At 67.4% G+C, this 114,094-nt stretch carries 118 protein-coding genes and 2 pseudogenes (2 of these 120 cut by a window edge); 73 read left to right on the top strand and 47 right to left on the bottom strand.

The annotated features are described in order from the left end of the window. The 4 genes in view from QN239_RS25130 to QN239_RS25115 are tightly spaced (each overlapping or abutting the next) and all read left to right on the top strand, a layout consistent with a single transcriptional unit that may run on beyond the window. Positions 1-130, top strand: the end of a protein-coding gene (locus QN239_RS25130; protein WP_090355889.1) for an acyltransferase. Its footprint begins 551 nt before the window's first position; only the last 130 of its 681 coding nucleotides appear in the window; its start codon lies beyond the left edge, outside the window; the stop codon is at positions 128-130. After that, positions 130-1,254, top strand: a complete 1,125-nt coding sequence (locus QN239_RS25125; protein WP_499014532.1) for a glycosyltransferase family 4 protein — start codon at positions 130-132, stop codon at positions 1,252-1,254. The genes QN239_RS25130 and QN239_RS25125 overlap by 1 nt, the downstream gene beginning before the upstream one ends. Next, the gene (locus QN239_RS25120) at positions 1,247-2,416 is read left to right on the top strand and encodes a polysaccharide biosynthesis protein (protein WP_499014531.1); all 1,170 of its coding nucleotides are present in this window, start codon (positions 1,247-1,249) and stop codon (positions 2,414-2,416) included. The genes QN239_RS25125 and QN239_RS25120 overlap by 8 nt, the downstream gene beginning before the upstream one ends. Beyond that, complete coding sequence (locus QN239_RS25115) at positions 2,413-3,579, top strand: glycosyltransferase (protein ID WP_499014530.1); 1,167 nt, start codon at positions 2,413-2,415, stop codon at positions 3,577-3,579. Before QN239_RS25120 ends, QN239_RS25115 begins: the two co-directional genes overlap by 4 nt. Here the strand turns inward: QN239_RS25115 and QN239_RS25110 are convergent. Beyond that, positions 3,556-4,980 (bottom strand): O-antigen ligase family protein, encoded by a 1,425-nt coding sequence (locus tag QN239_RS25110; RefSeq protein WP_499014528.1) that lies wholly within the window; start codon positions 4,978-4,980, stop codon positions 3,556-3,558. The genes QN239_RS25115 and QN239_RS25110 overlap by 24 nt on opposite strands. 231 nt (positions 4,981-5,211) lie before the next feature. Here QN239_RS25110 and QN239_RS25105 point away from each other — a divergent pair, with 231 nt between their 5' ends. The 10 genes from QN239_RS25105 (at position 5,212) to QN239_RS25060 (ending at position 17,163) form a co-directional block, all read left to right on the top strand. Continuing rightward, complete coding sequence (locus QN239_RS25105) at positions 5,212-6,690, top strand: tyrosine-protein kinase domain-containing protein (RefSeq protein WP_499014526.1); 1,479 nt, start codon at positions 5,212-5,214, stop codon at positions 6,688-6,690. Positions 6,691-6,693: 3 nt separating this feature from the next. After that, entirely contained in the window at positions 6,694-7,989 is a 1,296-nt protein-coding gene (locus QN239_RS25100) for a lipase family protein (protein ID WP_499014524.1), read from the top strand. Beyond that, entirely contained in the window at positions 7,986-8,714 is a 729-nt protein-coding gene (locus QN239_RS25095) for a YveK family protein (protein ID WP_499014522.1), read from the top strand. Before QN239_RS25100 ends, QN239_RS25095 begins: the two co-directional genes overlap by 4 nt. Before the next feature lie 7 nt (positions 8,715-8,721). After that, positions 8,722-10,002, top strand: a complete 1,281-nt coding sequence (locus QN239_RS25090; RefSeq protein ID WP_499014521.1) for a lipase family protein — start codon at positions 8,722-8,724, stop codon at positions 10,000-10,002. Positions 10,003-10,028: 26 nt separating this feature from the next. Next, a complete protein-coding gene (locus QN239_RS25085; RefSeq protein WP_499014519.1) occupies positions 10,029-11,330 on the top strand; it encodes an acyltransferase family protein in 1,302 nt (433 codons plus the stop codon). After that, positions 11,327-12,559: a lipase family protein gene (locus QN239_RS25080; protein WP_499014517.1), complete on the top strand. Its 1,233-nt coding sequence runs from the start codon at positions 11,327-11,329 to the stop codon at positions 12,557-12,559. Before QN239_RS25085 ends, QN239_RS25080 begins: the two co-directional genes overlap by 4 nt. A gap of 476 nt (positions 12,560-13,035) precedes the next feature. Next, on the top strand, positions 13,036-14,484 hold the full coding sequence (locus QN239_RS25075; protein ID WP_499014515.1) for a sugar transferase: 1,449 nt from the start codon (positions 13,036-13,038) through the stop codon (positions 14,482-14,484). 66 nt (positions 14,485-14,550) lie between these two features. Next, the gene (locus QN239_RS25070) at positions 14,551-15,822 is read left to right on the top strand and encodes a lipase family protein (RefSeq protein WP_499014514.1); all 1,272 of its coding nucleotides are present in this window, start codon (positions 14,551-14,553) and stop codon (positions 15,820-15,822) included. Continuing rightward, positions 15,819-16,634, top strand: coding sequence for a biotin--[acetyl-CoA-carboxylase] ligase (locus QN239_RS25065; protein ID WP_499014512.1), 816 nt, complete (start codon positions 15,819-15,821; stop codon positions 16,632-16,634). The genes QN239_RS25070 and QN239_RS25065 overlap by 4 nt, the downstream gene beginning before the upstream one ends. 10 nt (positions 16,635-16,644) lie before the next feature. Next, a complete protein-coding gene (locus tag QN239_RS25060) occupies positions 16,645-17,163 on the top strand; it encodes a PH domain-containing protein (protein WP_499014511.1) in 519 nt (172 codons plus the stop codon). Here the strand turns inward: QN239_RS25060 and QN239_RS25055 are convergent. Next, positions 17,118-17,804 carry a GtrA family protein gene (locus QN239_RS25055; protein WP_267290284.1) on the bottom strand — a complete coding sequence of 229 codons (687 nt, stop codon included), beginning with the start codon at positions 17,802-17,804 and terminating at the stop codon, positions 17,118-17,120. The genes QN239_RS25060 and QN239_RS25055 overlap by 46 nt on opposite strands. Before the next feature lie 86 nt (positions 17,805-17,890). On the opposite strand from QN239_RS25055, the gene QN239_RS25050 reads away from it, so the two are divergent. From QN239_RS25050 to QN239_RS25040, 3 genes are read left to right on the top strand one after another with little or no spacing between them, the layout of a single operon-like run. Next, complete coding sequence (locus QN239_RS25050) at positions 17,891-19,150, top strand: 5-(carboxyamino)imidazole ribonucleotide synthase (RefSeq protein WP_267290638.1); 1,260 nt, start codon at positions 17,891-17,893, stop codon at positions 19,148-19,150. Then, a complete protein-coding gene (purE, locus tag QN239_RS25045; RefSeq protein ID WP_090355860.1) occupies positions 19,143-19,670 on the top strand; it encodes a 5-(carboxyamino)imidazole ribonucleotide mutase in 528 nt (175 codons plus the stop codon). The genes QN239_RS25050 and purE overlap by 8 nt, the downstream gene beginning before the upstream one ends. 47 nt (positions 19,671-19,717) lie before the next feature. Continuing rightward, positions 19,718-20,875: an acyl-CoA dehydrogenase gene (locus QN239_RS25040; RefSeq protein WP_090355857.1), complete on the top strand. Its 1,158-nt coding sequence runs from the start codon at positions 19,718-19,720 to the stop codon at positions 20,873-20,875. A 16-nt stretch (positions 20,876-20,891) separates the two neighbouring features. Here QN239_RS25040 and QN239_RS25035 read toward each other — a convergent pair whose 3' ends face one another. Beyond that, positions 20,892-21,602 (bottom strand): TIGR03089 family protein, encoded by a 711-nt coding sequence (locus tag QN239_RS25035; RefSeq protein WP_499014508.1) that lies wholly within the window; start codon positions 21,600-21,602, stop codon positions 20,892-20,894. Position 21,603: 1 nt separating this feature from the next. Continuing rightward, on the bottom strand, positions 21,604-23,076 hold the full coding sequence (locus QN239_RS25030) for an LCP family protein (protein ID WP_499016959.1): 1,473 nt from the start codon (positions 23,074-23,076) through the stop codon (positions 21,604-21,606). A 207-nt stretch (positions 23,077-23,283) separates the two neighbouring features. Between QN239_RS25030 and QN239_RS25025 the strand changes: the two genes are divergently transcribed. The 3 genes from QN239_RS25025 to manB all read left to right on the top strand — a co-directional run bounded on the left by QN239_RS25025 (position 23,284) and on the right by manB (position 26,427). After that, positions 23,284-24,336 carry an endo-1,4-beta-xylanase gene (locus tag QN239_RS25025; protein WP_187098597.1) on the top strand — a complete coding sequence of 351 codons (1,053 nt, stop codon included), beginning with the start codon at positions 23,284-23,286 and terminating at the stop codon, positions 24,334-24,336. Between the two features lie 79 nt (positions 24,337-24,415). Next, entirely contained in the window at positions 24,416-25,336 is a 921-nt protein-coding gene (locus QN239_RS25020; RefSeq protein WP_499014507.1) for a glycosyltransferase family 2 protein, read from the top strand. Positions 25,337-25,350: 14 nt separating this feature from the next. Continuing rightward, the gene (manB, locus tag QN239_RS25015) at positions 25,351-26,427 is read left to right on the top strand and encodes a mannose-1-phosphate guanylyltransferase ManB (RefSeq protein WP_499014505.1); all 1,077 of its coding nucleotides are present in this window, start codon (positions 25,351-25,353) and stop codon (positions 26,425-26,427) included. Between the two features lie 4 nt (positions 26,428-26,431). Here the strand turns inward: manB and QN239_RS25010 are convergent, their stop codons facing one another. From QN239_RS25010 to cofD, 3 genes are read right to left on the bottom strand one after another with little or no spacing between them, the layout of a single operon-like run. Further along, positions 26,432-26,971, bottom strand: coding sequence for an NUDIX hydrolase (locus QN239_RS25010; protein ID WP_499014504.1), 540 nt, complete (start codon positions 26,969-26,971; stop codon positions 26,432-26,434). Next, positions 26,968-28,314 carry a coenzyme F420-0:L-glutamate ligase gene (locus QN239_RS25005; RefSeq protein WP_499014502.1) on the bottom strand — a complete coding sequence of 449 codons (1,347 nt, stop codon included), beginning with the start codon at positions 28,312-28,314 and terminating at the stop codon, positions 26,968-26,970. The genes QN239_RS25010 and QN239_RS25005 overlap by 4 nt, the downstream gene beginning before the upstream one ends. A 5-nt stretch (positions 28,315-28,319) precedes the next feature. Next, on the bottom strand, positions 28,320-29,330 hold the full coding sequence (gene cofD / locus QN239_RS25000; RefSeq protein ID WP_499014500.1) for a 2-phospho-L-lactate transferase: 1,011 nt from the start codon (positions 29,328-29,330) through the stop codon (positions 28,320-28,322). A gap of 482 nt (positions 29,331-29,812) precedes the next feature. On the opposite strand from cofD, the gene QN239_RS24995 reads away from it, so the two are divergent. Continuing rightward, entirely contained in the window at positions 29,813-30,064 is a 252-nt protein-coding gene (locus QN239_RS24995) for a WhiB family transcriptional regulator (RefSeq protein WP_170847195.1), read from the top strand. Positions 30,065-30,180: 116 nt separating this feature from the next. Here the strand turns inward: QN239_RS24995 and QN239_RS24990 are convergent, their stop codons facing one another. Beyond that, positions 30,181-30,603: a metallopeptidase family protein gene (locus tag QN239_RS24990; RefSeq protein ID WP_499016957.1), complete on the bottom strand. Its 423-nt coding sequence runs from the start codon at positions 30,601-30,603 to the stop codon at positions 30,181-30,183. Between the two features lie 131 nt (positions 30,604-30,734). On the opposite strand from QN239_RS24990, the gene QN239_RS24985 reads away from it, so the two are divergent. From QN239_RS24985 to QN239_RS24930, 12 genes are all read left to right on the top strand, one after another. Beyond that, positions 30,735-31,169, top strand: a complete 435-nt coding sequence (locus QN239_RS24985; RefSeq protein WP_090356282.1) for a DUF3499 domain-containing protein — start codon at positions 30,735-30,737, stop codon at positions 31,167-31,169. A 109-nt stretch (positions 31,170-31,278) separates the two neighbouring features. After that, positions 31,279-32,718, top strand: a complete 1,440-nt coding sequence (locus QN239_RS24980) for a phosphomannomutase/phosphoglucomutase (RefSeq protein WP_499014498.1) — start codon at positions 31,279-31,281, stop codon at positions 32,716-32,718. After that, complete coding sequence (locus QN239_RS24975) at positions 32,715-33,794, top strand: TobH protein (RefSeq protein WP_499014496.1); 1,080 nt, start codon at positions 32,715-32,717, stop codon at positions 33,792-33,794. Before QN239_RS24980 ends, QN239_RS24975 begins: the two co-directional genes overlap by 4 nt. Positions 33,795-33,833: 39 nt before the next feature. Next, positions 33,834-35,066, top strand: coding sequence for a mannose-6-phosphate isomerase, class I (manA, locus tag QN239_RS24970; RefSeq protein ID WP_499014495.1), 1,233 nt, complete (start codon positions 33,834-33,836; stop codon positions 35,064-35,066). A 76-nt stretch (positions 35,067-35,142) separates the two neighbouring features. Next, the gene (locus tag QN239_RS24965; RefSeq protein WP_499014494.1) at positions 35,143-35,745 is read left to right on the top strand and encodes an acyltransferase; all 603 of its coding nucleotides are present in this window, start codon (positions 35,143-35,145) and stop codon (positions 35,743-35,745) included. Between the two features lie 218 nt (positions 35,746-35,963). Beyond that, positions 35,964-37,235 carry an NDMA-dependent methanol dehydrogenase gene (gene mdo / locus QN239_RS24960; protein ID WP_167157462.1) on the top strand — a complete coding sequence of 424 codons (1,272 nt, stop codon included), beginning with the start codon at positions 35,964-35,966 and terminating at the stop codon, positions 37,233-37,235. 73 nt (positions 37,236-37,308) lie between these two features. Beyond that, on the top strand, positions 37,309-38,367 hold the full coding sequence (locus QN239_RS24955; RefSeq protein ID WP_499014492.1) for a MadB family AAA-type ATPase: 1,059 nt from the start codon (positions 37,309-37,311) through the stop codon (positions 38,365-38,367). Further along, a complete protein-coding gene (gene madC / locus QN239_RS24950; protein WP_499014490.1) occupies positions 38,364-39,857 on the top strand; it encodes a MadC family VWA domain-containing protein in 1,494 nt (497 codons plus the stop codon). The genes QN239_RS24955 and madC overlap by 4 nt, the downstream gene beginning before the upstream one ends. 179 nt (positions 39,858-40,036) lie before the next feature. Further along, positions 40,037-41,221, top strand: coding sequence for an iron-containing alcohol dehydrogenase (locus QN239_RS24945; protein WP_499016956.1), 1,185 nt, complete (start codon positions 40,037-40,039; stop codon positions 41,219-41,221). A gap of 65 nt (positions 41,222-41,286) precedes the next feature. Further along, a complete protein-coding gene (locus QN239_RS24940) occupies positions 41,287-42,624 on the top strand; it encodes a MadS family sensor histidine kinase (RefSeq protein WP_499016955.1) in 1,338 nt (445 codons plus the stop codon). Continuing rightward, complete coding sequence (locus QN239_RS24935; protein WP_499014488.1) at positions 42,621-43,283, top strand: MadR family response regulator transcription factor; 663 nt, start codon at positions 42,621-42,623, stop codon at positions 43,281-43,283. The genes QN239_RS24940 and QN239_RS24935 overlap by 4 nt, the downstream gene beginning before the upstream one ends. Positions 43,284-43,318: 35 nt before the next feature. Continuing rightward, a complete protein-coding gene (locus tag QN239_RS24930) occupies positions 43,319-43,654 on the top strand; it encodes a sigma factor (protein WP_499014487.1) in 336 nt (111 codons plus the stop codon). Positions 43,655-43,664: 10 nt separating this feature from the next. Here QN239_RS24930 and QN239_RS24925 read toward each other — a convergent pair whose 3' ends face one another. Genes QN239_RS24925 through QN239_RS24910 form a run of 4 tightly spaced genes read right to left on the bottom strand, consistent with a single transcriptional unit; the run spans position 43,665 to position 46,044 of the window. Beyond that, positions 43,665-44,144 (bottom strand): DinB family protein, encoded by a 480-nt coding sequence (locus QN239_RS24925; protein ID WP_499014486.1) that lies wholly within the window; start codon positions 44,142-44,144, stop codon positions 43,665-43,667. Continuing rightward, positions 44,141-44,707 (bottom strand): cytochrome b, encoded by a 567-nt coding sequence (locus QN239_RS24920; protein WP_499014484.1) that lies wholly within the window; start codon positions 44,705-44,707, stop codon positions 44,141-44,143. The genes QN239_RS24925 and QN239_RS24920 overlap by 4 nt, the downstream gene beginning before the upstream one ends. Then, positions 44,697-45,788 carry a catalase family peroxidase gene (locus tag QN239_RS24915; protein ID WP_499014482.1) on the bottom strand — a complete coding sequence of 364 codons (1,092 nt, stop codon included), beginning with the start codon at positions 45,786-45,788 and terminating at the stop codon, positions 44,697-44,699. Before QN239_RS24915 ends, QN239_RS24920 begins: the two co-directional genes overlap by 11 nt. Positions 45,789-45,834: 46 nt before the next feature. Further along, the gene (locus QN239_RS24910; RefSeq protein ID WP_499014481.1) at positions 45,835-46,044 is read right to left on the bottom strand and encodes a hypothetical protein; all 210 of its coding nucleotides are present in this window, start codon (positions 46,042-46,044) and stop codon (positions 45,835-45,837) included. 167 nt (positions 46,045-46,211) lie between these two features. Here QN239_RS24910 and QN239_RS24905 point away from each other — a divergent pair, with 167 nt between their 5' ends. Together QN239_RS24905 and QN239_RS24900 are read left to right on the top strand one after the other, a co-directional pair. Next, positions 46,212-46,934, top strand: coding sequence for a response regulator transcription factor (locus QN239_RS24905; RefSeq protein ID WP_187098610.1), 723 nt, complete (start codon positions 46,212-46,214; stop codon positions 46,932-46,934). Continuing rightward, on the top strand, positions 46,934-48,043 hold the full coding sequence (locus tag QN239_RS24900) for a sensor histidine kinase (protein ID WP_499014478.1): 1,110 nt from the start codon (positions 46,934-46,936) through the stop codon (positions 48,041-48,043). The genes QN239_RS24905 and QN239_RS24900 overlap by 1 nt, the downstream gene beginning before the upstream one ends. Here QN239_RS24900 and mftM read toward each other — a convergent pair. Further along, positions 48,040-48,906 (bottom strand): mycofactocin oligosaccharide methyltransferase MftM, encoded by an 867-nt coding sequence (gene mftM / locus QN239_RS24895; protein ID WP_499014476.1) that lies wholly within the window; start codon positions 48,904-48,906, stop codon positions 48,040-48,042. The two genes, QN239_RS24900 and mftM, sit on opposite strands and share 4 nt — an antisense overlap. A 159-nt stretch (positions 48,907-49,065) precedes the next feature. Here mftM and mftA point away from each other — a divergent pair, with 159 nt between their 5' ends. The 12 genes from mftA (at position 49,066) to QN239_RS24835 (ending at position 59,543) form a co-directional block, all read left to right on the top strand. Beyond that, positions 49,066-49,170 (top strand): mycofactocin precursor MftA, encoded by a 105-nt coding sequence (mftA, locus tag QN239_RS24890; RefSeq protein WP_090356266.1) that lies wholly within the window; start codon positions 49,066-49,068, stop codon positions 49,168-49,170. Between the two features lie 2 nt (positions 49,171-49,172). Continuing rightward, positions 49,173-49,433: a mycofactocin biosynthesis chaperone MftB gene (gene mftB / locus QN239_RS24885; protein WP_499014474.1), complete on the top strand. Its 261-nt coding sequence runs from the start codon at positions 49,173-49,175 to the stop codon at positions 49,431-49,433. Beyond that, positions 49,430-50,590, top strand: a complete 1,161-nt coding sequence (gene mftC / locus QN239_RS24880; protein ID WP_090355805.1) for a mycofactocin radical SAM maturase — start codon at positions 49,430-49,432, stop codon at positions 50,588-50,590. The genes mftB and mftC overlap by 4 nt, the downstream gene beginning before the upstream one ends. A 10-nt stretch (positions 50,591-50,600) precedes the next feature. After that, positions 50,601-51,767 (top strand): pre-mycofactocin synthase MftD, encoded by a 1,167-nt coding sequence (mftD, locus tag QN239_RS24875; protein ID WP_499014472.1) that lies wholly within the window; start codon positions 50,601-50,603, stop codon positions 51,765-51,767. Between the two features lie 102 nt (positions 51,768-51,869). After that, entirely contained in the window at positions 51,870-53,123 is a 1,254-nt protein-coding gene (locus QN239_RS24870; protein WP_499014470.1) for an alkane 1-monooxygenase, read from the top strand. 2 nt (positions 53,124-53,125) lie between these two features. After that, positions 53,126-53,290 (top strand): rubredoxin, encoded by a 165-nt coding sequence (locus QN239_RS24865; RefSeq protein WP_187098615.1) that lies wholly within the window; start codon positions 53,126-53,128, stop codon positions 53,288-53,290. A gap of 10 nt (positions 53,291-53,300) precedes the next feature. Next, positions 53,301-53,483: a rubredoxin gene (locus tag QN239_RS24860; protein WP_267290259.1), complete on the top strand. Its 183-nt coding sequence runs from the start codon at positions 53,301-53,303 to the stop codon at positions 53,481-53,483. 72 nt (positions 53,484-53,555) lie between these two features. After that, positions 53,556-54,188 (top strand): TetR family transcriptional regulator AlkX, encoded by a 633-nt coding sequence (gene alkX, locus QN239_RS24855; RefSeq protein ID WP_499014467.1) that lies wholly within the window; start codon positions 53,556-53,558, stop codon positions 54,186-54,188. Between the two features lie 150 nt (positions 54,189-54,338). Continuing rightward, positions 54,339-55,814 (top strand): adenosylhomocysteinase, encoded by a 1,476-nt coding sequence (gene ahcY, locus QN239_RS24850; RefSeq protein WP_499014465.1) that lies wholly within the window; start codon positions 54,339-54,341, stop codon positions 55,812-55,814. A gap of 5 nt (positions 55,815-55,819) precedes the next feature. Beyond that, positions 55,820-56,284, top strand: a complete 465-nt coding sequence (locus tag QN239_RS24845) for a hypothetical protein (protein WP_499014464.1) — start codon at positions 55,820-55,822, stop codon at positions 56,282-56,284. Between the two features lie 85 nt (positions 56,285-56,369). Then, positions 56,370-57,686: a lipase family protein gene (locus QN239_RS24840; RefSeq protein WP_499014462.1), complete on the top strand. Its 1,317-nt coding sequence runs from the start codon at positions 56,370-56,372 to the stop codon at positions 57,684-57,686. Between the two features lie 165 nt (positions 57,687-57,851). Further along, entirely contained in the window at positions 57,852-59,543 is a 1,692-nt protein-coding gene (locus tag QN239_RS24835) for a CocE/NonD family hydrolase (protein ID WP_499016953.1), read from the top strand. On the opposite strand, the gene QN239_RS24830 is transcribed toward QN239_RS24835, so the two are convergent. The 6 genes and pseudogenes from QN239_RS24830 to QN239_RS24805 all read right to left on the bottom strand — a co-directional run. Beyond that, the gene (locus tag QN239_RS24830; protein WP_499014460.1) at positions 59,526-60,146 is read right to left on the bottom strand and encodes an FMN-binding negative transcriptional regulator; all 621 of its coding nucleotides are present in this window, start codon (positions 60,144-60,146) and stop codon (positions 59,526-59,528) included. The genes QN239_RS24835 and QN239_RS24830 overlap by 18 nt on opposite strands. Positions 60,147-60,226: 80 nt before the next feature. Continuing rightward, a complete protein-coding gene (locus QN239_RS24825; RefSeq protein WP_499014458.1) occupies positions 60,227-60,469 on the bottom strand; it encodes a hypothetical protein in 243 nt (80 codons plus the stop codon). A gap of 14 nt (positions 60,470-60,483) precedes the next feature. Continuing rightward, positions 60,484-61,224 (bottom strand): hypothetical protein, encoded by a 741-nt coding sequence (locus QN239_RS24820; RefSeq protein WP_499017038.1) that lies wholly within the window; start codon positions 61,222-61,224, stop codon positions 60,484-60,486. Further along, positions 61,194-61,721, bottom strand: coding sequence for an SUKH-4 family immunity protein (locus tag QN239_RS24815; RefSeq protein ID WP_499014457.1), 528 nt, complete (start codon positions 61,719-61,721; stop codon positions 61,194-61,196). Before QN239_RS24815 ends, QN239_RS24820 begins: the two co-directional genes overlap by 31 nt. A gap of 90 nt (positions 61,722-61,811) precedes the next feature. Beyond that, entirely contained in the window at positions 61,812-62,339 is a 528-nt protein-coding gene (locus QN239_RS24810) for an SUKH-4 family immunity protein (protein ID WP_499014455.1), read from the bottom strand. A 103-nt stretch (positions 62,340-62,442) separates the two neighbouring features. Then, positions 62,443-64,266 (bottom strand): annotated as a pseudogene (locus QN239_RS24805) (toxin glutamine deamidase domain-containing protein); the annotation flags it as partial. Between QN239_RS24805 and QN239_RS24800 the strand changes: the two are divergent. Further along, positions 64,156-64,821, top strand: coding sequence for a hypothetical protein (locus QN239_RS24800; protein WP_499014453.1), 666 nt, complete (start codon positions 64,156-64,158; stop codon positions 64,819-64,821). The pseudogene QN239_RS24805 and the gene QN239_RS24800 sit on opposite strands and share 111 nt — an antisense overlap. Positions 64,822-64,899: 78 nt before the next feature. On the opposite strand, the pseudogene QN239_RS24795 reads toward QN239_RS24800, so the two are convergent. The 3 genes and pseudogenes from QN239_RS24795 to QN239_RS24785 form a co-directional block, all read right to left on the bottom strand. Continuing rightward, positions 64,900-65,079, bottom strand: a pseudogene (locus QN239_RS24795) (hypothetical protein); the annotation flags it as partial. Between the two features lie 494 nt (positions 65,080-65,573). After that, a complete protein-coding gene (locus QN239_RS24790) occupies positions 65,574-65,861 on the bottom strand; it encodes a WXG100 family type VII secretion target (RefSeq protein WP_499014451.1) in 288 nt (95 codons plus the stop codon). Continuing rightward, the gene (locus QN239_RS24785; RefSeq protein WP_499014450.1) at positions 65,858-66,580 is read right to left on the bottom strand and encodes a WXG100 family type VII secretion target; all 723 of its coding nucleotides are present in this window, start codon (positions 66,578-66,580) and stop codon (positions 65,858-65,860) included. Before QN239_RS24785 ends, QN239_RS24790 begins: the two co-directional genes overlap by 4 nt. Before the next feature lie 87 nt (positions 66,581-66,667). On the opposite strand from QN239_RS24785, the gene QN239_RS24780 reads away from it, so the two are divergent. The 7 genes from QN239_RS24780 (at position 66,668) to secA (ending at position 76,096) form a co-directional block, all read left to right on the top strand. Continuing rightward, on the top strand, positions 66,668-67,297 hold the full coding sequence (locus QN239_RS24780) for a dTMP kinase (RefSeq protein ID WP_167157507.1): 630 nt from the start codon (positions 66,668-66,670) through the stop codon (positions 67,295-67,297). Between the two features lie 52 nt (positions 67,298-67,349). Then, positions 67,350-68,036 (top strand): two-component system response regulator MtrA, encoded by a 687-nt coding sequence (gene mtrA, locus QN239_RS24775; protein WP_090355772.1) that lies wholly within the window; start codon positions 67,350-67,352, stop codon positions 68,034-68,036. Then, positions 68,033-69,682: an MtrAB system histidine kinase MtrB gene (gene mtrB / locus QN239_RS24770; protein WP_499014448.1), complete on the top strand. Its 1,650-nt coding sequence runs from the start codon at positions 68,033-68,035 to the stop codon at positions 69,680-69,682. The genes mtrA and mtrB overlap by 4 nt, the downstream gene beginning before the upstream one ends. Continuing rightward, positions 69,679-71,445 (top strand): MtrAB system accessory lipoprotein LpqB, encoded by a 1,767-nt coding sequence (gene lpqB, locus QN239_RS24765; protein WP_167157511.1) that lies wholly within the window; start codon positions 69,679-69,681, stop codon positions 71,443-71,445. Before mtrB ends, lpqB begins: the two co-directional genes overlap by 4 nt. A 75-nt stretch (positions 71,446-71,520) precedes the next feature. Continuing rightward, on the top strand, positions 71,521-72,150 hold the full coding sequence (locus tag QN239_RS24760; protein ID WP_090356259.1) for a ComF family protein: 630 nt from the start codon (positions 71,521-71,523) through the stop codon (positions 72,148-72,150). A gap of 304 nt (positions 72,151-72,454) precedes the next feature. Further along, a complete protein-coding gene (hpf, locus tag QN239_RS24755) occupies positions 72,455-73,129 on the top strand; it encodes a ribosome hibernation-promoting factor, HPF/YfiA family (protein WP_499014446.1) in 675 nt (224 codons plus the stop codon). A gap of 153 nt (positions 73,130-73,282) precedes the next feature. Then, a complete protein-coding gene (gene secA / locus QN239_RS24750; RefSeq protein ID WP_090355762.1) occupies positions 73,283-76,096 on the top strand; it encodes a preprotein translocase subunit SecA in 2,814 nt (937 codons plus the stop codon). 58 nt (positions 76,097-76,154) lie between these two features. On the opposite strand, the gene QN239_RS24745 is transcribed toward secA, so the two are convergent. Further along, a complete protein-coding gene (locus tag QN239_RS24745) occupies positions 76,155-76,622 on the bottom strand; it encodes an Rv3235 family protein (protein ID WP_499014444.1) in 468 nt (155 codons plus the stop codon). A 235-nt stretch (positions 76,623-76,857) separates the two neighbouring features. Between QN239_RS24745 and QN239_RS24740 the strand changes: the two genes are divergently transcribed. The 5 genes from QN239_RS24740 to QN239_RS24720 all read left to right on the top strand — a co-directional run bounded on the left by QN239_RS24740 (position 76,858) and on the right by QN239_RS24720 (position 82,724). Further along, a complete protein-coding gene (locus QN239_RS24740; RefSeq protein WP_090355757.1) occupies positions 76,858-78,267 on the top strand; it encodes a WS/DGAT/MGAT family O-acyltransferase in 1,410 nt (469 codons plus the stop codon). Next, positions 78,267-78,770 carry a DUF6912 family protein gene (locus QN239_RS24735; RefSeq protein ID WP_499014442.1) on the top strand — a complete coding sequence of 168 codons (504 nt, stop codon included), beginning with the start codon at positions 78,267-78,269 and terminating at the stop codon, positions 78,768-78,770. Before QN239_RS24740 ends, QN239_RS24735 begins: the two co-directional genes overlap by 1 nt. A 90-nt stretch (positions 78,771-78,860) precedes the next feature. After that, on the top strand, positions 78,861-80,216 hold the full coding sequence (locus tag QN239_RS24730; RefSeq protein ID WP_499014441.1) for a metal-dependent hydrolase family protein: 1,356 nt from the start codon (positions 78,861-78,863) through the stop codon (positions 80,214-80,216). 55 nt (positions 80,217-80,271) lie between these two features. Next, the gene (locus tag QN239_RS24725; protein ID WP_499014440.1) at positions 80,272-81,405 is read left to right on the top strand and encodes a ferredoxin reductase; all 1,134 of its coding nucleotides are present in this window, start codon (positions 80,272-80,274) and stop codon (positions 81,403-81,405) included. A gap of 71 nt (positions 81,406-81,476) precedes the next feature. Then, complete coding sequence (locus QN239_RS24720; protein WP_499014438.1) at positions 81,477-82,724, top strand: fatty acid desaturase family protein; 1,248 nt, start codon at positions 81,477-81,479, stop codon at positions 82,722-82,724. 69 nt (positions 82,725-82,793) lie between these two features. On the opposite strand, the gene rsgA is transcribed toward QN239_RS24720, so the two are convergent. Together rsgA and aroA are read right to left on the bottom strand one after the other, a co-directional pair. Beyond that, the gene (rsgA, locus tag QN239_RS24715) at positions 82,794-83,780 is read right to left on the bottom strand and encodes a ribosome small subunit-dependent GTPase A (protein ID WP_090355747.1); all 987 of its coding nucleotides are present in this window, start codon (positions 83,778-83,780) and stop codon (positions 82,794-82,796) included. A 7-nt stretch (positions 83,781-83,787) separates the two neighbouring features. Continuing rightward, complete coding sequence (gene aroA / locus QN239_RS24710; RefSeq protein WP_499014437.1) at positions 83,788-85,089, bottom strand: 3-phosphoshikimate 1-carboxyvinyltransferase; 1,302 nt, start codon at positions 85,087-85,089, stop codon at positions 83,788-83,790. 19 nt (positions 85,090-85,108) lie between these two features. Between aroA and QN239_RS24705 the strand changes: the two genes are divergently transcribed. Continuing rightward, positions 85,109-85,867, top strand: coding sequence for an SOS response-associated peptidase (locus tag QN239_RS24705; protein ID WP_499014435.1), 759 nt, complete (start codon positions 85,109-85,111; stop codon positions 85,865-85,867). Positions 85,868-85,880: 13 nt separating this feature from the next. Further along, positions 85,881-87,347: a DUF7782 domain-containing protein gene (locus tag QN239_RS24700; protein WP_499014433.1), complete on the top strand. Its 1,467-nt coding sequence runs from the start codon at positions 85,881-85,883 to the stop codon at positions 87,345-87,347. Between the two features lies 1 nt (position 87,348). Here the strand turns inward: QN239_RS24700 and QN239_RS24695 are convergent, their stop codons facing one another. Beyond that, entirely contained in the window at positions 87,349-88,104 is a 756-nt protein-coding gene (locus QN239_RS24695; protein ID WP_499014432.1) for a class I SAM-dependent methyltransferase, read from the bottom strand. A 27-nt stretch (positions 88,105-88,131) separates the two neighbouring features. On the opposite strand from QN239_RS24695, the gene QN239_RS24690 reads away from it, so the two are divergent. After that, positions 88,132-88,851: a YqjF family protein gene (locus QN239_RS24690; RefSeq protein ID WP_499014430.1), complete on the top strand. Its 720-nt coding sequence runs from the start codon at positions 88,132-88,134 to the stop codon at positions 88,849-88,851. Positions 88,852-88,899: 48 nt separating this feature from the next. Here QN239_RS24690 and chrA read toward each other — a convergent pair whose 3' ends face one another. The 4 genes from chrA to QN239_RS24670 are packed head-to-tail and all read right to left on the bottom strand — an operon-like array spanning position 88,900 to position 91,767. Next, positions 88,900-90,051: a chromate efflux transporter gene (chrA, locus tag QN239_RS24685; RefSeq protein ID WP_499014429.1), complete on the bottom strand. Its 1,152-nt coding sequence runs from the start codon at positions 90,049-90,051 to the stop codon at positions 88,900-88,902. A gap of 17 nt (positions 90,052-90,068) precedes the next feature. Continuing rightward, on the bottom strand, positions 90,069-90,395 hold the full coding sequence (locus tag QN239_RS24680) for a GNAT family N-acetyltransferase (RefSeq protein WP_499014427.1): 327 nt from the start codon (positions 90,393-90,395) through the stop codon (positions 90,069-90,071). A gap of 3 nt (positions 90,396-90,398) precedes the next feature. Then, entirely contained in the window at positions 90,399-91,256 is an 858-nt protein-coding gene (locus tag QN239_RS24675; RefSeq protein WP_499014425.1) for an SDR family oxidoreductase, read from the bottom strand. 19 nt (positions 91,257-91,275) lie between these two features. Further along, entirely contained in the window at positions 91,276-91,767 is a 492-nt protein-coding gene (locus tag QN239_RS24670; RefSeq protein WP_167157535.1) for a YbaK/EbsC family protein, read from the bottom strand. Positions 91,768-91,974: 207 nt separating this feature from the next. Between QN239_RS24670 and QN239_RS24665 the strand changes: the two genes are divergently transcribed. Together QN239_RS24665 and rsrA are read left to right on the top strand one after the other, a co-directional pair. After that, positions 91,975-92,622, top strand: a complete 648-nt coding sequence (locus QN239_RS24665; RefSeq protein WP_499016952.1) for a sigma-70 family RNA polymerase sigma factor — start codon at positions 91,975-91,977, stop codon at positions 92,620-92,622. Then, positions 92,619-92,927 carry a mycothiol system anti-sigma-R factor gene (rsrA, locus tag QN239_RS24660; RefSeq protein ID WP_090355727.1) on the top strand — a complete coding sequence of 103 codons (309 nt, stop codon included), beginning with the start codon at positions 92,619-92,621 and terminating at the stop codon, positions 92,925-92,927. Before QN239_RS24665 ends, rsrA begins: the two co-directional genes overlap by 4 nt. 63 nt (positions 92,928-92,990) lie before the next feature. On the opposite strand, the gene QN239_RS24655 is transcribed toward rsrA, so the two are convergent. Then, a complete protein-coding gene (locus QN239_RS24655; RefSeq protein WP_090355725.1) occupies positions 92,991-93,083 on the bottom strand; it encodes a 50S ribosomal protein bL37 in 93 nt (30 codons plus the stop codon). 126 nt (positions 93,084-93,209) lie between these two features. Here QN239_RS24655 and QN239_RS24650 point away from each other — a divergent pair, with 126 nt between their 5' ends. Both QN239_RS24650 and QN239_RS24645 read left to right on the top strand, forming a co-directional pair. Next, on the top strand, positions 93,210-93,425 hold the full coding sequence (locus QN239_RS24650) for a biotin/lipoyl-binding carrier protein (protein ID WP_090356248.1): 216 nt from the start codon (positions 93,210-93,212) through the stop codon (positions 93,423-93,425). A 12-nt stretch (positions 93,426-93,437) separates the two neighbouring features. Beyond that, a complete protein-coding gene (locus QN239_RS24645; protein WP_090355723.1) occupies positions 93,438-94,946 on the top strand; it encodes a two-component system sensor histidine kinase PdtaS in 1,509 nt (502 codons plus the stop codon). Positions 94,947-95,018: 72 nt separating this feature from the next. Here QN239_RS24645 and whiB1 read toward each other — a convergent pair whose 3' ends face one another. The 3 genes from whiB1 to QN239_RS24630 form a co-directional block, all read right to left on the bottom strand. Continuing rightward, positions 95,019-95,273 (bottom strand): transcriptional regulator WhiB1, encoded by a 255-nt coding sequence (whiB1, locus tag QN239_RS24640; protein WP_036402183.1) that lies wholly within the window; start codon positions 95,271-95,273, stop codon positions 95,019-95,021. A gap of 251 nt (positions 95,274-95,524) precedes the next feature. Further along, the gene (locus QN239_RS24635) at positions 95,525-96,472 is read right to left on the bottom strand and encodes a diacylglycerol/lipid kinase family protein (protein WP_187098633.1); all 948 of its coding nucleotides are present in this window, start codon (positions 96,470-96,472) and stop codon (positions 95,525-95,527) included. Between the two features lie 114 nt (positions 96,473-96,586). Continuing rightward, the gene (locus tag QN239_RS24630; RefSeq protein WP_499014422.1) at positions 96,587-97,474 is read right to left on the bottom strand and encodes a LysR substrate-binding domain-containing protein; all 888 of its coding nucleotides are present in this window, start codon (positions 97,472-97,474) and stop codon (positions 96,587-96,589) included. Between the two features lie 77 nt (positions 97,475-97,551). Between QN239_RS24630 and QN239_RS24625 the strand changes: the two genes are divergently transcribed. The 5 genes from QN239_RS24625 to QN239_RS24605 all read left to right on the top strand — a co-directional run bounded on the left by QN239_RS24625 (position 97,552) and on the right by QN239_RS24605 (position 102,346). Continuing rightward, complete coding sequence (locus tag QN239_RS24625; RefSeq protein WP_499014421.1) at positions 97,552-98,763, top strand: acetyl-CoA C-acetyltransferase; 1,212 nt, start codon at positions 97,552-97,554, stop codon at positions 98,761-98,763. Then, complete coding sequence (gene pcaD, locus QN239_RS24620; RefSeq protein WP_499014419.1) at positions 98,760-99,512, top strand: 3-oxoadipate enol-lactonase; 753 nt, start codon at positions 98,760-98,762, stop codon at positions 99,510-99,512. Before QN239_RS24625 ends, pcaD begins: the two co-directional genes overlap by 4 nt. Next, a complete protein-coding gene (locus QN239_RS24615) occupies positions 99,509-100,285 on the top strand; it encodes a CoA transferase subunit A (RefSeq protein WP_499014418.1) in 777 nt (258 codons plus the stop codon). Before pcaD ends, QN239_RS24615 begins: the two co-directional genes overlap by 4 nt. After that, positions 100,282-100,929, top strand: a complete 648-nt coding sequence (locus QN239_RS24610) for a CoA transferase subunit B (RefSeq protein ID WP_499014417.1) — start codon at positions 100,282-100,284, stop codon at positions 100,927-100,929. Before QN239_RS24615 ends, QN239_RS24610 begins: the two co-directional genes overlap by 4 nt. A 109-nt stretch (positions 100,930-101,038) precedes the next feature. Beyond that, entirely contained in the window at positions 101,039-102,346 is a 1,308-nt protein-coding gene (locus QN239_RS24605; RefSeq protein WP_499014416.1) for an adenylate/guanylate cyclase domain-containing protein, read from the top strand. 111 nt (positions 102,347-102,457) lie between these two features. Here the strand turns inward: QN239_RS24605 and QN239_RS24600 are convergent, their stop codons facing one another. From QN239_RS24600 to pcaH, 13 genes are all read right to left on the bottom strand, one after another. After that, positions 102,458-102,706, bottom strand: coding sequence for a F0F1 ATP synthase subunit C (locus QN239_RS24600; RefSeq protein ID WP_499014414.1), 249 nt, complete (start codon positions 102,704-102,706; stop codon positions 102,458-102,460). Between the two features lie 10 nt (positions 102,707-102,716). Next, positions 102,717-103,934: a glycosyltransferase gene (locus QN239_RS24595; RefSeq protein WP_499014412.1), complete on the bottom strand. Its 1,218-nt coding sequence runs from the start codon at positions 103,932-103,934 to the stop codon at positions 102,717-102,719. Continuing rightward, complete coding sequence (locus tag QN239_RS24590; RefSeq protein ID WP_499014411.1) at positions 103,931-104,560, bottom strand: TetR/AcrR family transcriptional regulator; 630 nt, start codon at positions 104,558-104,560, stop codon at positions 103,931-103,933. Before QN239_RS24590 ends, QN239_RS24595 begins: the two co-directional genes overlap by 4 nt. Positions 104,561-104,629: 69 nt before the next feature. Further along, positions 104,630-105,145, bottom strand: coding sequence for a M15 family metallopeptidase (locus QN239_RS24585; RefSeq protein ID WP_499014410.1), 516 nt, complete (start codon positions 105,143-105,145; stop codon positions 104,630-104,632). 10 nt (positions 105,146-105,155) lie between these two features. Then, complete coding sequence (locus QN239_RS24580) at positions 105,156-105,557, bottom strand: YchJ family protein (protein ID WP_499014408.1); 402 nt, start codon at positions 105,555-105,557, stop codon at positions 105,156-105,158. Then, positions 105,544-106,461: a LysR family transcriptional regulator gene (locus tag QN239_RS24575; RefSeq protein ID WP_499014406.1), complete on the bottom strand. Its 918-nt coding sequence runs from the start codon at positions 106,459-106,461 to the stop codon at positions 105,544-105,546. Before QN239_RS24575 ends, QN239_RS24580 begins: the two co-directional genes overlap by 14 nt. A gap of 21 nt (positions 106,462-106,482) precedes the next feature. Continuing rightward, positions 106,483-108,762: a CaiB/BaiF CoA-transferase family protein gene (locus QN239_RS24570; RefSeq protein ID WP_499014404.1), complete on the bottom strand. Its 2,280-nt coding sequence runs from the start codon at positions 108,760-108,762 to the stop codon at positions 106,483-106,485. 4 nt (positions 108,763-108,766) lie between these two features. Further along, entirely contained in the window at positions 108,767-109,972 is a 1,206-nt protein-coding gene (locus QN239_RS24565; RefSeq protein WP_499014402.1) for an acyl-CoA dehydrogenase family protein, read from the bottom strand. Position 109,973: 1 nt separating this feature from the next. Next, positions 109,974-111,026 carry an acyl-CoA dehydrogenase family protein gene (locus QN239_RS24560; RefSeq protein ID WP_499014400.1) on the bottom strand — a complete coding sequence of 351 codons (1,053 nt, stop codon included), beginning with the start codon at positions 111,024-111,026 and terminating at the stop codon, positions 109,974-109,976. Between the two features lie 76 nt (positions 111,027-111,102). After that, positions 111,103-111,477: a 4-carboxymuconolactone decarboxylase gene (gene pcaC, locus QN239_RS24555; RefSeq protein ID WP_499014399.1), complete on the bottom strand. Its 375-nt coding sequence runs from the start codon at positions 111,475-111,477 to the stop codon at positions 111,103-111,105. Beyond that, entirely contained in the window at positions 111,474-112,670 is a 1,197-nt protein-coding gene (locus QN239_RS24550; protein ID WP_499014398.1) for a lyase family protein, read from the bottom strand. Before QN239_RS24550 ends, pcaC begins: the two co-directional genes overlap by 4 nt. Further along, positions 112,667-113,215: a protocatechuate 3,4-dioxygenase subunit alpha gene (pcaG, locus tag QN239_RS24545; RefSeq protein WP_499014396.1), complete on the bottom strand. Its 549-nt coding sequence runs from the start codon at positions 113,213-113,215 to the stop codon at positions 112,667-112,669. Before pcaG ends, QN239_RS24550 begins: the two co-directional genes overlap by 4 nt. Beyond that, on the bottom strand, positions 113,212-113,997 hold the full coding sequence (gene pcaH, locus QN239_RS24540; RefSeq protein WP_499014395.1) for a protocatechuate 3,4-dioxygenase subunit beta: 786 nt from the start codon (positions 113,995-113,997) through the stop codon (positions 113,212-113,214). The genes pcaG and pcaH overlap by 4 nt, the downstream gene beginning before the upstream one ends. 70 nt (positions 113,998-114,067) lie before the next feature. On the opposite strand from pcaH, the gene QN239_RS24535 reads away from it, so the two are divergent. Then, positions 114,068-114,094 carry the 5' end (the start) of an IclR family transcriptional regulator gene (locus tag QN239_RS24535; protein WP_499014394.1) on the top strand. The gene runs 723 nt beyond the window's last position, so the window shows 27 of its 750 coding nt (coding positions 1-27); its start codon is at positions 114,068-114,070; the stop codon falls past the right edge of the window.

Genomic DNA, 114,094 nt, shown 5'->3' with positions numbered 1-114,094 from the left:
GCAGGCGTTGGTGACCAAGGACGTCGACGAGTTGAACATCGTCGGTGGGGTGCCGGCCAAGGTGATCGGCAAACGGGATCCAGACGTGTTGCTGTACACCAACACTCGCCGACCCCCGCCGTTCTACTGATGGGGCGTGTGCTCGGTGGTTCGCTGCAGGACCACCGCCTGGTCTTCGTCGCCCCCGACGAAGGGCAGACCGCAGTAGGCGACTACGCCCAGGACCTGGTGGAGGCGCTGCGCCCGCATTTCGGCGAGGTCGTCGAGGAACGCACCGCCGGCCCGGGCATCGACACCTTGGCCGACGTGCGCCGGCACCGGGCCCGGGTGCGCACCCTGGTGGCCGACGGGCCCCCCGGCCGGACCCTGGTGCATGCCGAGCTGTCGACCGGGGTGATGCCCACCTTCTGGGCGGTTGCGGGCCTGTCCGGGGTACCGGTGACCGCCACCATCCACGATCCGCCCCAGGGTTTGTGGTTCCTGGCCCGGCCGCGGTTCATCGCCAACTCACGGTTGCTCACCCACGGCATCCACTACCCCTTGCGCCCGTTGTCGCGGGCCATCGAGGGCCGGGTGTACGGGGAGCGGACCCTGATCGCGCTGACGGAGACGGGGCGAGGATCGATCGAACGCACCTACCCGCGTACCCGCACCGCCTACATCCCGCACCTGGTGCGGGAGCGGCCCGTCATCGCGCCCGCCCAGGATCGTCCGAAGGCAGTCGGATTCTTCGGATTCGTCTATCGCGGCAAGGGTTTCGAGCAGATCGCCGAGATCCGGGCCCAACTGCCCGACGATATCCTGATCCGGGTTGCCGGCCGCGGCACCGAGGACCTGCCCCGGGCCGACGGTATCGAGATTCTCGGCGGGGTCGACGGTGCCGCCGAGGACGCCTTCTTCGCCTCGGTCCGGGCCATCGCGCTGCCGTACGGCAAACGCCATTTCTATGCCGAGACCTATCCCGCCTCCGGGGTGGTGGCGCACGCGATGGCCTACCGCACGCCGGTCGTCTGCACCGGTTACGGGTCACTGGCCGAACTGGATCCCGAACACGGCGTGGTGGTCGTTCCGCCGGGAGCGGATCCCGGTCGCTTGGCGACCGAGATCGGGACGCTGCTGAATGACGAAGCCCGGCTGACCGAATTGGGTGTCAACGCCGACCGGACCCGGCAGGAGCGTTCGCCCGCGCGCACCGCCGAGGCGTTCGTGGCGGTATGGCAACAACTCCTCGACAGCAGGTCCGCCGGTGTCTGAGACGGGCGAACCCGTCGTGGCCAAGCCGGGCTCGCAGCATCTGACCCACGCCTTGTGGGCGGCGTTCTGGATGTACGGCGGCCGCGCCGGCGGGATGGTGTGGACGCTGGCGCTGGTCGGTCAACTGGGTATCGCGGACTACGGCAAGTACGCCATGGCCTACGCGGTGTACTCACTGATCGGGTCGCCGATCGACAACCTGTTCGTGGTCCGGTCGGTACGGGAGTCGGAGGAACATTTCCTGTCCGACCGTGCCACCCGGTATCTGCTCGGCGTCGGCTTCATGGCTGTCGGCCTGGCGCTGCTCGAGGTGAACTACGTCGCCGCCTTCGGTCTGTTCGTCTCCGGCGGCGAGTTGACCTTGAAAGCCTGGGAGAGTCGCACCCTGCGCGACGGCCACCCGCACAAGGCGGCGCAGATCGACACCGGGCGGCAGTTCGCGAGCGTGGTACCGGCCTGCATCTACCTGTTCGCGGTACCGCACCCCACCCTGCAGATCGCGACGTCCATCCTGGTCGCGCCGTACGTGCTGACCGCCCTGTGGGTGGGGCCCATCGCGTTGCGACACCGTCCGGGCATCCCGGGCTCACCGCGGTTGATCGCCATCCTGGTCGGCGAGACGTTCGCGATCATGGCCGGTGTGCAGGGCGACCTGCTGCTGCTCGGGTGGCTCACCAACAGCACCACCGCCGGCTACTACGGCATCTGCACCACGGTCACCCTCGCGATCGTCGCGGTCGGCCAGACCTTCGGCATGTCCTACAACCAGGCGCTGCGCGAAGGCGACGGTCATGTGTCGGCCGGGCCACCCCTGAAGGGCACGGTGCTGCTCGGGGTGGCGGCCGGGGTGCTGGTGCTCATCACCGGTCTGGTCATGATGGTGGTCCCCGCGGTGCCGGAGGAACTGGCGGTCGCGATGACCATCATGTCCCTGTTCTGCGCCATGCGCACGATCAGCACGGTGTTCCAGGCGGTGCTCTACAACCAGCATCGGGACGGCATCCGGCTGATCGCCAATTTCAGTATCGTCCCGATCAGGCTGGGCTTGGTGGCACTGCTGGTGGGGGCCGGTGCGGTCGGTGCGGCCATCGCCGCCGTCGTCACCGACGCCATGCTGTTGGCCATCTACGTTCGCGTGCTGTACCGGAAACCTGTGGCATGACCCCAGATAAGACGAACGCAGACAAGACGAACCCCGACAGAGCGACCGCTTGTTTCCTGCTGTCCAAGGACCCGGTGGCCGACCACGGCGGCGACGTCGAATTGTCCCGTCTGGTCATGGAACTGGCCGCCCAGACATTCGAGGTGTCGGCGATCTGCCTGTCCCACGAACCGGCGGGGACGCTGACCTTTGATGGGGTGCCGCTGGTGCGGGTGGCCAAATCGGGTGTGCAGCCCCTGCGTCTGCTCCTCGATGTCGTGCGGACCCGGCGGAGTCTGGTGCACGCCCGGTTCGACAATGACGACCTGGTCGCGGCGATAGACGCCGCCGGTGCGGACATCTACGTTGCCGAGCACAGCTATATGGCTGAATCCTTCCTGCGCAGCTCGCGGATGGGAAAGTCACGGTTCGTGGTCAATACCCACGTGAGTGAATCGCTGGTGTGGCGGGCGACCCGGGGAGTGCTCGGCCGGCTGCAGGTCGGGAGGTTGCTCCACGACGAACTGAGGGTGGCTCGGGTCGCCGATGCGGTCGGCACCTTCGACGCCGAGGAAGCGCAGTTCTATCGCTCCCACGGGGTGCGCGATGCGCGCTGGATGGATATCACCCTGCCGCCGGGCAAGCAGGTCGCCGTGGCCTCGACACCGCGTCGGCTGGTCTTGATGGGCACCCGGGACTGGCCGCCCAACCAGGAGGCCTTCGAAGAGGCACTGCGGCTGTGGCCCCGGATCGCCGAAGGGATCGACGGTGCCGAGTTGTGCGTGATCGGCGCCAAGGCGGCCAACGCCCCCGAGCCCCAATATCCGCCCGGTGTCCGGGATCTGGGCTTCGTCGACGACCTTGCCGGCTTCCTCGGGACCTGCCGGGCGATGATCGCGCCGATCCGCACGGGCGGGGGAGTGCGGGTGAAGATCCTGGATGCGGCGCGCATGGGGCTGCCCGTGGTGGGGACCACCGCTGCCGTCGGCTCCCTAGGGGAGCTGTTGGGGCTCGGTGTGTTCGACGGGGACGCGGCGTTCATCGAGCAGTGCCGGAAGTACTTGCTGAACAGCGCCGGAGCCGCCGAGGCAGGTGAGCGGCTGTACCGCCTCAACCAGGACTACTGGACCGACCGCCGGCCGCACCGGGCGGTCGCCGAGCTATTGGGCGGTCGTAGCGGTTAGTTTCGGCTCTTGTGCCGCAACAGGTTTCGACAGGGGCGCGGGCACCTTGGGTGAGTCGAGTGCACCCGTTTTGCGTTGCTCGTCGGCGTATTGCAGGAACGTCAAGAAGAACGTGTACATGAAGGCCATCTGTGCGATCACCACGACCGGGTGGTCCAGGTTCAGGGCGATGATCGAGAACGCCATGAACACGCCGCCGAAGAACGCGTACGGCAGCGAGTCGCTGCGGATCAGTTTGGCGGCCACGACGCACCCGATGATGATGACCGCCACGAAGGACAGACCGGCGACGAGTCCGCCACGGTGCACCGCGATCAGCGGTGCATTGGACACGAAGTTCTCGGTGAACGCGTACGGTCCGTCTTTGAATTCACGCAGTGACCAACCGCGCCCGAAGATCCAGTGGTCACCCAGGCGCATGGGGAATTCGCGGATCGCGGCGATGCGGTCCGATGCGCCGGCGTCGTTCTCGCCCAGTGAGCCCGTCAACCGTTTTCGGACCGCGGGGATCGACATCGCGGCCGCGGCCGCGACGAACAGGGTGGCGACGATGACCTGACGGTCGCGGGACCGCATCTTGTGGAAGATGAAGACCAGAGCGACGCCGACCAGGACGCTGGACAGCGCCGCGCGGCTCAGCGTCAGCACGATGCACACCGACAGCAGGCTCATCAGCGTCACCCGCTGCCATCCGGTGAACAAGATGGCGGCGAGCGCGATACCGATCACCAGGCCGATGCCGGCGGCGTTGGGGTCCGCCCACATTCCGCCCAGGCGTTGGAAGGTCTCGCTACCCTCGCCGACGTCGAACCGGCCGCTCTTGGGCAGCGTGTGGGTACCGCCGGTGATGTAGAACCGGTCGGCGGCGTAGTAACCGATGATCGAGAACGGCGCGTAGACCCACTTCGTCGTGCCCTGCGCCACCGCGATGGCACCCATCACGCCGCTGAACGTGCAGGAGTAGACGACGGCCTTGCCGATTCCTCTCAGCTGGTCGTTCGGGAGCGCCAGCAGGACGAACATGAAGCCTGTGGCGATACCCCACTTGGCGAAGTCCATGATGTTCACGGGCGCGGAGAACGTCACGATCATCGACAGGGCGGACATCAGGATCAACACGAGAACGGCCGTCATCAGCGGCGATCGCCGCCGCACCGCCCGCGGATACAGCAGGAAGGCCAGCACGGACCCGCATCCGAGCACCAGGTAGATCGGCAGGTGCACGCCGGGGAAGTACCCGAAGGGAAACGCGGTGACGAAGATCACCGTGCCGTAGTACAGCCACAGCGGATGACGCATCCCGATATAGACCGCCACTATCAGGGCCAACAGGCCGGCGATCGCGATGACCGCAGGTTTGCCGCCCAATGTGACGGCAATCGCGGCCAGCGGTCCCAGCACACAGGCGGCAACCCCCGCACCAATTTCAGTTCGTGAATATGCGGGCAGCTTCAATGTCGATTCATCTCCTGCCAGATCTGCGGTCCCCCTCGCACCGAACTATCCTCGCATTGTCTTCGCTGGATTCGCCACAGGGACTGTGTGCCTGGGAGGTGTCTCCGGTGTGTTTTGCTAGGCGAGGGCGCTATCGTGAGGGCGTCATGGTGACCAAAGAGCGAACGGAGTGCCCAGTTGGCTGTCGGTGATTATGTGCGGATTTTTCGCCGGCTCTGGTGGGTTGTCCTGCTTGCGGCGGTGATCGGTGCCGGTGTCGGCGCTGTGTTGCACCAATTCTCCAAACAGGAGTACACCTCCACAGCAAGGCTTTTCGTCAGTACGCAGAGTGGTACCGGGGTCGGCGACGCTTATCAGAACAACTTGTTCTCGCAAGAACGGGTGTTTTCTTATGCGGGGCTCGCCACCAGTGAACAGGTAGCGGCGCGGGCAATCGACCAGGTGAAAGCGCCTATCACCGTCGAAGAATTGCGGGCGAAGATCACCGCGGTTCCGCTGCCGCAAACGGTGTTGCTCGACATCACGGCAACAGATCCGGATCCGGCCACCGCTCAGCTTTATGCCAATGCCATTGCCGACCAACTCGTCAAGGTCACCGGTGAATTGGAGACATCGCGCCGCGGCGGCGAGTCTGCCGCGGGCGCCATTGTGGTCGATGACGCGAGTTACGGTAGCCCGGTCAAGTCCACCGGCCTGGTCACCCGCATCCTTCTGGGTGCCCTCGCCGGATTGGCTATCGGGATCGTCCTGGCCGCGATCATCGGCATCGCGGACACCCGGGTGCGCCGCCGGGAGCGCATCGAAGACGTCACCGACAGCGCGCTGATCGGCACCCTGGTGGAGAACAACGGCGGCCCGGGCGTCATCGACCTCGCTGCGGGTGGTGTGGCCGTGGAGCGGCTGCGCGAACTGCGTACCAACATCCAGTTCGCGCGTACCGGGAACGGGGAACACCCGCACGTCATCGCCATCACCAGCCCGTCGGCGGGGGACGGCCGTTCGACCACCGCCGCCGACCTGGCCGCGGTGCTCGCGGAATCGGGTCACTCGGTGCTGCTGGTCGACGGCGACCTGGTCGATCCGTCGCTGCCGCAGCTGCTGGGTGTGTCCGAGGCCGAGCACGCTCAGGCGGCCGAGAAGGGGCTCACCACCCTGCTCGACAGGCAGTCCACCCTGGCTGAATCGACCATCCGGGTCGGCGATTTCCGGTTGCTGCCGGCCGGTCCGCTGCCCGCCGCGCGTCGCCAGTTGTGGGGCGATGACGCCGCCGCGCAGGTGATCGAAGAGCTGCGCGTGCACTTCGACTACGTGCTCATCGACACACCGCCGTTGGTCAAGTACTCCGACGGCACCGTGCCCGCGGCGCTGGGCGATGGTGCCCTGCTGCTTGCGCGGATCGGTCACACCAAGGCGGCCGCCTTACGCAAGGCGTTGACCGTCCTGGCGACCGCCCATGCCGAGCTCATCGGCGTCGTGGCCACCGGTGAGCCCGCGAATCGCAAGGATCGTGCCGAGCGCAAGGCCGAGGCGCCGGCAGTCGACAGTGGGCGTGACAGCGGACAGCCCACCGAGGTGATCGGGCAGTTGCCGGTTGTCGCGGCGGACCAGGAATCGGGTCAGCCACGCCATCGGGCTCAACTGGGACAACCGGAGTAATCCATGCAGTCGCTGCGCCTGGGGCGGCTGACCGCGCTGCTGGCCGGTTTTCTCACCGTGCTCGTGGTGGCCTCCTCGGTCAGCGCCTGTTCGACCGGGGCGCCCCGCCAGGCCGAGCGGCAGGATGCTCCCGCAATCAAGACGTTCGCCCCGCAATACGAGGGCAAGCCGCAGCTTGCCCCGCCGGACATGACCGACGACGGACCGGGATCGTTGGTCTCGGTCGAGCCGATCAAGGGCGGGGCTGAACTGCTCGACGAGGACGGCGCCACGTACATGCGCGTGGTGTACCGGTCCACCTCGGGGATCGACGGGACGCCGACGGAGGTGTCGGCGGCGATCGCCATCCCGGCGGGCGTTCCGCCCAAGGGTGGCTGGCCCGTCATCGGCTTCGGGCAGGGCACCAAGGGTGTGCTCTACAAGTGCGCATCCAGCTTGTTTCCGAACCTGCCGAAACAGGCCTGGTCCATGGACCAGTTCATCAAGGCCGGATATGCCGTCACCGCCAGCGACTTCCAGGGTTCTGGGGTGAAGGGGTACGCCCACCCGTTCCTGGATGCGAAGACCTACGGCTACAACATCATCGACTCGGTGCGCGCGGCGCGTCGGGTCGGCGCCGAGATCAGCGACAAGTGGATGACCTACGGACACTCGGCCGGCGGCCTGGCCGTGTGGGCGGCCGCGGAGGAAGCGCAGGAGTACGGGAAGGGCCTGAATCTGCTGGGCACCATCTCGATGGCGCCGGCGGCGGATATGTCCGGTCTGGCCGATGCGGCATGGAACGGCACCCTGACCAATGAGCAGCGGGTCACCATGGTCTACGCCCTGCAGTCGATCAAATGGTTCCACCCGGAGATGAACCTGGACGACTTCCGCTCGGGGGTCACGGCGGCGAACTGGGATCTGATTCTCAACTGCATCCCGACCGACTTCGACCAGGTGGGCCGGGTCTGGGAGACGATGACCAACGCCGACCTGAAGCCCAAGACCTACGAGGACGTGGTGTGGCTGCGTGAGCAACTCGCGGCCCGCGCGGTGCCGAGCAGCCAGCGCATCGACAGCCCGTTGGTGGTCGCCTACGGCACCCAGGACGGCCTGGTCAACCAGGCCTGGTTCGAGACGGCGATCAGCCGGGCCTGTGCGGCGGGCAGCAACCTGGAGATCAAGAAAGACCCCGGCAAGGGGCACGCCGACCTGGACCAGGCCTTCGTGATGGGTTGGCTCAACGATCGGCTGTCGGGGGTCCCGGCTCCGCCGAGCAACTGCGCGGACTGGCAGAAGACGGAACTTCCCAAGTGAGGGCCCCGGTCGAGGTACCGCGGCTGCGCGACTACGCCTCGATGCTGGCGCGGGTGTGGCTGATCATCCTGGTGGCCACCTTGTTGTCGGCGGGCGCGGCCGTCGCCGCGGTGAAAACGCGACCGGCCAGCTACACGGCCTCCGTCGAAGTGTTCGCCACCGTCGCCGGCGACCCGAGTACGTTCGCGCTCTACTACGGCGGTATGGGCGCGAAACTGCGCATTCCGAGCTACGTGGAGTTGGCGAAGTCCACATTGGTCGCGCAGCGTGCCGTCCAGGAACTGCAGTCGACGACCCCGCCCGAGGAGCTCGCCTCGCGGGTGTCGGCGGAATGGGTGCCCGGTGGGGCGGACGCGCGAGGCCGGGCGAATTCGGTGTTCATGCGTGTCACCGTCACCAACTCGAACCCGGAGACCGCGGTCAAGGAGGCCAACGCCATCGGGAGCAACCTGGTGACGTTGTCGAAAGAACTCGAATGGTTCGAGTCCAAGTTCAACGACGATATTCAGTACAAGGGCCCGCTTGCGGAATTGTTGCCGGTCGGCGTGGCGAAGACGGCACAATTGGTGCCGACCCCGATCCTGGGGCCGATGGCGATCGGCGCGGGGGTCGGCCTGGCGGTCAGCGTGCTGATCATGCTGGCGGTCGAGATCGGCCGTGGCACCGTGGGCACGCGCGGGCAGCTAAATTACATTGTCAAACTTGCGACGCACCGGAAGACGTAGGAGCTTTGTGAAATCTGCGAGGACCGCTGCGCGTGCGTTGACGGCGAGTGCGCTGGCCGCGATGGTGGTGTTGACCGGCTGCAGCGCCGCCAAGACCGGTGAGCCGGCCCCGCAGTCGTCAGGCGGCGATCACGAGCTCCACCTGCCGGCGGACTATTCCGGTGAGGGTCCGGGAACGCTGCGCAGTGCGATCACGCTGCCCACCGTCGACCGCCGGATCATCCGGGCCTCCGAGGTTGCGGCCAGGATCAGTTACGTCTCCACCTCGGGCATCGACGGCAGCCTTCAGACCGTCACCGGCAGTGTGTTCGAGCCGCTCGGCCGCCCGCCCGAGGGCGGCTGGCAGGTCATCGTCTTCGGCCACGGCACCGTCGGGATCCATTCCGACTGTGCGCCGTCGTTGTCGCCGTCGTTGTCCGGTGCGGCCGATGCGATCCGGGCCTTGTTGTTGCTCGGTTATGTGCTGGTGGTGCCCGACTATCAGGGACTGGGCTCCACGACCGGTTACCACCCGTACCTCGATGCCACCACCGAGGGCTACAACATGATCGACGCCGCACGGGCCGCCCGGAAACTCCTCCCGGCCGCCTCGGACAAGTGGGTGGCGTTCGGGGTGTCGCAGGGCGGTCAGGCGTCCTGGGCCGCCAACGAGCTGAACGCCGCGTACTCCAGCCCGGACCTCAACCTGGTCGGTTCGGTCAGTGTGTCGCCGGCGGCCGATTTCTCCGGGCTGGCCGACCTCGCGATGGCCGGGGCGCTGACGCCTCAGCAGTCGATCGCGATGGTGCTGATCCTCACGACGCTCAAGACCGAACATCCCGAGTTCAACCTGGACGATTACCGTCGCGGCGGTGCGCAGGCGAACTGGACTCTGCTCGCCGGGTGTTCGGCCGATTCGACCGAGAAGCGACTCGATGTCGCCAGCTCGCTGTCGCCCGATGACTTGCGTCCGGCCAGTCAGGCGGCCACCGACCAGCTGCGCACGTACCTGATCCAGATGAGCGGGCTGCCCCGGTCGCCGGCCGGCGTGCCGTCCTTGGTGCTGCAGGGTGACCAAGATCAGCTGATCCCGGTGGCCTGGACCGACGCAGCGGTGCAGCGGGCCTGCGATATGGGCAGTGTCATCGCGTCGTTCGTGGCGGTCGGCCGCGGCCACGGGGACTTCGATCCGACCGAGGCACTGGACTGGATCCAACAGCGGTTCAGGGGCGATCCGCCGGTCAGCACCTGCACGGTCGAGGGCGGCCCGTCCATCCGCAAGGTTCCTCAGCTGACATTGCCTGAATGATGAGCCCGAATGAATGAGCCGCAATGATGAGTGAGAGAGCCGAGGCTGAGCTGCCCGCCGAGCTGCCCATCGAATCCCAGGTGATCGCGAGCTCGCCGACACACCGACGGGTCGTCGGGCTGGACGGCATCCGCGGACTGGGCTGTCTGGCGGTCGTCGTCGGCCACGTCGGCGAGTTCTACACCCCGGTCACGCATCACAAGGCGCTGCTGGATGTCCTGGGGCTGGCGTTGATCCTGTTCTTCGTGCTCAGCGGCTTCCTGCTGTTCCTGCCGTACGTGCGCAGGCTGACCAAGCCGGGTGCGGACATGCCCGATACCCGCACCTACTTTCTGCACCGCGTGTTCCGGGTCTTCCCCGGATATGTGGTCATCTTCCTGATCTGCAACTTCGTGCTCCGTGCGGTGTACGTCGACAATCCGACGACCCAGCTGCCGGGCACCCAGCACGGCACCGGGATGATCACCGATCCCGGCAAGCTGCTGGCCAACCTGACCCTGGTGCAGACCTATATCCCCGACTACGTCCAGACGGGCATCAACCCGTCCTGGTCGCTGACCCTGGAGATCGCGTTCTACCTGTCGCTGCCCCTGCTGGGCCTGTTGATGTTCGCGTTGCGCCGGCGGTTGAACGTCGCACCGCTGAAACTGGCGTTGGTGGCCCCGGCCATCCTGCTGGTGGTGGCCTATATCGGCCGGGCCCTGACCCCGTGGGTGTACGAGCACGTCAACGTGCACAACTTCACCCCGGACGGCGGGACGTACATGCCCGACATCTGGCTGCAGAACTGGGGCCCGAACCTGGCCGCGGTCTTCAGCCGCAGCATCCTGACCAACGCCGACCTCTTCGCCTACGGCATGCTCGCGGCGATCCTGTTCGTGGCGATCGAGCAGGCGGTCATCGGGGAACGGGCGGCCAAGTGGATTCACCGGGCCGCGATCCTGGGCATTCCGGTGTTCGGCGTGCTGACGCTCAAACTCGTCAAGGATCTGAGCCCGTTCGGCTACGGCGTTCTCGGTATCGTCTCCGCGCTGTTCATCGTGATGGTCATCCTGCCGTTGGCCTGGGGCGCCCCGTCGAGATTGGCGCGGTGGATCGATGCCCGGCCGTTCTATTTCATCGGGCTGATCTCCATGTCGGTGTACCTGTGGCACTATCCGCTGCTGTTGCTGCTGGGCCGGTTCAACCTGGTGGCCGGTGACACCTGGGGCGGCATGTTGCGCAACATGGCTGTGGTCACCGTCGTCACACTGGCGGTCGCGACCCTCACCTACTACTTCGTCGAGAAGCCCGGGCTGGATCTGGCGAAACGATTCCGGAAACGGTGAAACGCCGAAAACTGTTGTGGGCAGCGGTGTTCGCCGTTGTCGTCGTGCTGACCGCGGGATTGCTGTTGGCGGTGTCCCCGTCGGCACGGCAGTTCGTCGGATTACAACCCGACCCGGAGGATTCGCAGCCGATCGCGACCGCCGACCTCAGTGGCGCGGGGCCCGGGACACTCGTCAGCGCCGTCACCATGCCCGCGTTCAACCGCCGCCTCACCGGTGCGCCGATTCGCGCGGCCCGGGTGGTCTACCGCTCCACCGAAGGGGATACCGGAGCACCCACGGTGGTGTCCGGTTCGGTGTTCACTCCCAGCGGCCCCCCGCCGCCCGGTGGCTGGCCCGTGATCGCCTACGGGCACGGCACATTGGGTATCGACGAGCCGTGCGGGCCGTCGCTGTCACCCACCTTGTTGGGCGCTGTCAACTGGGTGACCAATCTGGTGGCCGCCGGCTATGCGGTCGCGGTTGCCGACTACCAGGGCCTGGGTAACCCCGGGGTGCATCCGTATCTCGATGCCCGCACCGCCGGGCTGAATGTCATCGACTCGGTGCGGGCGCTGAGGCGCACCTTCGACGGTGTCTCGGAGCGCTGGGCCGCGCTGGGCGGCTCGCAGGGCGGCGGGGCGGTCTGGGCCGCGGGGGAGCAGGCGGGTACCTATGCGCCGGAGATGCTGCCCGTCGGGGTGGTGGCGCTGGCGCCGGCGGCCGACGTCGCAGGCCTGGTCGATCTGGCGGTTCAGCAGAAGCTGACCCGCGAGCAGATGCCGACGCTGGCGGTGATCGTGGAATCGCTGGCGCGGCTGCATCCCGATATCAACCGGGACGACTATCGCCGCGGGATCGCCGCCGAGAAGTGGGATGTGCTGGTCGCCTGCAGTGGCGACAAGGTCCACGAGCGGGAATCGGTGATCAATCGCCTGCAGCCGGAGGACATCGCACCGAATTCTCCGGAGGCGGCCGACCGGTTGCGCGGCTACCTCAAGGCCTGGGCGCTGCCGCAACGGCGGCTGTCGGCGCCGATGTCGGTGGTCTACGGGGGCAAGGACGAGTACATCGCCCCGGCCTGGACCGAGGACGCGATGCGGCGGGCGTGTGACCTCGGTGGCGTGGTGACAGCGGACTTCCAGGCCGACAAGGGACACGGTGATCTCGACTTCGCTTCCCAGGTCGACTGGCTGGGGGAGCGTTTCGCCGGCGCCCCGGTCACCGACGGGTGCGTCGCGAAGCCCTGATCCTGGGCTGCCCCCGCAGTGGTCCATCGCTGCCGGAAATGCCTGGCCGTGAAGTGCATTTTCGGGCATGACGTTTGCCAAAAAGTAGGCCGCCGACACCGGCCCGGCTGAATCGTTCTCAAGTGATTCTCGATACGTCCGCGGTTTATGCGGCGAATTGCTTTGACGGCGGGTTTCTGGCAACTAGCATTCCCGTTGCGGTTGCAGAACTTTTTGTCTGTGGTGAGATAAGCCTCAGTCCAGCTGTTCCTGGTAGCTCCCGGTCGGCATGATTGCGGACGCCCTGGCAATGTTGCACCGCCGTACTAGTGGCTAGCAAACCTCTGCAAAGATGCTCCGTCGGCCTGAAACGTGTGTAATATGAAGAATCTCGCCACGATGAGAGGGAATTAGCGGTGGCACTGGTTTCTAGTGATACAACTGCTCTCGGACAGTTTGCTGAACCCCGGGACGCGACCTCGGTGCAATCGCCGCTGGTGGCGGTTGCCGACCGTTCGCAAGGACTGGCATGGCAACGTCGCTACGTCGTCGCCTTGACGGTCTCCGATGTGGTCGTCGTGGGTGCCGCGATGGCGTGTGCGCAGATGGTCCGATTGGGGCGCCCTGTTACCCAGTTCGACCCGCTGACCATCTACTTCGGCTTGTTGTCCGTGATCTTCGGCCTGATGTGGCTGGGCATGCTGGCCGCCTACGGAACCCGCTCGCCGCGGATCGTGGGCGCCGGGACCGAGGAGTACCGACGGGTCATCTCGGCCACCATGTCGACCATCGGCGTCGTCGCCGTCACCGTGATGATCTTCCGGCCCGAATACGCCCGCGGTTACCTGGCGGTGGCGTTCCCGCTCGGCCTCGTGCTGTTGATGATCAGCCGGAGCTTGGCTCGCCGGGTACTGAGCTGGTACCGCAAAGGCGGCCGCTGTGTGAACTCGGTGCTGGCGGTCGGCAGTCCCGCGGCCGTGCAGAGCCTCGTGCAATCCCTGGGCCGCGCGCGTGACTACGGCTACTCGGTGGTGGGGGTGTGCCTTACCGGCCATCCCGCCGGCGGCACCATCGACATCCCGGGAGTCGGGTCGCTGCCGGTCCTGGGCAATGAGCACAGCGTCGAGACGGCGCTGGCGGCCAGCGGCGCCGACACCGTCGCGCTGACCACCACCGATCACCTCGGCCCGGCCGGCGTGCGGGAACTGTCCTGGGACCTGGACCGCCTCGGCGTGGACCTGGTGGTCTCCCCGGGCATGGTCGACGTGGCAGGTCCGCGCCTGACCATGCGGCCGGTGGCCGGCTTGCCCCTGATCCACATGGAGCGTCCGCAGTACAGCGGAACCAAGAAGCTGCAGAAGCGCGTCTTCGACGTGGTGGTGTCCCTCGGGGTGCTGATGTGCGCCGCGCCGTTGATGATCCTGAGCGCGATCGCCATCAAGCTCACCAGCCGCGGCCCGATCTTCTACTGCTCGGAACGTATCGGCATCGACGGCACCCCGTTCAAGATGATCAAGTTCCGCACAATGGTGGTCGATGCCGACAAGCAGGTCGGCCGGCTGAGTGCACTCAACGACTTCTCCGGTGGCGTGCTCTTCAAGATCCGGGAGGATCCGCGGGTGACACCGGTGGGCCGCATTCTGCGGCGCTACAGCATCGACGAGCTGCCGCAGTTCTTCAACGTCCTCGCCAAGGACATGAGTGTCGTCGGTCCGCGGCCACCCCTTCGCTGCGAGGTCGACGCCTACACCGAGCAGGTGCGTCGCCGTCTGCTCGTGCTGCCCGGGATCACCGGACTGTGGCAGGTGAGTGGCCGCGCAGACCTGTCCTGGGATGACTCGGTTCGGCTGGACCTCTCCTACGTCGAGAACTGGTCGATCAGCAGCGATGTGCTCATCGCGTTCAAGACGGTCCGCACGGTCCTGGGCGGGGCCGGCGCCTACTGATCGGACGCGTCGTCCGGCTGAAATCGCACGAGAGCCGTCCCGCTCGGCTCCGGTAATGTGGCTGGAATGTGGCGCCCGTCGGTGAATGGCCCGGCGGGTTGGGCCAAGGCGATCCTCGCACTCGTCACCGCGGTGGCGTTCGTCATCGGCGGTGTGCAACTGCTGCCGCTCGCGGTGCCCGCGGCGACCTGGCTCGTGAACGCCTCCTACAACGCCTTCTCATCGCTGCAAGGTCCGCCGGTGCCGGTCACGACGGCGGACTTCTCCGGTTCGGGTCCGGGTTCGTTGGTCACGGCCACCACGATGCCGTCGGTGACGCAGACCCTGGCGGGACGGAACCTGCGGGCGGTGCGCGTCGTCTATCGGTCCACGTCGGGGGATACCGGCGCACCCACCGTGGTCTCCGGTTCGGTGTTCACACCGTTGGGTGAACCACCTGCCGGCGGGTGGCCGGTGGTGGCGGTCGGCCATGGCACGGTCGGTATCGACGGGCCCTGCGGGCCATCCCTGTCGCCGTGGCTGGAGGGTGCACTGAGCTTCGTGGCGCCGCTGGTCGAGCGGGGTTACGCCGTGTCGGTGGCCGATTACGAGGGCCTGGGCGTCAAGGGGGTGCACCCCTATCTGGATGCCCGCACGGCGGGACTGAACATGATCGACTCCGTTCGGGCGCTGCGGCACGCGTTCCCCGGGCAGACGTCGACCACGTGGGCCGCGTTCGGTCATTCGCAGGGCGGCGCCGCCGCGTGGGCGGCCAATGAACAGGCCGGCGGGTATGCGCCCGAACTGCAGCTCATCGGTGCGGTCGCGGCCGCACCCGCCGCAGACGTGACGAAATTCGTCGACTTGGCGGCGGCCGGCACGCTCAGCCGGGAACAGCGTCTGAGCATGCCGTTGATCGTCGAGTCGCTGGCGCGGCGCCATCCCGATCTCGACCGGGACGATTTCCGCAGCGGCGTGTCCGCGCAGGACTGGGCGGTGCTGACCGCGTGTCAGGGTTCGGAGCTGATGAAGAGGTCTGCGGTCGCGGACAAGCTGACCGGGTCGGAGTTCGCACCACGCACCCCGGAAGCTGCCGCGACGTTGCGAAAGTTCTTACAGCAGTGGGCACTTCCGCAACGTGCTCTGTCTGCCCCGATGTCGGTGTGGTACGGCGGAGCGGACGCCTACATCGATGCGGAGTGGACGCGTGCCGCGATCGCGCGAGCCTGCGCCATGGGCGGCACGGTGACCATCGAGTTCCAGCCGGGCAAGGGACACTCAGATGTCGACCTGGCGACGCAGTTGCAATGGCTGCTCGACCGTTTCGCCGGTCGACCCGTGCACAATGACTGTCGATGACTGCTGATACTCACCGGGCTCCTCTGGATGCCACGGCACTGCGTACGAAGATCACCGCGGCCACGCCAGGGTGGCGCCGTCTCGACGTCGTCGAGACGACCGGCTCCACGAACGCCGACCTGGTCGCCCGTGCGGCCGCCGGTGAGGACATCGGTGGTGCTGTCCTGCTGGCCGAGCATCAGACGGCCGGACGAGGCCGCGGCGGCCGGGTGTGGTCGGGCGTTCCGAGGGGTTCGATCGCGATGTCGGTCGGTGTGTCGACCGCGGGGGTCGACGAGCAGAACTGGGCCCTGCTGCCTCTGCTGACGGGCGTTGCCGTGGTCGAGGCGCTCGACGAGGTCGGTGTGGCCGGCTCGCTCAAGTGGCCCAACGACGTACTCGTGGACGGGGCCAAGATCGCCGGCATCCTGGCCGAGGTCGCCTCGCCGCAACGGGCGGTCGTCGTCGGGATCGGCCTGAACGTGACCGTCGGCGCGGACGAGATCGATCAGCCGGGCGCGACCTCGGTGCTCGCCGCCGGTGGCACCGTCGACCGTGATCAGTTGGTGCTCAACGTCCTTCGGCACCTCGGCACGCGTATCGAGCAATGGCGCGGCGGGGGCGGCGGTGTGCTGACCGAGTACCGGCGGCGCAGCAGCACGATCGGCGCGCGGGTCCGGGCGCTGCTGCCGGGGGACCGTGAGATCGTCGGCACCGCCACCGGAGTCGACGACCGCGGCCAGTTGTGTATCGAGTCGGCGGACGCAACGGTGACGGTCGCCGCCGGTGACATTGTGCATTTACGGCCCGCTCCGGGAGCTGCCGAGCAGTAAGGTCGTCTGCGTGGGTTATCCGGACAATGTGCTCGCCGGTGACGAGCGGGTGGTGCTGCACCGGCACCCGCACTGGAAGCGGTTGATCGGACCGGCTCTGGTGCTTCTGATCGTCACCGCGCTGGCCTCGTTCGGTGCGGCCGTCGTGCAGAACTCCGACTGGGACGGCACCGTCAAACGAGTCGTGCTGATGGTGCTTGCCGCGCTGTGGGTGATCATCGTCGGGTGGCTCACGGTGTGGCCGTTCCTCAACTGGTGGACAACGCATTTCGTGATCACCGACCGGCGGGTGATGTTCCGGCACGGGCTGCTGACCCGGTCGGGGATCGATATCCCGCTGGCGCGGATCAACAGTGTGGAGTTCCGGCACGGGCTGCTGGACCGGATGTTGCGCACCGGCACGCTGATCATCGAGTCGGCGTCACAGGACCCGCTGGAGTTCCACGACATTCCGCGGGTGGAGCAGGTCCACTCGCTGCTGTATCACGAAGTCTTCGACACCCTGGGGTCCGAGGAATCGCCCAGCTGAGCCGAGCGGCGCGACCGCCGCAGCGGCGTGACCGTGCCGGTCGGGCCGGACTTCTGCGCACTGTCGCCGAGATGTCCGTGCTCGTGCTGGTCCTCGAACGCCTCGGCGATACCGCCCGCGGTCAGCGTGGATTCCAGCGTCTTCTCCGGGTTGCGGGCGTTCTCGTCGGGGAAGACCCACCGCCGGAAGGCCCAGAACCGGAAAGCCATCTGCAGCAGGTTGCCGATGACGTAGGCCGAGACGAAGTCGGCGATGTTCTCGACGGTCAGCGACACCTCGGGCACGCGCAACTGGAGCATGTAGCTCGACACCCACAGCGGTGCCATGCTCAGCAGCACGCCGACGCCACTGACCGCGAAGAACAGCAGGGCCTCGTGGTGCCGCTCCCGGCCGCCGCGGTCCTTGAAGCTCCACTCCCGGTTCAGGATGTAGGAGGCGATGACGGCGACGATGCCGGCGATGATCTTGGCGGTCACCGGCTTGGGTTCGAGCACCGTCAGCTTCAGCGTGTAGAAGATCGCCGAGTCGATGACGAACGTCGTCGCACCGACCAGTGCGAATTTGATCAGCTCGTGGTGCCGCTCGGCGAACGGCCGGATCGGGCTGGGAAGCCGCGCGATCGTGGCATCTGCAAAGGACACGAGGGTCGAGTCTACGGAAACTCGGTTGCCAACGTGAACCTGCGCAGGTCGCGGTGGGTGCAGAGCCGCCATCCGGACATGCCAACATAGGTCCCGTGCCCCGAACTCGCGATAGCTCCTCGGTACCCGTCGTCGCCATGGTCGGCGGTGGGCAGCTGGCCCGGATGACGCACCAGGCGGCGATCGCGCTCGGCCAGACCCTGCGGGTGCTCTCGGCCGGGCCCGATGAGCCCGCGGCGCAGGTCAGCCCGGATGTGGTGCTCGGCGCCCACACGGACCTGGACGCGCTGCGACGCGTGGCCGCCGGTGCCGACGCGCTGACCTTCGACCACGAGCACGTCCCGACGGCGCTGCTGGACCAGTTGGTCGCCGAAGGCGTCACGGTGGCACCGCCCCCGCAGGCGCTGATCCACGCGCAGGACAAGCTGGTGATGCGGCGCAAGCTGGAGGCGCTCGGTGCCCCGATCCCGCGGTACACGGCGGTGACGGACGTCGACGACGTGGACACGTTCGCCGCCCGGATCGGCGGACCGGTGGTGATCAAGACGGTCCGCGGCGGATACGACGGCCGCGGTGTGGTGCTGGCCCGTGACCTGGCCCAGGCCAGGGAGGTGGTGCAGGGATACCTGGCCGACGGCGTCGAGGTGCTGCTGGAGGAGCGCGTGGCCATGCGCCGGGAGCTGTCCGCGCTGGTCGCTCGGTCGCCGTTCGGGCAGGGTGCGGCGTGGCCGGTGGTGCAGACCGTTCAGCGCGACGGCATCTGCGTCGAGGTCATCGCGCCGGCGCCGGGACTGAGCGGGGACACCGCCGCGGCCGCCGAGGCGCTGGGCCTGCGGCTGGCCGATGAGCTCGGGGTGGTCGGCGTGCTGGCCGTCGAACTGTTCGAGACCACCGACGGCGCGATCCTGGTCAACGAGTTGGCCATGCGGCCGCACAACTCCGGGCACTGGACCATGGACGGCGCGCGCACCAGCCAGTTCGAGCAGCACCTGCGTGCCGTGCTGGACTATCCGCTCGGCGATACCGGTGCGCTGGCCCCGGTCACCGTGATGGGCAATGTTCTGGGTGCCGCGCAGACCCCGCAGATGTCGATGGACGAGCGGGTGCACCACCTGTTCGGCCGGATGCCCGATGCCAAGGTGCACATGTACGGCAAGGGGGAGCGGCCGGGCCGCAAGATCGGGCATGTGAACATCGTCGGCGGGCCGAATGGGGCAGGGGTGGGCCCGGCATCTGCCGACAATGCGGAATACGTTGCGGGGCTGAGGGAACGAGCTCAGCGGGCGGCGCACTGGTTGTCGCACGCACAGTGGACGGACGGATGGGATGGGCATTCACATGACTGAAGGCAGGGCCAAGGCGGGTCCGCGGGTCGGGGTCATCATGGGCAGCGACAGCGATTGGTCGGTGATGGAGGCGGCCGTCGAGGCGCTGGCCGAGTTCGACATCCCGTTCGAGGTCGGTGTGGTCTCGGCGCACCGCACACCGGGCCGGATGCTGGACTACGCACAGACCGCGGCGGGCCGGGGGATCGAGGTCATCATCGCGGGCGCCGGGGGTGCCGCGCACCTGCCCGGCATGGTGGCCTCGGCGACGCCGCTGCCGGTGATCGGCGTGCCGGTGCCGCTGGCGCGGCTGGACGGCCTGGACTCGCTGCTGTCGATCGTGCAGATGCCGGCCGGGGTGCCGGTGGCGACGGTGTCCATCGGCGGCGCGCGCAATGCCGGCCTGCTCGCCGTGCGCATCCTGGGTGCCGGCGATGCCGCGCTGCGCGCCCGGATCGAGCAGTTCCAGGCCGACCTGGAGGCGACGGTGCTGGCCAAGGATGCGGCGCTGCGCGACCGATTACTGGGCGGCTTGGAATAGCGCGGGCGTAGCACCTAAAGTTACCCACGAGTAGCAAGGAGCCTGTGATGGACAACCCGTCGTTCGATCTGTTCCAGCTGTCCGACGAGCACAATGAGCTGCGCACCGTGCTGCGCGCGCTGTGCGAGAAGGAGATCGCGCCGTACGCCGCGGAGGTGGACGCCCAGGCGCGCTACACCGACGAGGCTCTGGCCGCGCTGGACGGATCGGGTTTCTCGGCCGTGTTCATCCCCGAGGAGTACGGCGGTCAGGGTGCCGACGCGGTCGCCGCGTGCATCGTCATCGAAGAGGTCGCGCGGGTGTGCGCGTCGTCGTCGCTGATCCCGATCTGCAACAAGCTGGGCACCACCGGCCTGTTGATGCGTGGCTCCGAGGAGCTCAAGCAGAAGGTGCTGCCCTCGATCGCCGCGGGTGAGGCCACCGCCTCCTACGCGTTGTCCGAGCGGGAGGCCGGCAGCGATGCCGGTGCGATGCGCACCCGCGCGGTGGCCGACGGTGACGACTGGATCCTCAACGGCACCAAATGCTGGATCTCCAACGGTGGCAAGTCCACCTGGTACACCGTCATGGCGGTGACCGACCCGGACAAGGGCGCCAACGGGATTTCGGCGTTCATCGTGCATAAGGACGACGAAGGTTTTTCGGCCGGGCACAAGGAACACAAGATGGGCATCAAGGGATCGCCCACCACCGAGCTGTACTTCGAGAACTGCCGTATTCCGGGCGACCGGATCATCGGCGAGCCCGGTACCGGCTTCAAGACCGCGCTGGCCACCCTGGATCACACCCGCCCGACGATCGGTGCCCAAGCCGTGGGTATTGCCCAGGGCGCGCTGGATGCGTCGATCGCGTACACCAAGGAACGCAAGCAGTTCGGCAAGTCGATCGCCGATTTCCAGAACACCCAGTTCATGCTCGCCGATATGGCGATGAAGATCGAAGCGGCTCGGTTGATGGTGTACACGGCCGCGGCGCGCGGTGAGCGTGGTGAGTCCAACCTGCAGTTCCTGGCGTCGGCGTCGAAGTGTTTCGCCTCCGATGTGGCCATGGAGGTCACCACCAACGCCGTCCAGCTGTTCGGTGGGTACGGGTACACCGTGGACTTCCCGGTGGAGCGGTTCATGCGCGATGCCAAGATCACCCAGATCTACGAGGGCACCAACCAGATCCAGCGTGTGGTGATGTCGCGCCAGCTGCTGCGCTGACCCGCCGACGGGGTGATCAGCCCCGGGTGACCTTCTCGGTCTGCCGGCGCCGGTCCAGTGCGGCCGGATCGGGGTTGGCGACCTGTACCAGCGACGCCCCCGCGGCGAAGACCGCCAGCAGGTTGTCGGTCAGTTCGGTGGCGGTGGACCACGGCCGGCTGGACATCACCCGGTCCTCCGGGGTGAGGCCCTGCGCCCGGGCGCTCTCCGATGCGCCGGCGAGGACCTCGTCGACGCTGCGACCGTCCAGTGCCGGCCCGGGGTGGCGTTCCGGCACGATCTGATCGCCGTGCACCCGCACCGCGGTGGCGTAGTCGGTCAGGCCGATCGCCAGATCCGGTACCGGCTTGCCGAACGGGTCCAGCGACAGCACGGCGATCTCACCCATCGGCGCGGCCGCATCGGCCTCGTCGAGGCGATCGGCGGTGCACAGGGCGATCTCCGCGGCACTGGTGCGCTCGAGTGCGACCTCCGCGCCGACCCACCAGATGCCGAAGTACACGGCCGCGCTCTGCCAGTGCGCCGGCAGCAGGACCGCCACCCGGCTGCCCGGCCCGGCGCCGAGTTCGTCGCGCAACAGGTTCGCGGTCTTGGCGGCCCAGTTGGCCAGCGTCACCGTCGACAGTTCGATGCGTTCGCCGGTGGCATCGTCGTAGAAGGTGATCCGGGGCCCGACGGGATCGCGTTGCATCAGCGGATCGAGCAGTGCCGCACTGACTGTCGTCATATCAGTTGACACAGGCCGGGTCGTTGGAACCCGCGGTGAGGATCGGCGACGGCGGCGGGGGCGCGTCGGTGGAGTCCGACACGTCGCCCGAGCTTTGCGATACGACGGCGGAGTCTCCGGACAGGCCGGTGGGCCCCTGCAGGCCCGAACCCGGTCCGGTGTAGTCCGAGGACAGCACCACGCGCACCGTGCCGGGCGCCAAAGTGGCGTCCTCGATGACCGGCAGGTTGCCCAGCTCTTTCGAAATCGCCTGTGCCCCAAGGTCATCAACCTTGGCGGCCTGAATCTGGCTGTTGGTGACGTGCGCACCCTCGTTGTTGCCCACCGCGCCGGCGGTGAAGCCCTTGCCGGTGAGCACCTCGGACACGGATGAGGCCAGCCCGTTGATGTCGGTGTCGTTGACGACATCGGCGGTCGTCTTCTCCCGCGAGTAGCTCAGCTCCTCGGTCTTGCCCTGGGCCTGGTCGTTGAGCAACCCTTCCACCCAGTCGCGGACCTGTGTCGGGTCGACCCGGACCACGCTCTGGGTGCCGTCATCGCTCCACCCGTCCTCCTGCAGGATCGGGATGGTCGCGAAAGCGACGGAGCCGGCCGCCAGCTTCTGCAGCTGTTGGACGAAATCCATGATGTCCCAGCCGTCGGACAGCACCACCGAGCGCTGCACCGCGTCCTGCAGCCGGTTCAGCGTGGAGGGGCTCGACAGCGTCTTGCTGGAGATCACCTCGTGGGCCAGCGATGCCATCACCGACTGCTGGCGGGTCACCCGGTCCAGGTCGCCGCGCGGCAGGTCATGGCGCTGCCGGACGAAGCTCAAGGCCTGCGGACCGTTGAGCTTCTGCCAGCCTGCGGGGAAGTCCGCACCGGAGAGCGGCTCGTACACGGCGTCTTTGAGGCAGACGTTGACGCCGCCGAGGGCATCGGTGATGAGCGCGAAGCCGAGCAGCCCGATCTCGGCGTAGTGGTCGACGGTGACGCCGGTGAGCTTGGCGACGGTCTTGATGAGTTCCTCGCGGCCCGCCTCGGTGGCCTTGGGCTCCGCGGTGGCGGGGTCCTCGCCCTGCTGCTCGACGAGTTCCTTCATCTTCTCCAGGTGCACCGAGCCGTACACACCGTTGATCTTCATCTTGCCCAGGCCGGGCGCATCGACGTAGGAGTCGCGGGGAATCGAGATGGCGGTCGCCGACTTCCCGTTGTTGGGGATGCGGACCAGGATGATGGTGTCGGTGTTGGTCGACACGTCGTCACCGGCGCGCAGGGTGGCTAGTTCCTCGGGGGACAGGGGGTTGCCGTGCGCATCGGTGCGGCTGTCGAGTCCGACGAGCAGGATGTCGATCGCGCCGTCGTCGCCACCACCACCGAGGGCCGCCGAGTTCACGTGGTTGATGCCGTCTTCGAACGAGCGGATGGTGGTCCACGCGAAGCCGGTGCCTGCGACGACGGTCGAGGCGACCACGGCAGCAGCGATCTGGAGCATTCGGCGGGGCACCCCGACAGGCTACTGGGATCGGGCGTCGGTACCCGTTAGCCCGATCGGCGTGGCAGTACTTTGCCGATCTTCCAGGGAGCGGGTAACACCGGGGCTCTCGGCGCCGATAACCGGCTGAAGCTGGCAATACCCTGTCGACCCCCTGTCGACTGCGTGTCAATTTCACCGAAACGAGGGTGCGATAACATGCCGTTTATGCTGAGAACCCTGGGACATACCGCGCGACGTGCTGTTTTGATCGCAGCGCTGGTCGCGTCATTCGTGTCCGTCGGGCCGGCGGTGTCGCATGCCGGAGTCGTCGCACCGGCCGACGGTTACGGGTTCGGGCAGGGCGCAGCGCCGACCTACGAGCCGTTCGAGGACACCAATCGCGAGCTCGATGCCGTCGCGCGCACGGGTGCCTCCTGGTACCGCGTCGCCGTCGACTGGAGCACGATCGAGAAGACCAGGGGCCAGTACAACTGGGCCTACCTGGACAACGCGGTGAACACCGCCACCGCCAAGGGTCTGCGGGTGCTGGGCGTCCTGCTCTACACCCCGCCGTGGGCACGCCCGCAGGCACTCAACTCGCTGCTCCCGTCGGTGCCGCCGGCCGACGCCTCCCAGTTCGCGGACTTCGCCGGCAAGGCGGTGCAACGCTACGCCGGCCGGATTCAGGCCTGGCAGGTCTGGAACGAGCCGAACCTGCCGCTGTTCATGGGCTTCACCCAGAACCGGGCTGCCGTCTACGCCGGGATGCTCAAGGCCGCGTACCCGGCCATCAAGGCCGCCAACCCCGGCGCCACGGTGGTGATGTCCGGTCTCAGTCGCCAGCCCGGCCCGGAGTCTCCGTCGAACTTCCTCAAGCAGCTGTACGCCGCGGGTGTCCAGGGATCGTTCGATGCCGCCGCGGCGCACCCCTATGTGACGCCGGGCGGTATCGCGGCCGACCCCGAGGGCGGGTGGTCCGAGGTCGGCTTGATGCACGATGTGATGACCGGTGCCGGTGACGGCGGCAAGAAGATCTGGTTCACCGAGCTCGGCGCGCCGACCAGTGACACCGCCGAGGGCGTGAGCCAGCAGGAGCAGGCCAAGCAGATCACCGATGTGTTGGCCGCCGCGGCCGGTCTGGGTTACGTCGGGCCCGCGTTCATCTACAGCATCCGCGACAACGACAGCTCCAATCGCGGTGACCGCGAAGCGAATTTCGGTGCACTGCTGACGACGGACTGGCAGCCGAAGTTCACCGCCAGCGTCCTCGCCCGCTAGTCGGGACCGAGTGCGGATCGCGCGGCAGGGGGCGGCCCCGCAGGCTTCCGGGCGCCGGCACGTCGATACCCTCGACGCCGTGACAGACGATCGGTCGAACCCCGAGCCGGGCACCCCACGGATCGGCCGACTGACCGTCGTGACGGTGACGTACTCGCCGGGAGCGCACCTGGAGCGCTTCCTGGCGACACTTCCGCACGCCACCGAACTGCCGGTCACCGTGGTGATGGCGGACAACGGTTCGACCGACGGCGCACCGGAGGCCGCGGTGGCGAACCATCCCGAGGTGCACCTGCTGCGGACCGGCGCGAATCTCGGCTACGGCAGTGCCGTCAACATGGCGGTGCAGCGCTACCTGGCCGACAGCGACGCGGAGTACTTCGTGGTGGCCAATCCGGATGTGCAGTGGGGTCCGGGCAGCATCGACGCGCTGATCGAGGCGGCCGGGCGGTGGCCCGGCGCCGGTGCGCTCGGGCCGCTGATCCGTGACCCGGACGGCACGGTGTACCCCTCGGCACGGCTGCAGCCGAGCCTGATCCGGGGCGGCATGCACGCCGTGGTGGGCTCGGTGTGGAAATCCAATCCCTGGAGCGCGGCCTACCGCCAGGAGAACCTGGCGCCCAGCGAGCGGGTGGTCGGCTGGCTTTCCGGCTCCTGCCTGCTGCTCAAGCGCTCCGCGTTCGACGCCATCGCCGGGTTCGACGAGCGCTACTTCATGTACATGGAAGATGTGGACCTCGGGAATCGCCTGGCCAAGGCCGGTTGGGACAACGTCTACGTGCCGGCCGCCGAGGTGCTGCACGACAAGGGTCATTCCACCGGGCGCGACCCCGCGCGCAACCTGGCCGCGCACCACCGGAGTACCTACACCTTTCTCGCCGATCGCTACCCCGATTGGTGGCAGGCGCCGCTACGTTGGACGATTAAGGCCGCGCTGACCGCCCGGTCCGGCGCGGTGGTGCGTCGCTCACGGCGCCGGCAGGCGAAAGGACCACGCTGACGTTGAATGCTCCTGTGGATCCCAAGAAGGTGGACGCCGTCGTGCTGGTCGGCGGCCAGGGCACCCGGCTGCGCCCGCTGACGCTGTCCGCGCCCAAACCGATGCTGCCCACCGCCGGCCTGCCGTTCCTCACCCACCTGCTCTCGCGTATCGCGGCGGCCGGGATCGAACATGTCGTCCTGGGGACCTCGTACAAGGCCGAGGTGTTCGAGGCCGAGTTCGGTGACGGTTCCAAACTGGGTCTGCAGATCGAGTACGTGGTCGAGACCGAGGCGCTCGGGACCGGCGGCGGTATCGCCAACGTCGCCTCCAAGCTGCGTCATGACACCGTGCTCGTGTTCAACGGCGACGTCCTCTCCGGCGCCGATCTGGGCGCGCTGTTGGCCTCGCACGAAGAGAATCAGGCCGACGTCACCCTGCACCTGGTCCGGGTCAGTGACCCTCGCGCGTTCGGCTGCGTCCCCACCGACACCGTCGGCAGGGTGACCGCGTTCCTGGAGAAGACCGAGGATCCGCCGACGGACCAGATCAACGCGGGCTGTTATGTCTTCCGGCGCGAGATCGTCGACGCGCTGCCGAAGGGCCGTCCGGTCTCGGTGGAACGCGAGGTGTTTCCGGGGCTGCTGGCCGACGGCCGCAAGGTGTGCGGATACGTCGACAACTCGTACTGGCGCGATATGGGTACGCCCGACGATTTCGTGCGTGGCTCGTCCGACCTGGTCCGCGGTATCGCCCCGTCCCCGGCGCTGACGCATGCTCGCGGTGAGTCGCTGGTGCACGACGGCGCCTCGGTGTCCCCGGGTGCCGTGCTGATCGGCGGCACCGTGGTGGGCCGGGGTGCCGAGATCGGTGCGGGTGCGCGGTTGGACGGCGCGGTGATCTTCGACGGCGTCCGGGTGGACGCCGGCGCGGTGATCGAACGCTCCATCATCGGTTTCGGTGCGAGGATCGGGCCCCGTGCGCTCATCCGTGACGGGGTGATCGGCGACGGTGCCGATATCGGTGCGCGGTGTGAATTGCTGCGCGGCGCGCGGGTGTGGCCGGGTGTGACCATTCCGGACGGCGGCATCCGGTATTCCTCGGACGTCTGAGTCCTCAGGCCGATCGACGGGCCGCCGCGGCGCCGAGTGCGTGCAGCGCCGGGTCGCCCTCGGGCAGCGCGGCCAGCGGCCACCACCGCAGATCGAGTGACTCGTCGCTGCACGCTATTTCGGCGCCGGCCGGGGCGTGTGCCACGAATTGCAGATCGAGGTGGCGGGTCGGCACACCGAGCGAGCAGGTCAACGGGTGGACGTGGATCGCGGCCAGTTCGGGATCCAGCCGCAGGCCGGTGATACCGGACTCCTCGGTGGCTTCGCGAAGCGCCGCGGCGGCGATGTCGGAGTCCTCGTCCTCGCAGTGCCCGCCGAGTTGCAGCCAGCGCCCGATCCGCGGGTGCAGGGTCAGCAGGGCCTGGGTGCCGGTGTGATCGAGGACCAACGCCGATGCGGTGATGTGGCCGGGTACGCAGGCGCGACGGCAGGCATCGGGCCGGGCCAGCACGAAGGCCAGCACCGCGTGCCGCAGCGCATCCTGCTCGGGATTCGGTGCCGCCCAGCGCGTCAGCGCCTCCAGCACCGAGGAATGCAAGGTCATCGACGTACCAGCAGACCGTCGGTGCTGGCCGGCTCACGCGGTGTCAGCGGTTCGGGCGGGAACCCGATTGCGATGGCGCCCAACGGTTCCCAGTCATCGGGTAGGCCCAGCTGGTGGCGCACGGTATCGGCGGCGAAGATGGTCGACCCGATCCAGCAGCTGCCGACCGTCCGCGCGGCCAGGGCCACCAGCAGGCCCTGCACCGCCGCGCCGGCGGCGACGGTGAACATGGTGTGTTCGGCGGCCGTGCGCGCCGGGTCCGGATAGTGGTGCGCCCCGTCGGGAACCATGAACGGGATGACGATCTCGGGGGCGTCGTAGAGGATCCGGCCACGGTTCACGCGACGGGCCACCTCCTCGGCGGTGCGGCCGTCGCCGCTCAGGTCGGCTTCCCACCGGCGCTTCATCGCGTCCAGCAGTTCGGCGCGCGTGGCGGGGTCGCGCAACCAGACGAACCGAACGGGACGGGTGTGGTGCGGGGCGGGGGCGGTCAGCGCCTCGGCCACCGCGGCTTCGATGAGTGCCGGATCGACCGGGTCGGGCCGGAATGCGCGAACGGATCGGCGCAGCAGCTGCGCCTGGGTGCGGCCCAGTTCGATCGCCTCGGCGGTGCCGAGCCAGAACAGATCGTCCTCGCCGCTGCGGACCAGGGTGCGGCCCCCGGTGCCGTTGTCGTGCAGTGTCAGTCCGCGGACCACGGCGACGGGTATCCCGGTGAGCTTGCCTTTGACCAGGTCCGCGGCCGCGGCGAGTTCGTCGGCGACGGCGATTTCGGTGACGACCAGTTCATTGCCGAAGCTGTCGTGTGAGCCGCCGTAGCCGTGCAGCACGGTCAGTCCGGCGGCGCCGATCGCCACATCGGTCTGACCGTTGCGCCAGGCCCGGCCCATGGTGTCGGTGACCACCACGCCGACCCGGACTCCGAGGCGCTGCGCCAGTCCGTCGCGTACCGCGGCCGCGCTGCGGTCCGGATCGACCGGCAGGAGCGCGAGTTCGGCGCCGTCGACATTGGAACCGTCCACCCCGGCGGCGGCCTGGATGAGCCCGAAGGCGTTCTCGGTGATCAGGGTTCGGCCCTTGCGGGCCAGCACGCGGACGGCTTCGTCGTCGATGAGCTTGCGCCGCAAGGCGTCCCGTTGCTCGGGATCGGTGGGTGCGGCGACGATGCGGCCTTCGGCCTTGGACAGCACCTTGCTGGTGACCACGACGACGTCGTCATCGCGCAACCAGTCGGCGGCCGCCGCGATGGCCGCGGACACGTCATCACCCGGCCGGAACTCGCCGAGGCCGAGGACCGGGATGATCTCGATGGCTTTCGAGGTGCCGTGGTCGGTGCTCGTCACGTCACTCACAGACTCAGGCCCGCCAACCGGATTCCCGCGCGCACCATCTCGGCGGTGGCGGCCGGATCGGTCATCAACAGCGGAGCTTGGCGCACCTTCACACCGTCGATCGCGGCGGTGTCGCCCTCGTCGACCAGCCAGCCGTCCAGGATGCCGGTCCCGCTGCGGGCGCCGAAGTGGTTTCCGACTGCCTGGGAAGAGGATTCGACACCGATCACGCGCAGACATTCGTCGGCCATGCCGCGCAACGGCTTTCCGGCGACGATGGGGGAGTAGCCGATCACCGGTGCGGCGGTGGAGCGCAGCGCCCCGCGGATGCCGGGAACGGCGAGGATGGTCCCGATGCTCACCACCGGATTCGACGGGGCGAGCAGTACGATATCGGCACCGGCGATGGCGTCGAGCACTCCGGGTGCGGCCGTTGCCTTGTCGGAGCCGACGAACGCGAAGCTGTGAGTGGGTATCTGGGCCCGGTAGCGCACCCACCATTCCTGGAAGTGGATGGCACGACGTTCCCCCTCGGGATCGGTGACCACCACGTGCGTCTCGCTGCGGTCATCGCTGACGGGCAGCAGCCGGGCGCCGGGCGACCACCGATCGCACAGTGCCTCGGTCACCTGGGACAGCGGATACCCGGCACGCAGCATCTGGGTGCGCACCAGATGGGTGGCCAGATCCCGGTCGCCGAGGCCGAACCAGTCGGGCTGTACCCCGTAGGCGGCGAGTTCCTCCTTGGCGTGCCAGGTTTCGTTGCGATGGCCCCAGCCGCGCTCCGGGTCGATGCCGCCGCCGAGGGTGTACATGCAGGTATCGAGGTCCGGACAGATGCGCACGCCGAACATCCACGCGTCATCGCCCACGTTGACGACGGCCGTCAGCTCGTGATCGGCGGGGCCGCCGGATGACGGGGGATCCTGGCTCGTTTGGTTGGCAAACTGGCCCAGCCCCAGCAGGTGCTGCACTCCGAGCAGGAACCGGGCGCCACCCACGCCGCCGACCAAAACGGTGACCTTCACGTCTTCAGACCCTAGGCCAGCGGGCCTGTGTGGCGGACATCGCGCCGGGGTGTGGCGAACACGCCGGTGCAGTGACACGCCGGATCTATGTCACGAGATGGTATGAAAACAGGCCCTACCGCTTGACCCTGGCAGCTAACAAGTGTCTAATCACATCAGTGTCATTTCGCGGTTGCACCCCGGTTCCGGTGTCGCAGACCAAGATTCGATCACTTGTTCGAATGTGTTCGAGGGTGAGCGTATCTGGGATGGCCTTACACCACAATAGTGTTGGCGGGACAGGAGCTCCGTAGAGCTCCAATATGGGGACTATTAATCAGGTGAGGAGGCGGAACATGTCTTTTGAGCAGGTCGATTTCGACCGCGTGCTCCGGTTCGACAACCGGCTGCTCGGTTCAGTGGACAACGAACCGCACACCACTACCGACCCGGTGTCATTCGAGGTGCCCGGGCGCCCGCAGTTGAGTTTGGTGCCGGAACGGATGGATTTCGATGCGGCCGCGACCGATGAGGAAGACGATCAGTGGCAGGAGCGTGCCTTGTGCGCGCAAACCGACCCTGAGGCCTTCTTCCCGGAGAAGGGCGGCTCCACTCGGGAGGCCAAGCGCATCTGCTTGGGCTGTGAGGTGCGCGACCGTTGCCTGGAGTACGCACTGGCCAACGATGAGCGGTTCGGTATCTGGGGTGGCTTGTCAGAACGAGAACGGCGCCGCCTCAAGCGCGGCATCATCTGACAGGTCCGGCGGGCGCGAGCGTAGCGACCCGGGGATCAGGTCCGGCGGGCAGGAGCGTAGCGACCCGGGGATTCAGAACGGCTCGGCCTCACGGCTGAGCCGTTCTGCGTTGCGGGCTAGTCGTCGTCGATCGAGGGATCGATGACCGACGGTTCGACACCCAGATAGGTGGCCACCTGGGCCACCAGTACCTCATGAAGAAGATCCGACAGCTCGTCCCTGTCTTTGGCGCGGCGTTCTATCGGCTTGCGGAACAACACAATTCGCGCGCGGGTGGAGTTGCCGCGCACATCCACGCCGGCGGGGATCAGGCGCGCCAGGGCGATGGGACCGTCAGCGACCACCTCTGGGGGCCACTGCACGCTCTCGGGATCCTTCGGTGCGATGCGGGGAATCTCGTCGACCGCCACATCGAGGGTGACCACCCGGTCATGCCAGCGGCGCTCGATCGGTTCGTAGGCTTCCAGCACGGCCATGTCGAATCGCTCTGCCCGACTGCGCCAGCCCGGCACGGTAGGCGGGAGCAACGGCCCGCGCATTTCGCGGCCGCGGCGTGATCCGCGAGGGGTGCGCTGAGCCACGGATGAGATGGTAACGGTTGGAGATCGGCCCTCGTCGCACTGCGCGTGTCCGTATGCCCGCGACGTTTCCGCACGATAATCTTCGCAACGTGAATGTTCCCCGTCGCTGCTGCAGGCCCGGGTGCCCGCACTACGCCGTGGCGACGCTGACCTTCGTCTATTCGGACTCGACAGCTGTCGTCGGACCCCTGGCGACCGTGTCGGAGCCGCACTCGTGGGATCTGTGCGTCGTGCACGCCGGACGTATCACCGCACCGCGCGGCTGGGAACTGGTCCGGCACGCCGGACCGTTGCCCTCGCATCCCGACGAGGACGATCTGGTGGCGCTGGCCGACGCGGTGCGTGAACGCAACGACGGTCTGCCCTCGTTGGTGAACGGCGTGACCGCCGGTTTCTCGGACCCGTCGACGGGACTTCCGGGGGGTGCGCTGATCGCCCCGCCGGTGCGCCGACCGGAATCCAACGGCCGCCGGCGCGGGCATTTGCGGGTGTTACCCGACCCGCCCGACACCGGTACCGAATAGAACATTCAGCTGGGTGGCGGGACCTCCGGCGGCGGAATTCGTGAGCCACTAGGCTGGCTGCCGAGTCATCTTTTCCCACGTCCGGTCGATCCAGAGAGCGAGGACAGCCATGCCTCGGCCCGCCGCCGCAGTCAACGCTGTGATCAAGGCCTATGACGTCCGCGGGCTGGTGGGTGAGCAGATCGACGAGGCGTTCGTCCGCGATGTCGGCGGTGCCTTCGCCAGGCTGATGCGCGACGAGGCCGGATCCGGCGGGCTGAAGCGACCCGTCACCCAGGTGGTGATCGGCCACGATATGCGCAGTAGCTCACCGTCGCTGGCCGATGCGTTCGCCGAAGGTGTCACGGCGCAGGGTCTGGACGTGGTCCGGATCGGGCTGGCCTCGACCGATCAGCTGTACTTCGCGTCCGGACTGCTGGACTGCCCCGGCGCCATGTTCACCGCCAGTCACAACCCGGCTGCCTACAACGGCATCAAGCTGTGCCGGGCCGGCGCCAAGCCGGTCGGGAAAGACACCGGGCTGGCCACCATCAGCGCCGAGGTCATCGACGGCGTACCCGGATACGACGGGCAGCCGGGCACGGTGACCGACCGCGACGTCCTCGCCGATTACGGCGCGTTCCTGCGGTCGTTGGTCGACCTGTCCGAACTTCGCCCGCTGCGTGTCGCGGTCGACGCGGGTAACGGCATGGGTGGCCACACCACACCGGCGGTGCTCGGCGCGATCCCCGGCGTGACGGTGCTGCCGCTGTTCTTCGAACTCGACGGCACCTTCCCGAACCATGAAGCCAACCCGCTGGACCCGGCCAACCTGGTCGATCTGCAGGCACATGTCCTCGCCACCGGGGCCGACATCGGACTGGCTTTCGACGGTGACGCGGACCGGTGTTTCGTGGTCGACGAAAGAGGCGCCGCCGTATCGCCGTCGGCGGTGACCGCGCTGGTCGCCGGTCGCGAGCTCGGCCGTGAGATCGGTGCGACGGTCATCTACAACCTCATCACCTCGCGCGCGGTCCCCGAGCTGATCGTCGAACGCGGCGGCACCGCGGTGCGCTCCCGCGTCGGGCACTCCTACATCAAGGCGCTGATGGCCGACACCGGCGCCATTTTCGGCGGCGAGCACTCGGCGCACTATTACTTCCGGGACTTCTGGGGTGCCGACTCCGGGATGCTGGCGGCCCTGCATGTGCTCGCCGCGCTGGGGGAGCAGCAGCGCCCGTTGTCGGAACTGATGGCCGACTACCAGCGCTACGAGGCGTCCGGGGAGATCAACTTCACCGTCAGCGATGCTCCCGCCGTCGTCGAGTCGGTGCTCACCGCCTTCGGTAGCCGCATCAATTCGATCGACCATCTCGACGGGGTCACCGTCGACATCGGTGACGGCCGTTGGTTCAACCTGCGCACCTCCAACACCGAGCCGCTGCTGCGGCTCAATGTCGAGGCTCGCACGGCCGAGGAAGTCGACGAGATCGTCGAGGAAGTGGCCGCGTTGATTGCCGCTGCGGTGCACGGCGGCGGTGCGCCACCGGAAAGCGAGTCGGTGCCGTGACCTCGCGGGCCGCCACGATAGATCTCGACGACACCGAGGGATTGATCGGTGCCGACCGCGAGGGTCTGTTGCGTGCGGCATCGATGGCGGGGGCGCAGGTGCGCGCGACGGCATCGGCCGTCGAAGAGGGTGCGCTCGACGGGTTGGGTACCGAGCGTCCACGATCACTGATCTGGGTTGCCGGCCGCGGCGCCGCCGAGCCGGCGGGCGCCCTGCTGGCGGCCCTTTCGGCCGGGACGGCCGCCGAACCGATCGTGATCGCTCCCGCGGTGCCGCCCTGGATCGGACCGCTGGACGTCCTCGTCGTCGCGGGTGACGATCCGGGTGATCCGGTGCTGGCCACGGCGGTGTCGACCGGTGTCCGGCGGGGTGCGCGGGTGGTGCTGGCCGCACCGTACGAGGGGCCACTCGGCGAGGCGGCGGGGGGCCGGGCAGTCGTGCTCGAGCCGCGGTTGTGGGTGCCCCCGGAGTTCGGCCTGTGCCGTTATCTGGCCGTGGGCCTGGCGACACTGCACCACATCGACCCTGCGGTGCAGATCGACCTGACGGCTCTGGCCGACGAGCTCGACGCCGAGGCGTTGCGCAACAGCGCCGGCCGCGAGGTCTTCACCAACGCCGCCAAAACGCTGGCCGACCGCCTGGCCGACCGCAATACGGTGCTCACGGGCGACAATCCCGCCACGCTGGTGCTGGCCCGCCATGTCAGCGCCGTCCTGCTGCGGGTGGGGCACCGGGTGATCGCCGCGGCCGGATTGTCCGACGCCCTGGCCGCACTGCACTCGGGTGCCGGCGTCGCCACCGCCCCCGACGACATGGCGGCGCTCTTTCACGACGAGGAACTGGACGGACCGCTGCCAGACCGCTGGCGGGTGCTGGTGTTGACGCTGGCCGCCGAACGGGCCGCGGTGACGGCCCGCGTCGGCGGTCACCACCCCGACCTCGCCCTGGTGGGTGCGCAGGACGTACCCGATGCTTTCGCGGCGCCCGTCGACCCCGGCCGGCCCGAGCAGCAGTTGGCGACATTGGCGGTGCGACTGGAGATGGCTGCTGTTTATCTTCGACTCACACGGGGCTGAGAAGGCCGCAGGTACGAATACGGAAGGGCCGAGGACCAAGTGCAGTTGATACGCGGAGCGATACGGACCTACGCGTGGGGGTCGCGGACGGCGATCGCCGAGTTCACGGGTCGTCCGGCGCCCACCGCGCATCCAGAGGCAGAGTTGTGGCTCGGCGCGCACCCGGCTGATCCGGCGTGGGTGGAATACCCCGAGGGCCAACGATCTCTGCTGGAGGTGATCGCCGCCGACCCCGAGGGTCAGCTCGGCTCGGTGGTACGCGCCCGGTTCGGAGACGCCCTGCCCTTCCTGGTCAAAGTGCTCGCGGCCGACGAGCCGTTGTCACTTCAGGCGCACCCGAGCACGAAGCAGGCGATCGAGGGTTTCGAGCGTGAGGACCGCCACGGTGTGCCGCTGTCGTCGGCGGTGCGCAATTACCGGGATCGCAGCCACAAGCCGGAATTGATCGTCGCGCTCGAACCATTCGAGGCCTTGGCCGGATTCCGTCCGGTCGCACGCACAGTGGAACTCATGCGGGCGCTGGCGGTCCCTGACCTCGAACCGTACATCGAGCTGCTGAAGGACCAGTCGGACGCCGACGGGCTGCGGGCGCTGTTCACCACGTGGATCACTGCGCCGCAACCCGACCTCGATGTCCTGGTTCCTGCCGTCATCGACGGTGCCATCAATTATGTGCGTTCTGGTGCAACGGAATTCGCGCCGGTGGCCAAGGCCCTGCTCGAACTCGGCGAGCGGTACCCCGGTGACGCCGGTGTGCTGGCCTCGATGCTGCTCAACCGGGTGCACCTGGAGCCGGGTCAGGCGATCTATCTCGCGGCCGGCAATCTGCACGCCTACCTGCGCGGGGTGGGGGTGGAGGTGATGGCCAACTCCGACAACGTGTTACGTGGTGGCCTCACGCCCAAGCACGTCGACGTACCGGAGCTGTTGCGGGTGCTGGACTTCGAGCCGGTGACCGAGGAGCGTCTGCTGCCGCCGGTCCGCCACGACGGGTTCGAACGTGACTACGTCACACCCGCCGAGGAGTTCGCGGTGTCGGTGCTGTCATTCGACGGCGAGGACCTCAGTCGGGAGGTCGAGGTGACATCCCACCATGACGGGCCGCAGATCCTGTTGTGTTCGCGAGGTGCGGCCGTCGTGAGCACCGGATCCGATTCGGTGAAACTCGAACAGGGCAGTGCTGCGTGGGTTTCGGCCGACGACGGTCCGATCCGAGTGGTGGCCGAGGTGCCCACCGCACTGTTCCGTTCGACGGTGGGAATCCCCCGGTGAGGACGGCAATGGCGACGACAATGGCGTCCACAATGGCATTGACCGCCGCGGCGGTACGACCGGTAGAATCCCCGCTGTGATTCCCACGGAGCCCGCGAGCGGCGGACTGGCGCGACAGCTGAGGCGTTTCACCCCCACGAAATTCACGGCTTTGCTGCGGTGGATCAATCTGCGGTTGCGCGTCAAGGATATGCAGGCCCCGCCGTTCTGGATCGGGCGCGGCTTTCACCTCCATGTCCAGCCGGGCGCCAAGATCCGGGGTTGCAAATCGCTGTTCATCGATCGCCACAACGACTGGCGTATCGAAGGCGAACTCATCGTCGGTGACAATGTGCGGTTCGCCCCCAAGGTCACGCTGTCGGTGCACGACAAGATCGTCATCGGTGCGAATTCACAGTTCGCCGAATGCGTGTCCGTCCACGACAACACGCACGTGGGCGCCGACAACGATGTCCCGTTCCATTTCCGCCCACGCGACGCGGCACCGATCATCGTCGGTGAGAACGTCTGGGTGGGCGCCAAGGCCACCATCCTGATGGGTGTGACCATCGGTGACAACGTCGTCATCGGCGCGAACGCTGTGGTCACGAAGGACATCCCACCGGGGGTCATCGTCGGCGGCGTGCCCGCCAAGATCATCGGCCAGACGGTCAAGACGACCGACGCCGCCGCCGAGTAGCGGCCGGCTGTTCACACCCGGCCATCCAGGCCTACGGGTGCCGTCGGCGACCCCGGGGGGCCTGACTTGTCGGCGTGCCTCGACGCCTGCCTGATCGGGTAGTTCCTCGGGTCCGGTCGGCGGGTACTGCGCGTAACCCATTGTGACGCGGGCCACGCGGGTCCACGGTAGGTGCACGGACGCAAAAGTCCGTCGCCAACCGCGAGGAGTTGAATCCAATGGCCATTGAGCTGAACCAGATTTGGGATTTCCCCATCAAGGAGTTCCATCCGTTCCCGCGCGCGCTGCTCGGCGTCGGCGCCCACGACATCATCGGTGTGGAGGCCCGCAACCTCGGCTTCAAGCGCACCCTGCTGATGACCACCGGCCTGCGTGGCTCGGGCATCATCGAGGAACTCACCGGCAAGATCGAGTACCAGGGCGTCGAGGTCGTGCTCTACGACAAGGTGGAATCCAACCCCAAGGACTACAACGTCATGGAGGCCGCCGCCCTCTACCAGCAGGAAAAGTGCGACAGCATCATCTCCATCGGCGGCGGCTCCAGCCACGACGCCGCCAAGGGTGCCCGCGTGGTGATCGCCCACGACGGCCGCAACATCAACGAGTTCGAGGGCTTCGCCAAGTCCACCAACAAGCAGAATCCGCCGCATATCGCGGTATCCACGACAGCCGGGACCGGTTCGGAGACCTCGTGGGCCTACGTCATCACCGACACCTCCGATATGGAGCACCCGCACAAGTGGGTGGGCTTCGACGAGGCGACCATCGTGACCCTGGCCATCGACGATCCGCTGCTGTACTACACCTGCCCCCAGCACTTCACCGCCTACTGCGGCTTCGACGTGCTGGCGCACGGCAGCGAGCCGTACGTGTCGCGGCTGGATTTCGCGCCGTCGCTCGGAAATGCCTTGTACTCAGTGGAACTCGTGGCCAAGCATCTGCGTGAGGCGGTGTTCGAACCGCGCAACCTGAAGGCCCGCGAAGGCATGATGAACGCGCAGTACATCGCCGGGCAGGCGTTCAACTCCGGCGGACTGGGCATCGTGCACTCGATCAGTCACGCGGTCTCGGCGTTCTTCGACAGCCATCACGGGCTCAACAACGCCATCGCGCTGCCGCGGGTGTGGGAGTACAACCTGCCCTCGCGTTACGAGCGCTATGCGCAGCTGGCCACCGCCATGGGCGTGGACACCCGCAACATGACCACCGTGCAGGCGGCCGACGCCGCGGTCGAGGCGGCCATCCGGCTGTCCCAGGATGTCGGCATCCCGGACAACTTCTCCCAGGTGCGCACGGACTCCTACGCGAAGAACCGGATGAACACGGGCAAGTACGCCGGCAAGGGTGAGCGCATCTTGGGCGACGACAAGACCGTGCTGGCCATCTCTGAGCACATCCAGGGCGACTGGTGCACGCCCGGCAACCCGCGCGAGGTCACCGTGGAATCGATGGTCCCGGTCGTCGGGCACGCGATCAACGAGTCCTACTAGGCAGCGATTTGTGCACGTTCAGCGGCGCAGTTCGCCGCTGAACGTGCACAAATCGCCAGACCAGGAGATTGAGATGACCGCTGTGCCGGTCCACAACCTTGATGAGCTCGTCACCTATTCCAGTGCAGGCGATCTGGCGGCAGCGTTGCGCGAGCAGGACTACATCGCCGATGACGATCTGGCCACCGTGGTGCATCTGGCGACGGCGCTGGATCGCCCGCTGCTGTTGGAGGGACCGGCCGGTGTCGGCAAGACCGAACTGGCCAAGGCGCTCGCCGCCGCGAGCGGCCGCCGGCTGATCCGACTGCAATGCTACGAGGGCCTCGACGACAACCGGGTGCTCTATGAGTGGGACTACGCCAAGCAACTGCTGCACGTGCAGATGCTGCGCGACCGGATCACCGCCTCCACCAAGGACATCGGCGATGTCGAGGAGGCCTCCCGGTATCTGTCCGAGCGTGATTTCGGACTGTACTCGGAGGCGTTCCTGTCGGTGCGGCCACTGCTGGATTCGGTGCTCTCCGAGCAACCGGTGGTGCTGCTGATCGACGAGGTCGACCGCACCGAGGAAGCCATGGAGGCGTTACTGCTGGAGGTGCTTGCCGAGCGCCAGGTGACCATCCCCGAGATCGGCACGTTCGTCGCGCGTTCGGTGCCATGGGTGGTGCTGACGTCCAATGACACCAGGGAGTTGTCCGCCGCGCTGAAACGTCGGTGCCTGCACTACCACCTCGATTTCCCCACCCCGCAACGGGAACGGGCGATCGTCGGGGTGCGCGCCCCGCAGGTGGAACCGGCGGTCGTCGCCGGAGTCGTGGAGCTGGCCCGGACCCTGCGTGAGCTTCCGTTGCGCAAGAGTCCGTCCATCTCCGAGGTGATCGACGCCGCCCGGGCGGCCGCGATCCTTGGCACCCACGACGATGCGCTCCTGTTGTCGGCGCTGGTGAAGTTCACCAGCGATCGCGATATCGCTTTGCGGCACTTGGCCTCCGCGCCCGAGGTGCCGACTGCCACCGCCACGCCGGAGCGGGTCACGGTGGCATCGCGGCCTGCCAACACCACGACCGCGACGTTCCGCGGGCGGGGTGGCGGGAACGAGCACAGCCGGGCTGGTAAGAGCGGCAAGCGATGACACCGGCGCAGCTGCTCGACGCTGTCGCAGCGGCGTTCGGGCAGCTGCTGCGCAGATCCGGGGTGGCCACCTCCCCGGCCGAGGTGATCGAGGTGCGCCGGGTGCTCGGCCTGCTCGGTGCCTCCGACCACGCGGCGCTGCGGGCGGCGCTGCGGGCCACCTGCGCGAAATATGGTCGTGAACAACGAGGTTTCGACCGTGCCTTCGACGCGATGTTCGGTGCCTCGGCGCCGGCACACCCGCAGCACGAGGCAGGCCCGAGCCGTGCTCACACCGGCTCGGGCCTGCCCGACCACCTCGATATCGACGACGACGCGGAGGTGGGCCGGTACGCCGAGTACAACGAGCGTGCCGCGGAGGTGGGCGATCACTTCGACACCCCGGACGCCGACAAGGGTTTCAACCCACACAAGGACGATGACGACTACAGCGTGACGGGGGCCGACAACGAGCTGACGGTCTCCGCCGAGGCCGATGAGGGGCGTCGCGGCGTCCGCTACACGGTGGAGGTGGACCGGGCCGCCTCGTGCGCGGCCGGTGATCTCGCCGATTCCGTGGGACCGGTGGTGGCGGGTTCGTTGAGCTTCGACGATCCCGACTCCATCCTGGCCTGGCTGGACACCTACGACCCCGGCCGAACCTATGGCGGGGACGCCGGAGACCCGCTGACGGCCGAACAATTGCACCAGCTGACGCAGGCGGTCGAGGGGTTCGTCGCGGCGCTGGCCGAACGCGCCGGGCTCAGCGCCGAGCCCGACGGTTCGGGTGCACCGACGGATACCGGTCTGGCCGCCGACATCGATCTGGCCTGCCATGAGGTGCTGCGCCGGATGCGCGGGGCGCGCCGGCCCCGGCCCCGGGAGCACGGCCGGGGCCGGCTGGATATGCGCCGCACCAGCCGCGCCGGCCTGCGCACCGACGGTGTCCCGTTCCACCTGGTGATGCGTACGCCGTTGCCGGACCGGATTCGGCTGCTGGTGATCGCCGACGTCTCGCTGTCGGTGCGGCCGGTCACCGCCTTCACCCTGCGGTTGGCCCAGGCCATGCACCGGCGTGCCCACCGCTGTCGGGTGATGGCCTTCGTGGACCGCCCCGTCGACGTCACCGAGATCCTGCTGCGCGCCGGAGGTGACGACGCGCTGGCCGCCGTGCTGGCCGAGGGCCAACTGGATCTGCAGGCCAGCAGCGACTACGGACAGGTGTTCGGCGAGATGCTGGGCGGTCAGGCCGATGCCCTGGATTCGCGCACCGCGGTGTTGATCGTCGGCGACGGCCGCAGCGGCGGTTTGCCGCCCGGCGTCGACCGGCTCCGGGCGCTGCGCCGGCGCGTGCACCGGCTGGCCTGGGTGACCCCGGAGCCGCAGCGCTACTGGGCGCAGGCCACCTGCGCCATGCCCGACTACGCGCAGATATGCGACAAAGTCGTCGTCGCCAGTGACGCCGAAGGTCTCGCCGCACGGGCGGCCGAACTGGCAAACGCCCTGTCCTGACCCGGTTTGCCCCGCATGACCTGCCCGATCGGGTAGGTCGGCGCCTGCCCACCTGCACATTGGCTCCACCCGTATGCCGACGTAGGGTAGGAGGTGTTACGTGGATCACACAGCAGGGAGCGCGCGAGGTGATAGCGCAGTTCGCACAGCCCGAAGCGACGGGAGCGTCGGGAGTATCGCTGTCGGTGCCGACCACCCGGGGCGCCGGGCTGCCCAGCCGGCTGCTGAAATTCCACGCTCCGGAGATCGTGTTCGGCCTCGACTCGATGGCCGAAGCGGCGCACGCCGCGTTGCGTCTCGGCGGACTGCGGCCACTGCTGGTCACCGATCCGGGACTCATCGAAGCCGGCTGGGTCGACGAACTCGTCGGTCATCTCCGGGACCAAGGGGTGCAGGCCCAGGTATGGAGTGCGCTGACGCCCAACCCCAAGGACCACGAGATCACCGCGGGCCACGAGTTCTACCGCTCGCGCGGCTGCGACGTGCTGATCGCCCTGGGCGGCGGTTCGGTGATCGACGCGGCGAAGGGCATCGCCATCCTGGCCGCCAATGGCGGAGACATCCTGGACTACGCCGGTGTGGACAAGGCGACCATGCCCATTCCGCCGCTGGTGGTGCTCCCGTCGACCTCGGGCACGGGCGCCGATGTCTCCCAGTTCTGCATCGTCACCGACACCACGCGCAACACCAAGATCACCATCCTGGGCCGGGCGCTGGTGCCCGATATCACCGTCATCGACCCGAGACTGCTGACCACGATGCCCGAATGGCTCAACGCGGCAACGGGATTGGATGCCCTCACCCACGGAATCGAGGCGTTCGTCTCACTCGGCCACAACCAGCTCACCGACCACCATGCGCTGCGCTCGGTGGTCATGGTGACCGAGAATCTGGTGACCACCATCGAACGGCCGCAGGACATGCCGGCCCGGGTGTTGATGGCGCAGGCCGCGCTGGAGGCCGGGCTGGCCTTCACCAATGCGATCCTGGGCGCCGCGCACGCGATGAGCCATCAAGTGGGCGGGCTGCTCGACCTACCGCACGGGGTGATCAACGGGGTGTTGCTGCCGCATGTGGTGCGCTTCAACGCCGAGGCGGATCCCGCGCCGTTCGCCACCATTGCCGCCTGCCTGGGGATCGCCGACAAGCGTGCCCCCGATCTGGAATCCGCGCTGGCCCTGGCCGATCGACTGCAGGACCTGGCCCGGCAGGTGGGCGTCCCGCGGGGGCTGGCCGAACTGGGCGTGCGTGAGGACGATGTGCCGGTCCTGGCCCGCAACGCGATGGCCGACGCCTGCCTGACCACCAACCCGAGAGCCGCTGACGAGGCCCAGTTGCGGGCCCTGTTCCGGGCCGCGCTATGAGGACGGCGCTATGAGGACGGCATCGTGAGATCCGCACAGTGACCGCCACCTCTCATCACGGGCCGCTGCGGCGGCCGGCGCCGGATCTGGAGCGGCTCACCGGGGTACGGTCCGGCAAGGGCACGTTCTACCCCGAGTTCCGGGTCGCCGCCCTGCGCACCGAACGCGTCATCGCCGCTCTCGATGCGATCTCCCGCGCACTCGTGCAAACCGTCAACGGCCCGGAGAAACTCGTCCGTGCGGTGGCCGAAGCGGCACGCAGTCATCTCGGGGCGCAGTGGGTGCTCATCGCGCTCGCCGATGGTGCCCTGCCGGAGGCCCGTCCGCGGCATCTCATCCTGGACGCCGACGGTGAGGCCTACTCCTTCGAAGGGCTCTCCGGGGCAAAGAATCCGGAGCCGCACCTGCCCGACGCGGTGCTCAACCGGCTCAACGACATCCTGCGCGGACAGTTGGCGCAGTTCCGGTTACCGGTCATCGAACCGCACCACGCGCACGTGCCGATCGAGCTGGACGGCGGCGTGATCGGTGCGTTCGCCGCCTGGACGCCGACCGATCGGACGCTGGACGGCACGGATGAGACCGTCATGCGCATCCTGTCAAGCCAGACCGCCGTGGCCCTGCACAACTGCGAGCTGTTCCAGCGCGCGCAGACGCTGCTCGCGGAGTCCGAGGCGCGCAACGCCGAGTTGCTGGCCACACAGCGTGAACTCGGTGCGGCCCAACAACATCAGGTGCTCGACTCGGAGCGCCACCGGATCGCCCGCGAGCTGCATGACAGCGTGGCCCAGACGGTGCTGTCGGCCGGTATGCAGATCGAGGTGTGCCGCAGTGAGATCCAGGCCGGTAACGGGTCGCCCGAACTCATCGAGCGACTGCACACGGCCAAGACGCTGACCCGCTCGGCCACCGAGCAGCTGCGGTCGGCCATCTACACGCTCAACCAGCCGGGTGATGCCGGCCGGTCCACCCTGCCCGATCTGATGGAGCAACTGGCCACCGTGCACATGCCCGAAGACCTGCACGTGACCTTGAAAGTCGAAGGGGCAGTGGTCGAATTGCCGGGCGAGATCGAACACGCCCTGCTGCGCGTGGCGGGGGAGGCCCTGTTCAACACGGCCATGCACGGCCGCGCGACCCGGGCGATCGTGCGACTGCGGTACCGGCCGTCGACCGTGTCCCTTTCGGTCTCCGACGACGGGACCGGTGACCCGGACAAGATGCGCCTGATGCTGCGGATGGCCGGCGCCACCGACGTCGACGGCCATCACCGCGGCTTGGCCAATATGCTCGCCCGCTGCCGTGAGCACGGCGGCACGTTCGTGGTCCAGCGTTCCCGTATCGGCGGGGTGCGCGTCGTCGCGACCATACCCAGGGTCCGAACCGAAGGAGTACCGCGATGACGGTGAACACGCAGACCAGAACCCAGGCCATCCGGCTGGCGCTGGTCGATGACCACCCGATTCTGCGGCAGGGACTGCGATCGGTGCTGGAACGCGAGGAGGATCTCGTGGTGGTCGGTGAGGCCTCCAGTGAGCACGAGGCCGAGACCATGGTGGCGGCGGCGCGACCGGACGTGGTGCTGCTGGACCTGAAACTGTCGGCGGGCTCGGATTTCGAGGGACTGTCGTTGTGCGCCAAGCTGTCCGCCGCCCACCCGCAGATCGGCCTGCTGGTCCTCACCACGTTCCTCGACGAGGACCTGGTGGTGCGTGCCGTGCATGCCGGGGCGCGCGGTTATGTCGTCAAGGACGTCGACACCACGGAGTTGGTGCGTGCCATCCGGGCGATCTCGGCGGGGGAGAGTGCATTCGACTCGCGCAGTGCCGCAGCGGTGGTGCGATCGCTCAACGGTCGCGCCGAAGCACGTGAGCAGCTCACCGACCGGGAATTGGAGGTGTTGCGGCTGCTGGCAACGGGCTTGTCCAACAACAAGATCGGCGAGAAGTTGTTCATCTCGGCGACCACCGCCAAGTTCCACGTCAGCAACATCATGCGCAAGTTGCAGGTCAGTCGCCGGGCCGAGGCGGTGTACGCGGCCAGCAAGCGCGGGCTCATCTAGGGATCTCGCTCATCGAGCGGGGTACCGTCGATGGGGTGAGTGGTGTGGAGGACCCCGCTGAATTCGGCTGGACCGCGGCCGAAGCCGCGAACCTCAGGCAGGCGATCCGGGACGCTGACTACCTCGCAACCGTGGAGTCGTGGCGGGCGTACCGCCGTGGAGAGGACGACGTGACCGCGCCGGAAAGGCCGTACCGCTACCTTGTGATCGCGGAAGCGAAGAGCCGCACCGGTGCCGGGGTGGCCTTTCTCGATCTGCTCATCGCCGGCGGTGCAGGGCTCCAACGGGCCGTGGAGACGTTCGACCCCGCCGCGGGTCACCCGTTCACCGTGCACGCCCAATGGTGGATTCGCCGTGCGATGACGCTGTAGTCGACGTTTCTCAGTCCGCGAGCACCTGCTCGCGCAGGATGTCGGCGTGCCCGCAGTGGTGCGCCAGTTCACGCAGGACCTGCAGGAACACCCAGCGCAGTGTGCGCGGTCCGGAGTCGTGACCGGTCACCACGGTGTCCAGGGACATTCCTGCGACCATGGCGCGGGCGGTTTTGCAGGCCTGCCGATGGGCCGCCGTGACGGAGGCGACGGTGTCGTCGTCGGCGAGCCGGAAGGACTCGTCCACACTGGCCACGAGGCCGAGTTCACGTCGCGACGTACCGCCGACGCACTGCTCGAACCACACCCGCTGCATCCAGGTGACGTGCTTGAGCAGGCCGAGCAGCGTCGTCGCCGAGGTGACGAGCCGCCGGCGGGCCTGCTCCTCGGTGAGGCCGTCGACGGTGTGCTCGATGGCCGACCGGTAGTCCTCGACGAACGCCTCGAGCTGTGAACGCTCCGGTTCGAGCAGCACATCGAACGAGCTCATGGGAGTTCCCCCTCGCGCGCGGTCCGGCTGGGCCAGAGCGTCATTCGGCTCAGCAGTCCGTCCCGCAGCCCGACGGTGTGGAACGTGACGGCGCAGATGTGGGCCGTGAACGCGGCGAACAGCAGATAGGCCAGCACGGTGTGGGTGGTGCGCAGGAAGGCGTACAGCGCGATGCCGTGCGGTGCGATACCGGGCAGGTGCAGCGGCCCGAGGATCGTGATCGGCGAATCGGCGGCGGACAACATGGCCCAGCCGACCAGAGGTTGCGCCAGGAGCAGGGCGTAGAGCAGATACTCCGAATAGGTCGCGACCTTGCGTTCGGCGCGGCCCATCGTTTTCAGGAAGGGTGGCGGCCGGTGGGTGAGCCGGTTGATCAACCGGACGACGGCGAAGACGAGGATCGCGATGCCCAACGGCCGGTGGATGGCCAGCAGCAGCGGGTAGTAGGTGAGTGCGGCGACCATGGTGATGCCGAGAAAGAACTGCACGATCACCATCGCCGCCATGGCCCAGTGCAGCAGCCGGGACAGCAGGGTGAACTTGGCCGGGGACTCAGTGCTCATCGTGGATCACCTGTTCGACGTTGATCTCGCTGGGCGACTTGGGTTCTCGAGCGCGCCGGTTGAACGACTGTGCGTACACCGCGGACCGGGCGCGCGGCAACGGGTCGTCACTGACGGCCAGGCCGTCGGGCAGCACCGTCGGATCGAAATTGATGTCGCGGGCATTTCCGGGCGCCTCGGTGAGCAGATGATCGATGGTGAGCACGCCCGCTTCGATGGTGCGCCGGTCGGCGGGCCAGGGCAGGGTCGCGTCGTGTGTAGGGTCGCCGGGCGCGCCCACCGTCAGGACCAGCCGCCAGGACAGCGGTCCGCGGCCCGCCTGCTCGACGAGAGCGTCGAACAGCTTGTCGTGGGCGTTACCGCCCGGGCCGGGTGGATCGGCGGGCTGGCGGGGCACCAGCGACCACCGGATCGGGGTGGTTCGTCCGTTGCCGTCGGTGGCCAGGAACGCGTTGAGGCTGCGGAACGTGCTGTCGGCGAAACCCGCGGTCGGCGGTGCGGCCTTGATGATCTTCATCGCTGCGGCCGACTCTGGGTGTGCGGCCAGGAACGCCGCCATGGCGGCGGGGTCGGGCTTCTTGGTGGCGGGGTCCGGTTTGGCGGCGAGTAGTTGCTCGAAGAACGCCTGTGGCGTGCTGACCGGGAAGACGGGGATGTTGACCATGGCCGAGCGCCACTGCTGGCCGTCGCGCAGCTGGAACATCACGCCCAGTCCGCGCACGGTCGCCGGATCGTCGGCAACGTCGGGCAGGCTGCCCGACAGGGAGAACCGAGCGATCACCGGTGAGGTTCCGCCGGCGAAGACCGACGCTTTGGACACCTCACTGCCGGCCCCGGAGCTGACGAAGGTACCGGCGGCGGCCACCCCTTTGGCGTGGTTGCGGCGGAAGCCGTCGTGCCGGCCGTAGAGCTGTTCGAACCGGTCGGCGAAACGGGACGCCGTGAGTCGGGGCGGTCCCAGCCAGTCCGAGGCGACAGCCACGCCGCCGACACCGGCCGCTGCCACCCCTGTGACAGCGGCCAGGCCGATGAGGGCATCGCGACGATTGAGGCGCAAACCCGGCTCGTTCTCCTGCGTCATGTGTTTAAGACTGCCCTTTCGTGGCGGCGGCGTCAGCGGAAGACATTCAGAACGGCAGGTCGAGTCGACCCTGCGTGGTGTCGAGCTCGTCGTGATTGGACGAGTGCAGCCCGACCAGATAGGGCACCTGCGGGTTCGTCCCGTAGGGGACCAGTGGGTCGGTGTCGGCGCCGGCGAGTGGTGCCAGCGCGATGGCGGCACCTGCGGCACCGAGGAGCAACCAGCCGAAGCGGCGAACAAGGGTGTTGTGCATCATGAGGGATTCCTAATCGCTTGGGGGGCCGCATATCGCGTTCCCGGTGACTCTCAACCTGCCGGGATTTCACGACGGTTCACTAATCGCTTTCTGAAGATTTGATGTAGGTCGTCCCGAGGCCGGGGTTATCGGCCTGCCTGCGCAGACAGGCGGGGCATCATGGAGAAATGTCAGATACTGCCGGCACCGTGACGCTGCGTGCGTTGATCGTCGACGATGAGGTGCCGCTGACCACCGTGGTGGGGAGCTACCTGGTCAAGAACGGTTTCGAGGTGCACACGGCGCACGACGGTCCGGCGGGGTTGTCACAGGCCCGCCACGTCGACCCCGACGTGGTCGTGCTCGACGTCGGTCTGCCGGGGATGGACGGTTTCGAGGTCTGCCGCCAATTGCGGACCTTCTCGGATGCCTACGTCGTCATGTTGACGGCGCGGGACACCGAGGTCGACACGGTGGTGGGTTTGTCGGTCGGCGCCGACGATTACGTGACCAAGCCGTTCAGCCCGCGCGAGCTGGTGGCCCGGATCCAGGCGATGCTGCGCCGGCCGCGCCGAGACAACCGCGGAAGGGACGTCGGCCCGGAACACCCGCCGCGGGAGATCGGTGCACTGCGCGTCGATCCGGCCAGCCGGGAGGTGCACGTCGACGGATCCGAAATCCTTTTGACACGAACGGAGTTCGATATTCTGGCCGCACTGTCCGCCCGGCCCGGGCTGGTGATGGGACGCCGGCAGCTCATCGAGGCGGTATGGGGCGGCAACTGGGTGGGCAACGACAACATCGTCGATGTCCACGTCGGCCATCTGCGTCGCAAGTTGGGTGACGATCCCGCGCAGCCGCGGTTCGTCAGCACGGTGCGTGGTGTCGGTTACCGGATGGGGAAGGGCTGATGGCTGCCCCCCGACACGGTGCCCGGTTCGGTATCCGCACCCGGCTGCTGGCGGCCAATTCCGTTGTGGTCGTGGCCAGTATCGCGACGACCATCGTGGTGGCGATGCTCGTCGGGCCGCCGATGTTCCAGCGGCTGATGGACAGGGCCGTCCAACCCGGCAGTGCCACCGATCATCCGTACCAGCGCGCATTCGAACGCGCGACGACGGTGTCGGTGGGCACGGCGCTCGCGGTGTCGGCGGTGGCCGCACTGAGCCTGAGCTGGTATCTCAGTCGGCGCGTGTACGTGTCGGCCTCCGAACTGGCCCACGCGGCAACGGCGGTCGCCGACGGTCACTACGAGGTCCGGGTGTCACCGGCCGGTTTGGGAAAGGAATTCGACGAGATCGCGGCCGCCTTCACGACGATGGCGCAACGCCTCGGCGACGTCGACCGCACCCGGCGCCAGATGCTCGCCGACCTGGCCCATGAGATCCGGACACCGGTGGCGGTGCTGGAGGCCTACTTCGAAGCGCTCGAAGACGGTGTGCAGACCCTCGATGCCGACACGATGGGCGTGCTGCGCGATCAGACCCGCCGGCTCACCCGCTTCAGCGCCGATGTCGGTGCGTTGTTCAACGCGGAGCAGAGCCCGAACGCCATCGAGGTGCGCCCGGTTCGGATCGGGGAACTGATCGCCAACGCGGTGGTGTCATTCGAACCGCAATACCGCGGGAAGGGTATCCACCTGTCGTCGGAGATCGCCGCCGACCTGCCCGAGGCTAGCGGCGATCCCGAACGCATCGGACAGGTCCTGACCAATCTTCTCAATAATGCGTTGCGTCACAATCACAGTGGAGATCGGGTGCGGATCGCGGCGCGGCGGCACCTCGATACCGTGAGGGTGTCGGTGTCGGATACCGGCGACGGGATCCCCGCCGAACACCTGGATCGGATCTTCGAGCGGTTCCATCGCGTCGACGCGGCGCGCGATCGTGAGCACGGGGGAGCGGGGATCGGCTTGGCCATCGCCAAGGCGTTCGTGGAGGCGCAAGGCGGCCACCTCACCGCTGCCAGCGCCGGACTCGGCCGCGGCAGCACGTTCACCTTCACGATTCCGGTGTGTTAGTCCCGGTCGAGTACCAGCCAGCCGCCGTGGAACTCGGTGACGGTGGCACGCACCCCGGGAAATCGCGCCCCGAGCCGAGTCAGCGCTGCGGTGTCGAATCGGCGGATATGCCCGTAACAGGCCTGTGGTTCGTCCTCGAACGGCACCGCCACCACCACGCGACGGCGTGCCAGTCGCAAAGCCTCGGCCAGTACCTGTTCACCGGTGACCGGGTCCAGGTGCTCCAGCAGATGCAACGCGGTGACGGTATCGGCCGCGCCGTCGGGTAAGGGGACGTGCGCGGCGTCGCAGGACAGGGTCCGCACCCTGCGGTGCAGGGGCCGGCTCACCTGATGCAGAAGATCCATGGTCGGGACACTCAGGTCAGTCGCCAGGACGTCGAAACCCAAGTGCTGCATACGCAGTGGGAAGAATCCGAAACAGGATCCGAGATCGATCAACTGCTCTCCGACGGCCAGTCCGGCGGCCCGGGCGTGGATGGGCGCGAACGCCGTCCGGCCACGCTCGAGCGCGCCGATCGAATTGCGGTAGAACTGCAGCCAGGCCGCCATACCGCCCTCGACGGTGGAGCGCACCACCCCGGTGAAGACCTGTTCGAACTCCGGCCGGCCGCGCAACCGGGTGCCGAGCTCCTCGGTCAGCAGCACCGCGAGTTCGTCGGACAGTTCGTCCGGGGTGAGATCGTGCTCCACCGCCAGCACACCCTCGCGGCGGTCCATACAGAACCGTGGCGTGCACACGGCGTCATGCGGATGGTGCCGGCCGGTGCGGCGGCGGACCAGCACCCCGTCGCCATGCCAGGTGCCACCTGAGGTCGGCGCCAGGGGATTGACCAGAGCCGGTTCCAGTAGTGCAACTGTCATGGTGGACAACGTTATTCGTGATCACTATGTGCGCACCCGCACCAACCGGTCACAATCGTGATCTGACCGGATGGGTGCTCAACTGCCCGTCCGGCCAGTGTTGCGCGGCGGCCGCGTCACCTAGCGTGAGTGGTGTCCATCACAGCCCTGGAGGTTCCGATGCCCACCCATGACGCCACTGAAAACAGCGCGACGGCAACCGCACTCGTCGAGGAGACCCTTGTGGAAGAGGTCTTCATCGACGGTATGTGCGGAGTGTACTGAACATGGACTTCGATCCGGACAGCCCGTGGCAGCTGCACCCGCAGGTGGCCGTCCGCCCCGAGCCGTTCGGCGCGCTGCTGTACCACTTCGGCACCCGCAAGCTGTCGTTCCTGAAGAACCGTACGGTGGTCGAGGTGGTCCAGGCCCTGCCTGCGCATCCGAGTGCGACGGCCGCGCTGCGCGCCGCCGGCGTACAGGATTCCGGTCCCTACACCAAAGCGCTTGCCGCGTTGGCCCGGTCGCAGATGCTGGTGCGGCCATGACCGTACATGCCGTCACGTTGAGTGACCAGTTCGAACTCGGCCTGGACGCCCCCATCTGCCTGACCTGGGAGCTGACCTACGCCTGCAACCTGGCGTGCGTGCACTGCCTGTCATCGTCGGGCAAGCGGGACCCGCGTGAGCTGAGTACGCAGCAGTGCAAGGACATCATCGACGAGCTCGAGCGCATGCAGGTGTTCTACGTGAACATCGGCGGCGGGGAACCGACTGTGCGGTCGGACTTCTGGGAGCTGGTCGACTACGCCACCGCCCACCACGTCGGGGTGAAGTTCTCCACCAACGGCGTGCGGATCACCCCCGCCGTCGCGGCCCGACTGGCCGCGAGTGACTACGTCGACGTTCAGATCTCGCTGGACGGCGCGACCGCGGAGGTCAACGACGCGGTCCGCGGGCGCGGATCCTTCGACATGGCGGTGCGTGCGTTACAGAACCTCAAGGACGCGGGTTTCCGGGACGCCAAGATCTCGGTCGTCGTCACCCGGCACAACGTGGAGCAGCTCGATGAATTCAAGGCGCTGGCGGATCGTTTCGGAGCGACACTACGCATCACCCGGCTACGGCCCTCCGGCCGCGGCGCAGACGTGTGGGACGAACTGCACCCCACCGCCGCTCAGCAGCGCCGCCTCTACGACTGGCTGGTCGCCCGCGGTGACGGTGTTCTTACCGGGGATTCGTTTTTCCATCTATCGGCCTTCGGCGGTGCGCTACCTGGACTGAACCTGTGCGGTGCGGGCCGGGTGGTGTGCCTGATCGATCCCGTCGGCGACGTGTACGCCTGCCCGTTCGCCATCCACGACAAGTTCCTGGCCGGAAACGTGGTGCGTGACGGCGGTTTCGACACCGTCTGGAAGCATTCCGAACTGTTCGCCGAACTGCGCAGCCCCACCACCGGCGGTGCCTGCGCGTCCTGTGCGCACTTCGACAGCTGCCGCGGCGGCTGCATGGCGGCTAAGTTCTTCACCGGATTGCCGATGGACGGCCCGGACCCCGAATGCGTTCAGGGGTATGGGGAATCGGCGCTGAGTGCCGACCGCGCCATACCCCGCCCGGCCGTCGACCACTCCCGGTCGTTGCCGTTGACGGTGCTCAAGAAGCCCAAGCGGGTGTGTGACGTCAACCCCGTCAGTGAACTGCTCTAAGGAGGTAACCATGGCATGGTTCGAGACGGTGGCCGAGGCGCAGCGCCGAGCCTCCAAACGACTGCCCAAAAGTGTGTACAGCGCGCTGCTGGCCGGGTCCGAGAAGGGCACCACGGTGTCCGACAACACCGCCGCGTTCGGCGAGCTCGGATTCGCGCCCCATGTGGCGGGGTTGTCCAGCAAGCGTGACCTCGCGACCACGGTGATGGGACAGGCGATTTCACTGCCGGTGTTCATCTCACCGACCGGTGTGCAGGCCGTGCACCCCGACGGGGAGGTGGCGGTGGCCCGTGCCGCCGCGGCCCGCGGCACGGCGATGAGCCTGTCGTCCTTCGCGAGCAAGGCGATAGAGCAGGTGACCGCGGCCAACCCGCAGACCTTCTTCCAGATGTACTGGACCGGTACCCGCGACCAGCTCGAAGCTCGGATGGAGCGTGCCCGCGCGGCGGGTGCCGTCGGGCTGATCATGACCACCGACTGGTCGTTCTCGCACGGCCGGGACTGGGGCAGCCCCAAGATCCCGGAGAAGATGGATCTGCGGGCCATGGCCCGGTTCGCGCCGGAAGGTCTGCTGCGGCCGCGCTGGCTGCTCGACTTCGCCCGCACCGGCCGGGTGCCGGACCTGACCGCGCCCAACCTGGCTGAGCCCGGAGCCGCGGCACCGACGTTCTTCGGCGCGTATGGCGAGTGGATGCAGACCCCGTTGCCCACCTGGGCGGATATCGCGTGGCTGCGGGAGCGTTGGGGTGGGCCGTTCATGCTCAAGGGCGTCATGCGGGTGGACGACGCCCGCCGGGCCGTCGATGCCGGCGTCACCGCGATCTCGGTCTCCAACCACGGCGGGAACAACCTGGACGGCACCCCTGCATCGATCCGCGCCTTGCCCGCGATCGCCCAAGCCGTCGGTGCCGAAGTCGAGATCGTGCTGGATGGCGGTGTCCGTCGGGGCAGCGATGTGGTGAAGGCACTCGCGCTGGGTGCCCGCGCCGTGATGCTCGGCCGCGCCTACCTGTGGGGCCTGGCAGCCGGCGGGCAGGCCGGGGTGGAGAACGTGCTCGATGTCATCCGCGGCGGTATCGACTCCGCCTTGCTGGGGCTGGGCCTGTCTTCGGTTCAGGAACTGCAACCTTCCGACCTGGTCATTCCGGATGGGTTCGCGCGAGCGCTGGGGGTCTGAACGCCGCCGGTTTTACAAACCATGGTGGTTTGTCTAGACGTAGGACAAAATGCGGCCTATAGTCAACTCCAATAGTGATGGCACTCACAGGAGGAGTTGACGATGACGTCGCAGATAGATGCCAGCCCTCAGCCGGTGCAGGCCGCCGACTGGCGGGACCGCAAGCGGTATCTCTGGTTGTTGGGCCTGATCGCCCCGACCGCGCTGTTCGTGATGCTGCCGGTGGTGTGGGCGTTCAACCACGCCGGCTGGCACGCCGCGGCGCAGATCCCGTTCTGGGTCGGCCCGATCCTGGTCTATGTCCTGCTGCCGGTGCTGGATCGGTTCTTCGGCCCGGACGGGCAGAACCCGCCCGATGAGGTGATGGAGCGGCTGGAGAACGACAAATACTACCGCTACTGCACTTACATCTACATCCCGTTCCAGTACGCCAGCGTCATCTTCGGCGCGTATCTATTCACCGCATCCGACCTGGGCTGGCTGGGCTTCGACGGTGGGTTGGGTTGGCCGGCCAAGATCGGCTTGGCGCTGTCGGTGGGTGTGCTCGGCGGGGTCGGGATCAACACCGCCCACGAGATGGGCCACAAGAAGGATGCGCTGGAACGCTGGCTGTCCAAGATCACGCTGGCCCAGACCTGTTACGGCCACTTCTACATCGAGCACAACCGCGGTCACCACGTGCGCGTCGCGACCCCGGAGGATCCGGCGTCGGCCCGCTTCGGTGAGACGTTCTGGGAGTTCCTGCCGCGCAGCGTCTGGGGCAGCCTGAAGTCGTCCTGGGAGCTGGAGGCCAAACGGCTGGAGCGTGCCGGTAAGAGCAAGTGGCACCCCTCCAATGACGTGCTCAATGCCTGGGCGATGTCGGTGGTGTTCTACGGCGTTCTGATCGCGATCTTCGGGCTCGCGCTGATCCCGTACATCCTGATCTCGGCGGTGTACGGCTTCGCCCTGCTGGAGACGGTGAACTACCTCGAGCACTACGGTCTGCTGCGGCAGAAGCTGGACAACGGACGGTACGAGCGCTGCGCGCCGGTGCACAGCTGGAACTCCGATCACATCGTGACCAACCTGTTCCTGTACCACCTGCAGCGGCACAGCGATCACCATGCCAACCCGACCCGGCGCTACCAGATTCTGCGCAGCATGGACGGCGCGCCGAACCTGCCCAGCGGCTACGCCTCGATGATTGGACTGACCTACATCCCGCCGCTGTGGCGCAAGGTCATGGACCACCGGGTGTTGGCGCACTACGAGGGCGATATCACCCGCGCCAACATCCATCCGCGGATGCGGGACAAGGTGCTCGCCAAGTACGGGGCCGGTGACGAGCGCTCGCGCGACGAGCAGAAGGCCTGAACGTGGGCGTGTTCCGATGCCCCGGCTGCGGATACGTGTACGACGAAGCTAAAGGCGCCCCGCGCGAGGGTTTTCCGGCGGGAACGGTGTGGGCGCAGGTGCCCGATGACTGGACCTGCCCGGATTGCGCGGTACGTGAGAAGCCCGATTTCGAAGAAGTGACGTGAGGAGTCCGCGATGAGTGAGGCCTACAAGTTGTACGTCTGCATCCAGTGCGGATTCGAATACGACGAGGCGAAGGGCTGGCCGGAGGACGGTATCGCCCCGGGTACCCGGTGGGACGACATCCCCGAAGACTGGAGCTGCCCGGACTGCGGCGCGGCGAAGTCCGACTTCGACATGGTGGAGGTCTCTCGTTAAAGGGCGAGCGAAGCGACGGGAGAGAATGTCGTGACCGCCGTATGGGCGGCAAGTCGCGATAACCTCGCGCATATGAACACCCCGGTGCCTCGGCGTACGGCCCAGCGCGTGCCCTATGCCGAGGCGTCGCGTGTGCTGCTGCGGGACTCGATCCTGGACGGCATGCGCGAACAACTGCTGGTGCGGGACTGGTCCTCGATCACCCTCACCGATGTGGCGCGGGCCGCCGGCATCAGCAGGCAGACCATCTACAACGAGTTCGGATCGCGCCAGGGCCTGGCCGAAGGCTATGCGTTGCGACTGGCCGACCGCCTGGTCGACGCCGTCGCCCATGCCATCAACCGCAACGTCGGCCAGGTCTACGACGCGTTCCTGGAGGGCTTCCGGGCCTTCTTCGCCGAGTCGGCATCCGACCCCCTGGTCATCTCCCTGCTCACCGGTGCGGCCAAACCCGACCTGCTGCAGATCATCACCATCGGCAGCGGCCCGATCATCAGCCGCTGTTCGGCGCGGCTGCAGGAGACCTTCCAGAGCAGCTGGATCCGCTCCAGTGACGAGGACGCCGGGGTGCTGGCCCGTGCGATCGTCCGGCTGGCCATGAGTTACGTGTCCATGCCGCCGGAAGCCGACCACGATGTGGCCCGTGACCTGGCCCGCCTCATGTCACCGTTCGCCGAACGATACGGTGTTGTAGGCACCCCTTAGCTGTCAGAGCGCCGCCGCCGTTCAACATTGCCGCAGCGCCTGTCCCGCGAGCCCGCAGGCTTTGGGTTGCCGGCAGGAGTGTGCACGCGGCCCGCCGCGGCACGCGCCCATGCACTCACAGCAATGACGAACGAAAAAAGGGGCTCTTACATGACCGAGCTGAAGGTCGATGTCCGCAACGGCATCGACTACAAGGTCGCCGATCTGTCGCTGGCCGAATTCGGCCGCAAGGAAATCCGCCTGGCTGAGCACGAGATGCCGGGCCTGATGGCGCTACGCCGCGAGTACGCCGATGTGCTGCCGCTCAAGGGTGCGCGCATCTCGGGATCGCTGCACATGACGATCCAGACCGCCGTGCTCATCGAGACGCTGGTGGCGCTCGGTGCCGAGGTGCGCTGGGCGTCCTGCAACATCTTCTCCACCCAGGACCACGCCGCTGCCGCGGTCGTCGTCGGCCCGCACGGCACCCCCGAGGAGCCCAAGGGCACCCCGGTGTTCGCCTGGAAGGGCGAGACCCTGGAGGAGTACTGGTGGGCCGCCGAGCAGATGCTCACCTGGCCTGCCAAAGATGGTGTGGAAGCGCCCGCCAACATGATTCTCGATGACGGCGGCGACGCCACCATGCTGGTGCTGCGCGGTGCGCAGTACGAGAAGGCGGGCGTCGTGCCGCCCACCGAGGACGACGACTCCGATGAGTGGAAGGTCTTCCTGGGGCTGGTGCGCAAGCGCTACGAGTCCGAGAAGGACAAGTGGACCAAGATCGCCGAGTCGGTCAAGGGTGTCACCGAGGAGACCACCACCGGTGTGCTGCGGCTCTATCAGTTCGCCGCCGCCGGCGAGCTGGCCTTCCCGGCCATCAACGTCAACGACTCGGTGACCAAGAGCAAGTTCGACAACAAGTACGGCACCCGGCACTCGCTGATCGACGGCATCAACCGTGGCACCGACGTGCTCATCGGCGGCAAGGCCGCCCTGGTCTGCGGTTACGGTGACGTCGGCAAGGGCTGCGCCGAGGCGCTCAAGGCCCAGGGTGCACGTGTCGCCGTCACCGAGATCGACCCCATCAACGCCCTGCAGGCACTGATGGACGGTTTCGAGGTCAAGAGCGTCGAAGAGGCCATCGGCTGGGCCGATATCGTCATCACCGCCACCGGCAACCAGGGCATCATCACCCTGGAGCACATGCGCTCGATGAAGCACCAGGCGATCCTGGGCAATATCGGCCACTTCGACGACGAGATCGAGATGGCGCGCCTGGAGCGTGACCCGGATATCCGCCGGATCAACATCAAGCCGCAGGTCGACGAGTTCGTCTTCCCCGACGGCCACTCGATCATCGTGCTGTCCGAGGGGCGTCTGCTCAACCTCGGCAACGCGACCGGGCACCCGTCGTTCGTGATGAGCAACAGCTTCTCCAACCAGGTGATCGCGCAGATCGAACTGTGGACCAAGAACGACGAGTACGACAACGAGGTCTACCGGCTGGCCAAGCACCTCGATGAGAAGGTCGCCAAGATCCACGTCGAGGCCCTCGGTGGCACGCTGACCAAGCTCACCAAGGAGCAGGCCGAGTACATCGGCGTCGATGTCGACGGCCCGTACAAGCCGGAGCACTACCGCTACTGACGTCTGTGCTCGTCAGAATCACACGCGCGATCGCCGCGACGGCCCTCTGTGCCGTCGCGGCGATCGGCTGTTCGAAGGGGCACGAGCAGCCCGCACCGGCGGCCCCGCCTCTGGAGGTCCGGCACGACGTTGCCGGTCTCACCGCCGTTTTTCCGGCAATCGGCGTGCCGGAATCGGTTGCCTGGGTGCAATGGTCGGGTTCGGCCGGCGGCGACACCACCGCACAGTGGACCGATGCCGTCGTGCACTTGGCGCCCGCCGTGGTGGAGGCCATGGCCGGCCAGTTCGAGCCCACCGATACCGGCCGCAAACCCCAAGTGCAGGAAGAACTGTCGGCTGACGTGCCACAGGGGCCGTTCCTGACGGGGGAGCGTCTGGATGACGGGTTCTCTTCTGCGGCGACCAGTGCGTATGCGTTCCTGGACCGTCAGCACGCCACCTTGGTGTTGCAGGCGACCAGCCTGGTGTAGCTGCGGCTCGCCTTTACATTTTCTGTGTAGAACGACACGTACGGATTCCGTGTCCATTCGGTGACCAGACTGTTACTGTCCGGTGGTGATTCGGGTCGGGGTTGCTCTACTAGTCGTGTTCTTGGCTGGGTTTTCCGGTTGTCTGGCAACGGGTTTCGTCCCTCGGGCGGCGGCGGACGATTGGTATCCGTACTACAACGAGGACGAATACACCGACTTCTACACGCCACCGAATCCATTGCCCGCCGGTAAGCCGGGCGATCTGGTGCGCACCGAACCATCGCGGTTGGTGTTGGAACCGTCGGGCCAGCTCGGGGCCATCATGGCTACCGGGACCCGGGTGATGTACCTGTCGACCGATGCCCGCGGCAACCCCGACGTGGTCACCGGGACCTACTTCGAGCCCTATAACGCCTGGCCGGGACAGGGGCCGCGGCCACTCATCGTCTACGGTCCGGGCACCCAGGGCCAAGGTGACCAGTGCGCACCATCGCGACAGTTCAACCAGGGCATCCATTGGTCGCCGTATCTGGACTTCGGTTTCAACTACGAAGAGATGTTCGTGGCCACCATGGTCGCGCGCGGGTTCGCCATCCTGATGACCGACTACGAGGGACTGGGCACCATCGGTGTCACGCACACCTACGTCAACCGGCTCTCCGAGGGGCACGCCATGTTGGATGCCGCCCGCGCGGCGCGGCTACTGCCCGGCACCTCGCTGAGTCCCGGTGGGCCGACGGCCTTCTGGGGCTATTCCCAGGGGGGCGGGGCGGCGGCCTCGGCCGCCGAACTGGCCGCCAGCTATGCCCCCGACCTCAACATCGTCGGATCGTATGCGGGTGCGCCGCCGGCGGATCTGGCCGAGTTGATGCCCTTCGCCGACGGAAGCGCCCTGGTCGGGGTGGTCGGATATGCGCTCAACGGCATCATGCAGTCGTACCCTGAGGCGGAGCCCTTGATCAGGTCCAAGCTGACTCCGCGTGGCGAGGATCTGCTGGCCAAGGTCAAAGACCAGTGCATCGGCGAGACGCTGATGAAGTTCATGTTCCGGCACCTGCAGCCTTATTTCAACGAGCCCATCGAGGAACTGATGGCCGAACCTGCCTTCAAGGGGCTGTTCGACCTGCAGCGCATCGGTACGTTGCGGCCCAATGCGCCGGTCTTGGTCAACAGCAACAGGTTTGACCCTCTGGTGCCGTGGACGGCGGCCAATCAGATGGCCAGGGACTGGTGCGACAAGGGCGCCGATGTGGAGTTCCGCACCAATGAGCAGCCTCCGTTTCTGAACAAGGCGGTCATCAACCACGCGCTGCCCATGCTGGTCGACGGGGAACCGGCGATGCAGTGGATCGCCGACCGGTTCAACGGAGTGCCGACCGCGCCCAACTGCGGGACGTACTGACGCAGGACTAGGCTGCCGAATGTGCGAGCCGCCGCCATCCTTGTGACGGTGCTGCTCCTGGCAAGCGCCTGCGGGCCGACCAGGGGCGGGGTTCCGTCGCCCTTTCCGGCCGCGGTCGGCCGGGGACCCTGCGCCGTGGACACCGAGCACGATGTGCCCGCGACCATGCGGGACGGTACCGTGCTGCGCGCCGATGTCTACCGGCCCAGGAGCGCGGACCTCGTGCCGGTGATCCTGATGCGCACGCAGTACGGGAAGTCCGGCGCCCAGGTGGCGCCAGCGCGGTTCCAGCCGCCGGACTGGTTCGCCTCCCACTGTTATCTCGTTGTGGTACAAGATGTTCGAGGTCAGGGTGCATCCGGCGGGACGTTCAGCGAGTTCACCCATGACATGGCTGACGGCTACGACTCGGTGGAGTGGGCCGCGGCGCTGCCCGGATCGAACGGCAAGGTCGGTATGTACGGGTCGTCCTACGTGGGCGCCACCCAGTGGCTCGCCGCAGTGACGGCACCGCCTCATCTGGTGACCATCGTTCCGGCCAACACCGCATCGGACTACTACGACGGCTGGACCTATGAGGGCGGTGAGTTCCGGCTGGCGTTCGTGCAACCCTGGGCCATCGACTCGATCGCGACGACTGCCGCACGCAACCGCAACGACCTGTCTGCGCTGGCCCGTCTGGAGGCAGCCGCCGGCGAGCCGACCCGGTGGCTAGATTTCCGCCCGTTCAAGGACCTTCCGCCGCTGCAACCGCAGAACCCCGCGGTGGCGCCGTGGTACTTCGACTGGATCCGGCACAGCGCGCGTGACGATTTCTGGAAGTCGGTCAGCATTCGGGACCGGTATCCTTCGGTGCGCATCCCGGTACTGGATGTGGAGGGCTGGTATGACGCGTTTCTCGCTGGCGGGGTGGAGAACTTCACCGGAATGACCACCCGCGGCGGGAGCGAGACCGCCCGCGCCAATCAGCGGCTGGTGATAGGGCCATGGGATCATGTGGCGTGGGGTCGGCCGGACTCGCGCCCCGCGCCGATGCTCGCCGATATCGGTCCCGTCGGCAACAGCCCCATCAACGAGTTGATGCTGCAGTGGTTCGACCACTTCCTCAAGGGCGCCGACAATGGCATCGGCGGCACGCCACGGGTCGACTACTTCGTCATGGGTGCCAACAGCTGGCGGCAGGCGTCGGGTTGGCCACTGCCGCAGACGGAATGGGTCAACTGGTTTCTGTCGGGCAATGGGGGATCGGCCGAGCGTAAGGGATCGCTGTTGCCGGTCTTACCGGCGGCACAGGGGCCGGATACCTACACCTATGACCCGTCCTACCCGGCGCCGAGCCTCGGTGGCCATTCGTGCTGCGGCGCGATGTCGGGGCCACAGGGCCCCTACGATCAGACGCCGGTCGAGCAGCGTTCTGATGTGTTGGTCTACGACTCGGCGCCGATGACGCACGACACCGAGATCACCGGGCCGGTGTCGGTGACACTGTGGGCGCAGTCCTCGGCTGTCGATACCGACTTCACTGCGAAGCTCATCGTGGTGAAACCCGACGGGCAGGCCGTCAACCTGAACAACGGCATCCTGCGGACTGCCTTCCGCGACTCGCTGTCGCAGCCCGCACCGATGGTGGCCGGTCAACCGTATGAGCTGCATATCCAAATCTGGCCCACGAGTTACGAGTTCAGATCCGGGGACCGGGTGCGGCTGGAGATTTCCAGCAGCGACTACCCACAATTCGCGCCCAACCCGAACACCGGGGCGCCGTTCGGGCAGGACACCGCGACGGTGCCGGCCGTGCAAACCATCCTGCATGATCCCGCGCACCCGTCGTCGGTCACGCTACCGATCATTCCCTGACCAGCGTTCGACTGCTGCGGCGCTTTCCTCGTTCCCGGACTCCTTGAGCCCGTTGATGACTCCGTCGATATCGGCGGCGGGCCGATTCTGGCTCAGTTTGAACTTGGCCTCTATCCGGCTGATGTTGATCTCGACACCGACGATGGCCCGCAGCTGCCCGGTGAGGAACTTCTCGGGCGCGTCATCGACGCTCCAGGGCCTCGGACGGTTCGCTTCGTGCTTGTCGGTGAGTCGGCGCACCAGAGCGTCGAGCCAGACCGGATCGTCGTGAATGGTGACGGTGCCGTAGACATGGGCAGTCAAGTAGTTCCAGGTGGGCACCACGCGGCCGTGCTCGGCCTTGGACGGGTACCAGCTGGGGCTGATGTAGGAGTCGGCGCCGCGGACGATGACCATCGCCTCGCCCAGGACGGGCAACTGCCACTGCGGGTTGTTGCGCGCCAGATGTCCCAGCAGCGTCCGGTGCTCGGCGTCGTAGATGAAAGGCAACATCGTCGCGACGAGGCCCTCCGGTGTCGCCGTGATCAGATCGGCGGCGCCGTGGTGGGTGAGCAGCTCACGGACCGCGTCATCGTCGGGGGCGAAGTGTGCGGGGACGTACATGGGTCCAGGGTCCGGGACGGGGTGGGTGGGGGCAAGGGGTTTTCAGAGGGGCCCGGCCATCAGAGGACATGCCTCCTCACCTACTTGACGATGATCACGTCTGACTTGTCGATCTGTTGATGGGGTACTGCGGGATAATCTTCTCGGATTCGGGCAGCCAGTGATTTCAGTTGTTCGATGTTGTTTACGTCGATGTTCAGGGAGTTGATGAGGAAGTACCGGCCGATATCGGTCTTGTACTCACCCTCGCTGAAAATCACCTTCAGGATGAGGTCGCCATTGGTAGACCTGTAGAGCGTGAAGTCCCACGGATTCATCGCCACTCGAGTTACTTCCACTACAGTACGTCTCCCGTCGCTATATCTATCACCGTGTAATCGCGCCCATTGTCCATGTCTTCCGTGTGAACGATTGCCTCCAAGTCTCCCTTTGGAAGCCTTCCGCCGGGGAGCCACTGGTCATTGGCACCCCACTCGTTGCCCGAAGGCATGTGCGAAGCGTACGAGCTCGTCGGGTGGAAGTGGACGATGACGAGGCTGTCATTGGCTAGCTGATCTTCAGGAATGCCGAGCTTCTGAGCGAGTTTAATTGGATCGCCGCCGGACTCGTCGAGCATTGCCTTTGCATCAGCGTTGGTCAAGACGAACTCGCTCCTACCCAGATCTGGTTTCCCGATGCCGTATTCCTCATAGCTGCTTCGGATCAAGATCCGTGACGCGCCGTCCTCGAAATTCCGAAGGTGTTCGGCGATGTACTCAGCAGGCAAATACGTATCAGGCGGTGGTCGCTGTCCTTTTTCGGTGGCGAGGATCTCGTCAAACTTCTCCCTACTGATGGGGACACCGCCAGTATCCGAATAGTCGGCATGTGTCCCTTCATCTGAGTTGACGGCGTTACCTTCCGAATCGGCGCCGGTATGAGCAGATTGCTCTTCGGGGTCGGGGCTTCTTTCAGTGCGGCCCGCACTCAGTTCCCGTTGCTCACTGTCTTGTGCTGGATTGTCGGAACCCGAAGGCTCGTTGGAGACGGGTTCGTTGCCATCGGCATTTATCGGTGCATGGTGTCCGCCTCCGGCCACGTTCCCTGATTCTGGTCGCTGACCCATCTCGCGTGCGACGCCGCCACCTTGGACAGCGGATCCCTCGGATCGGACAGGTATGAGTTCTTCTCGATGGTCAGCGGGTGTCGCTGGGTCGTTTCGGGTGGATCGTTCAGAGACTCCGCCGTCAGTTGATAGACGATCTTCTCCGCGTCCTCCAGCGTGCGTCGAATCGTGATCTCCCACTGATACGGGTAGATCCGGCTCCCGCCCCGGTTGAATCCCGTCTCCTTGAACGTCGTGTACGCCTCGGCCACCATGGTCTCCGACCAACTCGGGTACTGGTAGATGATCCCCGTCTCCGAATCGATCACCAGCCGAGCCAGACCCACTGAGTGGCCCGTCGCCATCTGTTCCGGGGACAGCACTTTCGTCGCGACCCACCCCTTGCTCACCGGGTGCACGTGAAAGGTCTCCCTCGGCGACCTCTGCGCCAGATACGCCAGCGCCTGTTCCCTGGTCTCCAGCTTTTTCATCGCGTGTTCCTTGGAGAAGTTCGGCCGCGGGGTGATCCGTGGATGGATTGTGCTCAGTGGAGGCGGACGAGCTATCTGAGGCGTCGCCACCTACACCTCGGTCGTCGCCACCTCCGGCCACACCCCGCGGTTCTGCCGGCTCAGCCACTCCGCGTGAGACGTCGCCACGCTCGCCAGCCAACCCCTCGGCTCGTGCGCGAATGTCGCCTTCTCGATGGTCAATTGACTCTGCTGCGTGGGCTCCGGTGGATCGGTCAAGGACTCCACCGTCATCTGATACACGATGGTCCGCGCGTCCTCCCGCACCCGTTGAATCGTGATCCTCGACTGATACGGGTAGATCCGGCTCCCGCCCCGGTTGAATCCCGTCTCCTTGAACGTCGTGTACGCCTCGGCCACCATGGTCTCCGACCAACTCGGGTACTGGTAGATGATCCCCGTCTCCGAATCGATCACCAGCCGAGCCAGACCCACTGACTGGCCCGTCGCCATCTGTTCCGGGGACAGCACTTTCGTCGCGACCCACCCCTTGCTCACCGGGTGCACTTGAAAGGTCTCGGTCGGCGACATCCGCGCCAGATACGCCAGCGCCTGTTCCCTGGTCTCCAACTCCGCCATCGTGTACTCCTCGGCTGGGTTCGATCGGTGTGAAATTCAGATAAGACGACCGGTCGACCATCCACGGGGGCGGCCGATCGGACGTAATACGTTGTTGCGGATCCCACCAGACCGGCCCGTCAGCGCCTTCGGGATAGACGACGACCGTTGCGTGGGAGCCGTCGGTCACGGGGGAGCCGTCGGGATGATGCAGGTATTGGCCAGTATGCGGATCGCGGGCATGCCAGCCGTTGACAACCAAAGCAGACGAGCCGGGCCCGAGGTCGCTGATGTGCCTGTGGAGTGCGTCGAACTGGTCTACGAGTCCCATCCCATGGAACTCCAGTAGGGGCCTGCCGAGCCACGTTGCGGCACGGTGCAACCCGCCGAGCTCGCCCGAACGCGTGTCGATCATGCCGTCCGGCAACTTATCCGGGAATCTTGGTGCCGATACGGTGGGGTCTCCATGAAATGACGACAATGCGGACAGCGAGCAGTCAAGGCAGTTGTTCGACCGACCCCTGACCTCCGGGCCGCCGTCGTTGATCAGGTTGCCGTAGTCGTTTGTTCGCGGATCGGCGTGCCTGAGGTAGTCACCGTGCGAGTCGCGCAGGGCATTCTCTACCGCGGTCTGATACGCAGGGTCCTCGACACGATCCAGTTGATGCGGGCCGTAGATACGGTCGTCAGCCGGATTGCCCACTGGGCCAGTCGGATCCGGATCAGGATGTTGGCCGGCGCCGGATTCATGGCTGGAGCCCGACGGGTCGGGGTGATGTCCAGAGGGGTCACCTGCATGGGGCGTCTCGTGAATTGGGGGAGTGGGTGTGCCTTCTCCCGCTCTCGGCGCGTGTGCTTCTGGCCCGGGCCGCGGGGTCGCTGTAGCCGCGTCCGGCTCATGCGCCGCCGCCGGCTTCACCGGCGCCTGGGGCGATCGCTCAACCGACGGCCCGGCGCCGCTGGGTGCCTGGGCGCGCGGGCTCTCTGGTGTGTTGCCCTGCGGTGTGCGGGTTTCCGGGCTGCGCGCCGGGGTTTCGGGGGCCGGCGTTCGGTTCGGCGCGTCGGTCGGACCGTGCATGCCGCCCGCGGCATGGGGTGCCATCGGCATGCCGCCCACCATGGGCGCCGGCGCAGAGTGCTGTCCCCCGTTGCGGTCTGTCGGGGTCTGAGCTGAACCGTGGTCGACGGAGTCAGGTGAGGTGGGCTGATGCGCCGCCGGTTCGTGCGTGTTGGGTTCGTGCACCGCCGACGCCTCGTGCCCAACGGGCCGTTCCATCGTCGGCTGGTGCTCGACCGGAGTGTGGCTGGCAGCGGCCGCATCGTGGCCGGCAGGCGAGTGGTTCTCGCCGACGCCGGGGCTGCCCTGGTGCTCGACTGGGCGCGAACCAGTCTCCGACGCATGCGAGTTGGACTCCGGCACTCGAGACTCAGGCGCATGTGCCGACGCGGCGGGCGTCGACTCCGACGGTGCTCGCGGGGCTTCGTGCGTGCCAGTCGGACTGGGCGATTCGGGCACATGCGTGGGCGCAGGCGGTGCCGACGAGTCCGGGGAGTGCGGCGAAGCGGAGGACTCCGGCGACGGACCGTCGACGCGCCCCGGGCCGGGATCCGAAGGCGGAACGGAACGTCCGGGAGGCTCCGGCGGGGGACCGTCACCGCCACCCGTTCCTTGATGAGGTCCACCAGGGGTGCTCTGCGGTCCCGGCGGATCGGGCGGCCCGGACGGCCCCTCGAGTCCGTGCGGGGCGGTGGGCGCGTCGATGCCACGAGGTGCGCTCGGGCCCACGAGCGAATCGGGAATCGCACCAGGCCGGACCTCGGGAACATCTGGAACCCGTTGTCCGCCAGGGAGATCACCCAGACCCTCGACGCTGGGTGCGCCCCGACTCCACGGGCCGATCTCCCCGAGCTTGGGCAGGCGACCTTCATCCAAGATTCGCCTGGTCATGTTCAGACTCTTGGCGACGCTGCCCGTCTTCGACAGCGCGCCACCAGGCACGAACAAGGAACCGATGTTGAACGCCGCCTCACCCGCGCCGCGACCCGGATGGTCACCTGTCCACTGGTCCAGCGCGATGAACTGCTTGCCCATCTCGGCCAGCACGCCCGGTGCCTTCGACGGATCGTTGGCCACTGCCCATGCCGTCTTGGCCAGGCCCTCCCACATCTCCGGGTTGGCCATCGACACCACACCGGACACCGTATTGATCAGGCCGTTCGCGATACCGACCTCGAAATCGGTGTAGAGCGTGACGGCATCGGCCAGGGCATTGCCCACGCCGTCGCCGAACTGCGCAACCAGGACGGGCCGGACCCACTTCTCGAATGCATCTGCGGCATCGCTGATGAGATTCTTGAGTTCGTTGAGCAGACCGACGATTCCCTCGACCTGTCGCTGGAAATTGCTCAGCACGGTGCCCACATCGTGGGCGACCTCGCGCAGTACTTTCATTCCGTCGCCGGTGAAGAAATCGGTGACGGTGTCCCACAGGCCCGACAGTGACAGTCGGTCCAGCAGTCGGCGGATGGCATCTTGGGTCTGCTGCACCTCCCGAGCGAAATCGGTGATGTGCTGGGCCAAATCCGAAGCCGTGGTGGTCAGGCGCGACATGGCCTCGCCGATGGCGTCGAAAGCCTCGCCGATCTTCGCGCCTTCGGGAATGTTCTGTGCGGCCACGGCGGGTTTGAGCCCGTTCAATTCGGATTGAAAGATGGCGAATCCGGTGGCGAAGTTACGCCATTGGGCGGCAAGTACATTCATCATTGCGGCGTTCCCGGACGGCCAGGTCATTGCCGCCCCGAACAACCCCAGGCCGGGCATTGTCAGCAGCAGCGGCTCGACGAGGTACCACATGGTGGGCGGCGGGACCATGGCTCCGTTCGGGCCCGCGGGCATGTCGCCGGCGACTGTGTCACCGGGCTGGGGGCCCAGACTGCCGGTAGGAGCGTGACCGCCGATGGTCGAGCCGGCGTCGGCGTTCTTGTAGTTGTAGCCCGTCGCCTGCAGCATGTAGCCGACGGATTTGAACGCATTCGCGCCTTGGGCCAGCGTGTTGGCGAAGTCCTGTGCCTGGCGTCCGTAATCGAGAGCGAAACTCAGCCCGGCCGTATCCGCACCTGAGGAGATGCCGCTTCCCAGAGCGGAACTCAAGGAGTCGCACAACATCCCCAGTTGTGACCCGAGCGATTCGACCCGCTTGCCGGCATCGATCAGGACATCCGGGTCGACCTCGATCCGGCCGTGTGCCGAGGCGACTACCCCCACATCGCGCCGTTCTTGGTGACGGCTTCCGTGTAGTTCTTTTCGGCCGCCTGGGCGATGGACCGCAATTGCTTCAGCGCCGACTTCATCTGCTCGGCGCCGTCTTCCCATTGCTGCTGAGCCTGCGCCTGGGCATCCGAACCTTCGCCATGCCAGGACGTGCGCAGCGTGGCCATCGTGCGGTCGATGTCCTCCAGGCATTCGGTGACTTCACGCTCGAACGCCTGCATGTGCTCGATTGCCGCCTGCATCCTCCCGAAATCGACCACCAGTTGAGTCACCGCGGCACCTCGCGGCCGGACGTCTGGGAGTCAGCGGGCGGCTCGACCGGTGCCCCCGTCGGCCCGTCATCGCCGGGCGCTGCCCCGTCATGGTCTTCCGGGTCCTTGGCATCCTTCGCCGTCTCGACGGCCTTCTCGACCGCCTGCTCGATGGTCTGGCCGACCTGTTGCGCCACCCCAGCGGCTGCCTGTGCGGCTTGCGTCACCATGGCGCCGGCCGTTTGACCGGCCTGTGCCAGCCCGGAGGCCACCTGCCCACCGACCTGACCCACTTGCCCCACCGAAGAAGACAGTGCGTCGGACGATCCTGAGTAACCGGACGCCGCACCCGACGAGGGCTGCGCCGTCGCGCCGGTCGCTGGAGAGCCCGCCGGAGAGCCCGACGGGGTGCCCTGACCGTCACCGGCACCCGACGCGGGGAACGACGACGCAACCGCACCGGCGGCCTGCTCGTCGGTTCTCTCGTATTGATCGCCGGCCACCCTCAGCAGGTCCGACATGGTCTGCACGCCGCGGACCACCTGGCCCGCACCGTGGTGCCACTGGTCCCACGCGGTGGAGTAGGCGGACGCGGCGTCACCTTTCCAGCCCGACCCCAAGAGCTCGCGGGTTTCGAGGTCCACGCTGGACAGGCCGTCCTGCAAGCGCTGCCCCGCCTCCCGCAGCCGGTTCGCGGCAAGATGCAGTTCGGACACGACAACTTCGACCGGACGTTCCATCTCACCCCCGTGTCATCGGACGGCCGACACCACTGTGCAGCTTATTCGCCCCCGAAGGCACCCTGATGCACCAGTTACGCTCGCCCCGTGCTCATCGTCATCGAAGGCCTGGACGGCGCCGGCAAGCGAACTCTGACCGAGGGCCTGCGAGCGGACTTCGAGGCCCGCGGGAAAACCGTCACCACGATGGCCTTCCCCCGGTACGGCGAATCGATCCACGCCGACCTGGCCGCCGAGGCACTGCACGGCGGCCATGGCGACCTGGCCGACTCGGTGTACGCGATGGCGACGTTGTTCGCCCTCGACCGGGCCGGCGCCCGCGACGAGATCAACCGCCGCAAGGATTCTCACGATGTCGTCATCCTGGATCGCTACGTGGCGTCGAATGCCGCCTACAGCGCGGCCCGGCTGCATCAGCACGCCGACGGAGAGGTGGTGGCCTGGGTGCGTGACCTCGAATTCGGCCGGCTGAACCTGCCCGGACCGGATTGGCAGGTGCTGCTCGACGTCCCCGTGGAGCTGGCCGAGCAGCGCGCGGTGTCCCGCGCGGCGCAGGAAGCCGACCGCGCCCGCGACGCCTACGAGCGTGACGGCGGACTGCAACGCCGGACCGGTGAGGTGTACCGCGCGCTGGCCGCTGCCGACTGGGCCGGCCGGTGGGCGGTGGCCGCCCCGGATATCCATCCGGGGCAACTGGCCGAGACCCTCCTCGCATAGGTCGAAACTGACGCGGTGTGGCACCGGCGGTTTGTCACGATTTGGTGACACGATGGGGCCCATGAGGCAACGGATCCTGGTCGTGGACGACGACCCCTCCCTGGCCGAGATGCTCACCATCGTGCTGCGTGGCGAGGGTTTCGACACCGCGGTCATCGGCGACGGCACCCAGGCCCTCACCGCGGTGCGCGAACTGCGCCCCGACCTCGTGCTGCTCGACCTGATGTTGCCCGGCATGAACGGAATCGACGTGTGCCGCGTGCTGCGCGCCGACTCCGGCGTGCCGATCGTCATGCTGACGGCCAAGACCGACACCGTGGACGTGGTGCTGGGCCTGGAGTCCGGCGCCGACGACTACGTGATGAAGCCGTTCAAACCCAAGGAGTTGGTGGCTCGCGTCCGGGCCCGGCTGCGCCGCAACGACGACGAGCCCGCCGAGCTGCTGTCCATCCACGACATCGACATCGATGTGCCCGCGCACAAGGTGACCCGTGCGGGGGAACAGATCTCCCTCACGCCCCTGGAGTTCGACCTGCTGGTGGCGTTGGCACGCAAACCGCGGCAGGTGTTTACTCGTGATGTGCTGCTCGAACAGGTGTGGGGATACCGTCACCCAGCCGACACCCGTTTGGTGAACGTGCATGTCCAGCGGTTGCGGGCCAAGGTCGAGACCGACCCGGAGAACCCGCAGGTGGTGCTGACCGTTCGAGGAGTGGGATACAAGGCCGGACCGCCGTGATCTTCGGCTCGCGGCGTCGCGTCCGCAGCCGCTTCCGCGGCTCGGGCCCGATGGTGCGGGGTCTGGCCGCGCTCGGCCGGGCAGTCGGTTTCGCGTGGCGGCGGTCCTTGCAGCTGCGAGTGGTCAGCCTGACGCTCGGGTTGTCGCTGGCGGTCATCCTGGTGCTCGGCTTCGTGCTCACCAGTCAGATCACCGACCGTATTCTCGAGGTCAAGGTCAGGGCCGCGACCGAGGAGATCGAACGCGCCCGCAACACCGTCAGTGGCATCGTCGGTGGCGAGGAGACCCGATCCCTCGACAGCAGCCTGCAGCTCGCGCGCAACACCCTCATCGACCGCAAGGTCGACACCGGTGCGGGGCTGGCCGGTGCCTTCGACGCCGTTCTCGTGGTGCCCGGTGACGGACCCCGCGCCGCCACCGCGGCCGGACCGGTACAGCAGGTGCCCAAGGAATTACGCGATTTCGTCAAGGCCGGCCAGGTCAGCTACCAGTACGCCGGAGTGCACACCGACGGCTTCTCCGGTCCCGCGTTGATCGTCGGCAGCCCGACATCCTCGCAGGTCACCAATCTGGAGCTCTACCTGATCTTTCCGCTGACCAACGAGGAATCGACCATCTCGCTGGTGCGCGGCACCATGGCCACCGGCGGCGTCGTGCTGCTCGGACTGCTCGCGGCGATCGCGCTGCTCGTGGCACGCCAGATCGTGCTGCCGGTGCGGTCGGCGTCGCGGATCGCCGAGCGGTTCGCCGAAGGCCATCTCACCGAACGCATGCCGGTGCGCGGCGAGGACGACATGGCGCGGCTGGCGGTGTCCTTCAACGATATGGCCGAGAGCCTCAGCAGGCAGATCACCCAGCTCGAAGAGTTCGGAAACCTGCAGCGCCGCTTCACTTCTGACGTCAGTCACGAGCTGCGCACGCCGTTGACGACGGTGCGGATGGCGGCGGACCTGATCTATGACCACAGCGAGGACCTGGACCCGGCGCTGCGGCGTTCCACCGAGCTGATGGTCAACGAACTCGACCGCTTCGAGACCCTGCTCGCCGATCTGCTGGAGATCTCCCGCCACGACGCCGGCGTCGCCGAGTTGGCCGTGGAAGCGGTTGATCTGCAGTCGGTGGTGCAGAGCGCGCTGGACAACGTGGGGCACCTGTCCGCCGACGCAGGGATCGAACTGGACGTCGACATGCCGTTGACCGGGGTGATCGCCGAGGTGGATCCCCGTCGGGTGGAACGCATTCTGCGCAACCTCATCGCCAACGCGATCGACCACGCCGAGCACAAGCCGGTGCAGATCCGGATGGCCGCCGACGAGGACACCGTCGCCGTGACCGTCCGTGACTTCGGCGTCGGTCTGCGCCCCGGTGAGGAGAAGTTGGTGTTCAGCCGGTTCTGGCGGTCGGACCCGTCCCGGGTGCGCCGATCCGGCGGCACGGGGCTGGGGTTGGCGATCAGCATCGAGGACGCCCGGCTGCACCAGGGTCGGCTGGAGGCCTGGGGCGAACCGGGTAAGGGTGCATGCTTCCGGCTCACCCTGCCGCTGGTGCGCGGTCACAAGGTGACCACCAGCCCGCTGCCGCTCAAGCCCGTCGATCAGGCCGCACCCGCACGCCGGGAACGCGAACCGGCGGGGGAGGGCGTGTGAAGCGCCTGCCGGCCTTGACGTGGCTTGTGGTGCTGATCGTTTCGCTGGCCGGCTGCGCCGGAGTGCCGAGTTCGTCGTCCCCGCAGGCGATCGGCACCGTCGACCGGCCCGCCCCGCCGAGCCTGCCCACGCCCACCCCGGGCATGGACCCCGATGTGTTGTTGCGCGAATTCCTCAAGGCGACCGCCGATCCCGCCAACCGGCATCTGGCGGCCCGGCAGTTTCTCACCGAATCGGCGTCGCGTGGTTGGGACGACGCCGGTAGTGCCCTGCTGATCGACCGGGTCGTGTTCGTGGAAACCCGTGGACCCGAACGGGTTTCGGTGAACATGCGGGCCGACATGCTGGGTTCGCTGTCCGACGTCGGGGTGTTCGAGACCGCGGAGGGCGCCTTGCCCGACCCGGGTCCGATCGAACTGGTGAAGACCCCGGGCGGCTGGCGCATCGACAAACTGCCCAACGGTGTCTTTCTGGACTGGCAGCAGTTCCAGCAGACCTATAAGCGCAGCACGCTGTATTTCTCCGACCCCACCGGCAAGACCGTCGTACCCGATCCGCGCTACGTCGCGGTCGCCGACGCCGACCAGTTGGCCACCGAACTCGTGACCAAACTGACCACCGGGCCGCGTCCGGAGATGGCGCGCACGGTGCGCAACCTGCTGGCCGCCCCGCTGCGCCTGCGCGGCCCGGTGACCCGGGCCGACGGTGGCAAGACGGGTGTCGGCCGCGGCTACGGGGGCGCCCGCATCGACCTGGAGAATCTGCCGACGACGGATCCGCACACCCGTCAACTGCTTGCGGCGCAGATCATCTGGACGCTGTCCCGGGCCGGTATCAACGGGCCGTACGTCATCAACGCCGACGGCGCGGCCCTCGACGACAGATTCGCCGACGGGTGGAACACCGCCGATGTGGCGGCCAGCGACCCCGGTGCTGCCGACGGTGCCGCGGCGGGCTTGCATGCGCTCATCGGTGGATCGATGGTCTCCCTGGACGGCCAGAACGCACCCCGGGTGCCCGGTTCGTTCGGGCAGATGCCGGGGCAGGTGTCGGCGGCGCTGTCGCGCAGCGGCCAGGAGGCGGCAACGGTGGTACTGCTGCGACCCGGCGCCCCCGACATGTCGTCATCGCTGTGGATCGGTCCGCTCGGCGGAGACACCGGCCAGGCCATCGACGGGCGCACGCTCACCAGGCCCACCTGGTCGCTCGACGACGCCATCTGGATCGTCGTCGACGGCAACAATGTGGTGCGCGTGCTCCAGGAGGCGGCCTCGGGGCAGCCCGCGCGCATCCCCGTCGACTCGACGGCCGTCGCGACCAAGTTCTCCGGGCCCATCTCCGAACTGCAACTCTCCCGCGACGGCACCCGCGCGGCCATGGTGATCAACGGCCAGGTGATCCTGGCGGGCGTCGAGCAGACTCCCGGTGGGCAGTACGCGCTGACCTACCCGCGCCGGCTGGGCTTCGGGCTCGGCGACACCGCGGTGTCGCTGTCCTGGCGCACCGGGGACGACATCGTCGTCACCCGCACCGATACGGCACACCCGGTGTCGTACGTCAATCTCGACGGGGTGAACTCCGACGGGCCGGCCCAGAACCTGTTGGCGCCGGTGACCACCGTCGCGGCCAATCCATCCACGGTGTACGTCGCCGATCAGCGCGGGGTGCTGCAGCTGTCCGGGTCGGCCGCCGAGGACAACATGAGCTGGGCCGAGGTGCGGCCGCTCATGGTCGCCGGGGCGTTGCCGGTGCTCCCCGGCTGACCGTGCCGACGGGCCGGCCCGTGACACGCCCGCCCGGGACGGGATGTCAGACGCCACGGCCACACTGGGTCCGTGCTGCTTGATCTGGTGCTGCCGGTGGAGTGCGGAGGCTGTGGTACCCCGGGTGTGCGCTGGTGCCCGGCATGCGCCGCCGAACTGCGTACCAAGGCCGCCGACCCCCGCGTCGTGACACCGCGGCTGGACCCCGGGGTGCCGGTGTTATCGCTGGGCCGCTATGCCGCAGCACGCAGGCAGGCAATCGTCGCGGTCAAGGAACACGGCCGGGCCGATCTGGTGGAGCCGCTGGCAGGGGCGGTGCGCACCGGACTGACGCAGCTGCTCACCTGGGGTCTGTTGGAGACGCCGCTGACCGTGGTGCCCGCGCCGACGCGCTGGACGGCGGCCCGTCGTCGCGGAGGCGACCCGGTCACCCGGGTGGCCGAAACCGCCGTCGCACCCCTGCCGGGCGTCACTGTCACCCGCGCGCTGCGGTTGACCGGCCTCGCGCGCGATTCGGTCGGCCTCTCCAGTGCGGACCGGCAACGGAATCTGGCGGGCCGCGTCCGCGTCCGCGCGTTGCCCGCAGTCCCCGTGATCCTGCTCGACGATGTGGTGACCACCGGCGCCACGGCATGTGCATCCGTCGACGCGCTGCAAACCTCCGGCGTGTCGGTGCACGCGGTGCTCGCCATCGCGAACGCGTGATGACCCGCGGCGACGATGTCTTCGATTGCCGTCAGATGAAGAACTCAAAACAGGTCTGCGAAATTGGTGGCACAGTCAGGTGAACACGGACTACGTTGGGGCCAACCACCCGTGAAGGTTTCACGGCGGCACCCCCTCACCGGGGCGCCCGTGCACCGAGCGGCTGCCAAGACACGGTAGGAGGTGATCACTCGACACCTTGCGCCGGCGGGCGCCGCATATGCACTTTCCCGCCGACGCGTGTTCTGACAATCCGGGCACGCAATGCGCGTGCGACACCGCAAGGAGAAACGAGTTGTCAAGTATGTCAACCCAATCCGTGCAAACCGATCGCACTACCATGGTCGTCGAAGACGAGGACCTAACGCCGGCCACCAACGCCGACGTTGTCGTCAAGGGCCGCAATGTCGAGGTTCCCGACCACTTCCGCCTCTACGTCTCCGAGAAGCTGGCGCGACTGGAGCGGTTCGACAAGACCATCTACCTTTTCGATGTCGAACTCGACCATGAGAAGAATCGGCGCCAGCGCAAAAATTGTCAGCATGTCGAGATCACCGCGCGCGGCCGAGGCCCCGTGGTACGCGGGGAAGCCTGCGCCGACAGTTTCTATGCGGCCCTGGAATCAGCGGTCTGCAAACTCGAGAACCGGCTACGTCGCAGCAAGGACCGGCGCAAGATTCACTACGGTGACAAGAGGCCCGTCTCCCTGCACGAGGCGACCGCGGTGATCCCGGAGCAGGACCTGCCCACCACCGCCCCCGAGTCGGCGCAGACCGAGATCGCGGTGGACGATCACGAGCCCGGCCGGATTGTGCGTACCAAGGAGCACGAGGCCACGCCGATGACCGTCGATGACGCCCTCTACGAGATGGAACTGGTCGGGCACGACTTCTTCCTGTTCCACGACAAGGAATCCGACCGACCGAGCGTCGTCTACCGCAGACACGCCTACGACTACGGGCTGATCAGGCTGTCCTGACTCCCACGGAGCGAGATCCGAGCACGAGCCCCCGGCGCGCAGCCGGGGGCTCGTTGCGTCTTCGGGCCGTATCTCGCCGGGCCGCCGATTTCGTTCACCTACGATGGACCGCAGTTACCTGCTGTGATGTTCATCCACTGAAGAGGAAATAGCGTGCTGGATAAGTTGCTCCGTCTCGGTGAAGGCCGCATGGTCAAGCGCCTCAAAAAGGTCGCTGACTATGTGAACACCTTGTCCGACGACGTGGAGAAGCTGACCGACGCCGAACTTCGTGCCAAGACCGACGAGTTCCGCAAGCGCGTCGCCGACGGCGCAGAACTCGACGACCTGCTGCCCGAGGCGTTCGCGGTGGCCCGCGAGGCCGCCTGGCGGGTGCTGGGCCAGCGCCACTTCGACGTCCAGATCATGGGTGGCGCCGCGTTGCACTTCGGCAATGTCGCCGAGATGAAGACCGGTGAGGGCAAAACCCTGACCGGTGTGCTGCCGGCCTACCTCAACGCACTGTCCGGCAAGGGCGTGCACATCGTCACCGTCAACGACTACCTGGCCAAACGCGATAGCGAGCAGATGGGTCGTGTGCACCGCTTCCTGGGGCTCGACGTCGGCGTCATCCTGTCGGGGCTGACCCCCGATGAGCGCCGCGCCGCCTACGCGGCCGACATCACCTACGGCACCAACAACGAGTTCGGGTTCGACTACCTGCGCGACAACATGGCGCACTCGGTGCCCGAGATGGTGCAGCGCGGCCATAACTTCGCCGTCGTCGACGAGGTCGACTCGATCCTCATCGACGAGGCCCGCACCCCGCTGATCATCTCCGGTCCGGCCGACGGCGCCTCGCACTGGTATTCCGAGTTCGCCCGGCTGGCCCCGCTGATGAAGAAGGACGTCCACTACGAGGTGGACCTGAAGAAGCGCACCATCGGCGTGCATGAGATCGGTGTCGAGTTCGTCGAGGATCAGCTCGGCATCGACAACCTGTACGAAGCCGCCAACTCGCCGCTGGTCAGCTACCTGAACAATTCGCTGAAGGCCAAGGAACTCTTCGAGCGCGACAAGGAGTACATCGTCCGCAACGGTGAGGTGCTCATCGTCGACGAGTTCACCGGCCGCGTGCTGATCGGCCGCCGCTACAACGAGGGCATGCACCAGGCCATCGAGGCCAAGGAGCACGTCGAGATCAAGGCCGAGAACCAGACGCTGGCCACCATCACGCTGCAGAACTACTTCCGGCTCTACGACAAGCTCTCCGGTATGACCGGTACCGCCCAGACCGAGGCCGCCGAGCTGCACGAGATCTACGGCCTCGGTGTGGTGGCCATCCCGACCAACCGGCCGATGATCCGCGTCGACGCCTCCGACCTCATCTACAAGACCGAAGAGGCCAAGTACATCGCCGTCGTCGACGATGTCGTCGAACGTTATGAGAAGGGGCAGCCGGTCCTGATCGGCACCACCTCGGTGGAACGCTCGGAGTACCTGTCGCGGCAGTTCACCAAGCGCAAGGTCCCGCACAACGTGCTCAACGCGAAGTACCACGAGCAGGAGGCGAACATCATCGCCGAGGCCGGGCGGCGCGGAGCCATCACGGTGGCCACCAACATGGCCGGCCGCGGTACCGACATCGTGCTGGGCGGCAACGTCGAGTTCCTCGCCGACAAGCGGCTCAAAGATATGGGCCTCGACCCGGTCGAGACGCCGGAGGAGTACGACGCCGCCTGGGAGTCGACCGTCAAGGCGATCAAGAGCGAAGCCAAGGCCGAGGCCGAGGAAGTGATCGCGGTCGGCGGTCTCTACGTGCTGGGTACCGAGCGTCATGAGTCACGACGTATCGACAATCAACTGCGTGGTCGCTCCGGCCGTCAGGGCGACCCGGGTGAATCGCGGTTCTACCTGTCGCTGGGTGATGAGCTCATGCGGCGGTTCAACGGTGCCACGCTGGAGACCCTGCTGACGCGACTGAACCTGCCCGAGGACGTCCCCATCGAGGCCAAGATGGTGACCCGCGCGATCAAGAGCGCACAGACCCAGGTCGAGCAGCAGAACTTCGAGGTCCGCAAGAACGTCCTCAAGTACGACGAGGTGATGAACCAGCAGCGCAAGGTCATCTACGAAGAGCGCCGGATGATCCTCGAGGGGGAGAACCTGCAGAAGCAGGCCCACGACATGCTGGTCGACGTGGTCACCGCCTATGTCGACGGTGCCACCGCCGAGGGTTACTCGGAGGACTGGGATCTGGAGAAACTGTGGGAGGCGCTCAAGACGCTGTACCCGGTGGGTATCGATCATCACGATCTCCTCGATTCGGGAGCAGTCGGAGAGCCCGGCGAGCTGACCCGCGATGAACTGCTCGGCGCCTTGGTAGAGGACGCGGAGCGGGCGTACGCCGAGCGCGAGAAGCAGATCGATGCGATCGGCGGCGAGGGCGCGATGCGTCAGCTGGAGCGCAATGTGCTGCTCAACGTGATCGACCGCAAGTGGCGCGAGCATCTCTACGAGATGGACTACCTCAAGGAGGGCATCGGCCTGCGCGCGATGGCCCAGCGTGACCCGCTGGTCGAGTACCAGCGCGAGGGTTACGACATGTTCGTCGCGATGCTCGACGGCCTCAAGGAGGAGTCGGTCGGCTTCCTGTTCAACGTCGCCGTCGAGGCCGCACCGCCGGCGCCCGCTCCCGCGGCGCAGCCGATGTCGCAGGGTCTGGCCGAATTCGCGGCGGCTGCGGCCCAGCAGGCGCAGGGCCAAGTGGCCACCAAGCAGCGGCCATCGGGCTTGCACGCCAAGGGGATCGACGACGGAGCAGACGGTTCGTCACGGCTCACCTATTCCGGGCCGTCCGAGGACGGTTCGGCGGAGGTGCAGCGGCCCGCCGGTGGGCGGCACGCAGCGACGGAACCGGGCACCCGCAAGGAGCGTCGCGAGGCGGCCCGTCAGCAGGCGCGCGACGCCAAGGCCCGCGGCCGCTGAGCGGCCAATCCGGCTTGAGCCGCTGAGCGGCCAATCCGGCTTGAGCCGCTGAGCGGCGCTAACCCACCTGCAGGGCCACCACCTGCCAGCGGTCGCAGACCAGTTCGATGCGTGCGGCAATGGCCCGCACCCGCGCGCCCCGGGTGTAGCTGGCGAACACCTCGGCGGCGCTGACCTCGTTGTCCGCGCAATCGGCGGCCTGGCGCAAGCCCACCCGGCGCAGCACTGCGGTGCCGCCCGGTTGGGGTGTGCGGGCCAGCGTCGCGGTGGCGTCGACGAGGCCCGGCGCCAGCACACCCCGCAGCTGCGAGGCCGGGCGCCTGCGGTCGATCACCTCAAGGACGCGGCGCAGGGCAAGATCGGCGAAGGTGCCGGCCGCGGGTGGCGGCAGGGGAGTTCCGGCGCCCGGCGGCGGCGCGTCGGCCCGGGTAACAGGCCGTAGATGAGCTGAGGACCGCCTGCGCAGTACCGGTGGCGGGCAGGCGACGGGCCCCAGTGCCGGCGGCTCGCAATCGATGATCGGCATCGCCACGCACGGGGTGGTCGGTTCTGTGGCTACATGCGGAAGGGTCGTCACAGTGTCTCTCCAAGACAAATCCAGCTGAACGGCACGGACAGGGCGCTGCTGGAGAGGCACAGGCATATTGATGATCGCACGGTTCCGAAGGTGTCCCATGCACCCGTGATGCGGTGCGGAGCCGATGCCGACTAAGTTGACGGTCATTCGTGCTTGATCCGGCGAGGGGAGGGGCCACACCGCGATGGTGACCAGGCTGTCGGCATCCGATGCGGCCTTCTACCACCGGGAGAACACCGCCACCCCGATGTACGTGGGGTCGTTGTCGATCGTGCGCAAACCGCGTGCCGGGCTGAGTTACGAATCGGTGTTGGAGACGGTGGAGCGGCGTTTGCCGCAGATCCCGCGCTATCGGCAGAAGGTCCGCGAGGTCAGTTACGGTCTGGGCCGGCCGGTGTGGGTCGACGACCGCGAGTTCGACATCACCTATCACATCCGGCGTTCGGCACTCCCGTCGCCGGGCAGCGACGCGCAACTGCATGACCTGATCGCCCGGCTGGGTTCGCGGCCCTTGGACAAGACCCGTCCGCTGTGGGAGATGTACATCGTCGAGGGGTTGACCCAGAACCGGATCGCGATCTACACCAAATCGCATCAGGCGCTGGTGAACGGGATGTCGGCGCTCGAGATCGGTCACGTGATCGCCGATCGCACCCCGAAGGCGCCGGAATTCGGCGAGGACATCTGGATCCCGGGCCGGGAGCCGAGCGATACCTGGCTGCTGCTGGGTGCGCTGGGCGAATGGATCACCCGCCCGACGGCCCAGCTGGCGTCGTTGCGCTCGACGGTGACCGAGGTGGCCACCAGTGCGAGCGCGCTCGTCGACGTCGGGCGCCGGGTGGCCGATGTGGCGCGCACGGTCGCCAGGGGCACCGCGCCCAGTAGCCCGCTCAACACCACGGTGTCGCGCAATCGGCGTTTCACGGTGGCGGGCCACCGCCTGGAGGATTACCGGTTGCTGCGCGCGCGGTACGACTGCGATGTCAACGATGTGGTGCTCGCGGTGGTCGCGGGTGCCCTGCGCAACTGGTTGTTGTCCCGTGGCGAGCCGGTCACGGCCACCTCGAGCGTGCGCGCGATGGCACCGAACTCCGTGTATCCCGATGCCGAGATCGATTCGACCGGGCCTGGGCAGGCGATCAGCGAAGTGTCCCCGTTCCTGGTGGACCTGCCGATCGGGGAGGGTAACGCGGTGGTCCGGCTGTCGCAGATCGCGCACGCCACCGAGTCGCATTCGACCGCGGCCAGCCTGGTCGACGCGCGCACCATCGTGACGCTGTCCGGCTTCGCGCCGCCCACCCTGCACGCGATGGGTATCCGGGTCGCGACCAGTTTCTCCGCACGGCAGTTCAACCTGCTGATCACGAACGTGCCGGGTGCGCAGAAGCAGATGTACATCGCCGGCACCAAGCTCGTCGAGACCTACGCTGTGCCGCCGCTGCTGAACAATCAGGTGTTGGCCATCGGGGTGACGTCGTACAACGGCATGCTGTACTTCGGGATCAACGCCGACCGCGACGCGATGAGCGATGTGGACGTGTTTCCCACCCTGTTGAGAGAGTCCCTGGACGAGTTGTTGGAGGCCGCCCGTTGATGCGCGTGTATGTGCCGGCCACGTTGGCGATGTTGCAACAGTTGGTCGCCGATCGGATGATCCACGCCCGCAGCGGCACGGCTTTCGCGGTCACCCCGACGCTGCGTGAGGCGTACGCCCACGGTGACGACGAGGAGCTGGCCGAGGTGGCCCTGGGCGAGGCGGCGCTGGCTTCGCTGAGATTGCTCGCCGGCGGTACCGGCGACCTTCCGCCGCGTCGTGTGGTGCTCGTCGCGGACGCCCCAGATGCCTCAGCCGTGACCGCGCGACCTGATCTGGATGATGCGGTGGTGCGGCTGGCCGGTCCGATCGGTTACGACGACGTCGTCGCCGCGTACGTCGACAATGCCGCGGCGGAGGCGGCGGTGGTGGCAGCGGTGGAGGTCATCGACGCGGCAGACCTGGGCGATGAGGATGCCGAACTCACGGTCGGGGATGCCCAGGATCACGATCTGGCCTGGTACGCCCCCCAGGAGCTGCCGTTCCTGCTCGACCTGCTGTGATCTTGGAGGCGACCGGTAATGCGAAGTTTGCGTGTGATGGCAACCCTGACCCTCGTCATGGCTTGCGCGGCATGTGGCGGCGGTGGCACCGTGTCGAGGACTGAGAGCTCGTCGAAGACCGCACCCGATAGCGGCAGCCCGGTGCCGCCGTCGGCTCCGGTTCCTTCTCCGGCTCCTGGGCTGGGCGCCACCGAGTTCCGTAATGTACGCATCTTCGACGGGCACAGCGACAAGCTTTCGGCGCCGTCGAATGTGTTGGTGAAGGGCAATCAGATCGTCAAGATCTCGACCGGTGCGCTATCGGTCGAACCGGGTGTGACGGTGATCGACGGCACCGGACGAACCCTGATGCCGGGCCTGATCGACAACCACTGGCACACCATGTTCGTACGGCCGTCCCCGGCGCAGCTGTTGACCGCCGATGTCGGCTATCTCAATCTGCAGGCCGGCGCGGAGGCCCACGACACGTTGATGCGTGGGTTCACCACGGTGCGTGATCTCGGTGGGCCGAGCTTCGGCCTCAAACAGGCCATCGATCAGGGCGTCGTCGACGGACCGCGCATCTTCCCGTCCGGCGCGATCATCACGGTGACCAGCGGGCACGGCGATTTCCGTCAGCCGAATGATCTGCCGCGCAGTCCCGGTGGTCCGCCGTCGCGGCAGGAGGAGATGGGTGGGAGCGCGGTCGCAGACAGTCCCGACGAGGTGCGGCTGCGCACCCGTGAACAGCTGTTCCAGGGCGCCTCGCAGATCAAGCTGACCGCTGGCGGCGGGGTGTCCTCACCGCATAGTCCACTCGATGTGATCACCTTCACCGAACCCGAGCTGCGTGCGGCCACGGAGGCAGCCACCAATTGGGGCACTTACGTCACCGTGCACGCCTATACGCCGGCCACCATCGCGCAGGCGATCGGGGCCGGGGTGCGTTGCATCGAGCATGCGCATCTGATGGACGACGAGACTGCCAAGCTGATGGCCGACAAGGACATCTGGCTGAGCACCCAGCCGATCCCGGCGGAGATGATCGGGGCGTTCCCACCCGGTTCCGACGAGGCGGCCAAGGCCAAGGAGATCGTCGACGGCGTCGACCATGTCTATAAGTTGGCCCGTAAGTACCGCCTCAAGACCGCATTCGGCACCGACATCCTGTTCTCCCCGCAGCTGGCCCCACAGCAGGGCGCCTTGCTGGCCAAACTCGGTCAGTGGTTCTCGCCGGCGGAAGTGTTGGCGATGGCCACCGGAACCAATGCCGAGTTGTTGGCCATGTCGGGTGAACGGTCGCCCTATGCCGGCAAGCTCGGCGTGGTGGAGGAGGGAGCGCTGGCGGATCTGCTGCTGGTGGCCGGGGACCCACTGACCGACCTGAAACTGGTCGCCGATCCGGGCCGCAACTTCACCGTCATCATGAAGGACGGCAAGGTCTACAAGAACACCTCGGGGTCCTGAGAGTTCGCCGGCTGGTACTAGATACGGAAGCGTAGGTTACGGTACCGTAGGTTGCGTGGCCAAGAACACTGTCAAGACCTCGGCCAATGTGGCTGACACGGTCCGTCCCGCGGTTCCCGGGGCGCCCCATTGGAAGACATTGCGCGCCATCGCCGGCCGGATCACCACGCCGCTGTTGCCCGATGACTATCTGAAGCTGGCGAATCCGCTGTGGTCGGCCCGCGAATTGCGGGGCCGGGTGGTCGAGGTGCGTCGGGAGACGCCCGACTCGGCGACGTTGGTGATCAAACCCGGATGGGGATTCACCTTCGACTACGAGCCCGGTCAGTACGTCGGCATCGGACTGCTGATGGACGGGCGGTGGCGGTGGCGGTCCTACTCCCTGACCTCGGCGCCGGTACCGGGCCGGGGCAAGCGGACCATCAGCATCACCGTGAAGGCGATGCCCGAGGGGTTTCTGTCCACCCACCTGGTGGACGGCGTCACGCCGGGCACCATCGTGCGACTCGCCGCGCCGCAGGGCAATTTCGTGATGCCCGACCCGGCGCCGGCTCAGGTGCTCTTCCTCACCGCGGGCTCTGGTATCACCCCGGTGATATCGATGCTGCGGACGCTGGCCCGCCACGGCCAGATCACCGATATCGTGCACGTGCATTCGGCGCCGACCGAATCTGATGTGCTGTTCGCCGCCGAACTGGCCGAACTGCAGCGCGCGCACCCGAGTTACCGCCTGATCGTGCGGACCACCCGCACCCAGGGGCGGCTCGACCTGCTGCGGCTGGCCGACGTGGTGCCCGACTGGCGTGATCGTCAGGTGTGGGCGTGCGGCCCTGAGGGCATGCTCAGCGACGCCGAGCGCATCTGGACCGCGGCCGGCGTGGGGGAGCGGCTGCATCTTGAGCGGTTCGCGGTGACGCGGGCCGCTCCGCACGGCACCGGCGGGAAGATCACGTTCGAGCGCAGCGGCAAAACCGTGCAAGCCGATGCGGCGACCTCGCTGATGGAGGCCGGCGAGGAGGTCGGTATCCGGATGCCGTTCGGCTGCCGGATGGGAATCTGTCAGTCCTGTGTCGTCGGGCTTGTCGAGGGCCATGTCCGGGACTTGCGGACAGGTGTGGAGCACGAGCCGGGAACCCGGGTGCAGACCTGTGTCTCGGCGGCATCCGGCGACTGCGTCGTCGACGTATAACTGTTAACCAAGAGCTAACCTACGGTAGCGTAGGTTACGCTAGAGTAGGAATTGCAAAGGAGGGTTGACCAGTGGCTATTACCGACGTACCTGCGTTCGCGCATTTGACTGACGCCGATATCGAAAGCCTCGCCGTCGAACTCGACGCGATCCGACAGGACATCGAGGACTCTCGCGGTGAGCGCGACTCGCGCTACATCCGCCGTACCATCGCCGCGCAGCGCGCCCTCGAGGTGACCGCCCGGATCGTGCTGGCGGCCAGTTCGCGACGGTCGGCCTGGTGGGCCGGCGCAACTGCACTCGGCGTGGCCAAGATCATCGAGAACATGGAGATCGGCCACAACGTCCTGCACGGTCAGTGGGATTGGATGAACGACCCCGAGATTCACTCCTCGTCGTGGGAGTGGGACATGAACGGCGCGTCCAAGCACTGGCGGTTCACACACAACTTCATGCATCACAAGTACACGAACATCCTCGGCATGGACGACGATGTGGGCTACGGCCTGCTGCGCGTCACCCGCGACCAGCGCTGGAAGCCGTTCAACGCCTTCAATCTGCTCTACAACACGGTGCTGGCGATGCTGTTCGAGTGGGGCATCGGGCTGCAGCACCTGGAACTGGGCAAGATCGCCAAGGGCCGCGACGACCGCAAGGCGACCATGGTGCGCTTGCGTGAGGCCGGGGTGAAGATCGGGCATCAGCTGTTCAAGGACTATGTCGCCTTCCCGGCGCTGACCTCGCTGTCGCCCGCCGCGACCTTCAAGTCGACTGCGAAAGCCAACTTCTGGGCCAACGTGATTCGCAATGTGTGGGCCAACGCGGTGATCTTCTGTGGTCACTTCCCGGACGGGGCAGAGAAGTTCACCAAGACCGACATGGTCGGGGAGACCCGCGGCGAGTGGTATCTGCGGCAGATGCTCGGCAGCGCCAACTTCAAGAACGGTCCGGTGCTGCGCTTCATGAGTGGCAACCTGTGCCACCAGATCGAGCACCACCTGTATCCGGATCTGCCCAGCAACCGGCTCTACGAGGTGTCCCTTCGAGTGCAGGCGGTGTGTGACAAGTACGACTTGCCCTACACCACCGGGTCATTCCTGCTGCAGTACGCCAAGACATGGCGCACCATCGCGAAACTGTCGTTGCCGAACAAGTATCTGCGCGACACCGCGGACAATGCGCCGGAGACCCGCAGCGAGCGGATGTTCACGGAGCTGGAAGGTTTCGGGGTCGAGGACCCCGTCACCGGCAGGCGACGCGGACTCAAGACCGCCATCGCAACGGTTCGCGGCTGGCGTCAGGACAGGCGCGCCGCGTAGGACACGAGCACACGCAGACCCCGCTTCCCGACAACGAAAGGCGGGGTTTGTGTTGTGCGCGAAAGATGTTCAGTAGGCGGGCTCGTTGAGCGTCGCCAGCAGCCGCCGCGCCGCGGCCACCCGTGCGGCGGCGGGACCGGTCAACTCGTCGAGCGCGCACTCCGGATCGGCGGGCGGCCCCATGTGCCCGCAGCCGCGTGGACAGTCCTGCACCGCCTCGGCCAGATCGGAGAAGGCCTGCACCACGTCATCGGGCGCGATATGGGCAAGGCCGAACGAGCGGATACCCGGGGTGTCGATCACCCAGCCGGATCCGCGCAGCGGTAGGGCGATCGACTGCGTCGAGGTGTGCCTGCCCTTGCCGACACCGGTCACCGACCCGGTGGCCCGGTCCGCGTCGGGCACAAGACGATTCACCAGAGTCGACTTGCCGACCCCGGAATGTCCCAGCAACACGGTCACGTGACCTTGCAGCATGGGTGCCACCACATCGAGCGGATCCTCGCGCCCGGCGGTCAACACGATCAGGTCGAGATCGACGAACTGCGCCGCGAAGGGCTCCGGCGGCGCAAGATCCGATTTGGTGAGGCACAGGATCGGCGTCAGCCCACCCGCATACGCGGCGATCAGGGCCCGTTCCACGAAGCCGGTCCGTGGCGGCGGATCGGCCAGTGCCACCACGATGAGCAGTTGATCGGCGTTGGCAACCACCACGCGCTCGGTGGGATCGGTGTCATCGGCGGTGCGGCGCAACACCGTTCGCCGGTCTTTGCGGCGAACGATCCGGGCCAGCGTGTCGGTGCGCCCGGACAGGTCGCCGACGATGTCCACCTCGTCGCCGACGACGATCGGGGTGCGGCCCAACTCGCGGGCCCGCATCGCGGTCACGTGCCGGTCCGGGTCACCGTCCAGGGCGCACCCCCACCGGCCGCGGTCGACGGTGACGACCATCGCTTCGGCGGCGTCGGCATGGTCGGGACGGTTCTTGGTGCGCGGCCGGGAGCCCTTGCCCGGGCGCACCCGGACATCGGACTCGTCGTAGTCGGCCGCTCTCACGATCGGGCTATCCCTGATCGTCCAGCAGCATGTCGGTCCACATCCCGGGAAAGTCGGGCAGCGTCTTGGCGGTGGTCCCGATGTCCTCCACCGTCACGTCGGGTACACGCAACCCGATGATCGCCCCCGCGGTGGCCATCCGGTGGTCGGCATAGGAATGCCAGGTTCCGCCGTGCAGCGCGGTGGCGGTGATCACCAAACCGTCCGGCGTTTCGACGCAGTCACCACCCAGGCCGTTGATCTCGGCGCTCAAGGCTGCCAGCCGGTCGGTCTCGTGTCCGCGCAGATGGGCGATCCCGCGCAGCGTGGACACCGAACCGGGGCGGGCCAGAGCGGCCAGCGCAGCCATGGACGGGGCCAGTTCACCGACATCGTGCAGGTCGACGTCGATACCGTCATAGGACGGTGCGCCCTGCACCTCCAGATACGAATCCTTTTGCACCGCTTCCACACCCAGGAGCGCCAGCAAGCCCAGAATGACCTCGGCGGGCTGGATGCTGAGGGCCGGCCAGCGATTGATCCGCACCGTCCCGCCGGTGACGGCCGCGGCGGCCAGGAAGGGCACCGAGTTGGACAGGTCGGGCTCGATGTCCCAGTGCCGCGCGGCGACCGGGCCGGGCTCGACCCGCCAGCGGTTGCGCTGCGAATCGTCCACGGTCACACCGGCGTCGCGCAGCATGGACACCGTCATGCCGATATGTGGAGCCGACGGCACCGACTCGCCGGTGTGCACCACGGTGAGGCCGTCCCGGAAGGTGGCGCCCGCCAGCAGCAGACCCGACACGAACTGCGACGACCCGGAGGCATCGATGTGCACCTCGCCGCCGTCGGCCCCGCCCTGCCCACGAACCTCGAACGGCAATCCGTCGCCGTCGATCCGCACCCCGACACCACGTAACCCGTCCAGCAGCGGGGCGATGGGCCGGGCACGGGCCTGCTCGTCCCCGTCGAAGGTGACGGTCTGGGTGCTCAGGGCGGCCACCGCGGGAACGAACCGCAGCACCGTGCCGGCCAGTCCGCAGTCGATCCGGGTTCCCGGCGCGGGGGCGATGGTCCCGCTGACCGTCAGCTCGGTGTCGCCGAGGATGGTCAGCCCCAGTGCCTGCAGCGCACCGATCATCAGGTCGGTGTCCCGGCTGCGCAGCGCGCCGCTCACGGTGGAGGTGCGCGGGTTCACCCCGTCGCTGCGCTCGCCCCGGCACGCGAGCGCGGCCAGGATCAGCGCCCGGTTGGTCAGCGACTTGGACCCGGGCACGGTCACGGTGGCGTTCACGGGTTCCGATGTCGACGGTGCCGGCCAGTCAGTCACGACCTCTATCCTGCCTGGTATGTGTGGGCGATTTGCGGTGACCACCGACCCGGCGCTGCTGGCCGAGAAAATCAAGGCTCTGGATGAGACGGTTGAGACCGCCAAAGATGCTGGTCCCAATTACAACGTGGCGCCCACCACGACCGTGAGCACGGTGGTCAAACGGCATGACCAACCCGACGACGAATCCACCCGGCGCCTCCGGTCGATGCGGTGGGGACTGGTCCCACCCTGGGCGAAGTCCAATGCCGACGGCAGCCCCGACACCAAGGGGCCGCTGCTGATCAATGCCCGCGCCGAGACGCTCACGACCTCACCCGCGTTTCGCAGGTCGGCGAAAAGCAAGCGCTGTCTGGTGCCGATGGACGGCTGGTACGAGTGGAAACCCAATCCCGCGGCGGACGGCAAGAAGGCGACCAAGACACCGTTCTACATGTACGCCGGTGACGGTGAACCGCTGTTCATGGCGGGGTTGTGGTCCACCTGGCGGCCGAAAGACGCGGCGAAGGACAGCACCCCGCTGCTGAGCTGCACCATCATCACCACCGACGCGGCCGCCCAGTTGTCCGATATCCACGATCGGATGCCCCTGACCATCAGCGAGGCCGACTGGGACCGCTGGCTGGACCCCGATGCGCCCATCGACGAGGGACTGTTACGCGGGCACGGGGATCTGGACCGCATCGAGATCCGTGAGGTGTCTCGGCTGGTGAACAGTGTCCGTAACAACGGCCCTGAGCTCATCGAGGCCGTCGAACCCGAGCCGGGCCTCTTTTGAGAAAGGCGGCCCTGTGACCCCCGACCTGGTCGATGCTCTCGGTGCCGACCTGCGCGCGGCCGGCTACACCGTCGACGGCGTCGCCGACCTGCTGGGCGCCGACGCGCACGCCGCACTCGGCAGGGGTGTGTGGTGGCCCGCATTGCGTGCCTGCGACGCGGCCGGTGGGCCGCTGGCCACGTTGGTGCGGCTGTTCCTGCTCGGTGCGCAGGAGACCCCTGAGCGGGTCGCGGCGGCGTTCCCCAGCGCTGGACTGGCGGCGCTGACGGCCGAGGGTGTCCTGCAGGACACCGGCGACACCGTCCGCGCGATCCTCGACATCCGGCCCCATTCCGACGGGGCTCGCGATTTTCTCGTGGTGTCCGATCAGGATGCCGCCGTGCGCAGCGGGCCCGTCCAGCCCGACCACGTACTCGGTATCGGCGGCGCCTCGATGTCCCTGGCCCGTGCCGTGGTGCGCACACCCGCGCGACGTGCACTCGATCTCGGCACCGGCTGCGGCATCCAGGCCCTGCACCTGGATGCGCACTGCGACGAGATCGTGGCGACCGATACCAATGAGCGGGCGTTGACGCTGGCCGCGGCTACTGCGCGCCTCAACGGAATGTCATGGGATCTGCGGCGCGGCAGCCTGTTCGAGCCGGTCTCGGGGGAGCGGTTCGACCTGATCGTGTCGAACCCGCCGTTCGTGGTGGGCGTCGGGTCTCAGGACTATATCTACCGCGACTCCGGCATGGCCGGAGATGCGTTGTGCCGCATCATCGTCGAACAGATCGGCGACCATCTGAATCCCGGCGGTACCGCCCTTGTCATGGCCAATTGGATTGTCCAGGGTGATGATTGGCGCCCCCGCGTGCAGGGTTGGCTGGCCGGCACCGGACTGCATGCCTGGGTGGTGCAGCGCGAACTGGCCGACCCGGTCAGCTATGTCTCGCTGTGGTTGGCCGATGCCGGTGAGGAACCCGAGCAGGCCGCGGCGCGGGGTGGCGCGTGGCTGGACTGGTTCGCCGAACAGGGCGTCACCGGTATCGGCATGGGGCTGATCTCCTTGCGCGTGCCCCGTCCCGGGGAAGCGGCGGAACAGACGTATGAGGAGATTCTCGACGAGCCGGTCACGGGAGCCGAAGTCGACGCCTTCTTCGCGCGCCGCGCCTACCTGCGCGACACCACCGATGCGGACCTGCTGGCGGCGAGATTGTCGACGGCGCCGGTGATTCTGGAGGAGCGGTCGCTGCCCGGGCCCGACGGCTGGCAGCAGGTCAGTGCGGCGGTGCGCAGGCCCGGCGGGCCGGCCGCGGTGATCGGCGTCGACGACGTGTTGCGGGCCCTGCTGGCCGGATGCCGCGGCGAGGTGCCACTGGGCACGTTGCTGCAACTGCTGGCCACCCACCACGGTGTCGATGCCGACGCGCTGGCCGAAGCCGCGCTGCCCGAGATCCGCGAGGCCATCGGCCGCGGAATCCTTTACCAGGCAGGCTGAGTCAGCGTCGGACGGCGGTCACCACCGCATAGGGCGAATCGAAGGTCACCCCACCGGGTCCGGCGTGCGCGGAGAACGCCGAGGTGAACGCGTCCAGCAGCCGGGACCGCGTCCCGTCGTCGAGCTGACCCAGGACCGACAGGTGTATCGGCGATTCCCGGGTAAGGAACCGCATCGCCTGCTCGGTTGATTCGAATTGCCATGTGAGCACACCGGATTCGATGTGGATATCGGTGAAATCGCCGGCCAGTCGAGCCTCGGCGGTGCCCGGCTCACCCCACTGGTCGGGACCGTATGCAGCGGGTGGCGGCGGCCCGAGCACCTCCACGATCGGGTTGTAGAACGGGTTGTCGGCAGCGCGCACCCAGGTGGAGAAGCCGAGTATGCCGCCGGGGCGCAGCAAGCGGGTCAGTTCGGCGACCATGGCGCCGGGTTCGACGAAGATGAGGCCCATATTCGACACGGCGGCATCGAATTCGGCAGCGGGCAGCCCGGTGGCACTGGCGTCGGCGGCGACCCAGCGCACGGCGTCACCGCCGGGTTTCGCGGCGGCGATCGCCAACAGTTCGGGCGTGATGTCCACCCCGGTGACCTTCGCACCCGCGGCGGCGGCGGCCAGCGCCGCGCTGCCGGTCCCACAGGCCACGTCGATCACGTCGGCACCGTCGAGTGGTCCCAGCGCTGCGACGATGCGCGCGGCGATCGGGGCGATGTGTTCGGCGACGGATTCATACCGTCCTGCGGACCAGGTCGTCACCGAGTCACCCTATGTCAGGATGACCCGGTGTCAGGCTTCTCCGTCACCGCGCCGCCGTTGCCGCGCCCGGTGTTCATCGGGCAGTTCTGGGGGGACCTGACGTTCCTGCACTGGCCTGTCGAACCGGACTCCGTCGCGCACCTGTACCCCGCGGGTACCCGTCCGGATGTGTTCGAGGACGGGCTGACCTACGTGGGTCTGGTGCCGTTCGTCATGACGTGCAGCGCACTCGGCGACCGGTTGCCGCTGCCGTACTTCGGCGCGTTCGCCGAGACCAACGTCCGGCTGTACTCGGTCGACGACGCCGGCCGGCACGGTGTCTTGTTCCGGTCGTTGGAGACCGAGCGGCTCGCGGTCGTCGGGCTCACCCGGGCCGTGCTGGGCGTGCCCTACACCTGGGCCCGGATGCGAGTCACCCGGCACGACAACACGATTGCCTACGCCAGTGTCCGGCGCTGGCCGCGGCGGGGACTGCGCTCCCGGCTGGAGGTGCTGGTCGGGGGTCCGGTGCAACCGACCCCGCTGGAGATCTGGCTGACCGCCCGCTGGGGTGCGCACACCCGCAAGGCCGGACGCACCTGGTGGGTGCCCAACGAACACCCGGCGTGGTCCCTGCACGCCGCCGAGGTCATCGGGCTCGACGACGATCTGGTGCCGGCGAGCGGCGTCGCGGTGGCGGGGCAGCGGCTGCGGGCGCTGTACTCGATGGGGGTGCGTGCCCGTTTCGGCCGGCCCAGTCTGGTCTGATACCCACCCGGTCGCTTCGCTCCCACCCACCGGTCTGGCACCCGCCGGTCAGCCGACCGGCCACCCGATCAGGTACGCGCCGACGCCGAGCAGGGCCGCGCCGACCAGTGTGCTGACCACCCCGCGTCGGGCGATCAGCAGGGCCACCGCGGCCGCCGCCAGAACGCCGAACTGCCAAGCATGTTCGGCGCCGAGTGCCAGCGGCACCGCGGACCCGGTGATCGCCCCGATCACCGCGGGCCCGGCACCGGCCAGGAACGCCTGCACATACCGGTTCGCGCGCAGTGCGTCGAAATGCCGACCGCCCGCGATGACCATCACGAACGACGGTCCGAAGGCGAACAGCGCGGCCAGGAGTGCGCCGCCCAACCCCGCCGCGGCGTAGCCGACCACCGCGACGGTGTGCAGTACCGGCCCCGGGGTGAGCTGGCCCAGCGCCACGGCATTGAGGAACTCGGCATCGGTCATCCAGCGGTGCTGGTGCACGGCGTCGTCCTGCATCAGCGGGATGATGACGAACCCGCCGCCGTAGGACAGCGCACCGACCTTGAACGCCGTCCACAGCAGGGCCGGGATCCCGGCCAGTGCCGGGGCGGCGGCCAGCAGTACCGGCCAGGCATGTGCGGCGGCGCGCGACGGTCTGACCCGGGCTGTGATCTCCAGCAGGCCGGCGGCGATCAACACCAGTACCAGCCACGGACCGGTCAATGCGGCGGCGAGCGCGCCGGCGGCGAAGTAGCCGGTCCAGCGGGCCCGGTTCCAGCGGTTCACGCCTGCGCGCTGCCAGCTCGACGGGATCAATCCGAAGGCCGCATGTACCGCGACCGCCGCCACCGCGGCACCCGCGCCGGCGGCGGCGCCGCGTGCCCAGCCGGGTGCGCCGCCGGACAGAAAGAACGCCGCGAGCGCGAGGATCACGAACAACCCGGGCAGGATGAACGCCAGACCGCCGACGATCGCCCCGCTGAACCCACGCAGCCGCCAGGCGGTGTAGATCGCCAGCTGTGTCGACGCGGGACCCGGCAGCAGGTTCATCGCGGCGATCGCGTCCTCGAACTCGTCTGCGTCCAGCCACCGGCGCCGCTGCACGCAGAGCTCCCTGAGCAGGGCGATATGGGCCGGTGGCCCACCGAAGCCCAGGCAACCGATTCGGCCCCACTGGCCGGCGATGGTCATCAGCGGCACCCGGGACTCGCCCACGTGTCGTTCCCTTCAGGTCATCGAGCGCGGACCAGTTCCACCGCCGACTCGGTCACCGGATCCACCGATGCCGCGAAGGCTTCGTCTTCGGCGTGCTTGTCCAGGAAGCTTTTCACAAACGGGCACAGCGGCACGACCCGCAGTCCCGATTCGACGGTGGCGGTCAGGGCAGCGCGAATCAGCGTGCCGGCCAGACCTTTACCGCCGAATTCCGCGCCGATCTCGGTGTGGAAGAAGATCCGCTGATTCTCGTGGTCGAGGTACTCGGCGAAGCCGGCGAGGTCACCGCCGTAGTACACCTCGAACCGGGACAGTGGCGGGGCGTCGACGACCGTTGGTTGCATGGATCAGGGCCCGACGTATCCCGGCGGATTCGGGGTGTCCACCCACAGGTCGACGCCGAGATCGGACCCGGGGATGCAGTCATAGACCGACAGGTCGGTGACCCCGGAATCCAACAGCACGTCCTCGCACAGCAGGCTCTGACCGGTGTATTCGCGGGCCGGTTTGGTGAAGATCGCGTAGGCCGCATCGGAATACACCTGCGGTGTGCGTGCCCGGGCCATCGCCTCGTCGCCGCCCAGCAGGTTCTGCACCGCCGCGGTGGCCACCAACGTGCGCGGCCACAGCGTGTTGGATGCGATTCCCGCCTCCCGTAGTTCCTCGGCGATTCCCAACGCGCACAGCGTCATACCGAACTTCGCCATCATGTACGCGGTCGGCTTGAGCCATTTCGATTCCAGCCGGATGGGCGGCGAAAGGGTGAGGATGTGCGGATTGGCGCGGCCTTTCATATGCGGGATACAGGCCTGGGACACCGCGTAGGTGCCGCGGATCTGGATTCCGTTCATCAGGTCGAAGCGCTTGAGCGGCACCTCTTCGATGGAGCCGAGGTTGATCGCCGAGGCGTTGTTCACGCACAGGTCGATACCGCCGAACTGTGCGACCGCTTGAGCTACCGCGGAGGCCACCGAGTCCCCGTCGCGGACATCGCCGACGATGGGCAGGGCCTGCCCGCCGGCCTGCTCGATCTCCTTGGCGGCCGTGTAGACGGTGCCCTCGAGTTTGGGATGCGGTTCGGCGGTCTTGGCGAGCAGGGCTATGTTGGCACCGTCGGCGGCGGCCCGTTTGGCGATCGCCAGCCCGATACCGCGGCTGGCGCCGGAGATGAACATGGTCTTCCCGGAGAGTGGCGCTTGCGTCATGGCTGAAACCTTATGCCGCCTATCCGGCGCTGATGTCGGCGATGACGGCCTTGGTCGCGGTGATCAGATCCTGGGGCGACAGCGCGACATCCCAGCCGCGCTTGCCCGCACTGCACAGCACCCGGTCCCAGCCGAGTGCGGAGGCGTCGACGACGGTCGGCAGTGTCCGGCGCTGGCCCAGGGGAGAGATGCCGCCCAGCACGTAGCCGGTGGAGCGTTCCGCCGCGGTTCGGTCCGCCATGGTGACCTTGGCGAGGCCGAGTGCGGCGGCCGCGGCCTTCAGCGACAGCTTCGAAGGCACGGGTAGCACCGCGACCGCCAGGTCACGACCCGACGCGACCACCAGAGTCTTGAAGATCTGCCCTGGTTGCAGACCATGCGCGGAGGCCAGTTGTGCGACGGCCTCCGCGCCGAACGACTCGGCTCGTGGGTCGTGGTCGTAGCGCAGGATCTCGTGCGGGAGGCCGGCGGTGATCAGGGCCGCGATCGCGGGAGTCGCTGCGTGTGCCACGGCGTCAGCCTAGGACCGAGTCCCAGCGCTGGGAATGACGGAGCCGGGTACCGGTGTTACTGCAGGTGCGACGGGGCGCAACGGCCACCGGCAGGAATTGTCGGCGGCAACCTTTAGGATCGTGGAAGGAGTTTTTCAGTGTCAACGGCATGCCTGGAACGCCCGGTGTACCTGCTGGAGCCGTTCGGTCGTGCCGCGACGGAAGGGATGGGTCCTGTCACGATGACCGATATAGACGAGGCGCCCGCCCCGACCGAAGAGACCGACGCCGAACTCACCGCCCGTTTCGAACGCGACGCCATCCCGCTGCTGGATCAGCTCTACGGTGGCGCGTTGCGGATGACGCGCAACCCCGCCGACGCCGAGGACCTGGTGCAGGAAACCATGGTCAAGGCCTACGCAGGGTTCCGGTCGTTCCGCGAGGGCACGAACTTGAAGGCGTGGCTCTACCGCATCCTGACCAACACCTACATCAACAACTACCGCAAGAAGCAGCGTCAGCCAGCGGAGTATCCGACCGACGAGATCACCGATTGGCAGCTGGCGGCGAACGCCGAGCACAGTTCCACGGGCTTGCGGTCGGCGGAGGTGGAAGCGCTGGAGGCCCTGCCGGACAGCGAGATCAAGGATGCCCTGCAAGCGTTACCGGAGGAATTCCGCATGGCGGTCTACTACGCCGATGTCGAGGGATTCCCGTACAAGGAGATCGCGGAAATCATGGATACCCCGATCGGGACGGTGATGTCTCGACTGCACCGAGGCCGTAAACAGCTGCGCGACCTGCTGGCCGATGTGGCCCGCGAACGCGGATTCCTGCGTGGCGAGCGACTGGCCGCCGAGGAGGTTTCGTCATGAGTGAGTACCCGCGGTCCGAGGAGCACACGTTCGTACCCCCGGTGGGTCCGGTCGATCCCGACCATCCCGAGTGTGCGGCGGTGATCGCCGAGGTGTGGACACTGCTCGACGGTGAATGCACCGCCGAGACGCGGGACAAGCTCCGTCATCATCTGGACGAGTGCCCTACCTGCCTGCGCCACTACGGCGTGGAGGAGCGGGTGAAGAAGCTGCTGTCCACCAAGTGCGGTGGCGAAAAGGCCCCTGACGGACTCCGTGCGCGCCTGCGGTTGGAGATCAGCCGTACCACCATCATCCGGGGCTGAATTCGCCCACAGACGAAACCGCCCGGACTCAGCGAGTCCGGGCGGTTTCGTGATGCGTGTGGGTCAGCGCACTGACTTCGAGCCTGCGTTCGGCCGCTTGCCGTGGTTGGCCTTGGTGTGCTTCCGATCGCGCTTCTTGCGGCCCCGCTTGGCCATGTTTCTACCTCCGTGTTTGTTGACGCTTACGTCCAGTGTCTCACGGCGCAGGTGGTGCTCCGTCCATCGGCCGGTGTGGTTCGATAGAGCCCTCTAGTAAGTGTTCGCCGAAAGAGTGGGGTGAAGATGGCCGAGGACGTACGCGCCGAAATCGTGGCCAGTGTGCTCGAGGTCGTCGTGAAGAAGGGTGACCAGATCGGCGCCGGCGACACCGTGGTGCTGCTGGAGTCGATGAAGATGGAGATCCCGGTGCTCGCCGAGGTGGCGGGCACGGTCACCGAGGTCAGTGTCGCGGTCGGCGACGTCATCCAGGCCGGCGACCTCATCGCCGTGATCAGCTAGCACTGCCGGCCCATGTCGACTCTCGGCGACCTGCTTGCCGAGCACACCGTCCTGCCCGGCAACGCCGTCGACCACCTGCACGCGGTGGTCGGGGAGTGGCAGTTGCTCGCAGACCTGTCCTTCGCCGACTACTTGATGTGGGTACGCCGCGACGACGGAATGCTGGTGTGCGTGGCCCAGGTCCGGCCGAATACCGCTCCCACCGTGCTGCTGACCGATGCCGTCGGTACCACCCAGGACGGCCCGGCGATGCCGGTGGTCGTGGACGCCTTCAACTCCGGGACCATCGGCCGGGAAAGCGATGCCGGCGAAACGGACTCCCATGACGGCAATTGGCTGAACGTGGAAGCGGTCCCGGTCCGTCACCGGGACCAGGTCGTCGCCGTGCTCACGCATCAGACCGCACTGGCCGATCGCCGTAAGGTCAGTCCGTTGGAGCGGGCTTACCTCGACTGCGCGCGTGACCTGCTGCGCATGCTCAACGAGGGCACCTTTCCCAATGTCGGTGACGCCGCGATGTCGCGCTCCAGCCCCCGGGTGGGTGACGGGTTCATCCGGTTGGACGTGAACGGGGATGTCACGTTCGCCAGCCCGAACGCGCTGTCGGCCTATCACCGGATGGGGTTGAACGCCGAGCTCGAAGGGCACAACCTGATCGCCATCACGCGCCCGCTCATGATGGACTCGTTCGAGGCCCAGGAACTCGCCAAGCACGTGCGGATCTCGGTGGCCGGCGGCGCCAGCACCCGGATGGAACTCGACGCCGGTGGCGCGGCGGTGCTGCTACGCACCATCCCGCTGCTCACGGGCGGCGAGGCGGCCGGTGCGGCCGTGTTGATCCGCGACGTCACCGAGATCAAACGCCGGGACCGGGCGCTGCTGTCCAAGGACGCCACCATCCGCGAGATCCATCACCGGGTGAAGAACAACCTGCAGACGGTGGCCGCACTGCTGCGCTTGCAGGCTCGTCGCACCAACAATGCCGAAGGCCGCGAGGCGCTCAACGAATCGGTGCGCCGGGTGTCTTCCATCGCCCTGGTGCACGACGCGCTGTCGATGTCGGTGGACGAGGAGGTCAACCTCGACGAGGTGGTGGACCGCATCGTGCCGATCATGAACGATGTCGCGTCCGTCGACAGCCCCATCCGGATCACCCGGGAAGGCGACCTCGGGGTGCTGGACGCCGATCGGGCGACGGCCCTGATCATGGTGATCACCGAACTCGTCCAGAACGCGCTGGAGCATGCGTTCGACGGTCAGGTGTATGGCGCGGTCACGATTCGCGCGGAGCGATCCGCGCGCTGGCTCGATGTCGTCGTGCACGACGACGGGCGGGGACTGCCGGAGGGCTTCAGCTTGGAGAAGTCAGATCGGCTGGGCCTGCAGATCGTTCGCACGTTGGTGTCGGCCGAACTGGACGGATCGCTGGGAATGCACGATGTCCCCACCGGTGGCACGGATGTGGTGTTGCGGGTGCCGATCGGGCGTCGCAGCAGATTCACATTGGACAGTAAGCTGTGACACAGATCATTGCTCAAAAAAGGTGTGGCTCCGCCGATTTCGGCGGAGCCACACCTTTTCGCGAGCGAAGCGTCAGACGCCGCTGCGGGCCTTGGTGCGAGCGTTGCGACGCTTGAGCGCGCGACGCTCGTCCTCGCTCATCCCGCCCCACACGCCGGCGTCCTGGCCCGACTCAAGTGCCCAGCTCAGGCACTCGGTGGTTACCGGACACCGGTTGCAGACGAGCTTCGCGTCGGCGATCTGAGCGATGGCCGGCCCACTGTTTCCCACGGGGAAGAACAGTTCCGGATCCTCGTCGCGACAGACCGCCTTGTGGCGCCAATCCATGAGTCCAACTCCTTATCGTTTGCGCGCGGCAGCGCGCTAATTTTGTTTTTCGGCTGTTGTTAACGCGTGCACACGAAATGTTTCTGCACTGTTGCATCCGATGCTTTCACAGGCTGAACAGATGTCAATAGCGGCGCGTTAACTCGTGGGCAATGTCACTACCCGACCGGGTTACCTGACCGCTTACCCGTTTGTACTACACTCAACTCACTTGCGCTCAAAAATTTTTGAGGCTTTCCTAAATCCGCTGGTCAGGCCTTTTTTGCCGCGGGTGCCACGACGGCCAGAGCGTCCGGGACCGACGTGAACGTCATGGTTTCCCGCTTTCCGATGTAATCACCGTCAATTTGGCAGTCAACGGGTGTGGCGCTGGTCACCCGCAGCCAGGGCAGGTCGTCCTCGCGGATCAGATGGCGAGCCTTGATGTCCGGTTTGGCCGAGATCATCCGTCGCACCAGCCCGAGGTTGGCCCACACGTTCATGCTCGTGGTCGCGAAGACGCCGAGGCCGGTCTCGAAGGTCGTGGTGGGGTTCGTCCAGACCGGACGGGTGTTGGCGTAGGTCCACGGGCTTGAGTTCGACACGAAGACGAAATGGACGCCCGGTACGGGGTCGCGGTCGGGGAGCTCAAGGGTCAGGGTGGGTTCCTTGCGGGCGTTGGCGAGCACTTCCCGGATCGCCACGCGGATGTAGCGCGCTGCGGTGACCTTGCGGCCCTTCTCGCGCTGCGCCTCCACCGCGGCGACGACGGCTCCGTCCACGCCCATCCCCGCGGTGAACACACCCCACCGCTCGCCGCAGTGCATCAGGCCGATACGGCGCCACGCGGCACCGTTGCGGTGCGCGCTGAGCAGGTCCACGAGCTGGTTGGTCGCCTCGATCGGGTCTGGGCTGATGCCCAGCGAGCGGGCGAACACATTCGCCGAACCGCCGGGCACGATGGCGACCGCGGGAGTCTTGGGTGCCGGGTTCTCCAGGATGCCGTTGACCACCTCGTTCACCGTGCCGTCGCCGCCGTGCACGATCACCACGTCGATGCCCGTTGCGGTGGCTTCCCGGCCGATCTCGATGGCGTGCCCGCGGTGGTTGGTGTGCACCACGCTGAGCTCGGTGCGGCTCTCCAGGGCGTGTGCCAGCAGATCACGTCCCGCGGCGGTGGTCGACGTAGCGTTCGGGTTCACGATCAGCACGGCACGCACGGGGTATCAGCCTAACCTGGAACGGCCGTACTGCGCCGCGGCCACTGCAACGCCAGGTAGCCGGTGCGTGACCATCAGGTGTTGTATTGGCGCACAGATGATCTCGTTGGTCGGTTACGGGTCGGACTGCTCGTGGAGTACCCGTAACACATTCTCGATCAGCGGGGACCGGTCGCCGCCCAGGTGGGCGGCGACCAGATCCACGCCCAGGCTCTCCGGCACCAGTGGGAGGTAGCGCACCCCGGCGATGTCGAGCGCCGCGGTCGGCGCGGGAACGATCGCCACGCCCAGCCCCGCGGCCACCAAGGTGACCAGGGTCGAGGTCTCCATCACCTCATGCCGTACCCGAGGGACGAATCCGGCCTCGGCGCACACCGCGGACAGCACGCTGCTCATCACTGAGCGCCCCTGGCTCGCGTGAGCGATGAAATCCGCCTCGCGCAGGTCCTCGACGGCCAAGGTGTCGCGGACGGTCAGCGGGTGTTCGGCGGGCAGTGCCACCAGGAGTCGGTCCCGCCGGATCGTCTCGGTGACGACGCCGTCCTGCTGCACCGGAGGGCGCAGCAAGGCCAGATCGATATCGCCGGCGGCCAGTGCCGCCAGTTGTGCGGGGGCGAGCATCTCGCCGCGCACGCTGACCTCCACGCCGGGCAGTGACTCGCCCAGCGCACGCACCAGCCTGGGCAGCAGGGAGTAGGTGGCCGAGCCGACGCAGCCGATGGCGAGCTGGCCCTCGGTCCCGCCGGAGATCCGGCGGGCCTGCGCGCCGGCGTCGTCCACGGCGTCGAGGATCCGGATGGCGCGGGCGTGGTAGGCCCGGCCGGCGGGAGTGAGCTCGACGCTGCGCGTGGTGCGGGTCAGCAGGGCGACGCCGAGCTCGGTCTCGAGCTGGCGAATCTGCTGGGACAGGGGTGGCTGCGCGATGTGCAGGCTTTCTGCGGCACGGCCGAAATGCAGGTGTTCGGCGACGGCGCGGAAGTAACGCAGGTGACGAAGCTCCACAATTGAGACTCTATACCTATCAATAGTGCTTATCTAAGTACTTCAGAATATGGCGCTGGGGTCCTAACGTCGGATGCATGGACGTCGTTATCTGCACCCCGATCCGCACGCCGGTCGGCAGGATGGGCGGTGCTCTCGCGGCCCTGACCGCCGCAGACCTGGCTACGGCCACCCTGCGCGAGCTGAGCCGGCGCACCGGTCTGGGTGAGGGCGATATCGACGACGTCATCCTGGGCAACGGGTACGCCAGCGGTGAGGCGCCGGCGATCGGGCGGATCGCGGCGCTCGACGCGGGCCTGGGCACCGGGGTGCCCGGCCTGCAGATCGACCGCCGTTGCGGCTCGGGACTGCAGGCGGTGCTCTACGCCGCCGGTCAGGTGGCGACCGGCGCGGGCCGCGTCATCGTCGCCGGCGGCGCCGAATCGATGTCCAATGTCGAGCATTACGCGCTCGGCCTGCGCACCGGTGTCCGGCAGGGCGGCATCACGCTGGCCGACCGGTTGGACCGGGCCCGGGAAACCGCTGGCGGGGCAACGCATCCGATCGCGGGCGGGATGATCGAGACTGCCGAGAACCTGCGCCGCGAGTACGGGATCAGTCGGGCAGACCAGGACGAACTCGCCGTGCGCTCGCACCAGCGCGCCGTCGCCGCCCACGAATCCGGTTTGTTCGCAGACGAACTCGTGCCGATCACCGTGCCGGGACGGCGTGGTGCGCCGGACGCCGTGATCGACCGGGACGAGCATCCGCGCTCCGACATCACCGTCGAGAAGCTCGCCACCCTCCGGCCACTGCGCGGCAAGTCCGACGCGGCGGCCACCGTCACCGCGGGCAACGCGTCGGGCCAGAACGACGGGGCGGCGATGTGTGTGGTGACCACCCGTGCCGAGGCCGAAAAGCGGGGCCTGACACCGCTGTTGGCGCTGCGGTCCTGGGCGGTCACCGGATGCGCCCCCGAGGCCATGGGGATCGGACCGGTCGCCGCCACCGCCGCGGCGCTGGACCGGGCCGGGCTCACCCTCGACGAGATCGATCTGATCGAACTCAACGAGGCCTTCGCCGCCCAGGTGCTCGCGGTCCTGGCGGAATGGAAGATCGACGCCCTCGACGAACGGCTGAACCCCAACGGGTCCGGCGTCTCGCTGGGGCACCCGATCGGTGCCACCGGTGCGCGGATCCTGGCCACAGCTGCCTATGAAGCGCGCCGCCGCGACGCCCGCTACGTGCTGGAGACCATGTGCATCGGCGGGGGACAGGGCCTCGCAGCGGTTTTCGAGGCGGTCAAGTGAGCGCCGTCGAGGTGTACGCCGTCGTGACCGGCTCCGGCCCGGCCGTGGTGTTGTCCAACTCGCTGGGCTCCGACCACCGGATGTGGGACGCCCAGGTGGCCGAGTTGGAGAAGCACTTCACCGTGATCCGCTACGACACCCGCGGACACGGAGCCTCCCCGGTGCCCCCGGGCCCCTATTCGATCGACGACCTCACCGATGACCTGGTCGCCCTGCTGGACCGCCTCGACATCGAGCGAGCCCACGTGGTGGGCCTGTCGCTCGGTGGGATGACCGCCATGCGACTGGCGGCACGCAACCCCGAACGCGTCGACCGGATGGTCCTGCTGTGCACTGGGGCCCACCTGCCGCCCGCGCAGGGCTGGATCGACCGGGCCGCCACCGTCCGGGCCGGTGGCAGTGCCGCCGTCGCCGCGGCGGTGGTCGCGCGCTGGTTCAGTCCCGGTTACGCGGGCGACCGCACGTACTGGGAGCAGATGGTGGCAGCCACGGATGCCGAAGGGTACGCGGGCTGCTGTGAGGCCATCGCGAAACTCGATGTACGCGACCAACTTCAGGCCATCACTGCGTCGACGCTCGCGATCGCCGGCAGCGACGATCCTGCCACCCCGCCCGCCGTACTCGCCTCGATCGCCGATGCCGTACCGGGTGCCCGGTTGCTGATCGTCGACCACGCCGCACATCTGGCCAACGTCGAGCAGCCGGCCATCATCACCTCCGCCATCATCGATCACCTGGAGCAGTCATGACCCTCAACAAGGTCGTCGGTTCGGCCGCCGAAGCCGTCGCCGACATCCCGAACGGCGCGAGCCTGGCCGTCGGTGGATTCGGATTGGCCGGAATCCCTTGGTTTCTCATCGGCGCGTTGCTGGAGCAGGGCGCCGGCGATCTCACCATCGTCAGCAACAACTGCGGCGTCGACGGGGCCGGTCTGGGCCTGCTGCTCGAGGCCCGCCGGATCAGCCGTGTGGTCGCGTCCTATGTCGGTGAGAACAAGGAGTTCGCGCGGCAGTACCTGTCCGGTGAGCTGACGGTGGAACTCACCCCGCAGGGCACGCTGGCCGAGCGGATGCGGGCCGGTGGCAGCGGAATCGGTGCGTTCTTCACCCCGACCGGCGTGGGCACGCTGGTGGCCGAAGGGGGTCTGCCGTGGCGCTACCACGGCGACGGTTCGGTCGCGCTCGCATCACCGGCCAAGGAGGTACGCACCTTCGGCGGCAAGGAGATGGTGTTGGAGGAGTCCATCGTCACCGATTACGCGCTGGTGCGTGCCGCGGTTGTCGACAAGGCCGGCAACTGCAAGTTCCACGCCGCCGCAAGGAATTTCAACCCGCCCGCGGCCATGTCGGGACGGATCACCGTGGTCGAGGCCGAGAAGGTCGTCGAGGTCGGGGCATTGCATCCTGACGAGATCCACCTGCCGGGTATCTTCGTGAAGCGGATCGTCGAGTTGACCCCGGAGCAGGCTGCCCACAAGGACATCGAGAAGCGCACCATCCGAGCCCGAGGAGCCGACCAATGAGCTGGACCCGCGACGAGATGGCGGCCCGTGCCGCTCGTGAACTGCGCGATGGTGACTACGTCAACCTCGGTATCGGATTGCCCACGCTGATCCCCGACTACCTGCCTGCAGGCTCGGATGTCACGCTGCACGCGGAGAACGGCATCCTCGGCGTCGGTCCCTTCCCCTATGACGATGAGGTCGATCCCGACCTCATCAACGCGGGCAAGCAGACCGTGTCGGTGGTGCCGGGGGCGTCGTTCTTCGACTCCGCCACCAGTTTCGCGATGATCCGCGGGGGTCACGTCGACGTCGCCGTCCTGGGTGGCATGCAGGTCGCCGCGAACGGTGACCTGGCCAACTGGATGGTGCCTGGATCGATGGTCAAGGGGATGGGCGGGGCGATGGATCTGGTCAGCGGCGCCGGCCGGGTCATCGTGCTGATGGACCACGTCGCGAAATCGGGTGCGGCTAAGCTGGTGTCAGCCTGCGACCTGCCGCTGACCGGCAAGGGTGTGGTCAGTCAGGTCATCACCGATCTCGGCGTGTTCGACGTGACCGGCGACGGATTCGCGGTCGTCGAGTTGGCCCCCGGTGTGACCCTCGAGGACGTTGTTGCCAAGACGGGTGCGCCCGTCACCGATAGCCGGGTTGCGGTCGCCTAGCTCATTACAAGGTTCAGAGTTCGTCACGGTGGCGCCGCCGGCTTGTTTTGTTCCGACGATTCCGCCTGACAATGTAACTGCACCCGGTTCCTCGGCCTAGAATTCGGCAGTGTTCTCGGAGACGCGCTATGCGATGAACGGGGACCTCCGCGTCGCCTATCGCGCTTCGCGTGAAGGTCCGCGCGACCTTGTTTTCGTGCCGAACTGGTTCACAAACTGCGAGGTCGCGCCCGAGCTCCAATCCCTTCAGGGGTGGGTCGACGCGATGACTTCGCTCGGGCGGATGATCTTCTTCGACCAGCCAGGTACGGGAGCCTCTGACCCGGTCGTACCGGACGCGTTGCCGACCTTGGAGCAATGGGCCGACAGCATCACCTCAGTGCTCGACGATCTAAAGAGTCGCGAGGCGGTGCTCATCGCTGTTCCGGGCGCGTTCCCGGCCGCGGCCCTTTTCGCCGCGACGCATCCGTCCCGCACAACCGCGCTGGTCGTGCTCGAGGGCAATGCTGATCCGTCGGGCATTGCCGATCTCGAAGAAGTGCTTGGTGCCTTCGTCGCCGCTTGGGGCACGGGCGAATACGAACATGTGATCTGTCCCGACATGCCGTGGAACGAGGATATCCGGGCAGGATGGGCGCGCCTGGAACGCCTGGCGAATAGTCCGGCGACCCTTGCGCGCGTGCTGCCGCTCGCGGCGGGGCAGGACGTGCGGGCCGTCTTGCCAACGATCCGCGTGCCCACCCTCGTCGTCAATCACACCGGCGACGCGTTCATCACCCCTGCGCAGGGCAGGTACGTCGCTGACCACATACCGAACGCGAAGTATGTTGAGCTACCGGGGCGCAACGTGTGGCACTTTGTCGAGCCCTGGCGAGAGTCCTTTCAAGCGATTCATGAATTCCTCACCGGCCATCGGGCAGAGGTGACCGATGATCGGGTGCTTTCCACGGTGCTCTTCACCGATATCGTGGACTCGACGCGCCACGCTGCACAGATGGGTGACCGCGACTGGCATGCGTTGCTCGACGCACACGATGCCGTCGTGCGGTCGCAGCTTGTGCGGTTTCGGGGTCGTGAGGTGAACACATCGGGAGACGGCTTCCTCGCGATGTTCGACGGCCCTCAGCGAGCGATCCGATGCGCGATGGCGATCCGAGATGCATTGAACGCGTTGGGTATCGAGGTGCGTGCTGGGCTACACACCGGCGAGTGTGAGGTTCGTGGCGAGGATATAGGTGGAATCGCTGTGCACATCGGCGCCCGCGTCAGCGCACTGGCAGGGCCGAACGACGTCGTGGTGTCGAGCACGCTCCGCGACCTGGTGATCGGGTCGGGCCTTGAGTTCGAGTCACGTGGCGGGCACGAACTCAAGGGAGTGCCCGGCGTATGGCACCTCTTCGCGGTCGCATCGACGTAGCGCGCCGACCGCTTTCGTCTGGCGCGGCAGCTACCGGCCGGTCACGCGGTTTCACTTGGCGCAGCGCGCCAAACCCGCCTGTTGACTAGCTGACCTAAGCGAAGAGGCTTGTCAGGTACCCGGTGTGGCGAAGACGAACAACGCCATGAACGCGACGTTGATGAAGTAGATCGCTTCGACCAGCCCGACGGTGATGAGAAACGGTGTGAAGAGTCTCGATTGCGCTTCGGGTTGCCGGGCTACGCCAGCGATGAATTGCGCGCCCGCCAATCCGTCCCCGATCCCGGCCCCGATCGCGCCGCCGGCGAGGATGATCGCTCCGGACAAGAGGGCATACCCGAGCACTGTTGGGTCGGTCATCAGTTCTCCTTTAGGGCAGGTGTTTCTCGATGATCGAAATGGCCTGTCCGATACCGTCTTCGGAATTGATCTCGGATGCGATCCGTTCGGTGTCGGCTTTCACCCCGGGATCGGCCGCTTTGCCGATGGCTTCGGCAAGCCGCGCGGCGGTGAGTCGCCGTTGCGGAATGACGGCAGCGCACGCGCCGAGTTCGCGGAGTCGATGGGCCCAGAATGCGCTGTCGCCGTGTCCGGGCAGCGCGATGGCCGGCACGCCGGCCCGCAGCCCTGCCGCGGCGGTTCCGGCGCCGCAGTGATGGGCCACGGCCCTTGTCTGCGGGAACAGCCAGTCATGCGGCACGTCGCCAATGGTGAGGACGCCGTCGCCGGCCGCTTCGAGACCGGCCCACCCGGACTGCATCAGCATCCTGGTGCCGGTCAGCTCCGCTGCGCGGACGAATGATCCGGCCAGTTCCCTCGCGCGCGCGGCGCTGGTCATCACACTGCCGAGCCCGACGAACACCGGCGGCGGCCCGTCGGCGAGGAAGGCTGCCAGATCTTCGGGTGGCTCCCAGTGCGACGGCGCGGGTGGCCACCAGTAGCCGGTGACCTCAAGTCCGGGGCGCCAGTCTGCGGGGCGCGGCGCGACGAGTGGTGAATATCCATGCAGCACCGGCCAATCTGCGCTCGTTCGCCGTCGGCGCAGCTTGCGTGTGGACACCTTCGGTAGCCCGAGGTCCCGGCGGAACTCCGCCACCACCTCGCCATAGAGACGATCGACAAGCCAGGCGCCGGCGTCGGCGATGGCGCGGTTGCCGCGACAGCCCAGGCTTCGGATGCCGAGCACAGTCGGCGGATAGGCGGCGGTCGCCGAGATCGGCTGTAGCCGAACCCCCAGTGCAGGAATGTCTTTGGCTTCGGCCAGCGGGTGTCCCGCCAGCTCGGCAAAAGGTGAGAGCAGCAACATGTCGGCGGGTTCACCGGCATCGGCGGTGAGAATGGCGTTGCCGAGCTTGCGCATCCCGGCCGGGGAGGCAAATGCGGCGAGGCTTCGCGCCGGATCGTCCGTGCTTTCGAGGGCCGCAGGAAGCTCGCGAAAACGAAGCCCGCAGTCGGTGATCATGGTTCCGAAGGGGGAGTAGGCCGTGATGGACACGTCGTGCCCGGCGCGTTCGAGTGCCGCTCCGAGGCTGGTCAGCGGTGCGACATCGCCGCGACTGCCGACGGCGATGATGCTGATCCGGCTCACGTCGACGCTCCGCAGGCCGTGCTGAAGATCTTGACCAGATCCTCGCCGTAGGACCGTGCGTCGAAATCGGGATCCCGCAAGATCTTCTCGACCACCGCGTTGACCGCGCCGCGCAGCGCGATGGCCATCGATTCGATGGGGAAGTCGCCGAACTCGCCGTCGGTTTGGCCGACGACCAAAAATGCTCCGGGATCCAGGGCGGCCAGCTGTTCGTTCAGTTCGGGGCTGAGCCCCATTTCGTCGAAGCGGCGCCCGTCGGTGGGGGAGAAGTTGGCGCTGATCTGTGTCAAGGCGACCAGGTGCGCTCGGTTCGTGTCGAAGTAGGCGATGTTCGACCGGATGTAGGCGGCGAGCTTTCCATGTGCGGTGGTCTCGGCTTCCAGTGCGGGACACACCACGTCGAGTGCCGCGCGATACATCGCTTCGATGATCGCATCGACCAATTTGTCCTTGGTGCCGAAGTGATAGAGCACGGCACTCATCGCCACCCCGACTCGGTCGGCGATCTTGCGAATGGAGGTGTTGGTCCAGCCGATCTCGGCGACCACCTCGATGGCGCTGGAGATGATCTGGGCGCGGCGGGCCGACTGGATGAAGGTCAGCGGCTTCGCGTCATCAGATCGCATGATCGAAGATTAGATCAGTTGATCTATTTTTGGAAGTGCGTTGAACTCAGCGGTGGGTGCGAAGGGTCCTCAGCCGGCCGCGTCGGGCAGCAGCGCCGGGCAATTCCCGTACGGGTCGGCGGTCAGTTCGAAATGCCACAGTTCGTTGGCGTATGTCCGGCACAGCCCGAATCGGGCACCGTTGGTGATCAGCCACGGGTCGGCACCTGTCCCACCGACGTCGACCGCGGCACCGAAGACGTGCTTGGAGTGCTCCGGGGTCTGCACGTACTGACGGGCCGCCGCCAGGCTGCCGTAGGTGGCCATCGCGTCGTCGAGTAGTCGCTGCTGGAATTCGGGGGAGCGCCAGCCGGAGGTGATGGTCATGGTGACGCCGTCGGCCGCCGCCGCAGTCGTGGCGTTCTGGATGGCGGTGAGCAGCGCCGGATCAAGCCGGCCGATCGCCGGATTCTGCACGTCGAACGCGGTGAGCACCTGGTCATCGGTCAGCGAGCCGTCCGCGGTGTCGGCCTGGGCCACGGGCGCCCCCAGCAATCCGATCACCAGGGCACCCACCGCCAGCCTGATCATCCCCGTCGCCCGCATGTCCGCCAGCCTACGTTCGCTCTCCTGGGAAGATGCCGTCGACATAGCGCCACGCGCCGTCACGGCCACGACGGAACCGGCTGCGCTCGTGCAGGATCTGCCGCCGACCGTCGGCAACGTACTGGGCGCGGAATTCGACAATTCCGGTCGCGTCATCCGGCCCGCCGGCCTCGGTGTCCACGATCTGCAGCCGGCGCCAGGCCATGGTGTCGTCCAATTCCAGCCCATCAGGTCGGGTGGCCGGATCCCAGCTGGCCAGCAGGTACTCGACCGCGCCGACGGCGAAAGCGCTGAAACGCGAACGCATCAGCGCTTCGGCGGTGGCAGCGGACCGCTCGCCGCGATGCAACGCACCACAACACTGGTCGTAGTCCGTGCCGGACCCGCAGGGGCAGGTGTCACGGCCGGGCACGTGCCAGCTCCAGTTCGCCGGCGAGCTGGTCCACCAGTGCTTCCAGGTCGGGCTGCCCGGTCACCCACGCGAGCGCGATCTGCGCTGGCGCCCAAGTACTTTCGTCGATAGGAATGAGTTTGAACTCCGGCGGTGAGAAGATCCGGCCGATGAACGACGCCGGTGCGTAGGTGACCACCGCGACCAGCTGGCGGTTGAACACCTGGGTGGCCATCTCAAGCTCACCGCCGAGCTGGTTGGTGGTGCGCACGATTCTGGTGATGCCGCGGGCATTGAGGCTGCGGGTGAGGCCGGCCAGCACCACCGGGTTCGGCCGGGCGAAGTCGATCACCACGTCCCGGTCACGCAGCGCCTCGATGGTGACCAGATCGTGGGCGGCAAGCGGATCGTCGTAGCGGACCGCGATGGCGCCCGGATACCGAGCCACCACGCGGTGCTGCAGGCGCTTGTCCGAGGACGGCAGATGGATGAGTCCGATGTCCAGGTTCCCGGACACCAGCTTGGCGGTTACCTCGGCGGCCGAGCCCGGCAGGCTGAACTCTGCCGGGACGGGGAGGGCGGCAACCGTGCTCTCCAGTAGCGCAAGGAAATCCGACGGTGCATAGGCGGTGGCGCCGATCCGCACGGGCGCGGCGGCACCGGTGATCCGTGCCGCTGCCGCGCTCAGGTCATCGACCCGGCGCAGGATGTCGCGCGCCGGCTCTAGCAGTTGCGTGCCCAGCGGGGTGAGTCGAACCTCGTGGTAGTTGCGTTCGAACAACGGCCCGCCGAGTTCGCGTTCCAGCAGTTTGATCTGCTTGCTGAGCGGGGGTGGGGTGATCATCAGCCGGTCGGCGGCACGTTTGAAGTGCAGTTCGTCGGCGACTGCGACGAAGTATCGCAATCGGGTGATGTCGATACCCATGATCCCCGCATCGTACGAGGCTCAGGTGCCGGCGATCTCCAGCACGCCGCGCGCGAGGAGGTCGTCGATCTCCGGATCGGGTAGTCCCAACAGCTCGCGGGCGATCTCCCGGGTCTGTTCCCCCAGCAGCGGCGCCTGCCGCAGTGGCGGATCGGCGATCCGCTCGGAGTGGATCTGCACGTTCTCCAACACGAACGGCTCGACCCCATGCGGGTGCAACTCCTCGCGGAAATCGCGGCGCGCGACGTAGTACTCCCAGTCCGGTACGTCAGCCGCGTGGAAGACCGCACCCGCGGGGACGCCCACGGCCTGCAGCAGCTCCATGGCCTCGGCCGGAGTCCGCCGAGCCGTCCATTCGCGCAGGTCCTCGGCGCCGATCACGGTGCGCAGGGCCTCGTGGTCGGCGGCGTCGCGGACGGTCACCGCGACCCAGGCGTCTTCACCGGAGGCGGGGAACAGTCCCCACGGCGCATCGGGTTCGGCACTGTCGGTGCGGGCGTGTCCACGGCGGGTCAGCACCTCGCCGGCGATCTCGGCGGCCAGATGGCTGAGCATCACCTCCGACTGAGCGACGCTGACCGCACCGCCGGTGCCGGTGCGTTCCCTGCGCAGCAGCAGGGTCAGTGCGCTGAGTGCCCCGATCCGGGCGGCGACGTGGTCGGGGTAGACGGTCACGGTGTCGCAGAAGGTGTCCTGCTCCCCGGGATACACCCACAGGTCGGTGAAGCCTGCCGCTGCCCGCACCAGCGGGCCGTAGCCCATCCGCGTGGCCCACGGTCCGGTGGGCCCGAACGCCGAGCTGTCCACCACCACGATGCCGGGATTGATCGCGCTCAAGGTGGCGTGGTCCATCCCGAGGCTTGCCGCCACTCCCGGTTTGAAATTGGTCAGCACCACATCGGAGATCTGCACCAGTCGGTGGGCCAACGCGCGCCCCTCGGCGCCGCGCAGATCGAGGCCGATCGACCGCTTGTTGCGGTGTCCGGCCGCATAGGTGTGGCTCACAGTGGTCAGGTTGCCGCGCAGCCCATCCGGGAAGGCGGAGTTCTCGATCTTTACCACGTCGGCGCCCAGATCGCCGAACAGCCGGCCGGTATCGCTGCCCACCACGATCACGCCGAGATCGAGCACCCGCACCCCCTCCAGCGGCAGGCCCTCGTGACGACGGTGCCGGTCGGCCAGTATCGGCGCGCTGCGGGGCGGGACGGCCGCGGTATCGGGGGCGTTGAGTGCGCTGGCCCGGTGACCGTCGATCTCGGCCACGCCGACCGGGACCGGTATGCGTAGCCCGGCCTCGAGTTCCACCTCGCGGAAGAAACCACGCTGTTCGACCTGCTCGGTACGCAGCGCCTCGGGCAGCGTGAGCACCGCCGCGGTGGGCACGCCGTGACGCTGGCCCTCGAACTCCAACTCGGCGCGGGTCCGATCGGCGCAGAACCGGCCGATCGCCGCCAGCAGGGCCGGCGAGCTCAACCGCACGCGCAGGCCGTTGAACGACGGGTCGGCGAACTCGTCGGGCCGGCCCATCCATTCGAACATGCCCTGCCACTGACGTTTGGCCAACAGGCAGATCCGGACGTGCCCGTCCTTGCAGGCGATGATCGGGTAACGCAGTTGTTCGGCGTCCCAATTGCGGCGCTGCGCGTTCAGGGCGACACCGGCCGACGCCGTCCCCGCCGTGCCGAACGGCGGATCGAGGGTCTGCATCGCGCCTTCGAGCACCGAGAAATCGATGAGATCCCCTGCACCGGTGCGTAATCGGTCCAGGAACACGCTGACCGTCATGACGGCGGCCTGCGCGGCGGCGACGTGATAGGGCAGCTGGTGGGCCGGCGGCACCAGGGGCTCGCGTCCCGGGATACCCGAGCGGGACAGCTCGCTGCTCAGGGCGTGCAACACCGGGGTGGTGGCCTGCCAGCCGCTGAATCGGGTGTCCCGGCCGAAATCGCTGAGGGACAGGATCACCAGACCCGGGTGCCGGGTGCGGATTGTGGTGACGGACAGCGCCTTCTCGGCCGTGGAACCTGGGGCGGTGTTCTCGATGAGGATATCCGCATCGCCGAGCAGCCGACCCCAGCCTGCGGCGTCGACCTCCAGCGGAGTCATTCCGTGCCGATTGATCGCCGTTGTCAACGGGACCGAATCGATATGCGGGCCAACAGGTCTGTCCTCCGTGACGCCCGACAGCAGCACCGGGGTCACCTCTGCACCGAGGTCGGCGAGCAGCCGGCCGACGGCGGTCATCGGGCCGGAGGACAGGTCCAGGATCCGGACGCCGGACAGCGGTGGGTCGTAAGTCATGCTCTCAGCTCCGCCGAGCCTCGCGGAACGGGATGTCGCGGTCCACTTCGGGTTCCTTGGGCAGCCCCAGCACCCGCTCACCGATGATGTTGCGCTGGATCTGGTCGGTGCCGCCGCCGATGGAGGTGAAGAAGGCGTTGAGCGCCAGGAAGTTGACGTCGTCGGCCTCGGCGTTGTCGGGTCCGGCCAACAGCGCCTCGGCGCCGATGATCTCGGTCTTCAACGCGGCTTCGGAGTGCAGGATGCGCGACATCGCGAGTTTACCCAGGGACATGATCGAGCTCGACGTACCCTGTGCGGTCGCGGCTTTGGCGCGGGCGTTGTTCAGCGCGTTCAGTTCTCGCAGTGCCAGGACCTCCGCCAGTCGCCCGCGGATCGCCGGATCGTCCAGGCGGTCGTGGTCGCGGGCCAGCTCGATCAGACTGTCGGCCCGGGACCGGTTGCGAGACGCGCGACCGGCGTCGCCCATGATCGACCGCTCATAGGCCAGCGCCGTCTGGAGCACCCGCCAGCCGTTGCCCTCGCCGCCGAGCAGGTTGGCGTCGGGCACCCGCGCGTCGGTGATGAACACCTCGTTGAAATGGGATTCCCCGGTGATCTGGACCAGCGGTCGCACCTCGATCCCGGGCTGGCGCATCGGGATCATGAAGAAGCTGATGCCCTTGTGTTTGGGTACATCCCAATCGGTGCGCGCGATCAGCAGTCCGTACTCCGCCGTCGCCGCGCCCGAGGTCCACACCTTCTGGCCGTTGATCACCCAGTCGTCACCATCGCGCACCGCCGTGGTGCGCACCGCGGCCAGATCCGATCCGGCGCCGGGCTCGCTGTACAGCAGGCAGGTGCGGGATCGTTCGGTGATAAAGCCGCGTAAGAGTTGGGTTTTCAGGGCGTCGCTGCCGAACTTGAGCACGGTGTTGGCCGGGATGCTGTATTTGTCCTGCCGGGCTCCCGGCGCTTTGACCGCACGGAACTCCTGCTCGATGATGGCGGCCAACTCGTTGGGGTACGCCCGGCCGAACCACTGGGTGGGGTAGGTGGGTACGGCGTAGCCGGCATCGAGCACCTTCTCCAACCAGGCGATCTTCTCGGGTGAACTGGACCACGGGTCAACGGATTTGGGCAGGCCGGTCCAGTGGTGAGCCAACCATTCGCGGACCTCGGTACGCAGGTCGTCCTGGGGCGAGCGCAGCGACGGGGAATAGTCCGACATCTCAGGCCCCCTTCGCGAGCAGGTATCGTTCCCGGAATTGCGCGGGACTGCCGAACAACGGCACGCCGGTGCGAGCCCGGCGCAGGTATCGGTGCGCCGGATGCTCCCAGGTGAAGCCGATTCCGCCGTGCATCTGGATGGCCTGCATGGCGGTGGTGTGATACACCTGCGCGCAGGTGAATCCGGCGAGTGCGATTGCCTCGTCGGCATTCTCGGTGCCGAGCCGCGCGGCCGCATGCTGGGCGGCCGAGGTCGCCGATTCGACCTCCAGCAGCAGATCGGCCGCCATGTGCTTGAGCGCCTGGAAGCTGCCGATCGGCCGGCCGAACTGGATCCGGGTCTTCAGGTAGTCGACGGTGATCTCGAAGATCCGCCGCGCCCCGCCGGCCTGCTCACCGGCCAGCGCGATGACCGCGAGGTCGAGGGCGCGCTGCACCGCATCCCATCCCGCGGTGCCGAGCCTGCGCCCCGGGACGCCGTCGAAGCTGAAGGTGGACAGCGGTGTGGACGGATCGAAAACCGTTGCCGCCGTGCGCTGCAGGCCCGGCGCATCCGGCGCCACCTCGAACACGCCGAAGTCGTGGCCGCTGCGTGCCACCACCAGGAGCGCATCGGCGACCTGCCCATGCAATACGTAGTGCGCGGTGCCGTGCAGAGTGTCGCCGTCTGCCCGAACCGCCACGCCGCCGGGGGACCACGTGCCGGTCGCGCCTGTCAGCGCGACGGTGCCGATCTGGGTGCCGTCGGCCAGACCGGGCAGCAGGCGGCGGCGGTCCTGCTCGGTGCCCGCCGCCTCGATGAGCGCGACCGTGAGCACGGCGCTGGCCAGGAACGGCGCGGGTAGCAAGGCCGCACCGGTCTCCTCGGCCACCGCCTCCAACTCCTGGGCACCCAGGCCGACCCCGCCGTATTCGGTGCCCACCAGCAGTCCGGCCACGCCCTGGGCGGCCAGTTTGTGCCACAGGGTCCGATCGAACTCACCCGGTGCCTCGCTGGAAAGCAGATCGCGCACCGCTGATCGCAGTTCGGCGCGTTCGGCCACGCTGATCGTCATCCGTCCATGCAACGCGACCGCGGGCATGGTGTACATCACGTATCGCGACACCGATACGTTTCCGATACGGAAACGCTCAGATATCGCCGTCCTCGGCCAGCACCCCGGCGGCGATCCGGAACGCGTTGTTGGCGTCGGGGACCCCGCAGTAGATGGCGCTCTGCAGGATCACCTCTTTGATCTCGTCGGCGGTCAATCCGTTGCGCCGCGCCGCCCGGACATGCATGGCGAACTCCTCCTGATGGCCGCGGGCGATCAGTGCGGTCAGCGTGATCATGGAGCGGCTGCGCCGGTCCAAACCAGGACGGGTCCAGATGTCACCCCACGCGTAGCGGGTGATCATGTCCTGGAAATCCGCGGTGAACGCGGTGGTACCGGCGATCGCGCGATCGACATGCGCATCTCCGAGGACCTCCCGGCGGACCGCCATGCCCTCGTCGTAGCCGCTCACTGTGCCTCCTTGAGATGGTTGCGGGCTCGCTGCAGCACCAAGTCCACCAGCATGTCGGTAGCACCCAGGTACTGCGCGGCCGGGTTCCGGCCGGTCAGGCCGGCCATGGCCTGCTGTTCGGCGTAGATGCCCACTGCTTCCCGCTGGTGGGTGGCGGCCCGCGCGGTGTCCACACGCAGCCCGGACAACAGGTCGGTGGCTTGGGACGCGGCCACCAGGGTACGTCGGACGAGGGTACGCAGGGTCGCCCACTCGGCATGCCAGCCACCATCGGCGCGTTCGTCGACGCCGGCGGCCGACGCCGCGTGCAGGGTGGCGCCCAGGTGTGGGGCCGTCAGCGCGGTCCGGCGCAGCAGCACGGTCAGCACCGGATTGCTCTTGTGCGGCATGGTCGATGACCCACCGCCGGACCCCTCGGCGAGTTCGCCGGCGCGCACGCCCGCAGCGATGTCGTTGGCGATGTGCCCCCAGGCATCGCAGCAGCCGACGAGCGCGTCACCGGTGCGGGTGATCACCGCACGCGTGGTGTGCCACGGAAACGCCTGTGCCAGGCCCAATTTGTCCGCCCAGGCTCCTGCCAACGCGAGCGCCGCCTCCGCGGATCCGGCGAGTTCGGTGGTCGCGGCCAGCGTTCCGGCCGCTCCACTGGCCGAAACCGGCAGGGCGGGAAGTACTTCGAGGGTATCGATGGCATCCAAAATGCCGGCCAGCCAGTTCGCGAACTTGCGCGCTGCGGTCCCGGGCAATGCGGGCTGGGTCAGCGTACGAGTCAGCAGCGGGGTGGCCCGGTGCCGTTCGGTCAGCCCGATCAGGGCGTGCACCTGCTGGTCGAGCGCACCGGCCAGAGCGGCGACGGCATCTCGCAGGCACAGCATCAGCGCGGTGTCCAGCACGTCCTGACTGGTCAGTCCGCGGTGCAGCCACCGCGCTGTATCGGCGCCGGCTCGGCCCCGAAGCAGGCCCACCAGTCCGGTGACCGGATTGCCGTCGCCCTCGGCGCCCTCGGCGATCGTGGCGAGGTCACCTGGCTCGACGAGGCTGGCGAGGTCGGCGCTGGCCGAGGGCGGTGCCACGCCGGCAGCGACGAGTGTTGCCAGCCAGCCATTCTCGGCCGATACCAGGGCGGCGAAGAACGACTCCTGGCTCATCGCGTCCCCGGCGCGGTGGTCGCCGGGCCAGAACAGATCGCTCACTGGCCGGGGAAACGCAGGAACACCGTCTCCGCATCACCCTGCAGCCGGATGTCGAAACGCAGTCCGTGTTCATCCCGCTGTGTGACCAGGGTGTCGCGGCGGTCGGCGGACAGGCTGTCCAGCAACGCGTCCCGGCCCGGGCCGGGTACATAGGCGCGGGTGAACAGCCGGTTCAACAGCCCGCGCCCGAATACGGTCACCGCGATGAACGGTGCCCGGCCCGGTTCGGTGGCGCCCGGTTCGACGGTGGTGAAGCTGAAGCGGCCTTCGTCGTCGGTCGCGCAACGGCCCCAGCCGGTGAACGTCCAGCCGTCGCGCTGCAGCGATCCCGCGGCGTGCGGCACCCGGCCCTCGGCGTCGGCCTGCCAGATCTCCAGCAGCACATCGGGTACCGGTTTGCCGTCGCCGTCGGTGACGACGCCGTGAAATCTGATCGCGTCGGCGGTGCTCGGTGGGACCAGCTCATTCCCCCGTTCGAAGGGCAGGGCGTAACCGTAGAACGGTCCGATGGTCTGGCCCGGGGTCGGGGTCAGCAGCGTGCTCATCGGTGGTCCTCCTCGAAATGCGTGCGGTGCGAACCGGTCAGCACGATGTCCCAGCGGTAGCCGGTGGCCCATTCGTGGCTGGTGACATCGTGATCGTAGGTGGCGACCAGGCGGTCGCGCGCCTTCTGATCGGTGATGGACTGGTAGATCGGGTCCAACCGGAACAGCGGGTCGCCGGGGAAGTACATCTGGGTGATCATCCGCTGGGTGAAATCGGTGCCGAACAAGGAGAAATGGATATGCGCCGGGCGCCAGGCGTTGTGGTGGTTTTTCCATGGGTACGGGCCGGGTTTGATGGTGGTGAAGTGGTAGGTCCCGTCGTCGTCGGTGAGGCAGCGACCGACGCCGGTGAAGTTGGGATCCAGTGGTGCATGGTGTTGGTCGCGTTTGTGGATGTAACGACCGGCGGAGTTGGCCTGCCAGATCTCCACCAGCTGGCGGCGTACCGGACGTCCATCGCCGTCGACGATGCGGCCTGTGACGACGATGCGCTCACCGATCGGATCACCGTTGTGCTGGATGGTCAGATCTGATTCCAGGCGGTGCACATCGCGCTCCCCGAATACGGGTGCCCACATCTCCAGCGTCTCGGGATCGGCGTGGTGCAGATCCTTGGTGGGATGGCGCAACAGACTGCTGCGGTAGGGCGCATAGTCCAGTCTCGGTTGAAATTCTTCGATACCCGTTTGCAGATAAGCGGTTTCGATGGCGGACATCTCGGCGTTGATCTCAGCCTGGCTCGCCGATGCGCTGTCGGGGTTGGTGTCGATGCGGGCGGTCATGGGTGTGACGGTAGTTACTCCGGACGGCGACGCGAAAGACTAGACTTCCGCTCAGCGAAAGGACTGTGGGATGGCGGGGAACACGTCGGTGCCCGGC

Source organism: Mycolicibacterium sp. Y3, assembly GCF_051188035.1.
GTDB lineage: Bacteria > Actinomycetota > Actinomycetes > Mycobacteriales > Mycobacteriaceae > Mycobacterium > Mycobacterium fluoranthenivorans.
The sequence above is the reverse complement of the archived record's forward strand: the minus strand, read 5'-3'. Positions and strand labels throughout refer to the sequence as shown.

Excerpts from the sequence above, each read along its gene's own strand:
- QN239_RS24815 (WP_499014457.1), bottom strand. The coding sequence starts at position 61,721 with ATGAAAAAGCTGGAGACCAGGGAACAGGCGCTGGCGTATCTGGCGCAG.
- QN239_RS24860 (WP_267290259.1), top strand. The coding sequence starts at position 53,301 with ATGAGTGAGGCCTACAAGTTGTACGTCTGCATCCAGTGCGGATTCGAA.
- mftM (WP_499014476.1), bottom strand. The coding sequence starts at position 48,906 with ATGACAGTTGCACTACTGGAACCGGCTCTGGTCAATCCCCTGGCGCCG.
- pcaH (WP_499014395.1), bottom strand. The coding sequence starts at position 113,997 with ATGACCGCCCGCATCGACACCAACCCCGACAGCGCATCGGCGAGCCAG.
- QN239_RS24705 (WP_499014435.1), top strand. The coding sequence starts at position 85,109 with ATGTGTGGGCGATTTGCGGTGACCACCGACCCGGCGCTGCTGGCCGAG.
- QN239_RS24565 (WP_499014402.1), bottom strand. The coding sequence starts at position 109,972 with ATGTCGGACTATTCCCCGTCGCTGCGCTCGCCCCAGGACGACCTGCGT.
- QN239_RS24645 (WP_090355723.1), top strand. The coding sequence starts at position 93,438 with ATGTCGACTCTCGGCGACCTGCTTGCCGAGCACACCGTCCTGCCCGGC.
- QN239_RS24920 (WP_499014484.1), bottom strand. The coding sequence starts at position 44,707 with ATGAGCACTGAGTCCCCGGCCAAGTTCACCCTGCTGTCCCGGCTGCTG.
- QN239_RS24675 (WP_499014425.1), bottom strand. The coding sequence starts at position 91,256 with ATGACGCAAGCGCCACTCTCCGGGAAGACCATGTTCATCTCCGGCGCC.
- QN239_RS24995 (WP_170847195.1), top strand. The coding sequence starts at position 29,813 with ATGGATTTCGATGCGGCCGCGACCGATGAGGAAGACGATCAGTGGCAG.
- QN239_RS24925 (WP_499014486.1), bottom strand. The coding sequence starts at position 44,144 with ATGAGCTCGTTCGATGTGCTGCTCGAACCGGAGCGTTCACAGCTCGAG.
- whiB1 (WP_036402183.1), bottom strand. The coding sequence starts at position 95,273 with ATGGATTGGCGCCACAAGGCGGTCTGTCGCGACGAGGATCCGGAACTG.
- QN239_RS24835 (WP_499016953.1), top strand. The coding sequence starts at position 57,852 with ATGCGGGACGGTACCGTGCTGCGCGCCGATGTCTACCGGCCCAGGAGC.
- mftD (WP_499014472.1), top strand. The coding sequence starts at position 50,601 with ATGGCATGGTTCGAGACGGTGGCCGAGGCGCAGCGCCGAGCCTCCAAA.
- QN239_RS25070 (WP_499014514.1), top strand. The coding sequence starts at position 14,551 with ATGTGGCGCCCGTCGGTGAATGGCCCGGCGGGTTGGGCCAAGGCGATC.
- mdo (WP_167157462.1), top strand. The coding sequence starts at position 35,964 with ATGGCCATTGAGCTGAACCAGATTTGGGATTTCCCCATCAAGGAGTTC.
- QN239_RS24910 (WP_499014481.1), bottom strand. The coding sequence starts at position 46,044 with ATGATGCACAACACCCTTGTTCGCCGCTTCGGCTGGTTGCTCCTCGGT.
- rsrA (WP_090355727.1), top strand. The coding sequence starts at position 92,619 with ATGAGTGAGTACCCGCGGTCCGAGGAGCACACGTTCGTACCCCCGGTG.
- QN239_RS25125 (WP_499014532.1), top strand. The coding sequence starts at position 130 with ATGGGGCGTGTGCTCGGTGGTTCGCTGCAGGACCACCGCCTGGTCTTC.
- pcaG (WP_499014396.1), bottom strand. The coding sequence starts at position 113,215 with ATGAGCACGCTGCTGACCCCGACCCCGGGCCAGACCATCGGACCGTTC.
- QN239_RS25025 (WP_187098597.1), top strand. The coding sequence starts at position 23,284 with ATGCTGAGAACCCTGGGACATACCGCGCGACGTGCTGTTTTGATCGCA.
- QN239_RS24915 (WP_499014482.1), bottom strand. The coding sequence starts at position 45,788 with ATGACGCAGGAGAACGAGCCGGGTTTGCGCCTCAATCGTCGCGATGCC.
- QN239_RS24980 (WP_499014498.1), top strand. The coding sequence starts at position 31,279 with ATGCCTCGGCCCGCCGCCGCAGTCAACGCTGTGATCAAGGCCTATGAC.
- QN239_RS24745 (WP_499014444.1), bottom strand. The coding sequence starts at position 76,622 with ATGCCGATCATCGATTGCGAGCCGCCGGCACTGGGGCCCGTCGCCTGC.
- QN239_RS24990 (WP_499016957.1), bottom strand. The coding sequence starts at position 30,603 with ATGCGCGGGCCGTTGCTCCCGCCTACCGTGCCGGGCTGGCGCAGTCGG.
- QN239_RS24665 (WP_499016952.1), top strand. The coding sequence starts at position 91,975 with ATGGGTCCTGTCACGATGACCGATATAGACGAGGCGCCCGCCCCGACC.
- QN239_RS24615 (WP_499014418.1), top strand. The coding sequence starts at position 99,509 with ATGACCCTCAACAAGGTCGTCGGTTCGGCCGCCGAAGCCGTCGCCGAC.
- hpf (WP_499014446.1), top strand. The coding sequence starts at position 72,455 with ATGTCAACCCAATCCGTGCAAACCGATCGCACTACCATGGTCGTCGAA.
- QN239_RS25040 (WP_090355857.1), top strand. The coding sequence starts at position 19,718 with ATGGACAACCCGTCGTTCGATCTGTTCCAGCTGTCCGACGAGCACAAT.
- QN239_RS24610 (WP_499014417.1), top strand. The coding sequence starts at position 100,282 with ATGAGCTGGACCCGCGACGAGATGGCGGCCCGTGCCGCTCGTGAACTG.
- QN239_RS25035 (WP_499014508.1), bottom strand. The coding sequence starts at position 21,602 with ATGACGACAGTCAGTGCGGCACTGCTCGATCCGCTGATGCAACGCGAT.
- madC (WP_499014490.1), top strand. The coding sequence starts at position 38,364 with ATGACACCGGCGCAGCTGCTCGACGCTGTCGCAGCGGCGTTCGGGCAG.
- QN239_RS24575 (WP_499014406.1), bottom strand. The coding sequence starts at position 106,461 with ATGGGTATCGACATCACCCGATTGCGATACTTCGTCGCAGTCGCCGAC.
- QN239_RS25115 (WP_499014530.1), top strand. The coding sequence starts at position 2,413 with ATGACCCCAGATAAGACGAACGCAGACAAGACGAACCCCGACAGAGCG.
- ahcY (WP_499014465.1), top strand. The coding sequence starts at position 54,339 with ATGACCGAGCTGAAGGTCGATGTCCGCAACGGCATCGACTACAAGGTC.
- mftA (WP_090356266.1), top strand. The coding sequence starts at position 49,066 with ATGCCCACCCATGACGCCACTGAAAACAGCGCGACGGCAACCGCACTC.
- QN239_RS24590 (WP_499014411.1), bottom strand. The coding sequence starts at position 104,560 with ATGCGATCTGATGACGCGAAGCCGCTGACCTTCATCCAGTCGGCCCGC.
- QN239_RS24600 (WP_499014414.1), bottom strand. The coding sequence starts at position 102,706 with ATGACCGACCCAACAGTGCTCGGGTATGCCCTCTTGTCCGGAGCGATC.
- QN239_RS25030 (WP_499016959.1), bottom strand. The coding sequence starts at position 23,076 with ATGCTCCAGATCGCTGCTGCCGTGGTCGCCTCGACCGTCGTCGCAGGC.
- QN239_RS24740 (WP_090355757.1), top strand. The coding sequence starts at position 76,858 with ATGGTGACCAGGCTGTCGGCATCCGATGCGGCCTTCTACCACCGGGAG.
- QN239_RS24935 (WP_499014488.1), top strand. The coding sequence starts at position 42,621 with ATGACGGTGAACACGCAGACCAGAACCCAGGCCATCCGGCTGGCGCTG.
- QN239_RS24585 (WP_499014410.1), bottom strand. The coding sequence starts at position 105,145 with ATGCGGGCGACGGGGATGATCAGGCTGGCGGTGGGTGCCCTGGTGATC.
- QN239_RS24830 (WP_499014460.1), bottom strand. The coding sequence starts at position 60,146 with ATGTACGTCCCCGCACACTTCGCCCCCGACGATGACGCGGTCCGTGAG.
- purE (WP_090355860.1), top strand. The coding sequence starts at position 19,143 with ATGACTGAAGGCAGGGCCAAGGCGGGTCCGCGGGTCGGGGTCATCATG.
- QN239_RS24900 (WP_499014478.1), top strand. The coding sequence starts at position 46,934 with ATGGCTGCCCCCCGACACGGTGCCCGGTTCGGTATCCGCACCCGGCTG.
- QN239_RS24680 (WP_499014427.1), bottom strand. The coding sequence starts at position 90,395 with ATGCAACCAACGGTCGTCGACGCCCCGCCACTGTCCCGGTTCGAGGTG.
- QN239_RS24870 (WP_499014470.1), top strand. The coding sequence starts at position 51,870 with ATGACGTCGCAGATAGATGCCAGCCCTCAGCCGGTGCAGGCCGCCGAC.
- QN239_RS24560 (WP_499014400.1), bottom strand. The coding sequence starts at position 111,026 with ATGACGATCAGCGTGGCCGAACGCGCCGAACTGCGATCAGCGGTGCGC.
- mftC (WP_090355805.1), top strand. The coding sequence starts at position 49,430 with ATGACCGTACATGCCGTCACGTTGAGTGACCAGTTCGAACTCGGCCTG.
- QN239_RS24625 (WP_499014421.1), top strand. The coding sequence starts at position 97,552 with ATGGACGTCGTTATCTGCACCCCGATCCGCACGCCGGTCGGCAGGATG.
- QN239_RS24570 (WP_499014404.1), bottom strand. The coding sequence starts at position 108,762 with ATGACTTACGACCCACCGCTGTCCGGCGTCCGGATCCTGGACCTGTCC.
- mftB (WP_499014474.1), top strand. The coding sequence starts at position 49,173 with ATGGACTTCGATCCGGACAGCCCGTGGCAGCTGCACCCGCAGGTGGCC.
- QN239_RS25085 (WP_499014519.1), top strand. The coding sequence starts at position 10,029 with ATGAGTGAGAGAGCCGAGGCTGAGCTGCCCGCCGAGCTGCCCATCGAA.
- QN239_RS24785 (WP_499014450.1), bottom strand. The coding sequence starts at position 66,580 with ATGGAACGTCCGGTCGAAGTTGTCGTGTCCGAACTGCATCTTGCCGCG.
- mtrA (WP_090355772.1), top strand. The coding sequence starts at position 67,350 with ATGGGGCCCATGAGGCAACGGATCCTGGTCGTGGACGACGACCCCTCC.
- QN239_RS25010 (WP_499014504.1), bottom strand. The coding sequence starts at position 26,971 with ATGACCTTGCATTCCTCGGTGCTGGAGGCGCTGACGCGCTGGGCGGCA.
- QN239_RS24655 (WP_090355725.1), bottom strand. The coding sequence starts at position 93,083 with ATGGCCAAGCGGGGCCGCAAGAAGCGCGATCGGAAGCACACCAAGGCC.
- QN239_RS24955 (WP_499014492.1), top strand. The coding sequence starts at position 37,309 with ATGACCGCTGTGCCGGTCCACAACCTTGATGAGCTCGTCACCTATTCC.
- alkX (WP_499014467.1), top strand. The coding sequence starts at position 53,556 with ATGAACACCCCGGTGCCTCGGCGTACGGCCCAGCGCGTGCCCTATGCC.
- QN239_RS25065 (WP_499014512.1), top strand. The coding sequence starts at position 15,819 with ATGACTGCTGATACTCACCGGGCTCCTCTGGATGCCACGGCACTGCGT.
- QN239_RS24810 (WP_499014455.1), bottom strand. The coding sequence starts at position 62,339 with ATGGCGGAGTTGGAGACCAGGGAACAGGCGCTGGCGTATCTGGCGCGG.
- QN239_RS24905 (WP_187098610.1), top strand. The coding sequence starts at position 46,212 with ATGTCAGATACTGCCGGCACCGTGACGCTGCGTGCGTTGATCGTCGAC.
- QN239_RS24650 (WP_090356248.1), top strand. The coding sequence starts at position 93,210 with ATGGCCGAGGACGTACGCGCCGAAATCGTGGCCAGTGTGCTCGAGGTC.
- QN239_RS24735 (WP_499014442.1), top strand. The coding sequence starts at position 78,267 with ATGCGCGTGTATGTGCCGGCCACGTTGGCGATGTTGCAACAGTTGGTC.
- QN239_RS25100 (WP_499014524.1), top strand. The coding sequence starts at position 6,694 with ATGCAGTCGCTGCGCCTGGGGCGGCTGACCGCGCTGCTGGCCGGTTTT.